This window comes from Arthrobacter sp. fls2-241-R2A-172 (genome assembly GCF_030208885.1).
Taxonomy (GTDB): domain Bacteria; phylum Actinomycetota; class Actinomycetes; order Actinomycetales; family Micrococcaceae; genus Arthrobacter.
Genome location: NZ_JARVTB010000003.1, coordinates 111,218 through 226,560, shown reverse-complemented (window position 1 = coordinate 226,560; position 115,343 = coordinate 111,218). Strand labels below are relative to the sequence as shown.

Genomic DNA, 115,343 nt, shown 5'->3' with positions numbered 1-115,343 from the left:
AGGGATTCAGGGTGATCGGCGTCGACCCGGTGCCTGAGCGCAGGGCCCTGGCGGAGCAGCATGGGGTGGAAACCATGGACTACAGCCCGGACGTTGCAGGCATGATCCGGGAGGAGACTGTGGGACGCGGGCCGGACTCGGTGGTGGACGCCGTAGGAATGGAAGCCCACGGCTCACCCGTGGCGTCCTTACTGCACAAGGCCGTGTCCTTGCTCCCGGACAAACCGGCACAGGCCGCCATGGAGACCATGAGCGTGGATCGGCTTGCCGCGTTGCACACTGCCATCGACATGGTCCGGCGCGGCGGGACGATTTCCCTGAGTGGTGTCTACGGCGGACAGGCGGACCCCATGCCGCTGATGACCATGTTCGACAAGCAGATCCAGCTGCGGATGGGCCAATGCAACGTTCGTAGCTGGACTGATCAGCTGCTCCCCCTGGTAGAGGACGACGCCGATCCGCTGGGCGTCATGCATCTGGTCACCCATACGGGTTCCTTGGATGAGGCACCTGAACTGTACGAGAAGTTCCAGAAGAAGCAGGACGGCTGCATCAAGGTGGTCCTCAAGCCATAGGCAGCCGGCACTTCACGGACCTTCAGGAAACATCCAGAATCGCTAGATAGCCTAGCGATTGTCAGAGTTGGATTACATCGAAGGAGGGCCCATGGGACTCGGAGACAAGATCAGCAACAAGGCACAGGAAGTCACCGGCAAGGCAAAGGAAGCCTTGGGCGACGCCACCAATAACGAGAAACTGCAGGCCGAAGGAGCCGCTGACCAGGCGGCAGCCAAGACCAAGCAGGCCGGAGAGAACGTCAAGGACGCCGCAAAGGACGTCTTCGACAAGTAATCCACCAGCAATAACCACACAGCGCAACGCCCGGCTTCCCCGATGGGGAGGCCGGGCGTTCGTGTTTGCCTGGAGGATCTACTTCTGGGCCGGCAGGACCAACTCGCCCGACTTGTCCGTGGACAAGGCGAGAGACGAGATGAACCGGGGTTCGCCGGCGGGCCCGTCCTTGCCGGAGCGGAGCATGTCCGGGCGTTCGAACTCGATGCCGGTGACGTGGCACAGGAGCTTGGCATCGCTCGGGTTGCCGTCGGCGTCAAACATGGGGAGGTCGATCCCGTCATCTGTGCGCCGGAGGTAATAGCGTCCCTTGGTCGCCAGTGCCAGGACCGGCGGCAACACCAGGGCCAAGCCCACCGCGAAAATCGGTGAGAATGGCTGCACGGCAGAACCGAAGGCCCCGAAGAAGACGGCGATCGAAACTCCCGCGGAGACCAGCATGGACACGAAGCCCACCGGGTTCACCGCATAAAGCATCCCGCGGCGGAACTCGGGAACCTTGGGCGAAATCTTCAGCAGGTACTTGTTGATGGCGATATCCGAGGCCACCGTGACCACCCAGGCCATGGCGCAGTTGGCGTAGAAGCCCAGGATGGTGTTCAGGAACTCGAACATGTTGGACTCCATGAGGATCAGCGCGATCACCAGGTTCACCACAACAAAGACCATCCGGCCCGGGTATGTCTTGGTGATGCGGGTGAAGGAGTTGGTCCAGGCCAGGGAGCCGGAGTACGCGTTGGTGACGTTGATCTTGATCTGCGAAATCACCACAAGCACGACGGCCAGGGTCATCGCGAGCCAGGCCGGCATCATTTCCTCGTAGACGCCCAGGAACTGGTGGACGGGTTCATTGGCGTGGACTGCTGCTGCTGGGTCGAGCTTGGCGATGAGGTAGATCGCAATGAACAGGCCGATGATCTGCTTGATGGCTCCGAAGATCACCCAACCCGGTCCGGCCAGGATCACTGCACGCCACCAAGCCCCCTTGTTCTCCGCGGTCTTGGGTGGCATGAAGCGGAGGTAGTCGATCTGCTCGGCAATCTGCGCCATCAGGGACAGGCAAACACCGGCCGCCAGCATGACGGAGGCCAGGTTGGGGCCGCCTTCGCCTGACGCGCCGGTGAAGGCGAAGAACGCATCGATGCTTTCCGGGTGTGAAAGGAGCAGATACCCCACGGGAACAACCATCAGCAGCAGCCACAAGGGTGTGGTCCACACCTGCAGGGTGGCCAGCGTCTTCATCCCGTAGATCACCAGGGGGATGATGATGATGGTGGACACTGCATAGCCGATCCACTGCGGGATGCCCAAGCCCAGCTGCAGGCCTTGGGCCATGATGGAGCCCTCGAGGGCAAAGAAAATGAAGGTGAACGTGGCGAAGATGATGTTGGTGACCACCGAGCCGTAGTAACCGAATCCCGAGCCGCGGGTGATCAGGTCCAGGTCGATGTTGTACCGGGCCGCGTAGTAGGCCAAGGGGAAGCCCGTGGCGAAGATGATGACGGCGGCCACGATGATGCCGAAAATCGCATTCACTGTTCCGTAGGCGATGCCGATGTTGGCGCCGATCGAGAAGTCGGCCAGGTAGGCAATGCCACCCAGAGCACTGGTGGCCACCACTCCAGCGCTCCACTTCCTGTAAGAGCGCGGGGCGAACCGGAGCGTGTAATCCTCCAGGCTCTCCTTCGCGGCACTCAATGCGTCGGCGTTGCCTTGCGTCGGTGTGCCGGCGGTGCCGATTCCGATGGCGGTGCTTGCCGCCGTCGTCGGCTCCAATATGGCGGTACTGGTCTTGTCGTCACTCATGCGTGGTCGCTTTCGTCCGGGGAGGGTGCCTCGCCCACGACGCTAGTAATGCAGCGCGTCAATTCCGTCACGTGCGTGTTTCGCATCTGTAACTTCTGTATCAGCGGCCCCGCGTGCCACCACCAAAATCCCCGATCAGGCTTTGTGCGCAACCCACAAAATCGACGATGACCTGCACGGATACCGTCAAGGCATGACCACCGAAGCCATCAGTTACGCCATCCTGGACACCGCCCGACAACAGGTTCTGGAACGCGGTGAGGGCCCGGACGAGGCGCAGCTCATCGAGATCCTCGAACTCCCCGACGACGCCATCCCGGCAGCCCTGCAACTGGCCCACGAGGTGCGGCTCAAACATTGCGGGGAGGATGTCGAGGTGGAAGGCATCATTTCCATCAAGACAGGCGGGTGCCCCGAGGACTGCCACTTCTGCAGCCAGTCCGGCCTGTTCGACTCCCCTGTCCGTGGCGTGTGGCTGGACATCCCCGAGCTCGTGAAGGCAGCCAAGGAAACCGCCGCCACCGGCGCCACCGAGTTCTGCATCGTCGCAGCCGTCCGTGGCCCGGACATCAAACTGATGAACCAGATCAAGTTCGCGATCGACCGCATCAATGAGGAAGTGGACATCAACATCGCCTGTTCCCTGGGCATGCTCACGCAGCGCCAAGTGGACCAGCTGGCGGAGTGGGGCGTGCACCGCTACAACCACAACCTCGAAACGGCCCGCAGTTTCTTCCCGGAGGTGGTCACCACACACAGCTACGAGGAACGGCTGGAAACCTGCGCCATGGTCAAGGCAGCCGGCATGGAACTGTGCTGCGGTGCCCTGATCGGCATGGGTGAATCGGTGGCTCAGCGCGCCGAACTGGCCGCTCAACTGGCAGCCCTGGAACCGCACGAAGTCCCCCTCAACTTCCTCAACCCCCGCCCCGGAACACCCTTGGAAAACCAAGGAATCATGGACGGCAAGGATGCCCTCCGTGCCATCGCCGCCTTCCGGCTCGCCATGCCCCGCACCGTGCTCCGCTATGCCGGCGGCCGCGAGCTGACGCTCGGAGATCTTGGCACCCGCGATGGACTGCTCGGGGGCATCAACGCGGTGATCGTCGGCAATTACCTGACAACGCTGGGCCGCCCCGCCAACGCCGACTTGAACCTCCTGGTGGAGCTGAACATGCCCATCAAGGAATTCCAGAAGTCCCTGTGACAACCGGCTACTGCGGCCGTTGCGGCGGCGTCGCAGACGCGCCGGCAGCGCCAGGCGACATTCCGACGTCGGACCCCCACCACAGCTGCCGGCAGCAGTTGGCGATGGAACCGCCACGCTACTGCGGGGAGTGTCGAAGGAGGATGAAGGTCCAGGTGACTCCGACGGGCTGGACGGCGGAGTGTTCGCGGCATGGCCTCACGCGGTTTGGTGCAGATCCTGCCCCTCAAAGCGCTTCCTAAAACGGCATCCGTTCAAAACTCCCTGGGTAGGCTGGATCCATGGGCGAAAGCCGGGACCGTCTGACGCAGGAGCAGCGCAGCCGCAACATGTCCAAAATCCGTGGGAAGAACACCAAGCCCGAACTGCTGGTCCGCAGGCTGCTGCATGCCAAGGGCTACAGGTATCGGCTGCATGGACAGGCCGGGCCAACCAAGTTGCCCGGCCGCCCGGACCTTGTGTTCGCGGGCAAGCGAAAAGTCATTTTCGTCAACGGCTGCTTCTGGCATTTTCACGACTGCAAGGTTGGCTTGCATGCCCCGGCGGCCAACGCGGAGTTCTGGGAAGCCAAACGTTCCCGGACCCGGGAGCGCGACGCAAGGCAACGGGAGCTGTTGCTGGCTGCGGGTTGGGACGTACTGACCGTATGGGAATGCGAGCTCGGAAACCGGTCGATGCTCGAAGAGCGGCTGACCGGTTACCTCGACGCGGGCAGTGGCTAGCGGGCGGAGGTGGTTGTCGGGGCTGATTCACCAACGTGCTCTACACCGGCGCCATGAGAGCTCTGCTCCCAGAGGGCAAACGCGGCGGTACCGCCGATGCCCAGGAGGATGGTCATGCAAACGACAATCACAACCATGAGTGCCGGTGATATTCGAGCCCCACTGTCCATGCTGTTTCCGCTCCTTGGTTCAAGGCTGACATCCCCGGATCAGTGACCCCCAACCTGCTCCCCATCACTTTCCGGCCCGGCGATCAAGACTGCCTCTGAGTCCGCTCAAGATTGGATCAAGCTTTGGATTTCTGGCGCGTGGGTAGTTCTGCGGGTCCTACTGTTGAATCGTGAATCGATTGTTTGGAGGCGGGAGGGGTTTGGTGTCTGAGCACGGCGAATGCACCGAAGTCCTGGTGGATCGCACGGTCCTCATCGCCCTCCAGGCCGAGCTTGGCGGCGACCCGGGCATCATCAGCGCATTCGTCAGGAACTACGTATCCCTGCTGCCGTGGCGGGTTTCGCGGCTACATGCCGCCCTGGACAACCTGGACATGGAAGATGCCATGGACGCAGTGTTGAGCCTCAAGACCTCCAGCCACATGGTAGGCGCGATCTGCCTGGAGTCGTTGGCACAGGAACTGGAGATCAACCTCCGCCTCTTGCCCAACGAGAACCACCTCAAGGAGCTGAGGCCCCTGGTGACCCGGATCGAGCAATACGTGTTTGGCACCATCGCGGAGCTGGAATCTCCGGTTCTGTAACCAAGCGCGGTTCTGTGACGAAGCGCCTTAGTTGCTCTGCACCGGTGGTGCGAGCCGGTATCCCACGCCTCGGACCGTCTCCAGCCAACGCGGTGCCTGGATGCTGTCCCCAAGCTTCTTCCGCAGGTTGCCCATATGTACCTCAACGGCACGCTCATCGGCGTCGCTGACGTAACTTCCGACGTCGTATGGTTCGTTCCTGAGGCGGCGCGCAAGATCGGCTTTGGTCCGCACAATCCGGCCTGTCTCCAGCAAGGCCAGCAAGAGGTCGAACTCGGTGCGGGTCAGTTTCAGTTCTTTGCCATTCAGCACGGCGCTGCGTGAGCCCGCGGAAACGGACAGGCCGTTATGGGCCATCTCGGGATCGGCTTCGTCCGGCGCGCTCCTGGTGTCCGACGACGCGCGGGGCCTCCGCATCATGGCCTCCACACGGGCGCGCAGCTCGCGGGGACGGAATGGCTTGGTGAGGTAGTCGTCGCCGCCGGCTTCGAGGCCCATGAGGGTATCGAGTTCTTCAGCGCGTGCGGTGAGCATGATGATGTAGGCGTCCGAGGACTTGCGGATTTGGCGCGCGACCTCAAAACCGTCGATGTCGGGAAGGCCGAGGTCCAAGGTGATGACGTCCGGATTCAACTCGCGGGCCGACATGACGCCGGCAGATCCCGTGGACGCAGTGTGGACATCAAACCCCGCCTGGGATAGAACCACACGTACCAATTCGCGGATATCCTGGTCATCTTCAATGACCAACCCCACACGTACTTCACTCATCGCTGCCCCTCAGCCCCTTCGATAACCTCAGAAGTATATCCGTTATGGTTAGGCTGATCTCATGAACCAAATTTCTTCTGCATCCGTGGTGGATGTGCCATGACCGGCCCTTCTTTTTGGGATATTGGCGAAAAGAAGAAATTGTTGATCTTTCAGCGCTCCTTCCATGAACATACCCTGCGGATGCGGGTAGTCCTCAGCCAATTGCCGTTATCGGTATGTGTCTGCTTGTCGGCTGTATTGGTTTGGCTGTTTTTTCCGGCCACACTCGAAAATCCGTTGTTCCTGATCTTCCTGCTCAGCCAGGCTTTTTTGTTGGCATTGTGCATCATTGTGCCGTGGCACAGGCTTCCCTTTGCCAGCTTCCTGGCCATCCCCATCCTGGACATGGTGTCCATCGCGTTCGGCCGGGAGGGCGGGCAGGAAGCACTCACTGGCCTCAGCGTCCTTGTGGTACTGCCGGTCATTTGGCTGTGTGCGTCCGGGCTTTACCCGAAGCTGGCCATAGCCCTGTCCTTCATTGGCCCCTTGGCCATCGTGTGGTCCCCATTGTTCGCCCGGGGTGACCTCTCAGAACAGGCCCTGACCAAGCCGCTCCTGTTCCCCATTCTGATTCTCGGCATCGGCGTGTCGGTCAGCGTGCTGACCTTGAGCATGGTTCGCCAGCAGCGTGCATTGGAGCAAAAGGACGAAGCACTCAAGGAAGCCCTGGATGTGAGCACCAAGCAGGAACGCCTGCTGAACACCGTCATGGAGGCCCTCCCGCTGGGTGTGGTGGCGGTAGACGGGGACGGGCACGACATCCTCATGAACCGACGCCAACGGCAGACCCACACCCTGGCGACTCCCCCGGACATCGAAGACCCCAACGAGTCCCAGCTGCTCGTCTTCGACACCGACCGGACGACCCCCTTGCCGGCCGACCGGCGACCGGTGCGCCGTGCTGTGCTGGGCGAACGGTTCACCGACCAGCTCGTGTGGCTCGGCGACGGCAAGGACCAGCGCGCCTTCACCGCAAGCGCCCGCCCCATGGTGGACGATGCCGGGAAGTTCGCCGGCTCAGTGGTGGTGTTCAGCGATGTAACCGAGTTGGTGAACGCGTTGGCTGCCAAGGACGACTTTGTGGCCAACGTTTCCCATGAGTTCCGCACTCCCCTGACGTCCATCCTGGGCTACGTGGAACTGATCCTTGACGATCCTGATGTGTTGGATGCGAGGTCCCGCAAGCAGCTGGATATTGTCCGGCGCAACGCCGAACGGCTGCTCACCCTCGTCTCGGACCTCCTGGCTGTCCGCTCGGGCCAAATCGCCATCCAGCCACATGCCGTGGACGTCGCGGAGCTGGTGCGGGGCAGTGTTTCCTCCGCCGAACCCCGGGCAGCTAAGGCCGGGATCAGGCTATCCATGAACCTCCCGGACGCCTTGGAAGCGCACGTCGACTCGTCACGGATTGCGCAGGTGCTGGACAACCTGGTGTCCAATGCCATCAAGTACTCCCCGGACGGTGGAGACGTCGAGGTAGCTGCGTGGGAAGACCAGGACTTCGTTTTCTGCCGTGTCACCGACACCGGCATGGGCATGAACGAAGAAGAGCAGGCCGAGGCCTTCACCAAGTTCTTCCGTGCCGGCGGCGTCCGCAACAGCGCTATCCCTGGGGTGGGGCTGGGACTGCCCATCAGCAAGGCCATCGTTGAAGCCCACGGAGGAACCATTACCTTGGAAAGCGAACCGGGCCGAGGCACGACCTTCACGGTGAAGGTGCCTGCCTAAGGCTCAACGCTTGGCCGGTGATCCTCCCACCAAGGCCGAGTCACGACGCCGGCCGAACAGGAAGTAGCTGACGGGACCGAAGAAATTGATGAAGGATGCGGCCCGCCACAAGCCCTTCCTGCCCCGGATATTGGCGTCCGGGGTTTTGGCGATGCTCCGCTGCGCGGCCACCAGCAACGCCATGTTCACCACGCCGCTGGCCACCACGGAAATCCGCTGGCCCTTGCTCATATCCCGCCACGATTTCTTGCGAGCCATGGTTTTGCCTCCACTCCGGATAGGTTCCTTCTCAGGCTAGTCCGACGGCGGTCCGCCCGCCACAGCCTGGCGCACCACTTCTCCCCATGACTGTTCGGCAAGGTCAGCCACCGATGCCAGGATTTCCGCAGGAGGCCGGGAAAGGTCCAGCGGATACTCCACAATGTCGATGTCCGTGTTCAGGATCCGGCGCAGTTTCATTTCCCCCGAACCGGCATACACCAACCAGGCAGTGGGAACCCTGAGCGCCGTGCAGTACGCCAGCAACTGGTAGTGGTCGGCACTCAAGGAGGCACCGGCGTCGGAGGCGGCTTTGTACTTGGAGTCGTACACCACCACGGGACGGCCGCCCAGGAAGTGGACGGCGTCGGGCCGGACGGTGATGCGGTCGGAGTCACGGACGGCCTCGTTGAGCAGGGCTCCGTACTGGAGCCGCATCTCTCCCGGATGCGCGCTCATGGCACTTCGCAGGGCTGCGCCAACGAACTCCTCGAAAACCTGGCCCATGTCCACCACAAAGGAGGCGCTCTGCTGTTTGCCCACACCGGCTTCGGCGGAGGCGTTGCGCAGGATCACCTCGGAGAGGCGCAGCACCGGGTGGTACCTGAGGTTCATCCGGCTGGCCCGCCACGGCGGAAGCGGAGCCCCGGACTGAAGGCGGGTGACGGCGTCGAGCTTTCCCTTAAGCTGGCGCAAGCGGCTCAGGACGTCGGGCCGGACACCGGGAACCTGTCCCATCCGCTCCAGGGCGGACCGAAGTATCCGGTTCTCGGCAATGTCCTCCGTGAACTCGTCGTAGGACACTTCCAACGGAACCATCATGCCGGGGCGGCGGGAGATCTGGTCAGAGATGCGGATACGGCCCTTGACGGTCCGGAGTGATTCGTCCACGGTCAGGTAGCCCTGGAGGACGCCCCTGCTCAGTGCCTTGTCCGCGAGCTGGGCCAACGATTCGGCCAGCGCGCTCCACAGGTCCGGGTGCTCCACGGCCTCCACTGACTGGTCGCGGAAGCCTTGTTCGCCGGCGTAGCTCAGCAGGAAGAGCAGGCGGCTGAGGCCCAGCCGGTCTTTCGGGCGGACTTCCAACTGCACCGTGGCAGTGCGCACGGAGCCCACCTTGCCCACCGGTTCTATCCGGTAGAGGCCCATGCCCATGGGCGATGCCTTCGCCAGTCCGCTGGCGTTGATAAACGCCGCCGATTCGGGGTCCAGCTTGTCCACTACTCCGCCGGAGAGCTCATCCATGACAATGTGCCGCGGACCCGATGGTCCGCGGCGGGCACTCGCAGGAGCCCGGCCGGGCTTCGGCGGGATGGCGCTAGCGGGCTGCAAGACGTCCCAGCAACTGTTCCAGGCCGAAGCGTTCTTCCAACTGTGCCCGGTTCAGCTGCCCGTGGTAGTGCTCCTCCAGCAACGGCATGAGCTCGTACTTCCAGATGCGGCGCAGGCCCGTGGGATTCTGGGCCGCGTTCTTCATGAAATACGACGGCCCGATCATGAGGTCACGGTCCCAGTCGTCTATCGCGTCATTCAGCGCATCGAGGAGGTCGGCGTTGAGCGTATCCAGGCCGCGCGCTTCCAGGAACCGGCGCAACGTGCCACGGATCGGCTCCTCTTTGGGGTGCAGTTCGATGAACGCAAAACGACGGCGGATGGCAGCATCCATCATGGCGATTGAACGGTCCGCGGTGTTCATGGTGCCGATGATGTAGAGGTTGTCGGGCAAGCTGAAGGGCTCGTTGGGGCTGTACTGCAGGTAGATGCGGTCGTCCCTGTACTCCAGCAGGAAGTAGAGCTCACCAAACACCTTGGCCAGGTTGGCACGGTTCATCTCATCGATGATCAGGAAGTACGGCTTGTGCGCGTTTTCGGGCTTGGCTGCTTCCTCAGCGAGGCGCCGCAGGGGTCCGGCAACGAGCTTGAAGGAAACCTGGCCGTCGTCGGTCTTGTCCGGCCTGTACCCCTCGAAGAAGTCCTCGTAGGCGTAGGAAGGGTGGAACTGGACCAGCTTCACGCGCTCGTCCGTGTGGTCGCCTGCGAGTTCGGCGGCGAGGTGCTTGGCCAGGTACGTCTTGCCTGTTCCCGGGGGGCCGTAGAGCACCAGTTGGCGGTTTTCCTCCAGCAGTTCAGCGATCTCCTGGAGGGGTTCCAGGTCCATGTGCAGGGACGCCGCGAACTCTTCAGTCAGGGGACGGAAACCTTGCTGGACAACCTCGACGACGGCGGTTGGCGGCGCTTCGTCCTCGCCGTCGGTCTCGGCCTCCACCGGAAGCAGTTCCTGCAGCGCCTGGATGACCCGGGTGACGTCCACCAGGATGCCGGGGGTGGAGAGCTGCCGCTGGGCGTGGCGCGGAAGTTCCGGAATGGCATAGCTGTCATCGAACCAGCGGACCTTGCGGCGGATGCGCCGGTTGTCCTCGTGGTGCTCCGGTTCACCGAGAACCACACCGACCCGCACCCGGCCGGCGTGCTGGTACAGGGTGAGGTCGCCCGGTTTCATGACGGTCAGGAACGCAAAGACGGCCGTCTTGGTGTCTTCCCGTTCAACATAGCCAAGATGCTTGTAGTCCTCATCCACGGCATGCTGGACAACCCCCGCAGTAACTCCCGCAGTGAGGGTGCGCAGGTGCTCAACATCCAGGGTGGCCTTTTCCTCGGCAACCCATGAAGCCAGGAGGTCCGCATTGTCGTGGTGCGTGCGCAGGAGCCAGGAACGACGACCCGGGTCCCCCACCTTCCGCCACTGGCTCACCAATTGGCGCGCGTACCAGTCGATGCGCTGCCCGGCCTGCTCGTCCAGGTGCAAGCGGATGCGGTGGATGTCCGCGGTAATATCCTCGTCCGTGTCGCCCTTTGCCCCGCCCACCAGCGACGCGAAAGCGTCCCTGATTTCCTGCCGTTCGACGTCCGCAACCACAGGCTCGAAGTAGCTTGGCCACACCAGGTACTCGATGCTTCGGCGCAGGGCGGGCTGGTCCCCAGGGGTGCCGGCCGCAAGTTCGTGGAAGGCCAGCGGGTCCGCGAGCGCCGTGCTGATGGTGGCCGTGCTTTGGCTGTCCACGTGGGCCACAAAACGGCACAGCCACTTCAGGTGGTCCCAGATGGTCCAGTTGAATTCCGCGGTCCGGTCACGGATGACGCCGTGGTCCGTCATGCCCTCATAGAGTTCCTCCGGGAGCTCGATAGGCGGCTCAACCCACGATGCTGCCTCGGCAACCCGGGCACGCTTCACCCTCAGGGACTTGACCTCGTGGGCGAGCGGGAGGGACTGCAGGAACAGCAGTTCAACGGCCAGGAGTTTGGCCTCCCGCGAGGCACCGTCAAGGTTGTGGCGCAGGTTGGTCATCATGGGCGCCTTGGAGTCTTCCACCCCACGCTCGAGCCGTTCAAGCAGCTCCGCGGCGGCGTCCGATGTCCACGTCAGCGTCCGTCCGTCCAGCGCCGACGGTCTCCCTTTCAGCGCCGGACCGAGCACATACCAGGCCGCGTCCTCGATCTCCTTGGAGACTCCGGGGGCGCGGTCAAGGGCAGGTTCTACGGAGGGAATCACCATGCCAACTTACCCTGTTTGGCTTAAGCAAGCATCTGGATATCCACAGGTTCGCGGCCCGGGCCGGCGCTCCCGTCAGTGCATGCCGAACTGGTACGCCGCCGGCACGGGTTCACCTGGGCACACTTCCTCCCACAGCGCCGAAATCGCGTCTTCGCCCTCCCGGAGGTCCGGAATTTCGACGCCGTTGCGCAGTATCGCGGCGGCCTCGGCTGCGTGGCCACCCCTTGCGAGCGCGAGCGCCTTGAGGAACGTCAAGCGCCCGACGACGGCCCCCTCCTTCGGTGCCGACTCCGCCAGGTCCAAGGCCATAGTGGGGTCGCCGTGCCTGATGGCCAAGGTCACGGCCTCCGACAGGAAAGCAACGCTGGAGGAATCGGTTTCCACCCCGTCCCGCAGCTCAGAGAGCCCCTCCTCATCGCGCCCCGCCGCGAGCAACGCCAGGCCGAGCCCACGGTGCGCAAGCGCCTTGGTGCGCCTCCGCACCCCCTTGGCCTGAAGGACCTTCCGGTAGCCTTCCTTTGCGCCTTCGAGGTCCTGCCGTGCGTGCCTCATCGTGGCCAGATGGAACGTGGCTTCAGGATTGTCCTGCGCGGCAAGCAACTCTTCCCAGTCCCACCCCGCAACGTAACTGGGTGCGCCGTCGAACGCTTTTCCGTGAAGAAGCCCAAGCCAGGGTTCCTGTTCCTCCGTCACGCTCTCGTCCACGAAGGGTGTCCCGCTTTCGTCGATCCAGCGCCTGCCTGCCTTGAGCCGCCGGGCGCGTTCCACCACACCCCAGCCACTGCCGTACAGGAGCATTTTCGACGGCGGGACGTCGGCATTCGTGATGGCGGCCGGAAGCATGGCCTCGAGATCATCGTGGGGCAGCAGCTCTTCCAGGCGCGCGCTTGCATCGGCCACTGCAGCACCCCAGTCCGCACCGTGCGAGGCCTCCGGGTCCAGATGCCCGTTGCCGTATGCCTCCACCCAGGCCCACTCCGCGCCGGCCGGCATCACCAGGTGTTCGAACTGGGTCTGCGCCAGGCCCGCTTGGATCTCCGCGTAGGGCCCTGCTCCGGGGCTGAGCCACTCCTGCCACCGTTTGCCACCTTGGCCCTGGCCCCAGACGAACAGCTTCTTCCCGCGCAGGAGGCCCGTGGACAGCATCGCCAGCCCGTCGCCGTCGTCGTCTGCTGCTACCACCCAGCGCCGCTCGCCGGGGTCGATGTCGAAGAAGAAGTCAGCTGCGTGCGGGCTGTTGACCGGCCAGGTTCCGTCGTAGCCTTCGTGGCTGGTGGGCCGGACGCGGGTGATGTCCGTGGTGTAGTCGCTGCCAAAGGCCTCGTCGGCCGGGGCAATGACTCGGGTTCGCTCGGTTTCCGGGATGGCTGCGTTGCTCCACCAGTACATGGGGACGTCGTGGTCGTTGGGGTTTCGCAGCCGGACGGCCGCGAACACCACGGCCGAATCCTCGGGAAGCCAGATGTCCACTTGGAACACCACTTCGCGCAGCCGTTCGTACTCCCACATCCGAAGGATGTGCTTGCCGTCAGGCGTGTGGACGATCGCCGTATGCAGCGGATCGCAGCTGGTGGGCGAGTGGCCACGGGTGCCGATGTTCCACTCCAGTCCGCCCGCGAACCACGCCTTGCGCAGCGCGATGTTGGCCAATTGCGGGGAGTCGTGGGTGTGGAGCAACTGTTTGCCGGTGGCTTTGTCGAACAGTTCCCAGATGCGGCCGCCCAGCGACGGAAGGACCGTCACCCTCAGTTTGCTGTTTTCAAGAACGACGGCGGGCACCTCCTTGGGCGCTGCCGCCCGGCTGTAGCCGTCCTGCATCAGGTACGGGTAGACGTTGGGCACCAGACCGTACCGGGCCGAGGTTTGGAGTTCCTCCGGGATGCCCTCGCCCACGGTGTAGGGCTGGTCCAGTTCGGCAGCGACCACAGGCAGGGGATTCAGGGGGCCGAGCTCGGCCATGGTCAGCGAGATGGTGGTGACGGTCAGGTTGGAAGTTGCTGTGTGTGCCACGTCAGAATCCGATCCAGAGAAGGAGGCCGCGCTGCGGCTCGATGGCTATTGATTGGCCGGGGGCGTACTCCGCGGCTGGCTGGTATCCGCGGATTGGCGGCGCTTCGATGTGGCGGCCGGTGGCGGCAGCGCCGGAGGCTCCGGCGGTGAGGGCGTCGTCGTCGAATATCAACGTCACGTCCTCAGTTTGCCCGGCCCATGATGCGAGCGCCACAACCATTCCGCGCTCCGTAAGCCAGGTGGTGGCCAGGACCTCCGGATGGCTTGTGCGGACGGGTGATTGCGGGTCCCAGAAGCCCCGCATCTGCGCGCCTTCCAGACCGGTGCCTGCCCAGAACTCCCAGAGTGGACGGTTATCCACGGCCGGGGCCCGGCCGGTCATGCCGAACACCATGCCACGCCATGGGTTTCCCCCGCCTTCCAGCATTTCGCCCATGAGGCCAAAGGGGATGCCGGACAGTTCCACCAACCAGTAGTCGGGGTCGGTGTTGTCGTAGTCGAAGTACTCCCCCAGCCATAGCCTGTCCACATAGGGCAGCTGCTCCATGTACAGGTTGGCCGAGGACGCGTACCCGTCATGCGCTGTGAACTGGTTGGCCGAGTGGAGGTCGATCTCCGGTCCAACCACACCCCGCGTCGCGCAGGCCCTCTCGAGGACCTTGCGCACGCGCAACATTGCATGCCGGTCGTAGGCGATGTCATCCAGGTAGATACCGTCGATCCCGTCATCTCCCATGGCCAGTTCCTGCAAGCTGCGCACGTAGAAGTTCTCCCACCGCGACTCGCCTGTGGTCACCACTGCGATGTCCTCGACGTTCGGCGCGAACCACGCGGACACGTAGCCGCTGCCGGCGTGTTCCTGTAGCCAGATGTGGCCTGCCCCGGGGCCGTCGCTGAAGATCTCATGGTCGAGCTGCAGCAACGGCAGCAGCTCCGGGCTGTGGAAGGTGAGCTCCCGGACGGTGTTGTAGATTTTGGCTTTGAGCCCTTTCTGATGGCAAGCAGCCACATACTTCCTCAGCCGTTCGGCGCTGAGAAGGGGGTCGTTGATGTAGGGCGCCGGTGCTGTTGCGTGATGGATGTTGACCACCGTGGCCCCGGCGGCTTTGATCTCGGACGGGTTGGCCGGTTCGTGGAAGTAGCGTTTGCCCAGGTGCTTTCCGGGCTCGATGGGTTGAACGGCGTCAGCAGGAGCCGGAAGTCAAAGTCCAGTGGCTGGCCCGCTTCCATGGTTCGGGCACCACTGGCTGCGCAGACCGCGACCTCGTCCCCGGAAGTCCGAAGGCTCACGCCGCCCCTGACCGAGTTGCCCTGCCGGTTGGCCCACGACGCCGGTTCCACCAACGGTTTTTCGCGGTAGAAATTGGTGTTAAGCGGACGCTCGTAGCTGCCGTCCCGCAAAGCCAGTTGGAGTCCGGCGTTCACCCCACCCAACCACAGCGAATCCTGGTTCCTCGTTGCGACGTCCCACGTCCAGTCAAGGGTTTCAGGCCGCCGTCCGCCCGGCACGCCCAAACCCATTGCGAACGGAACCGCGGCCCGATGGAGCGCCAACTGCAGGCCGACGTCGCCCGCTGCGAACGTCGACCCGGGCGTGAGGCGCAGGCCGTACGTCACTGTTCCGTCGGCGTCGAGAACGCCCTTCAACTCGAGCGACATGGCAGTACTTTGACCTGCCCGGCCGGTCCACCGGGAACGCCACGAGATTCGGGCCGGGCCTTCCCGCTTGAACGTGATCGGCGAATGCGTCCACTCCACACCGTCCACGTCCAACCGGATGGGCGCACTGAGAAGCTCGACGGCGGGACCTTCAGTTGACGTCACAGCGGCGGTGAACGTTGAGGTTACCTGGGCCGGAAGTCCCGATTCCGTCAGCTGCAGCGTCCTGCCCAGGATTCCGAGGGTCCTGGCGGATTCGTCGAGCGTTACTGCGGTGAACGGCGCCACGAGCTCCGAGTCCTGTGCCACTGCCGAATCCAGCCAAGCGAGGCGTCGGAGGTAGCGGGGCTCGCCGAAACCGCCCGCACTGACCACCGGGTCCGCCTCTTCCTCTGGGAGGACATCAAGCGCGACCTCGACGGTCCGCGCTGGTTGTCCCGTTGCGCTGACCGTGATCGACGCATAGTGAGTGGTCCCGGCAGCGTGCTTCGGGATGGGGAGGATAACGAACAAGGCCAGTACCGTCCCCGCTGGAACGTCCAGGGTCCTCCGCCACGGCCGGCCCAGCCGGTCCACACCGTCGGTGTTGATGCAGTGTCCGCCCGATGCTGACGCGACCTCAACGGAGAGCCCTTCCAGGTCTCGCTGCGCATACAACCCCAGCTGGACCACGTAGTCCTCGCCTGGTTGTGCTGCGGCCCGGAACGTGTCCGATGGGCCGTTGATCACCCAGTGCGCGGGCAGGTCCGCCCGCATGGAAACAGGGTTCAGGCGCTCCTCGGGGAACACCAGGAAGGCCTCTCCGGGGTGCCGGGCGTGGAGTGATTCCAGTTCGATGGCGCTGGCCGTGAAGTTCATCGGCGCGAACGAGTCCCGCTCACTGGCGGCCTCGTAGCGCAGAACCTCAGCGCGCGGAAGCCCGCGTTCCGGCGCCCACGCAGAACCCCCGACGGCGGCCGCCCACGCCGGATCCGCGGCCGGCCGCCGCGGGAGGTACTGCGCCTGCGGATAATGGGGTTTCCCGAGCATTGCGTAGGGCAGGTAGTAGACGAAGTAGATGCCGGCACCGTCGATGGCTTCGAACACCAGGGTTCCCGACTCCCTCGTAGCCTGCTCCACCGTGAGGTTCCTGACCCTGCCTCCGGAGCGCGCCGAGACAACAATGACCTCCACCGTTGCCGGCTCGGGGTCCTGCCGGCGCCACGGCAGAACCACGCGGTGTGCCCTGCCTGCTGCTTCGGCTCCTTCGGTGTGGGTGTGCGTTGTACCGACTTCGATGACGAAGCGATGGTTTCCGTACAGCAGCTTGTCCCACTCACCGATGCCGCACTTCACCTCCGGATGTCCGGGGCTGCTGCTGGTAGATGGAAGGGGATGGGCGGGGGCCGATGAAACCGGCGAGGGCAGCGGCATCGCTGGGGACTCCTGAAGGTAGCTTCCGGGGCTTTTCACCGAGTTGGTGAATCCTTCAATCATTGGCGTTGCGGCACCCTCTGTAAAGGGTCATTACGATGCGTACTCACTGGAATTTCGCCCGCACGGGGCTGGACGGCGGCGGCCTGGTTAAGCTTCGGCGCCGTTCAATGCGTTGACCATCGCTTTGGCGGCCCGAACGGTTTCGCGGTCGGTGACGGTGTAGGCCGTGGGATCGTTGCCATCCTGGGCGCCGAGGGAAATCGTTCCCTCGCCGAGGGTGGAGACAGTCCTCTTGGCTGACAAGTGAACAGCCGAAAGGCCTGCCTTGTGCATGGCAGGGATGTCCTCCAGCGCCAATCCCCCACCGGCCATGATCTGCAGGTCAGCTCCGGCCCGTTCTGCCATGGTGGCTAGAGTAGGCAGGCCCGCTCCTGCCGTGGCTTCGTGCCCGGAGGTGAGGACCCGCGTGAATCCCAGTTCGAGGAGCTGCTCCAAGGCGGCCAGCGGGTCCTTGGACTGGTCGATGGCACGGTGGAACGTCAATTCGGCGTCCTGGTTGGCGTCCCGGGCGGCGTCCGCCAGGCGTTGCAGGATGCGGACATCCAGCTCGCCGGCCCCCGTGAGCGCTCCCACCACAACCCCGTGCGCACCTTGGGCCAGCAAGTGCCGGATCTCATGCACCATGGTGTCCACGTCCGAGGCGGAATACCGGAAATCGCCGGGCCTGCATCGAATCAGCGGGTGGATTTCCAAACGGCCGTCGACGTGTTCCAGGCTGGCTTCCATGAGGCCCTGGCTGGGCGTGATGCCACCAAGTTCCAGGCTGCTGCACAGTTCGATGCGGTCCGCGCCTTCCGAGGCGGCGATCCCTGCTCCGGCAGCACTCACTACGGCTATTTCAAGTTTCATGCTGAAACTCTACGTGCCCATGGGTTCGCCTACGCGAACGGCCCCCGGGAACGTATCCCGGGGGCCGCACGCGTGCTCGACGTCAGGGAGCCTGGTAGCGTCCCAGCTGCTCCTTTTGTTCAGGAGTGAGCCGGAGGACGCGGCCGCTGGCCTCAGCGACGAAGGCCAGGTGCGTGCTGGCTTTGACGCACTCCTCCCCGGTGACCGGGTCCTTGATGACGTAGTGCAGATCGAAGCTGGCCCCTTTGATGGCGCCCACCCAAATCTCCACGACGGCCGGAACATTGCGGTATTCCAGCGTCCGGACGTAGCGGACCTTGTGTTCAACAACCAGGGTCATGGTGCCCTCGTCAACATCGTTGAAAAGAGCTGCCGGTGGCTCAACCCCGGGGAGTCCCGCACCACGGGGAGGCCCGAAGGCTGCGATACGGGCTTCCTCGAGCATGCGCACGATCTGGACGTTGTTGATGTGGCCGTAGGCGTCCATGTCGCCCCAACGCATGGGCACGAGGACCTCAATGCGCTGGGGCGTGGCGGATGCTCCGGTAGCCGGCAATTCCGTGCTCAGCTGTGCACCGCCGTCGAATCGTCCACCGCGGTCTCTTGCTCACCCGCGAACTGCGACATGTACAACCGGTAGTACGCGCCCTGCAGGGTGAGCAGATGTGCGTGGTTGCCTTGCTCCACGATCTTGCCGTTCTCCATGACCAGGATGGTATCGGCGTCGCGGATAGTGGAGAGCCGGTGGGCAATAACGAAGCTGGTCCGGTCAGTGCGCAGTGCCGCCATGGCTTTCTGCAGCAACAGCTCGGTCCGGGTATCCACAGAGCTTGTCGCCTCGTCCAGGATCAACAGGGACGGGTCGGACACGAACGCGCGCGCGATGGTGATGAGCTGCTTTTCACCTGCGCTGACGTTGCTGCCTTCTTCGTCGATGATGGTTTGGTAACCGTCCGGCAGGGCACGTACGAAACGGTCCACGTAGGTAGCCTTGGCCGCCTCCATGATCTGCTCTTCCGTGGCGTCCAACTTGCCGTACTTGATGTTGTCGTAAATCGTTCCACCGAACAGCCAGGCATCCTGCAGCACCATGCCCACCTTGGAGCGCAGCTCGGCACGGCTGAGGTCCTTGATGTCCACGCCGTCCAGTGTGATGCGGCCGGCGTTGAGCTCGTAGAAACGCATGACCAGGTTGACCAGTGTGGTTTTACCCGCCCCGGTTGGTCCGACGATGGCTACCGTGTGCCCGGGCTCAGCGCTGAAGGAGAGGTCCTCGATCAACGGCTTGTCCTCCACGTAGCTGAAGGAAACGTGCTCGAATTCAACGTGGCCGTCGGTCTTGGCCGGCAGGTGGCGCGTGCCGGTCTCTTCGATCTCTTCATCGGCATCGAGGAACTCGAAGACCCGCTCGGCAGAGGCAACGCCGGACTGCAGCATGTTGGCCATGCCGGCGATCTGGCCCAGGGGCTGGGTGAATTCACGCGAGTACTGGATGAAGGCCGTGGCGTCACCCAGGCTCATTGAGCCCGACGCGACCCGCAGGCCACCCACGACGGCAATGCCAACGTAGGACAGGTAGGACACGAAGTTCATCGCCGGGAAGATCACGCCCGAGACGAACTGGGCACCGAACGATGCTTTGTAGAGTTCGTTGTTCTTCTCATCGAAGCGCTCCAGCATGTCGGCGTCGCGGCCGAACACCTTCACAAGATCGTGGCCGGAGAACGCTTCCTCGATCTGGCCATTCAAAGCGCCGGTGTTCTTCCACTGTGCCGCGAACAGTTTCTGGCTGCGGGCACCGATGACGCCTGCCAGGATGCCGGAGAGCGGCAGGGCGATCAACGCGATCAGCGCCAATTCCCAGGAGACGATGAACATCATGACCGTAATGCCCAGCACCGTCAACACGGAGCTGACCAACTGGGAGAATGCCTGCTGCAGGCCTTGCTGGACGTTGTCGACGTCGTTGGTCACGCGGGACAGGATGTCTCCACGCTGGCGGGTGTCGAAGTAGTTCAGCGGGAGCCTGTTGAGCTTCGCCTGGACATCGTTGCGGAGCTTCTTGATGACCCGCATGACGATCCTGTTGAGCAACCACCCTTGTGCCCAGAGGAAGATGTTGGCCACAAAATACATCAGCAGCACGATCGAAATCAGGAACGTCAGCTTGGGGAAGTTGATCCCGTTGGTGAGCTCCATCTTGGAGACCATGTCCGCAAAGTTGCCTTGGCCCTGCTGGCGCATAAGCTCGACGAACTGTTCCTGGGAGACGCCCTGCGGGATTTGCTTCCCCACGACGCCGCCGAAGATGACGTCCATGGCACTACCGAGGACCTTGGGGGCAATGACGTTCAGGACCACCGAGACGACCACCAGGCCGATCACGATGTACACGCCGACGCTTTCGGGTTTCAGCAGGCCCATGAGCCGCTTCGCCGACGGCCAGAACGCTTTGGCCTTCTTGGCCGGAACGTCGCCGAACATGCCGCCATCAGCCTCTGTGGGGACGTATTCCTCTTCTACGAAGTCTTCGTCCTCAAGCACTTCGGTTGCGACCTGGGCCTCGGCTGTCGCCTTGGCATTCTTGGCGGCTTCTGCCTTGGCAGCCCAGCCGCGCTTCTTCTGCTGGTTCTGCCCGCTCATGCCACTTCCTCCACGCTCAACTGTGATTCAACGATTTCCTGGTACGTGGGCGACGTTTCCAGCAGTTCGTCGTGCGTTCCACGGTCCACGATCCGGCCGTTGTCCAGCACCAGGATTTCGTCGGCGTCGGCGATGGTGGAGACACGCTGGGCCACGATGATGACCGTGGCGTCCTTCGTCTTGGCCTTCAGGGCCTTCCGGAGCCGGGCATCGGTGGCAACGTCCAAGGCCGAGAAGGAATCGTCGAACAGGTAGACGTTGGGTTTGGTGACCAGGGCCCTGGCAATGGACAGACGCTGGCGCTGCCCCCCGGAGACGTTGGTTCCGCCCTGGGCGATGCGTCGGTTCAAGCCGGACGACTTCTCCTCCACAAAGCCCTTGGCCTGCGCGGTTTCAAGCGCATCCCACAGTTCCTCGTCAGTTGCATCCGGCTTCCCGAAACGAAGGTTGTGCTCGATCGTGCCGGAGAACAGATACGGTTTCTGCGGAACAGCCGAGACGCGGCTGGTGATCTCCGAGGCGTCCATCTTGGTGACGGGTACGCCGTCGAGCAGTACATCACCTGAAGCGACGTCGTAGAGTCGCGGCAGCAGCGAAACCAGGGTGGTCTTGCCGGCACCCGTTGAACCGATGATGGCCAGGGTCTTGCCCGGCTCTGCCGTGAAGGAGATGTTGCTCAGTACGGGTGCCTCGGCACCGGGGTACTTGAACGTGACGTCGCGGAATTCGACACGTCCCTTCTTCTCAGCGGGCACCACCGGTGAGGTTGGGTTATGGATGGAAGGCTCGACGTCGAGCACCTCACCAATACGGTCGGCGCAGACGGAGGCACGCGGAATCATCATGGCCATGAACGTACCCATCATGACGGCCATGAGGATCTGGAGCAGGTACTGCAGGAACGCCGTGAGCGCGCCAACCTGCATGTCGCCGGAGTCCACGCGCTGGCCACCGAACCACAGCACAGCGGCCGTGGAGAGGTGCAGGATCATCCCGATGGCCGGGAACATCAGGACGAACAGGTTACCGATCTTCACGGACACCGCGGTCAGCTCGTCATTGGCATCACCGAAGCGTTTGGCTTCATGGGGCTCACGCACGAACGCACGAACCACGCGGATGCCGATGATCTGTTCACGGAGGACGCCGTTGATGGCGTCGATCTTGGTCTGCATGGAGCGGAACAAGGGCATCAAGCGGACCACAAGGTAACCAACTACTGCGACGAGTACCGGGACCGAGACCCACACCAGCCAGGAGAGGCTGAGGTCCTCGCGGAGTGCCATGATGATGCCGCCAACACACATGATGGGTGTCGAAACCATGAAGTTCAGGCCCATCAGCACAAGCATCTGGACCTGCTGGACGTCGTTGGTGCCGCGGGTGATCAACGTGGGGGCACCGAAACGGTTGACGTCCTGCGCCGAGAAACCGCTGACCTGGCGGTAAACGCTGCGCCGAAGATCGCGGCCGATGGCCATGGCCACCCGGGCCCCGAAGTAGACGGCGATGATGGCGGAGAGCACCTGTCCCAGGGCCACCGCGAGCATGAGGGCACCGGTCTGCCAGATGAAGTCGGTGTCCCCGCGGGAGACACCCTCATCGATGATCTTGGCGTTGAGGCTGGGGAGGTAGAGCGTGGCAATGGTAGAGGCCAGCTGAAAGAACAGCACGGCCGCTATCTGCGGCAAATACGGCTTGGAATAGCGCCGTATAAGGGTGACAAGCATGCCCACGGGTCCTTAGAAAGAGTGCGTGAATGAGACAGGAAGAAGTTTGGCAGCAAGGGCTGACAGTATTAGCCTCCCCACTGTACGAAATACTTTGCTGTGGCGAAACGACCCAGGGAAAAGATCATCCCAGCGGAGTATCTCCCGTGTCCCGGGTGCTCCCGCCGGTGCATCTGGCCCAGCGACAGGCAAGTTGGAACGCAGCAAAGCGCCGGCCGGGTTACCCAGCCGACGCTTACTGTCCCGCCCTTGTTCGTCACGGCCCACGTATTACGCCGGGTGTTTCACACAAGGACGAGATCCGTGGACGAATTAGCCGGCGTGCTTACCGTGGTCGGCACGGGCTTCGGCTCCCTGGAGAAGCAGCAGTGCCATACGCTCCTGTTGCCTGCGTTCGCGCTTGAGCTCCTTGCGGATGGCTGCCAACTCTTCGGCAGTGGCGGCCTGCTGCTCTGCGATGGCCTGCTGCTCCCGCAGGCGCGCCTGCAGTTCAACATTGGCTCGGCTGAGCTGCAGTTGCTGTTCGGCCAGGACGTACTGCGTCCGGGACAGCTGCTCTTGGACTTCCTTGACGTCACCAGTGGCGTGGGGACGTTCCTGGGTGAGGATCCGGGCAAATTCCAGGTCCAGGTCGGTTTCGGAATCCTGCTTGGGAACCCGGCGGTCCGTTCCCCCTGCCGGGCGTTCGGCACCCAAGCCATTGTCGCCGTCGTCGGCCTTTACGGCGTCCAGGGACGACGTGTCCAGGGACATTCCGGCATCGCCGGAGGCCGTGGCAATCAGTTCCTTTTCGGGAGCGGCATCAACCGTGCGGCGCAGTGGACGTTCCTTGATGAACAGAACGGCCAGGAGGGCAACCACGCTGATGATGGCGGAAATAAGGAAGATCTGTGCAGTTGCGTCGCCGTATGCAGCCCGCATGATGTCGGCGATGGGCGCAGGCATGTCGGCCAGGTCCATGCTGGCCCCGGAGCCGCCACCCTGGACCGGAATGCCCGCAGCGGCCATTCCTTCCACGGCAAGGTCCTTCACGTGGTTGGACATGATGGCACCGAGGACGGAGACACCGATCGCGCCGCCCACCGACCGGAAGAATGCCACCGAAGCACTTGCCGTTCCGATGTCCTTGGCCTGGACGGTGTTCTGTACGGCCAGCACCAGGTTCTGCATCAGCATGCCCAGGCCGAGGCCGAACACACCGGTGTAGATCGCAACGATCCAGAGTTCCGTGGTGTGGTCCATGGTGCCGGCGAAAGCCAGGCCACCGATGAGCAGCACCGAACCTGCGATCAGGAACCTCTTCCACTTACCAAAGCGGCTGATCAGCACACCCGATGCCACGGAACCAATGAGGTTGCCGGCAATCATGGGCAGCGTCAGCAGGCCGGCCTCGGTAGGCGTAGCGCCACGGGCCACCTGGAAGTACTGGCCCAGGAAGGTGGAGGAACCGAACATGGCGATACCGACGGCGATCGACGCAACGATGGCCAGGGCGGTGGTGCGCTCGGAGATGATCTTCAGCGGGATGATCGGCTGGGCAACCTTGGTTTCCACGAACACCAGGAGGGCAAGCAAGGCCACGCCGCCGCCGACCATGAGCGCGGACTGCCAGGAGAACCAGTCGTAGTAGTCCGGGTTACCGGCGAAGGAAACCCAGATCAGCAGCAGGCTGACGCCCGAGGTGAGGAGGATGGAACCAAGCCAGTCGATCTTGGCGGGGCGCTTGATGTGCTCAATCTTGAGGGTGATCTGGAGAAGGATCAGCGCCACAACGGCCAAGGGAACACAGACGAAGAATGTCCAGCGCCAGCCGAGCGGGCTGTCAACAATGAAGCCACCCAGCAGCGGGCCGCCGGCGGTTCCGACCGCCATGACAGCGCCCATGTAACCCGAGTACTTTCCGCGGTCGCGCGGCGGGATCATGGATCCGATGATCGCCTGCGCCAGAGCGGTCAGGCCACCCATCGCGATGCCCTGGATAACGCGTGCGGTCAGCAGAAGCGGAATGGTCTCGGACAGGCCGGCCATGACCGAGCCCGCCACGAAGATGATGATGCTCAGCTGGACCAGGAGCTTCTTGTCGAAGAGGTCAGCGAGTTTGCCCCAGATGGGCGTGGTGGCGGCGTTCGCCAGGAGCGCTGCCGTAATGACCCACGCGAAATCCGTTTGGGTGCCCTTGAGCTCGGACATGATGGTGGGCAGTGCGTTGGCGACGATGGTGCTGCTGAGGATCGCCGTGAAGAATGCTGCGAGGAGGCCGGTCAAGGCTTCCATGATCTGCCGGTGCGTCATGGGCGCGGCAGCAGTTGCTGGTGCGCCCACCGCCGTCGGGGTTTGTGTTGGTTTAGCCATTCCGGGCTCCTAAGCTGTCTGGTTTGTTGTGATGGAGCCGGCCGCCGTTGCCCGGATTGAGTCCTTGAGGGACTCTGTGAGTTTGTTGAGCACCTGGGAGGCCTCGAGGGCGTCAGCCTCGCTCCAATCCGCCAGGTAATCCCGCAGTCTCACGCTGCGTTGTTCTTCGAATTCGTGCAGTTTCGCCGCACCCTTTTCCGTGAGGGCGAGCAATTGCGCCCGGCCGTCTGCCGGATCGGGCCGCCGGACCACAAAGCCGAGCTCTTCGAGCTCCGCGATATGCCGGCTCAGGACCGGGGCGCTGACACCCAGGCGCGAAGCGAGGTGCGTCGCGCGGGCCTCCCCCTCGCCGATGAACCGCATGACACCTTGGAGCGCCATTCCGACGTCGGGAACGCGGGCCATGTGGGCAGTCACCACGCAACGCAGAGTTCGTTGGAGATCGAAGATTTGATGAACAAGATCGGTTGCTGTGGCAGAACCGACGGACATGTAGACACACCCCTTTTTTGTTTGCCTAAAGCAACTATAACTCATATTGATTGCTTTGGGAAACTAAAGATGAAGTTCGTGGAGGCGTTGCGGGGCCCGCTTGCGCCCCAATGAACGAATTTGGGGAGCAGAGCGGGCCCCACAACGCAGAAAACCCCCGCACGGTGTTCCGTGCGGGGGCTGACTGTTGGCGTTTTAGTCGTCCAGGTGCGTGGGGCCGAACATCTTCAGCAGCGTTTCAACCACGACGACGTTGGGTCCGTCCGCTTCGAAGGACGCCTTGAGCGCGTCCCCCACTTCCTCCGGGGCAACCCGGCGGGCCGGGACACCGAAGGACTCGGCAAGCTTGACGAAGTCCGGGCGGGCGAGTTCCGTGGCGGTGGCCTGGCCGAAGGCCCCCACCATGTACTCGCGCAGGATCCCATAGCCGCCGTCGTCCACGATCAACCAGGTGACCGGTACGTTGTGCTGCTTGGCCGTGGCGAGTTCGGAGATTGAGTACATCGAGGAACCGTCACCGGACACAGCGAGCACACGGCTCGGTTTGCCGGTGGTTTCCAAGCCCACAGCCCCGCCGATCGCCGCGGGGAAACCGTAGCCGAGGCCGCCTGCGCCCTGGGCGGAGTGGAACTGGCCCTGCCGGGCGTCCCAGCAGCTCCAGCCCCAGTACGCGGAGATGGTCATGTCCCAAAACGTCTGCATGTCCGCCGGAACAGCCTCACGGATGTCCGACATGAACTTCAGTTCCTTGGCCAGGTCCTGGGATTCCAGCCGTGCCTTGACCTTGGCCAGGGACTCCTTGACCACGTCTTCCGGGCTGCTTCCGTGCCAGTCCCGCTTGTTCGCTGTTCCGGCGCCTGCCTCTGAGAGCGCTTCGTCCAGGGCCGCGAGTGCCTGTCCGGCGTCGGCGCGGATGCCCAGGCCGGGACGGTTGGACTCGAGGACGCGTGGTTCGGCGTCGATCTGGATGATCCGGCCTCGCGGTTCGAACGTGAAGTAGTTGGAAGTGACCTCGCCCAAGGATGAGCCGATCACGATCAGCACATCAGCGTCTTCGAGGACATCGGTCATGTACCGGTCCTCAATCCAGGACTGCAAGGACAGTTCGTGGTTCCACGGGAATGCACCATTGCCGCCGGGTGTGCAGATCACCGGCGCACGGAGCTGCTCGGCGATGGAGAGCAGAGACTTCTCGGCCCGGCCACGGCGGGTACCGCCGCCGGCGATGATCGCCGGACGTTCCGCCGTCGAAAGCCACTTCACGGCCTCCCGCACGAGCTCAACGCGGGGCGGATTGTCGAAGGCCTCGGCCAATGCGTCTTCCACCGGCGGGACCATGATCGGGTCCAGCAGGACGTTCTGCGGGATCTCGATCCACACCGGACCCTGCGGCGAGGAAATCGCCTCGGTCCACGCGTCCTGGATGGCCGACGGAATGCCTGAAGCGTGCTGGATCAGGCGCTGGCTCTTGGTGACATTGGCCGCGGAGGCCTTCTGGTCATCAAGCTGGTGCAGCATGCCTTTACGGCGGGCGCCCAGGCCGTCGAGCGGGATCTGGCTGGCAACAACAACCATGGGAACACCCGTGGCATATGCCTCCTGGAGGCCGGCAAGGGACGTCAGCGCACCGGGACCGGTGGACAGGAACAGAACCCCCACCTCGCCGGTGGCGCGCGAGTAGCCGTCGGCGGCGAAGGCCGAGTTGTTCTCCACCCGGGAGGAAACGAAGTGCAGGTTGCCGCGACCCATGGCATCGAAGAGACCCAGGGCGTGCTGGCCCGGGATACCGAAGACGGTCTTCGCGCCCAGCGCTTCAAGGGTCTCGACGACGAGGTCCCCGCCGTTGCGCTGGTTGGTGCCCTTGGTGGGGGCTGCTGTACCCGGATCGAAATCGATCATCGCTGCTCTCCCGAGGCCTTCGCGAGCTCCTCGATGCGGGCACCCAGGGCCTGCTGGGCGTAGCCGTTGGGGGCACCCAGTCGATCACCCTCGACGGCGTTGTCTGCCATCAGGGTGACGAGCTCGTAGGCAACATGGCTTCCGGCAACACCGGTGATCTCCGCATGGTCGTAGGCGGGAGCAACCTCGACGATGTCCGCGCCAACGAGGTTCATTCCACGGAAACCGCGAATGATTTCAAGGAGTTCACGGCTGCTGATGCCGCCGGCCTCGGGGGTACCGGTGCCGGGTGCGTGCGCCGGATCCAGGACGTCGATGTCCACGGAGATGTACAGCGGGCGGTTGCCGATTCGGTCCCGGATCTTCGCGACCGTCTCCAGGACGCCCTGGTAGTAGACGTCCGCGGAGGTGACGATTCCGAACCCGAAGCGGTGGTCGTCGTCGAGGTCCTTCTTGCCGTACAGCGGACCGCGGGTGCCAACGTGGCTAATGGCTTCGGTGTCCAGGATGCCTTCTTCCACGGCACGGCGGAACGGGGTGCCGTGGGTGTACTCGGCACCGAAGTAGGTGTCCCAGGTGTCCAGGTGCGCGTCGAAGTGGAGCATGGCGATGGGTTCGCCGGCGCGCTCGGCGGCGGCACGGAGCAGGGGCAGGGCGATGGTGTGATCGCCACCGAGGGTAACCAGCTTGCTGCCGTTGGCGGTGAGGTCCAGGGCGTTCTGCTGGATGGTCTCGATGGCCTCGTTGATGTTAAAGGGGTTCACAGCCATGTCGCCTGCATCGGCGACCTGGATGTTTTCAAAGGGGCTGACATCCCAGGCGGGGTTGTAGGGGCGCAGCAGGCGGCTGGCTTCACGCACATGGTTGGCGCCGAAGCGCGCGCCCGGGCGGTACGAGACGCCTGAGTCGAACGGAACGCCAACAACTGTGACGTCAGCCTTTGCTACCTGGTCGAGGCGGGGCAGGCGGGCGTAGGTGGCGGCACCGGCATAGCGGGGGATGCGGGACGAATCGATGGGACCAAGGTTGCCGTTGGCCTCAATACGGAGCTCTTCCAAAATGCGCCACTCCTTAGTGGATCGGGGGTGAATCTGTGACTGTGACACCCATCATACACTCGAAGTTGTCTAATAAGCATCATCTGTTTACAACTTTGCCTCAGCTTGAGACGCCCATCACAGCAGGCGTAAAGATTCCATAAAAACCGGGGTTTCGGCGTCGAAGGCGGTCCTACGCTCGACCGGGAGCAGCACCGTGCTGCGCGAAAGGACACCGTGACCACCCTGTCGAGGCCTCCGGCCGATCCGGCCAACCGGCAAAAAGACTCCTTCAAGCTCAAGCCCTGGCTGCTGGAAGGAATGCCGGACACCTCAGGCAAACGGCAAGGCCCCCACGGCCAACCCTCGGAGTCGCACAAGCCGCAGGCGTGGTGGAAGGTCATGTGCCTCACCGGGCTGGACTACTTCTCCACGCTCGGCTACCAGCCCGCCATCGCGGCGTTGGCGGCTGGCCTGCTCTCTCCCTTGGCAACGTTGCTCCTGGTGGTGGCAACCCTGGCCGGCGCGTTGCCCGTATATCGCAGGGTGGCCAAGGAAAGCCCCCGAGGCGAAGGCTCCATCGCCATGCTGGAGCGCCTCCTCCCCCGCTGGAGCGGCAAGCTCTTCGTCCTGGCGCTCCTGGGCTTCGCTGCCACCGACTTCATGATCACCATCACCTTGTCGGCCGCAGACGCCACGGCCCACCTCATAGAAAACCCCTTCGCCCCGGACTTCCTCGAGGGGCAGCATGTCGTCATCACCCTGGCGCTGATTGCTGGTTTGGGAGTGGTCTTCCTTCGCGGCTTCAAAGAGGCTATCAACGTTGCCGTCGTCCTGGTGGCTGCGTTCCTGGCCCTGAACCTGGTGGTGATTTCGGTTTCCATCGGACATCTCTTCACCGAAGCGCACGTCATCACCAACTGGTGGACAGCCCTGACGACCTCGCATGGCGACCCCATCATGATGGTTGCCCTGGCGCTCCTGGTATTCCCCCGGCTTGCCCTGGGCCTGTCCGGATTCGAGACAGGCGTGGCCGTCATGCCGCAGATCAAGGGCTACCCGTCCGACACTGAAGCCAACCCGGTGGGACGCATCAAGGGCGCCCATCGGCTCCTGACAACTGCAGCCATCATCATGAGCTCGTTCCTCATCACCTCCAGTTTCACCACGGTGATGCTTATTCCGGCGGCCGAATTCGAATCCGGAGGCAAAGCCGAAGGCCGCGCGCTTGCCTACCTCGCCCACAAGTTCCTTGGTGACGGCTTCGGAACGGTCTACGACGTCAGCACCATCGCGATTCTCTGGTTCGCCGGCGCATCAGCCATGGCAGGTTTGCTCAACCTCGTGCCGCGCTATCTTCCCCGCTACGGAATGGCTCCCGCCTGGGCCCGCGCCCTGCGCCCGCTGGTCCTGGTCTTCACGGTCATCGCCTTCATTGTGACCATCATTTTCCAGGCCGACGTCAACGCCCAGGGCGGCGCCTATGCCACCGGCGTCCTTGTCCTGATCACCTCCGCTTCCATCGCGGTGACCCTTTCCGCACGGCGCAAGAAGCAGCGGGCCCAGTTCATCGGCTTCGGCATCATCTCCCTGGTTTTCGTCTACACCACGGTGGTCAACTCGATCGAACGCCCGGATGGCCTGAAGATCGCGGCCCTCTTCATCCTTGGCATCATGGTGGTCAGTTTCATCTCCCGCATGCGCCGGGCGTTCGAACTGCGGGCCACGCACATCAAGCTGGACGAGAAGGCGTTGGAGTTCACGGCCAACCATGCCGAGGGGCCGGTCCGGATCATCGCCCACGAACCCAAGCACGTAAGCGCGGGCCGTTACAGGGAAAAGCTCCAGCACGCCCAACAGGCAAACCACCTTCCCGTCGACTGCGACGCAGTATTCATCGAGATCATCGTGGACGACAGCTCCGACTTTGAGCAGGAACTGCAGGTGGTGGGCAAGGAGAGGCACGGCTTCAAGATCCTGGAAGTGCACAGCAACAACGTGCCCAATACCCTTGCCGCCGTCCTGCTGCACATCCGCGACGTCACCGGCCTGATGCCGCACATCTACTTCCGCTGGACCGAGGGCAACCCGATCTCCAACCTGAGCAAGTTCCTGTTCTTCGGCGAGGGCGAAATCGCGCCCGTAACGCGCGAAGTGTTGCGGGAAGCGGAGCCGGACATCACCCGCCGGCCCTGGGTCCACGTGGGCTAGCTCCTCCCCCGCCGCGCTCCTCCCCAGTTGGCGGCCGCCTCCGCCGCGCTCCTCCCCAGTTGCCGGCGGGAAGGGCACGCATGGATCCCGGGTTTCCGCGCTCGCCCTGGGGCCTTGGGCCTCCTGGGTCAAAGCAAACGGGGAGGAACGCAGCTGCGGACTGGTCCAAACGGGGAGGAACGCCGGCACAACCATCCGGACAGCCGCCCACGTTTCCCACATGCGGCGATTCCCGCATTCCCAATGCCCCTCGAGCCCACTGGACTGGCTGGATGGACGCCATCCAGTACTTACAGACAATCGGGGGGTTGCCCGCACCAGGCTACTCACGCACGGAAATTTCCCGGCTGCCAGAACAGGGAGCCAAGCAACCTCGGCGCGGCGTCTTCATGCTCAAGGGTTGCAAACCGGAATTTGCCACGGCAATCCGGAACAACGCCAAAGTTACGTGCGCCAGCGCAGCCAGCTATTACGGCCTGTGGCTCAGGAACCCGCCCGAACAACACCATTTGGCTTGCGATCACGGCCACGGCTCAGGTTTCGTGCGGCACCGGACCATAAGGTTCGACGCCGATCCAGCACTTCCGCTCGCGAGCGTCGAGGATGCGGTGATTCACTCACTGGGGTGCCTCCAACCCAATGCGGCAGCAGCGATGGCAGTTTCAGCTGTCCGGCTCCGCGGAGTCCCTTTGGCCTTGCTGCGGGGCGAACTCAGCGCCCACAAATCCCGCCCATCACTGCTGATACTTCAAGAACTCGACCTACGGGCCGAGTCCATCGTGGAAGTCGATACCCAACACCTCCTAAAAAGCCATGGCATTGCCTACGATGCTCAAGTGCAACTCCCGGGCATCGGCCGCGTGGATTTCCTGATCGAAGGAGTGCTCATTGTCGAGGTGGATGGCTTCGCTTTCCATGCGGACCGGTCAGCTCTGCGTCGGGATCTGTTCCGCAACAACGCGTCCACGCTTAAGGGATTCTCCGTCCTCCGCTACCCGCCGGAGGCCATCTGGTACGAACCGGGCCGGGTCATAGCGGAAATCCGGGCAGTGCTGGAACGGCGGCGCAACGCTCCTCCCCGGTTGGTCAGCAAGTAAGTCCAAGCAAACCCCGGAATTACAGGGCAAAGGATCACCGAGAGCCCCCGGAAGCGAGGCAACCGGGAAGGAGCACAGAGGCTCCGCGCGAAGGGGAAAGAACTACCGGCTCGCAGCGGGCACAAGGACCCAGAGCACTTCGACGGTTTCGTCCGTGGGGTTGATCCAGGTGTGAGGCTCCCGGCCCGGGAAGGAGAGGGTATCGCCTTCTGCGAGGTCGTATTCCTCGTTGGTCAGGATGAGCTTGATCCGGCCCTTGACTACATGCAGGACATCCACGTCGCAATCCACTGCGTACAGCTCGTTCTCACCGCGGCCGCGGGGTTCGATGGTGGCCTGCAGGATCTGCAGGCGACGCTCGGAGCGCGCAGTCAGCAGGCGTTCCACGATCCCTTGGCCACCCAGGGAGATGCGGGGACCGTCGTCGCGCTTGGTCAGGTGGGTTTCCGGTGCGGCGAACAAGTCCCCCACGGAGACGGACAGAACCTGGCACAGGGTGACAAGTGACGCGACCGACGGCGATGTCAGGTCCCGTTCCACGCGGCTGAGGAACCCTTTGGTCAGACCAGTAGCGTCTGCCACCTGCTCGATGGTGAGTCGTTGCGCCTGCCGGGCTGCGCGGATTCTGGAACCGATGGCAACTGGAACGTTGCTTGGTTCAACGGGGAGAGCCTTCATTCACGAACCTTTCAGGCCTGTCATGTGGCCCTGTCATTGGAGCAATAGTAGCCGGATCGCGCAGAAGGGAAGCCAGAAACTACGGAAGCATGTCTTAAGCATCTTGACTGTTACTCCCATCACAACATATCCTCTGAGGCAACAAGTGTTGTCTGTGAGGCATACGACACCCTCCCCAATCTCCAATCGTCAGCACGGAGACTTCGACCCTTCGCAGGAGTATCGTCGAAATCCCCAAACCTCCGTGCATCAGCTCCAAGGACCGTTCATGGAATCTTCGGCTATAAACATCGCAATCGTGGTGGTGTACCTGCTCGCCATGCTGGCGTTCGGCTGGTGGGGCAAGTCCCGCACCAAGAACAACAGCGACTTCCTGGTGGCAGGCCGCCGCCTTGGCCCCTTCCTTTACACAGGCACCATGGCCGCGGTGGTCCTCGGTGGCGCATCCACCGTCGGCGGCGTCGGCCTGGGCTACAAGTTCGGCATTTCCGGAATGTGGCTCGTGGTGGCCATCGGCGCCGGTGTGCTGCTGCTGAGCCTGCTCTTCGCCGGCACCATCCAGCGCCTGAAGATCTACACCGTCTCCCAGATGCTCAGCCTCCGCTACGGCAGCAAGGCCACGCAGACATCCGGAATCGTGATGCTCGCGTACACCCTGATGCTGTGCGCCACGTCCACTGGCGCCTACGCCACCATCTTCGTGGTGCTCTTCGATTGGGAACGCTGGCTGGCAATCGCCGTTGGCGGGGCAATCGTGCTGGTCTACTCAACCATTGGCGGCATGTGGTCCATCACCCTGGCTGACCAGGTGCAGTTCATTATCAAGACCGTGGGCATCTTCTTCCTGATGCTGCCGTTCGTCATGAACGCTGCCGGCGGCATGGACGGCATCCGTGGGCGCCTCAAGGACAGCTTCTTCCAGATCGACGGCATCGGTACCCAGACGATCATCACGTACTTCGTTGTTTACACGCTGGGCCTCCTGATCGGCCAGGACATCTGGCAGCGCGTCTTCACCGCCAAGACCCCCACCGTTGCCCGCTGGGGCGGCGCCACGGCCGGTGTCTACTGCATCCTTTACGGCATCGCCGGCGCCTTCATTGGTCTCGCAGCCCGCGTGGCACTGCCGGATATCGACGTCGCGAACCTCGGCAAGGACGTTGTTTACGCCGAGGTGGCAACCCACATCCTCCCCGTCGGCATCGGTGGCCTGGTGATGGCCGCGGCTGTCGCCGCCATGATGTCCACCGCCTCCGGTGCACTGATCGCTGCCGCTACGGTTGCCCGCGCCGACGTCGTCCCGTTCGTGGCCAGTTGGTTCGGCAAGACCATCAACACTGACGACACCGAAAACCCCGAGCACGACGTCAAGGCCAACCGTTACTGGGTCCTTGGCCTGGGCATCGTTGCGGTCCTGATCTCCATGGCCGCGCAAGACGTGGTGGTAGCCCTCACCATCGCCTACGACATCCTGGTGGGCGGCCTCCTGGTCGCGATCCTCGGCGGCCTGGTGTGGAAGCGCGGCACAGGCATCGCGGCTGCATGGTCCATGGCGGTTGGGTCCGTGCTGACACTGGCCTTGCTGATCATGTTCGCAACCGGAGTCATTCCCAGCGAAGACGGCGTCTACGCGAACGAACCCATCTACTACGGCCTCGCGGCCTCGTTCGTCGCTTACGTGGTCATCTCGCTCCTCACCCCGCGCACCGATCCCGCAGTCCGGGCCGCCTGGGACAAGCGAGTGGCTGGCGCGATCTCCGACGAACTGCCGATCGAAGCACACCCGGTCAGCTCCAGCAGGGCTAACTAACCCAAACACGCAGGACAAGCGAAACAAAGCAACGCCCGACGGCGGCGCTCCCCTTATCGGGGAGCGTCGCCGTTTTGCTGTACCCCCGGAAAGTACTCGTTGTGGGGCCTGCTCTGCGCGCCAAAACCCCACCCACATACGCTCACCAGGCCCCACAACGAGCGCGCGCGTGCGGTAGTGTGGTGCCAGCTTCAAGAGATGTGGTGCCAAGCTCCGACTGGCCACACACCAACCCCATGTTCACGGGTGGTTCGGATGAGGAAGCGGCCCGCCCCGGACCCAAGACAACCGAGCGGGCAAGAGCACTCCCCCTAGGAGAAGTACCTTGCCGTACCACGCCGACAGCAGCCAAGCCCCCACGTCGCCGGCACCCGGCGCCCAAACACCCGGCGCCCAAACACCTGGCGCCCAAACACCCGGCACCCCCGCCGAACCCGCAGCCAGCAAGGTTACGGTGATCCCCGCCGTCGACCTCTTCCTGGGGACCGTCACCATAGCGACCGGAGCGAAGAGCGTGACGCTGCGGCACCCCGATCCGCGGTTGATCGCCCGGGCGCTTGCGCAGGCCGTGCGCCCCACCCAATGGTGCGCTGCGTCAGCGACGCTGACGGTGACCGTTGCCGCCGTCGGAAAGTCCATGGGGCTGCCGAGGCACTTTTATTTTCCGGAGCCAGCTGCCTAATCCTCTTCGTCTTCCTCCCGGAAGTCGTCCGTTTCATCGATCGGGACCACCCGTTCGTCATCCTCCGGTGCGTCCACTTCCTCCACCCAGGGCTCGTCCACTTCCTGGTCCTCTGCGTAGTCGTAGGCCGGGTCGGACTCCACAGTTGCCCGCTCCGGGTAATTGGCGTGTGATTCGGTGGTGTTCATGATGCAACCTCCGTCCCATGGGCCGCGAACGGCCCGATGACCTTGCGCGGGAGACCCCGCCCTGTCATTCCATCTGAGCACCGGCCCACGGACCGGTCAAGGGGCCGAAATTACGGCGCACCGAACATTCCGGGTAAGGAATACCAGCCAAAAATCCCCGAAAATAACCGGTAGTGTTGGGCATGCAATGGGGCCGTAACTACCCCACCCAGCACAGGAGAAAAAGTGCAACAGCACCAGGAATCCCACGGTCCGTCGAGCCCCGTTCCGGACCCCATCAACGAAACCGAAGCCCCGCAAGAGGCCGAAGCACCACTAACCGCGCCGACGTCCTCGGACATCAGGCGCTGGCGTCAGTACCTGGCGGACGAGCGGGCCGAAGCCGCCGTATACCGGGAACTCGCCCAACGCCGGGACGGCGAAGAACGCCAGATCCTGCTGGCCTTGGCCGAGGCCGAAGGCAGGCACGAAGCCCACTGGCTCAAGCTCCTCGGGGAGCACGCAGGAATGCCCAAGGCGGCGTCCGGTCGCAGCCAGTTCCTGGGCTTCCTTGCCCGCAACTTCGGATCGGTGTTTGTGCTCGCTTTGGCGCAGCGGGCCGAAGGCCGCTCCCCCTACGGCACCGAGCCGGCCGCAACGCCAGCCATGGTGGCGGATGAGCAAATCCATGAAGAAGTGGTCCGCGGACTCGCAACCCGTGGCCGGAACAGGTTGTCCGGCACCTTCCGCGCCGCAGTCTTTGGCGCGAACGACGGCCTGGTCAGCAACCTTTCCCTGGTCATGGGCATGGCCGCCACCGGGGTGCCCAGCCCGGTGGTGTTGATGAGCGGCGTGGCGGGTTTGCTGGCAGGAGCCCTTTCCATGGGCGCGGGAGAATACGTCTCCGTGCGCTCGCAACGGGAACTGCTCAACGCCACCCTCCCCACGCAGGCCACGCTCACCGCTGCGCCGTCCCTGGACATTGAGCACAACGAACTGGTCCTGGTCTACCTGGCCCGCGGCATGACCCAGGAAGCGGCCGAGCACCGGGCCGCCGAACGCATGGGATTGTTCAGCTGCGATTGCGATCCCAGCCTCTCCCTGCAACCCGAAAAGCCCGCCGAGGACGAGCACGAATCCGTGGGCTCAGCCTGGGGCGCAGCGTTGTCCAGCTTCTGCTTCTTCGCCTCGGGCGCCATCATCCCCATCCTGCCGTTCCTGTTCGGCATGACCGGTGTCGCAGCCCTCATGGTGGCTGGCGTCCTGGTGGGCATCGCGCTGTTGGCGACCGGCGCCGTCGTCGGCCTCCTTTCCGGTACGTCGCCGCTCAGCCGCGGCCTGCGGCAGCTTGCGATCGGCCTCGGAGCGGCAGCCGCCACCTACGGACTGGGATTGCTCTTCGGCGCAGCGATCGTCTGAGTTGGACGGCTCCGGCCGCAGCCCGTACTGTTGGTTCGTCCTCCGCGCTGCCCCGCGTGACCAGGGCGTGAGGAATGGAGAGCCGTGGACCCGGAGCGGGAAGAAGTGCGTGTGCCCAGGCACCGGCGCACGGGAACTGCTTTGCGTGTTCTCCGCGGTGTCCTCCTGGCCGTCGTCGCGGCCGTCATTGCCGTCGTGGTCAGCGGTTACCTGCACGGCGACCCCCGCATCACAGCGCTCTTTCCCGGGGCGGGCGTGCCAGGCACGCCGCAGCCAGGAAGCCAGGGGCAAGGGAAGGCCGCCCGACCGGTCGACGCGCCGCCGCCGGGACTTGAGGAAGCAGACGCCCCGCTGGCCTCACCGCCGGCGCCCGGAACCACCAACGATTCGTACAAGTTCCTGGCAACCAACGACGACGGCACTCCCGTTGGGTACTCGCCCTGCCGACCGCTGCATTACGTCGTCAACAACGCCACCGCACCGGAAGGATCCGACGCGCTGCTGGCCACCGCGATTGCGAACATCTCCGCAGCGTCGGGCATCCAGTTCGTCAACGACGGCACCACCGACGAGCTGCCGGTTGAGCGCCGCGAACCCTACCAACCTGCCAAATACGGAGACCGGTGGGCTCCGCTCCTGATTTCCTGGACGACGCCGGAGGTCGCACCTGCGCTGGCGGGCAAAGTGATCGGCACCGGCGGCAGCACCATGTACTCCCTCAACAACGGCCCCAAAAGCTACATCACCGGCAGCTTGGAGCTGGACACCCCACAGGTGACAGAGCTGATGTCCAGCGGAGGCGCGGACTACGTCCTGGCGGTCATGCAACACGAGCTGGGACATGTCATGGGCTTGGACCATGTGGACGATCCCATCCAGCTCATGTACCCGGAAATCGGAGCACCGGACGGGCTTGCCGCCGGCGACCTGACCGGCTTGCACCTGCTGGCATCGGCACCGTGCCGCAAGGACATCTGACAAGCTTCGCTTTCCAGCAGTCGCGCCATGGACTCGCGGCGTCGCCGGACTTATGCTGACGGTTACGGCCGACGGCGGCGCCCCCACCACCCGTCGCGGCCGCTACGTCAGGGGGTTCCATGGAACCTTTTGGGTCGTCCAAGTGGCCAGACCACGATCCTCCCCGGCCGAATTTCCTCCCAGTGGTTGCGCGTCCGCCCGAAGATCCGCCTGTCAGGCCGCCCATCAAGCACAGCAGCATCGCCGCCATCCTGTTCTTCTTCGGCATCCTCGGACTCGTCTGCGCGGGCGCCTACTTCAGCGGCGAACTCCAACAACTCGTCACCGGCTCGCCCCTTGTCCAAGGCCAACCACCACGGCCCGGGGTGGTGCCCTTTGGGCAGCGCCAGGATCCTCCACCCGGACTCGAGGAAGCCGACGCACCCCTTGGCAAACCTGCGCCGTTGAAGAAGACCAGCTCCGCGTACAAGTTCCTGGCCGTCAAGGAGGACGGGACCCCGCTGGCCTATTCGCCCTGCCGGCCCATCCACTACGTGGTCAACTCCGATCTGGCGCCGGCTTCCTGGCAGGCCATGGTGGAGGAAGCCATCCGGCAGGTGAGCCTCGCTACTGGACTGAAATTTATCTACGACGGCCCCAGCTCCGAGGTTCCTTCCACCAACAGATCCGGGTACCAGCCCGCGAGGTACGGAGACCGTTGGGCGCCGGTGCTGATCGCGTGGAGCACACCGGAGCAGGTCCCCCGCCTGGCCGGACAGACCGTGGGCCTTGGCGGAAGCTCCTCCATTGGCCTGAGCAACGGCTACAAGGCTTACGTCACCGGCACGCTCTCCCTGGACGCTCCCCAGTTCGCCGGCATCATCGACACTCCCCACGGCCAGGAAATAGGCGTGGCCGTCATCATGCACGAACTGGGGCATCTTGTGGGACTGGACCACGTCAGCGACCCGCGCCAACTCATGTTCGACGAAGCATCCTGGGTTCGGGAGTACGCTGCGGGCGACCTCACTGGGCTGGCCCAACTTGGCTCTGGCCCCTGCAGCAAGGACTTCTGAGCAACTTCCTCAGTGCCCGGTCACAACCGCGAGCGCTTCCTCCACGCTGTCTACCAGGAAGATCCGGCCTTCCATGGGCTTTCCAGCGGCCAGGCTTTGGAGCATTGGCCAGGCCGGGAAGGTCCGCTCCCAGTGGTCTCGTCCCACCAGCACCATGGGCGTGATGGTTTCGGGCGCACCGTAGTAGTTTTCGCAGGCATCCTGGAAGATCTCCTGCACAGTTCCGGCCGCCCCCGGCAGGAAGACGATCCCGCCATTGCACAGTTCCAGCAGGATGGCTTCGCGGACGGCGTTGGCGAAGTATTTGGCGATGTGGGTGGCGAACAGGTTGGGAGGTTCGTGTCCGTAGAACCACGTGGGGATGCCAAGCGTCGGAGTGCCTTGCGGATGCTGTTGGACCACGGCTGCTGCCTGGCGCGCCCACGCTGTCACGGATGGCCTGAACCCGGGTACCAGGGCGAGCGTGCCAAGCGCGGCTGCGGTATCGGCGTCGGGCAGTCCGCTCAAATAGGCGCCCATGTTGGCCGCTTCCATGGCACCGGGCCCGCCGCCGGTGGCGACGGCGAAGCCGGCTTGGGCCAGGAGCCGCCCCAGCCGGGCGGCGTCGGCGAATTCGCGGGTCCCGCGCTGGGCGGCATGCCCACCCATGACTCCCACCAGTTTGCGGCCTGACAGTGCGCCTTGATCCAACAGTTCGTCCAGGGCATCACCGATCGCATGGTCGTGCAGGGCCGCAGCAAGGGTGGCATCGAGGCTCTTCCGCTGCCCGGGCAGGATGCTCCATTGGTAAATCCTGGCATCCAGGGTGGCTTCGTACTCTGTGGCGGAAATGTCCTGGTAGAGCTCGTCGGCCGAGTAGAGGCTCCCCCGGTACGGGTCGAACGGGATCCCTTGCATTTTGGGAAAGATGAGCGCCCCGCGGCGTCGGAGGCTCTCTTCCACGCCGTCGTCGAAAGTGCAGCCAAGGAAGATCGCGCCTTGGGGGTCCAGGGCCTTAAGCTCACGCGAGTGTCCACGGAGGTCCAAAGACTGCGCGTGCCAACCGTGCATGGACCCGGCCCCAGCGGCCACCAGCCGGTCGAAGTGGACCACGCTTTCGACGTCGAGCGTCCGCGGACTCGGGTTCAAAGCTCCGGTGCGATTCATGGTTTCAGCGTAGTGGCCCGAACCCTACCCATGCCCGGAGCGAAGGAGTACAGTAACTCGCATCACGACGCCCACGGCTCTCCCGCCAGCGGGCCTATTACATAACTTCATTCACATGACGCTCTGGGGGCGTCGTAAAGTTCGCCGGCTGGGGGGCCCAACATCTGCTCGAGGAGCATGGTTGTGGACCGTCCAAAACACTTTCGCCGTCCAGGATTCAGCGTTGTAGCCCCACCCACTTCCAGAAGCCGCCGATTAATGGCGTGGCTTCTGGCTCTTTCCATGACCATCACGGGCCTGACGCTTGGCTTCACGGCGCCGGCGTCCGCGGCCGTGCCGCCCTGCGCAGGTACTGGTGGCGCCATGCAGATCGTGGCCCATACTGACGACGACCTGATCTTTATCAGCCCGGACTTCATGCGCGACATCCAAGCCAAGCGGTGTGTCCAGACCGTCTACACCACGGCCGGGGAAGCCGGCGAGGGGCCTGCTTACTGGAAAAGCCTTGAGGCTGGCATAAGGGCCAGCTACGCGAAAATGGCAGGAGTCCCAGACTCCTGGACGACGTCGGACGCCGGTGTACCGAACCGTCCGCTGACCATGCAGACACTCAACGGTGCCCCTAATGTCTCCGTTGTCTTTATGCGCCTGCCCGACGGTTTCCCCAACGGACTGGGCAGCGCCGCCTACAATTCCCAAAGCATCCTCAAACTTTGGGATGGACGGTTGTCTTCCATCCGTCCGGTGGATAACGCGGCTGCCTTCACCAAGACACAGTTCCAAACAGCACTGAACCGTCTGGTGGCCAACTTCCAACCCACCACCTTCCGCACCCAGGATTGGACCGGGACCTACAAGAACCCGTACGACCACAGCGACCATTGGGCTACCGCCAAGTTCGCCCAGCTCGCCAGCCGCAGTTACACAGGACCCCATACAGCCCTGGCCTATGACGCTTACGTCATTGACGAGTACGCCCAAAATGTGACGGGTGCCGAGCTTACAGCGAAGGTAGATACGTTCGTTCGGTTCGCGGACTTCGACATGTACATCTGCAGCAGCCCAGGCGAAGGATGTCCCGACTCCCCCTACGACGAATGGCTGAAACGGCAGTACATCACGGCCATCGAGTGGACCGGCAACGCAGCCAAGTCCCCCGGCACCACGGTCACTGCATCCTCGCAGAAAGCCTCGGCGCAGGGCCCCGAGAAGGCACGGGACGGTTACGCGTGGGGAGCCCCCATGGACGCAAGCCGCGAATGGGTCACCGCCGGCGAAAAGGCCGGGAGCTGGATCGAATACGATTTCTCGCCCACGCGCACCATCAACGCGGTCACCTTGGCCGATCGCCCCCTGCTCACAGATCAGGTGACGGGAGGGAATCTCCAGTTCTCCGATGGCAGCACCGTGCCTGTTCCGGCCCTTCCCAACAATGGGTCCGGCCTCACCATCAATTTCCCTTCCAAGACAGTGAGCTCTGTCAGGCTCAACATCACCTCAGTCAGCCCCACTACCACTAACGCCGGACTGGCCGAGTTCGAGGCCTACCTCGGAACAGACAACGTGGCGCCTTCAGTAACACCGACGCCTCCCGGCGGAACCTATTCCGTTGGGCAGACCGTCACCCTCACGGCCAACGAGACCGCCACAATTTATTACACGACCGATGGCAGCACGCCCACGACCACCAGCAACAAGTACACCGCTCCGCTGACCCTGAGCGGTCCGCTGACCTTGAAGTACTTCGCAGTGGACAGCGCCAACAACGCTTCCGCGGTGGCCACGCAGACCTACTCCACGGGGCCGGACACGACCAAACCCATAGTGACCGCCAACCCGGCTGGAGGAGCGTACGCTGCCGGCACGTCGATCACTTTGACAGCCAATGAACTGAATTCGGTGATCAAATACACCACGGACGGCACGGATCCTGTGACCGCCGGGCTGGTGTATACCGCTCCGATCACGTTCCCGGGTACCGGCCCCATGACGCTGAAGTACTTCGCTACCGACCCTGCCGGCAATGCCTCCGATGTGGCCTCGCAGACCTACACAGTCCCGGCAGACACCACGGCTCCCACAGTGACGGCCAATCCCACCAGCCGTCCGTTGGCCAGTGGAGCCACCATTTCCCTGTCTGCCAATGAGGCTGGGACAACCATCTACTACACCACCGATGGCAGCACACCGACGGCAACGGAGAGCGCCACCAACTTCAAGTACGCGACTCCAATCGTGATGGGCAATTCCGCACTGGTGCTCAAATACATCGGAGTGGACCCCGCCGGCAACACCTCCGCCGTGGCCACCCAGACCTACAGCGTTCCCGCAGCCGGTCCGCCGTCGGCCCATGATTTCGACGGTGACGGCAAAGCCGACGTCCTGGCCTCCGATGCGACGGGAAACCTGTACCTGTACCCGGGTGACGGCGCTGGCGGCCTCCAGGCCAGGAAGCTTGCCATACCGGCCTCGGACTGGTCGACGGTGACTGACGCCATCACCCCCGGTGACTTCAACCGGGACGGCAAGGCCGACGTCGTTGCCCGCGCGGGAGATGTCCTGTGGCTGTACCCAGGGGACGGGGCCGGTGGCTTTGGTGCCCGCTCGCAGATCAGTACCGGCTGGAGTGCCATGACCCAACTGTTCTCCCCCGGGGACTTCAGCGGTGACGGCATTCCCGACATCATGGCCCGGCGCAGCACCGGGGACCTGCGCCTCTACGCAGGAAACGGCAGCGGTGGCCTCCGGACGCCCACCACGGTGGGAACGGGCTGGAATGTCATGAATGCAATCTTCAGCACCGGGGACTTTAATGGAGATGGTAAAGCAGACGTGCTGGCCCGGCGTGCGGATACCGGCGCACTCTGGCTCTATCCCGGTGACGGAGCCAGCGATTGGTTGCCGTGGAAGCAGATCTCCGCGGGTTGGGACAACAGAACATCGATGGCAGGGCCCCGGGACTTGGACGGTGACGCCAAGAATGACGTCCTCGGCCGCATCGGAGACACCCTGTGGCTGTATCCGGGCTCGGGCAGCGGAACGTTCAGAAACGTTCCCCCCACCAGCCTGGGCACCGGTTGGCAGGCGATGAAGATCATCGCCTGACCGGCCCCTTAGACCTGGCGCGGGTCGGAGTTTTCCCCCAGACTCTTCGGCCCGCGTCAGCCATGTCCACCCCTCACTCACATCCCACCCCCTTCAGCCAGACGCTCACTCACTTCCCACCCCCTTCAGCCAGACGCTCACTCACATCCCCACATATGTTTGACAGGACAATCTGACAACCTCTAGTCTCACTTCAGGAATCTCTCTCTGGAGATGACCTTCTGCTGCACCGACGGAGACAGAAATGACCAAGAACGTGACCCTCGGCCTCGTAGGCGTAGGCCGGATCGGCGTGATGCATGCCAAGAACATCAGCGCCCTCAACGAGTCCCTCAACCCTGACGGCATCCATGTGAGCCTCAAACTGACGGATGTGGCCGAGGACCATGCCCGTGCAGTGGCCGAGAGTGTGGGCGCCGAATTCCTGGGATCAGCGGAGGAGCTCATCGGGTCCGGAGTGGACGGCCTGGTCATCGCAACAGGCACAGCCACACATCCTGGTCTCATCCGTGCGGGTGTGAACGCAGGCATCCCGGTGTTCTGCGAAAAACCCGTGGCCGTCAATGTGGCGGAGTCCCAACCCGTCCTCGACTACATCAGCGAGAAATCGGGCACCGTCCAAATCGGTCACCAGCGTCGATTCGATGCCGGGTACTTGGAGGCCAAACGGGCCTACGAGGCCGGGGAGCTTGGTTGGATCCACTCACTTCGGGCTGTCACCTGCGACATGACCCCGCCGCCGGTGGAGTTCCTTGCAACATCGGGCGGTTTATTCCGCGACTGTTCAGTCCACGACTTCGACATCCTCCGATGGCTCACAGGCAGGGAAATCGTGGAAGTCTACGCCAAGGGCTCCAACAACGGTGATCCGGCCATCGGTGAGGTGGGCGACGTCGACACCGCCCTGGCTCTGGTGACGTTCGACGACGGCACGGTGGGTACGGTATCGGCCAGCCGCTACAACGGAGCCGGGCATGACGTCCGCTTGGAACTTCAAGGTTCAGAGCAATCCGTGCTGGTGGGAATGGACCAGCAGATGGCGATGAGGTCGGCCGAGCCCGCAGTGACCTTCCCGAATGGCACTGCGCACACCACGTTCGCCGAGCGGTTTGACCAGGCCTACCGGGCCGAGATGGCGGCCTTCGTAGAGGTTGTGCTCGGCAAACGTAAGAATCCTTGCACTCCCGAAGACGCCGTGGCGGCGTCAAAGGTAGCCGACGCAGCACAACTGTCCCTGGAGACCGGCGTCCCCGTCAAGGTCCAGGCCTAGCATCAGCGTGCAGCGCACGGAACGGTGAACGGCGCGTCCGGGGCGGGGGCCGTAGCCGCCGCCCCGGACGCAGCACGGGACCCTTAGGCAGGGACGTTGAACGATGCCTCAAGGGCTGCGTCGGCATCGCGAAGCACCTGTGCCGCGACCTCGAGCCCCTCGATCCGACCCAGCGAGACGTCCTCGTGCTCGATATTGACCAGCATGTTCGGATCGACCTCGTGCAGGGCCCGGAGGAACTCGGTCCAGAACGCGGTGTCGTGACCACGGCCCAGGGCCACGAAGTCCCAGGCAGAGTTCTTGGGCCATTCGTTGGCCCATTCGTCGCCACCAAGGTTGGTCCGGTTTTCCGCTTCCGAGAGCCGCCGGAAGCTGTTGTCCAACACACCGTAGAGCGCAGCGTTGTCCTTGTTCACACGGACGTCCTTGGCTGCCGCCTGGAAGACCAGTGGCCCAAGTTCCCGGACCACCGCCACCGGATCCATCTGCTGCCAGAACAAGTGGGATGCGTCCAGTTCGACGCCAACGTGGGTGGCACCGGTGAGCTCGACCAGCTTGTAGACGTCCGCGGTATTAAAAACAATGTTCTGCGGGTGCAGCTCCAACGCCACCTTGACACCATGGTCTGCGGCGAGCCGGTCCGTTTCCTTCCAGAAGGCTGCCGCTACTCCCCATTGGTAGTCCAGGACATCCAGCGCCGCGGAGTTCCAGGCGTTGACCACCCAGTTCACCGTGGTGGCGCCGGGCTCTCCCCCGGGCAGCCCGGACATGGTGACCACGCGGTCCTGGCCCAGCCGGTTGGCCAAGCGGATGGAACGACGGATGTCCTCGGCGTGCTTTTCGCCAATTTCCCGCTTGGGATGCAGGGGGTTTCCATTGCAATTCAGGCCAGCGATTGAAACCCCGGTGCCCTCAAAGATCCCAAGGTAGTCGTCGCGGGCGGCGTCGCTTTCCAGGATCTGGTCGAACGTGGGGACATGCACGGCGGGAAGGAACCCGCCGGTGTTGATCTCGATGCCAGTCAGGCCAAGGTCGGCGATGACTTTGAGCGCTTCAGGAAGCGGACGGTCGTGGAGAATCGCGTTGTAGACCCCGAGCTTCATAGCGTGATCTTCTTTCCGTTGTCCAGGGCGGACTCAGTGACCGCGCCGAGGAGTTCCATGTTGCGGACACCTTCGTCGAACGTCGCGCAACGGGGCAGGGAGTCCGCTTCGGCCAAGCCCGCGACCTCTTCGAGGAAGGCCCGTGCCTGGTATCCGAAGGCATCGTTCTGGCCGAAGCCGACTTCCGGGGCGTCCATGGCCAGGCCGCCGGCAATGTAGGGGTGTCCTGGGCCCAGGATCACTTGGCGGTACCCGCCTTGGAGGCCCGAGCCATCGTTGAGGAAGAGCTGGATTTCGTTGGGGCGGCGCTGGTCGAACTTGGCCCCGCCGTTTTCGCAGAAGACCTCGAATTGGAGGCTGTTGGCGTGTCCTGCCGCAACGCGGGACACTTCGAAGCTGTCGGCACCGTTGGTGAACTCGGCGTTGAAGGCTGCGTAGTCGTCGTTTTCCACGGCCTCGAAGGTGTCGCTGACGGCAACATGGTCGTGACCCATCACGGCGGTCAGTGGCAACGGGCGCTTATCGATCGCAGTGGACAGCCTGCCACCGCTGATGGACTTGATCTCGCCGCACAGGAACTCGGACACATACGTCAGGTGGCTTCCGACGTCGGCCAGCGCACCGGAGCCGGGTCCGCCCTTGTAACGCCAGCTCATCGGAGCCGAAGGGCTGAAACCATAGTCGGTCCAGTATCGGCCACTGAAGTGCAGGACGTTCCCCAGCACGCCGTTCCGGATCAGGTCGCGGATGTAGGCGATGCCTGGGGTGCGGCGGAAGGTGAAGCCGATGCGTGCCAGGTTTCCGCGGGCCTCGGCGGTGCGTGCCGCTTCCGCCATGGCACGGGCGTCGTCCAGGGTGTCACTGAGCGGCTTTTCGCAGAGGACGTGCTTCCCGGCGGCGAGCAGGCCTTCAACCACCTCGCGGTGCAGGGAGTTGGCGATCACCACGCTGACGACGTCGATGTCATCGGCTTCGGCAATGGCCTGCCATGACGTGTCGTTGCGTTCGTAGCCGAATCGGCGTGCAGCCAGCGAACCGAACTCAGCATTGACGTCGCCAATGGAGACGAGGCGGATCTGGGGAAGCACGGGGCTATAAAGGGCAGATGCCGTGCGGTACGCGGCGGCGTGGGCCTTGCCTGCCATGCCTGCTCCGATGACGGCTACGCCGAGGCTTTCGGCCATTGATTTCTCCTTCGAAATTCTGCCGTCGCATGAGGATCGTCCGGCATTTTGTAGCGCTACAATTTTTACGCTGGACTTGAGCGTAACCATGTCTATATGTCCTGTCAATCCTTAACGGACTATCCTCGGGGGAGGATACGAAAGGCAGCCAAATACGTTGAACAACAACCGACGCCCCACGCTCTACGACGTCGCCACCCAAGCCGGCGTTTCGCCGTCGTTGGTTTCGCTGTTCCTCAAAGACCCCGAAAGAATCAGCGAAAAGCGCCGTAACGCCGTCCGGGACGCCATCACTGAACTGGGCTACCGGCCGAGCCGTGCCGCCACCACCCTGGCAAGCAGCAGCACGAAAAGCATCGGCCTGGTCATCGATGACTACCGGAACCCCTGGTTCGTTGACCTGCTCCGGGGAATGGAATCAGTCCTTTCAAACCTTGGGTACCAGGTGATGCTTGCGGACTCCAGGCCGGGCGAAAACCGGATCAAGGAAGCAACAGACGGTCTGCTTGCCATGCACGTCGATGCGCTGGTGATAGCCGCCGAACCGAGCGAGGCCATGCTCGCCAAGACCTGGGTACCCACCGTGGTGGCCGGCTGGCGCAAAGGCGTGCCGAAGGGCGCCGACCTCATCTCCAACGACGACGACGGCGGCGGAAGCATGGCAGCCAACCACCTGTTGGGTTTGGGCCACGTCCGCGTCGGCCACGTCTCAGGGTCCGACGGCGCCTCCGCACACCGGCGCGCCGGTTACCGTCGCGCCGTGGAAGCTGCCGGCGTCGAGCCTGTCATCAGCGAGTCCACCGGAACGTCGGAGGAAGACGGCTACGAGACAGCAAGCCGGCTCCTGGAGCGCCATCCGGACACCACTGCGATCTTCGCAGCGAACGACTCCATGGCCCTGGGCGCCTTCGCAGCCATCAAAGCACGCGGCCTGTCAGTACCTGCCGACGTTTCGGTGATCGGCTACGACAACTCCCCCTTGGCCAAGTCGCGTTTCCTGGACCTGACGTCCATCGACAACCGCAGCGACGTTGTTGGGGCGGACTCCGCCCGCAGGCTACTGGCCCGCATAGCGGATCCGACACTGGCACCGGAGCGCAAGCTCATTGAGCCAACCCTGGCCCTGCGGGGCACCACGGCACCGCTTCGCCAGGGTTGGCTCCTTGCCTAAAACAGTCCTGCCCGGAGCCAACATGCGCTCCGGGCAGGACTTTCAGCAGCTATCGCGTCAGTGCCGCTTAGTGGCGTTTTCCGGAACGGATTCCTCCACACCGGCCACCTCGGCCTTGACTTCCTCAAGGGCGTCGGAGTGGCCACCGAGCTGCTCCAACTCGTGGGCCAGCTCTGCGAGTTCTGCACCGCCGGCCATCTGGGCCGTCAGCTCATCCAGGGTGATGTCCTTCTTGTCGTAATACCCAATCGACTTGCCCCGCTTGAGCAACAGGAACCGGTCGCCCACGGGGAAAGCGTGGTGCGGGTTGTGGGTGATGAAGATGACGCCCAGGCCACGGTCGCGGGCCTGCAGGATGTAGCGGAGCACCACGCCGGACTGCTTCACGCCAAGTGCCGCAGTGGGCTCGTCAAGGATCAGGACCTTGGCCCCGAAGTACACGGCGCGCGCGATCGCCACGCACTGGCGCTCACCGCCGGACAGCTGACCGATGGGCTGCTCCACATCGCGGAGGTCGATGCCCATCTGGGCCAGTTCGCTGAGCGTGATCTCCTTCATTTTCTGGACATCCATGCTCTTGAACGGTCCAAATCCCTTGGTCAGTTCAGAGCCGAGGAAGAAGTTGCGCCAGATGGGCATCAGCGGAACAACTGCCAGGTCCTGGTACACCGTGGCAATACCGGCGTCGAGCGCGTCCCTTGGTGAGTTGAACTTTCTGGCATCGCCCATCACGTGCAGGGTGCCTTCGTCGTGCTGGTGCAGGCCGGCGATGATCTTGATCAGGGTTGACTTGCCTGCACCGTTATCACCCAGGACACAGGTGACACGGCCGTTGTCCACGGCCATGGTGACATCCCGCAACGCGATGATGTTGCCGTAGTGCTTGCCCACTCCATCGAGGGACAGCAGGTGGACCGGTGTGTTTGTCAAGGGATCCTTCTCGCCTTTCAGCAGGGTTTGCTGATCGATCTGTTGTGCGTTCATTGTTCCGGCCCCTTACTTGAGCTCTGCCCGGCGCTTGACGATGAGATTGACGATGGTGGCCAGCAGCAGCATCAAGCCCAGGAAGAACTTGAACCAGTCCGGATTCCATTGTGCGTACACGATGCCCTTGTTGGCCATGCCAAAGATAAAGGCGCCGATAGCACCACCCACTGCGGAGCCGTAGCCGCCGGTCAGGAGGCAGCCACCGATGACGGCCGCGATGATGTAAAGGAATTCGTTGCCCACTCCCTCGCCGGACTGCACGGCGTCGAAGGCGAACAGGTTGTGCATACCCAGAATCCAGCCGCAGAAGCCCACGGCCATGAAGAGTCCGATCTTGGTCTTTGTTACCGGAACACCCACGGCGCGGGCGGCGTTTGCGTCGCCGCCTACTGCGAAGATCCAGTTCCCGATCCGGGTGCGCAGCAGGATCCACGAGGCCACGGCCACCAGGACGATCCAGAAGAAGACCGTGATCTTGACCTCCACCCCGCCGATGCTGACGGAGGACGCGAAGACCGCACGTGCTGATTCGAAGCCGTCCAGCTTGGAGATCGACGGCGAGGATACGCTGCCGCCGATGAGGCGGGTGAGTGCCAGGTTGAGGCCGGTAAGCATCAGGAATGTGGCCAGGGTGACGATAAAGCTGGGCAGTTTGGTTTTGACGAGGATCCAGCCGTTGATGAAACCGATGCCCAGGGAGACCACCAGGGCCAGCCCCACGCCGACCCAGGCGTTCAGGGAGAAGTTCCAGCTGAACAGCGACGCGGTGAGTGCGGAGGAGATCACGGCAACACCGGTGGAGAGGTCGAACTCCCCACCGATCATCAGCAGGGACACACCTACCGCCATGATTCCGATGGTCGATGAGCCGTAGAGCACGGTAGCAAGTGCGTTGGGTTGGGTGAACGTCTGCGAAACGGACGCGAAGAAAATGAAAAGGACCACCGCGCCCACCAATGCTCCAACTTCGGGCCTTGCGAGGAACTTCTGGAGGGGGCTGCGCCGCCCGATCCGTTCATCGCCGGGGGCCGTAGCCGGCGCCGGCGGCAGGGTTGCTGTGTTTGCCATAGGGGAGGACTCCTTGTTGGTCAGGCTGCGCGGCAGGGAGCCGCCGCGCAGCCTGGTTCCTGGATCTAGCGGACGCCCTGCTGGGCGAACTTGAGGACATCGGATGCGTTGGTCTTGTCCACGATGGTTGGGCCGGTAAGGACGGGCTGGCCGCCACCGATCTTGAAGCCACCGCGCTTGGCCTGCCACAGGGAGTCAACGGACATGTAGCCCTGGAGCCACGGCTGCTGATCGACCGTGAAGATCACGGCGCCGTCCACGATCTTCTGGGCAAGGTCTGCGTTGAGGTCAAAGCTGGCAACCTTCGACGAGCTGCCGGCGTCAGTGACGGACTTCAGCAGGGTCAGGGTGATCGGAGCGCCGAGGCCGATGATGACGTCGGCGTCCTTGGCGGCCTGGAGCTTTGCCGTGGCGGTGGACTGGACCGCAGTCATGTCCTTGCCGTCCACGTACAGGATTTCGGTTGCGGGCACCTTGGCTTTCACACCGGCGCAACGGGCTTCAAGGCCAACGTGGCCCTGCTGCTGGATCACGCAGACGGGGTGCTTGTACCCCTCGGAGGCGAGCCTGGTGCCGACTGCTTCGCCGGCAAGTTGCTCGTTGGAACCGAAGTGGGTGAAGGCACCCAACTGCTTGGAGACTGATTCGCCGGCGTTGAGGCTGACCACCGGGATGCCCGCGTCGGAGGCCTTCTTGAGGACATCCTTCAGCGCGTCCGGGGTTGCCAGGGTGACGGCGATGCCATCCACCTTCTGGTCAATGGCCTGCTGGACCAGCTGCGCCTGGCGACCGGCCTCAGGGTCGCTGGTGTAGAGGAGTTCAACGTTGTCTTTCGCCGATGCTTCCTCGGCACCCTTGCGGACGATGTCCCAGAACGTGTCGCCGGCAGCGGCGTGCGTAATCAGCGCTACCTTGATCCGGTCAGTTGATGCCACCTGGCCAGCGGCTGCGGCGCCGCCGTTATCGGCCGGCTTGCCGCCCTGGCTTGAACAGGCGCTCAGTGCCACCAGGGGAACCACTGCTGCGACGACCGCCGCTTTGCGCCATGAGAATTTTGCCACCGTTATCTCCTTTGATGTCAGCTTCAGGTTTCCGGGACTCGTATCCGGAACACCTGCTACTCAGATCATGGTGACTGACCTCACACTTTGTCAATAGTTTGTCCTGACATTAGGATGTTTTAACGTAATATCGCTATCGTGAAGGCCGAACCCACCCCTTCCTTGACGGCCCAACCGCGGCTGCTATCATCAGAAAAAGGCAGTATGTCCTATCAAGAGAACATGAGCGGACATACGCTACCATCCGGCAGAGGAGCCGCAGACCCGCTCCCCCGGCCGGCCTCAGCAGGCGTCTAGGAGAATCCAGTGGCGAACCAACTCAGTCTCAGCATCGATCGTTCGTCCCCCGTACCGCTTTACCATCAGGTGGTTCAAGGAATCGAGGCCGCCATCCACAGCGGCATCCTGGAACCCGGTAGCCGCTTGGACAACGAAATCGACCTCGCGGCACAGCTGAACCTATCCCGCCCCACCATGCGCAAAGCCATGGATGAACTGGTCCGGGCCGGGCTCCTGGTCCGGAAGCGTGGCGTAGGAACGCAGGTGGTTTCAAGCCAGGTCCGCCGGCCCCTGGAACTCTCCAGCCTCTATGACGACCTCAGCAACAACGGCAAGAAGCCCACCACGGACGTCCTCAGCTTCTCGCACATCGAAGCCGACGCGGCAACGCTGACCGCCCTGCAACTGCCGGCCGGTTCCAAGGTCTACCACTTCACCCGCCTGCGCAAAGTAGGTGGCAAGCCCCTGGCGCTCATGGAGAACTGGGTCCGCGACGACATCACCAGCATGGACGAGGCACAGCTTGCCAAGGAAGGCCTTTACGCGATCCTGCGCCGCGGCGGGGTCAACTTCCGGCTGGCCTCGCAACGGATCGGCGCGATGATCGCCAACGACTACCAGGCTCCGCTCCTCGAAGCCGAGGTGGGATCGGCGCTGGTCACCATGGAACGCACCGCGGTGGATGACACCGGACGCATGGTGGAAACCGGCCACCACGTCTACCGCGCAGACTCCTACAGCTTTGAAATGACACTCGTACAGCGCTAAACAAGGACACACACATGACCAACTGGGTATACCCGCTGGGAACAGCCACTGACGGTAAATGGGACATCTCCCTGGGAACCTCCGATTCCACGCTCGCCCTAGACGGCTGGGCCCACACGGGACTGAAGGTCGCGACGCTCGCCGCAGGTGCCGCCGTCGAGCTTCCCGCGGCTCCGGAGGAGCGCATCGTGGTGCCGCTGAGCGGATCCTTCACCGTAACGGTCGACGACGGCGTGTACAGCCTCGCGGGACGGCAGTCGGTTTTCCACGGGCCAAGTGACGTCCTGTACACGGGGATCGACAAGGCCGTCAGCATCAGCTCGAACGACGGCGGCAGGGTGGCCATTGCGACGGCGCCCGCCAAAGCCGGCTATCCCACCCGCCTGATCACGGCCAAGGAAACCCCAGTGGAGCTCCGCGGAGCAGGGAACTGCTCACGCCAGGTCCACAACTTTGGCACGCCGGCTGCGCTGGAAGCCGACCGGTTCATCGTGTGCGAGGTCATCACCCCTGCCGGTAACTGGTCCTCCTACCCTCCCCACAAACACGATGAGGAGAAGGACGGCGAGACCAGCCTCGAGGAGATCTACTACTTCGAGACCCGCGTTGCCCCGGGGTCCCAGGCACCGGAGGACACGGATCCGGTCGGCTATGCCCGCGTCTACGCCTCCGACGAGCGTCCCATCGACGTCTCCGCCGAGGTGCGTACCGGCGACGTCGTGCTGGTCCCCTACGGTTGGCACGGACCGGCTATGGCCGCCCCGGGCTACGACCTGTATTACCTGAACGTCATGGCCGGCCCCGGCCGCGTGCGTGACTGGCTCATCAGCGACGACCCCCACCACGGCTGGATCCGCCAAACGTGGGAAGGTCAGGACACCGATCCGCGGCTCCCGTTCGGCGCGTAACCCACACAGCGAAGGCCGCCTGGATGTTCCAGGCGGCCTTCGCTGTATGCTTCTGAAGCCTTGCGCTAGGGTCGTGAACCGGCCTTGAAGAACTCTTCCAGCTCTTCGAGGCTCTTCCCCTTGGTTTCGGGCATGGCGCGTTTCACCCAGCCGATGGCCACCAGTTGGAGCGCAACGAACACCAGGAACGTCGCCGAGACGCCCATCCAGGCAACCATTTGCGGGAAAAAGAAGCCCACCAGGAAGTTGAACATCCAGAGCACGAAGACGCAGATTCCCATTCCCACCCCGCGCACGTGCAGCGGGAAGATCTCTGCCAGGGTCAACCAGGTGACCGTACCAATGCACGACTGCATGGAGGCCAGGAAAGTCACCATGAACAGCAGGACAAGGTACCCGCGCAGGGTTCCCTCCGGAACCGCGACAGAGATGATCGAAATGGCTGTGAGCGACACCGCGGTACCGGATAGCCCGGCAATGAGCATCGCCTTCCGGGGAAGCCTGGTCATCAACGACATACCCACGATCACGGCAACCACGGAAGTCACACCGTTGACCACATTTGCCAGGAGCGCGCCCTGGTCGCCGAAACCGGAGGACGACAGGATGGACGTGCCGTAGTACATGATGGCGTTGACGCCGCTGATCTGGTTGATGATGGCAAGGCCCAGTCCCACCACGAAGATCCTGCGTATCCACGGCACGGTGAGGTCCTTGAAGGTGCCCATCCGGGACTGGTAATCCTCGCGCGCGGCGCGCCGGACGTCGTCGAACTCCGCAGAGACGTCATCGGCGGCGCGGGTCCGCCGCAGGACATCCATCACCTCGCCGAACCGGCCCGAGGACGCCAACCAGCGGGGACTCTCGGGCAGTATGAGCATGCCGAACCACAGAATGACGGCGGGCAGGGTGGCAATAACCAGCATCCAGCGCCACACGTGCATCTCTTCAGGGAACAGGTTGCCGAGCACCGCGTTGAACGTGAAAGCCAGGAACTGGCCCGTCACAATCATGAGTTCGTTTTGGGTGACGATCCTGCCGCGCTGCGCGGCAGGCGACATTTCAGCCAGGTACACCGGGACGATCACCGAGGCACCGCCGACGGCGAGGCCCAGGACAGTGCGGGCCAGCACCAGCAGCTCCGTGGTTGGTGCAAGGGAGCAGGCGACGGTGGCCACGGCGAAGATGACGGCCAGGCCCATGATGGTCCTGCGGCGGCCGAAGCGGTCGGACAAACGTCCGGCGCTGATGGCACCGAACGCCGCACCGAAGAGCAACATCGAAGTGACGAGGCCCTCGGTCAACGGCGTCAGGCCCAGGTCTTTCTGCATGAACGGCAAGGCACCGTTGATCACGCCGGTGTCATAGCCGAACAGCAGGCCGCCGAACGTGGAGAACAGCGCCACCTTGCGAAGGAATTTCCTGGGGTTGGCCGGCTGGCCGGTTTTCCCTGCGGTTACGGGGAGCGAACCAACCGTCATTTTGTCCGGGCGACGTAGTCGACCATTGTCTTGAGCTGGTACCGGGAGACGTCCTCGGCATTCTCGTCCTCCGCGAACACGGAAGAGACCATGACGGTGTTCTCCTTGTCCAGGAAGCCGATTTCCTTCAGCCCGCCAAAGAACTCGTCCCAGTTCACGTCGCCGTCGCCGATCTTCAGGTGCTGGTGGACGCGGACGGCGTTGCCCGGCGGATTGGTGATGTACCGCAAGCCGTGGGACGCATGGTGGTCCATGGTGTCGGATACGTGCACCAGCCGCAGCTTGTCGCCGGCAGCCCGCATGATCTCCAGGGGCTTGTTGCCCATGTGGAAGGTGTGCGATGCCACGTACACCATGCCGATATTCGGCGAGTTGATGCCGCGGATGACGCGCAAAGCTGCCAATCCGTCTTCCACGAAGTCGTCCGGGTGCGGATCGATCAGGACGTCCATGCCCTCGCGCTCGATGATCGGCAGCAGTTCCTCCATGGAACGGTAGAACGCACGCTCGGACTCTTCTGCCTTCTCAGGGCGGCCGCTGAACTCTGTGTTCATGGTCTGGACGCCGAGGTCCACTGCGATCTGGATAGCCCGCTTCCAGTAGCGGACGGCTGCCTCGCGTGCGTCTTCGTCCGGGCCGGACCAGCGCAGGACCGGCAGGACAGAGGCGATCTCGACGCCGGCATCCTTGCACGCAGCTTTCAGCTTGCCTACCAGCTCGTCGTCGGCCTTGGGATGGTTGTAGAACGGGATGAGGTCCGCATGCGGGGTCATCTGCAGGTACTTGTAACCAAGGTCTGCCGCAACCCGGGGGAATTCGAGCAGGCCGTGGCTGTGGTGGAACGGTGTGGGGTCAAGGGCGATTTTCATGCTCAGTCCCCTACTTGTACAGGTCCGGTTTGGTGTTCAACTGGACCTTGACCTTTTCGCCCGACTTCTGCGCTTCGACACCAGCCTCGCAGCATGCTGCAGTGGCGTACCCGTCCCAAGCCGTGGGTCCACCGATTTCCCCGCGAAGGGCGGCATCCACCCAAGCCTGCACCTCGACGTCGTACGCTGCTCCGAAACGTTCCTCAAAGCCCGGGGTGACATTGCCGCCCCACTTACCGGCTGCCTGAACGTAGGGGCCGTTGTCCCCGCCGATGCTCACGATGCCATCCTCGAAGGACGCCTGCGTGGCCACCTGGTAGCCGAACTTGGCGTTGACGTAGATTTCGACGTCGGCCAGCACACCGGACTCGGTTTCGAGCAGCACGTGCTGCGGGTCGTGCTGGCCGTTGGGTGCGCTGCGGGTCGGCTTGCCCAGGCGGACCTGGACGGAGGTGATTTCCTCACCCGTGAAGTAGCGGATGGCGTCGAACTCATGCACGACGGAGTCGTTGATCAGCATCTCGTTGGTGAAGCCCTCAGGCGTGCTCGGGTTGCGGTGCTGGTGGTGCAGCATCAACAACTCCCCCAATTCGCTGTTGCGGATGATGGCACCCAGTGCCGAGTACTCGGCGTCAAAGCGGCGCATGAAGCCCACCTGGATGCGCCTGTGGCCCAGAGCCTGCTCAGCCTGGACAACTTTCCAGGCGCTTTCGGCGTCGGGGGTCAATGGCTTCTCGCACAGGATCGGGAAATCCTTCTCCAATGCCTTGTACAGGATTTCCTCGTGGAGGAAGCCCGGAGTGGCGATCAGCACGGCATTCACGTCGCCATTGTTGAGCGCTTCGTCTGCGCTGGCGAGTGCCACGGCGCCGTCGATACCCTCGATGGCGGCCTGGGCCCTGGCGAGGTCAACGTCGACGACGGCGGCCACTTCAGCGCCGTGGATGCGGGTGCTGAGGCGCTTGATGTGGTCCGCACCCATGCGGCCTGCGCCGATGACGGCAACGCGGAGAGTCTTAGTCACTGTATCTGTCCTTCGTGAAGTTCTTCTGGGGTGCTACTGGACGCGGGTACGGGAACCGCAGGAAAGCAGGTAGTTGCGGGTGCGCTTGGCGATGGGCATCGGCACATCGAACGCTACCGGGTACATGTCCTGCTCCACGATGCCGAAGATGGGCCGGTTGAGCGCTTCGACTGCTTCGATGACTGCGCGCAGGTCCGGGAGACCGTTCGGCGGCTCGGTCATGACGCCGGCCAGGTTGGCAGCCGCCCAGGTCATGTTCTTCTCGTTGACTTCGGCCAGGACCTGAGGGTTGATCTGCTTGAGGTGCAGGTAGCCGATGCGGTCCGGGTAGTTCTTGATCAGTTCCAGGCTGGAAGCTCCGCAGTACTCCGCGTGTCCAGTGTCCAGGCAGAGGTTCAAGTACTGCGGATCCGTGGCGGCCAGCAGGGTTTCGATGTCCTTTTGCGCGCCCACATGTGAATCCGCGTGGGAGTGGAACTGCTGGTGCAGGCCGAAGTCCTCCAGGAGGACCTTGCCCATCCGGTTGTGGCCGGCGAAGAGGTCCGCCCACTGCTCGTCCGTGAGTTCGCCGTTCTCCACAGCTTCGCCGGTGACGTCGTCGCGCCACATGGCGGGGATGACCACGATGTGTTCGCCGCCCATGGCCGCGGTCAGTTCCGCGACCTTGCGGGCCGGCTCCCACGCTTCGTCGTACTGGCCGGCACCGCGGTGGAAGGCGGTGAAGACCGTTCCCGCCGTGACCTGGAGGTCCCGCTGTTTCAGTTCCTCCGCCAGGCGGGTGGGGTCGTTGGGCAGGTACCCGTAAGGGCCAAGTTCGATCCACTTGTAGCCGGACTCCGCAACCTCATCCAGGAATCGCTCCCACGGAGTCTGCTGGGGATCATCCGGGAACCAGACACCCCAGGAGTCCGGGGCGGTGCCGATGATCAGTTTGTTCTCGACGTCAGTCATGACAGCGTTGTCTTCCTTTGCGGCGGGGGGACTTAGTTGGAGGGGAAGTTGTAGGAAGCGCCGGAGGCGTGGGTGGGCTCGGGCCAGCGGGACGTGATGACCTTGCCGCGGGTGTAGAAGGAAACGCCTTCGGGGCCGTAGATGTGCTTGTCGCCGAAGAGGGAATTCTTCCAGCCGCCGAAGGAGTGGTAGGCCACCGGCACGGGCAACGGGACGTTGATGCCGACCATGCCCACGGTGACGGAGCGCTGGAACTTCCGCGCTGCTGCGCCGTTGGAGGTGAAGATGGCGGTGCCGTTGCCGTACGGGTTGGAGTTGATCAGGTTGATGCCGTCCTCGAGGGTATCAACGCGTACTACCACCAGGACGGGTCCGAAGATTTCTTCGGTATAGGCGGTCATCTCGGTTTTGACGTGGTCGATCACGGTGGGACCTACCCAGAAGCCGTCTTCGTGACCGGGGACCACCAGGTCACGGCCGTCCACCACCATCGCTGCACCGGCCTTTTCGGCTTCGGTGACGATCTTGACGATGCGTTCCTTGGAGGCCGGGGTGATGACCGGGCCCATTTCGGCGTCGGGCTCGGTGCCGTTGTTGACCTTCACGGCCAGGGCCCGTTCTTCGACCTTTTTCACGATCAGGTCCGCGGCGTCCCCGACGGCGACGGCCACCGAGATGGCCATGCAGCGTTCCCCGGCGGAGCCGAACGCGGCGGCGGCGAGGTGGTCGGCGGCGTTGTCCAGGTCAGCGTCCGGGAGCACGATTGCGTGGTTCTTCGCCCCGCCCAGGGCCTGGACGCGCTTGCCGTGCTTGGTGGCGGTCTCGTGGACGTACTGGGCGATCGGGGTGGAACCAACGAAGCTGATGCCATCCACGTCCGGGTGCGTCAACAGGCCGTCGACGGTCTCCTTGCCACCGTGCAGGACCTGGAACACGCCATCGGGCAGGCCGGCCTGCTTCCAGAGCTTGGCCAGGAGCATCGAAGCAGACGGGTCGCGCTCGGACGGCTTGAGGATAAACGCGTTGCCGGTGGCGATGGCCATCGGCGCCATCCACAACGGAACCATGACCGGGAAGTTGAACGGCGTGATGCCGGCAACGACGCCCAGGGGTTCGCGGAAAGAGAAGACGTCGATCCCGGTGGAGACCTGGTCCGAGTAGTCGCCCTTGAGCAGCTGCGGGATGCCGCAGGCGAACTCGATGACTTCCAGGCCACGGCCGATCTCACCCTTCGCGTCGGAAAGGACCTTGCCATGCTCAGCGGTGATTAGCTCGGCCAGCTCGTCCACGTGGGCTGCGACGAGTTCACGGAACTTGAACAAGACGGCGGTGCGCTTGGCCAGGGAAATGTCACTCCAGGTATCGGCTGCCTTGCGGGCCGCTGCGACCGTGGTGTTCAGGTCCGCCTCGTTGGCCAGGCGCAATTCAGCGGTGACCTGGCCGGTGGCCGGGTTGTACACCGGTTGGGTACGGTCGCCCTCGCCCGTGGTTTCAGCGCCGTTGATGAAGTGGTGGATGGTGGTCAGTGTGGTCGTCGTCGACATGTGCGGACTTCCTTGTGGTCTGTGGGATCTGTGTGTCTGGGATTCAGCCGAGCAGCTTGCGCTGGCGGCTCTTGTGGTCTGTGTACGTCTTGTAGGCCTGCTGGGTGGATTCCAGCTCGGAGACTGCCGAGACGGGGACGTCCCACCAGGACTCGGAGCTCGGGGCGTCCAACAAGGGATCGGACTCGACGTGGATAACGATCGGACCGGTCTCCGGAGCTGCCTTGGCTTCCTTGATCGCCGCACCGAGGGCTTCGATGACGTTGTCGCCCGGTTCGATCCGGATGACCTTGGCGCCCAGGGACTCGGCATTGGTGGCCAAATCGATGGGAAGGTTCTCGCCGGCGTCGAAGCTGTGCTGCTCCTTGTCCAGGACCCGGTACTGGGTACCAAAGCGCTGGGAACCGAGGGACTCGGACAGCGAACCGATGGACGCGTAGCCGTGGTTCTGGATGAGGACCACGATCAGTTTGATGCGTTCGGCGACGGCGGTAACCAGCTCGGTGTGCATCATCAGGTAGGAGCCGTCCCCCACCATGACCACCACATCCCTGTCAGGGCCGCCGGCTGCGGCTTCGGCCAGTGCTGCTCGTTTGACGCCGAGGCCGCCGGGGATTTCGTAGCCCATGCAGGAGTACGCGTATTCCACGTGGTAGCCGAACGGGTCCCGGACGCGCCACATCTTATGCAGGTCACCGGGCAGCGACCCCGCGGCACAGATGACAACGTCGTGGTCGTCCATGGCCTTGTTGGTGGCGCCGATGATTTCGTTCTGGGCCGGCAACGGCGTGTAACGGGTTTCGAAGGCTTCGTCCACGATCGCGTTCCAGCGTTTCTTCTCCGCCGCAACCTTCTCTTCGAGGTCGGCACCAACGCGATAACCACCCAAGGCCTGGTTCAACTTCACCAATGCCTTGCGGGCATCGGCGACGATCGGCAGCGTCGTGCCGTGCTTGTAGGCATCGATCGGCGCGACGTTGATGTTCACGAACTTCACGTCCGGGTTCTGGAACGCCGTACGGGACGCTGTGGTGAAGTCCTCGTAGCGCGTGCCGATCCCGATGATCAGGTCCGCTTCGGCAGCGATGGCGTTGGCCGCCGTCGTACCGGTTGAGCCGATGGCACCGAGCGACAACTTGTGGTCCCAAGGCAGGACGCCGACGCCGGCCTGGGTGTTGCCCACCGGGATTCCCGTCAGCTCAGCGAACTTGGAAAGTTCGTCATTTGCGTAGGCGTACAGGACACCGCCGCCGGCAATGATCAGTGGGCGTTTCGCGGCGCGGATGGCCTCCACGGCACGGCGGATGTCATCGTCCTCCGCCTCAGGGCGGCGGATCCGCCACTCACGCTCAGCCAGGAACTCCTCGGGCACATCGAAGGCCTCGGCCTGGACGTCCTGTGGCAGGGAAATCGTCACTGCGCCCGTTTCGGCCGGATCAGTCAGGACCCGGAGGCCGTGGTGGAACGCGGAGAACAACTGCTCCGGCCGGGAGACCCGGTCAAAGAACTTCGACAACGGCCGGAACGCGTCGTTCACCGTGATGTCGTAGGCGTACGGCAACTCCAACTGCTGCAACACCGGGTCAGCAGCGCGGGTAGCGAACGTGTCCGAGGGCAGCAGCAGAACGGGCAGGCGGTTGGTGGTGGCCAGCGCCGCGCCGGTCAGCAGGTTCGATGAGCCAGGACCAATGGAGGTGCTGATCGCGAACGTCTGGCGACGACGGGTGTGACGGGCGTAGCCCACGGCCTGGTGGACCTGGGCTTGCTCGTTGCGGCCCTGGTAGTAGGGCATGATCGCGGGATCCGCGGCCTGGTACTGCTTCAGGGCCTGGCCCACGCCGGCCACATTGCCGTGGCCGAAGATACCGAACGTCCCCGGAATCAAGCGCTCACGGAACTGAACGCCATCAACAGAGTCAACGGTGTACTGCTTGGACAGGAACTCCACCACGGCTTGCGCCACGGTCATCCGACGGGTTGCTGTTCCCACTGGTCTTACTCCGATACTTTCACTGGAATGCGGTCTGAGGAGGCATGGCCGTTTGCGTTGGCAGCGGCAGCGGGCGCCGGGGCGTTCAGCAGCGAGGCGGCCGTGGCTACGGCACCTGCAACATCGCCGTCGTGCGGGTACAACAGCGTGCGCCCCACAGTGAGGCCCTGGACTCCGGGCAGTGCAAGGGCCGCCTGCCAGGAAGCGAAAACTTCATCCTGGCTGCCGTCCGGGTCCCCGCCCAAAAGAACGGTGGGCAAGGTGGTGGAGGCCATGACGCGCTCCATGTCCTTCACCACCGGAAGCTTCATCCAGGTGTAGGCGCTGGTGGAACCGAGACCTTCGGCGATGCCCACCGACTTGATCACGGCGTCCGCGCGGAGGTCGTTGCGGACCTTGCCGTTGGCGTCGCGGATGGACAGGAACGGCTCCACCATGGCGATGAGTTTGCGCTCGGCCAGCGAATCAATGGCTTTGGCGGTGGCCTCAAGGGTGGCAACCGTATCCGGGTCGCCCAGGCAGATGCGGGTGAGCATCTTGCCGCCATCAGCGCCCAGCGCTTCCAAGGCAGCTGCCGTGTGGCCGGTGAAGCGGTCGTCGAACTCGTTGACCAGGCCAGCCAGGCCGCCGCGGTTCATGGAACCGAACACCAGCTTCCCTTCCAGTGCACCCAGGAGCAGGAGGTCATCCATGATGTCCGGCGAAGCCAGGATGCCATCCACGGCCGGGTTCGCCAAAGCGATCTGCAAACGGTCCAGCAGTTCCCGGCGGTCAGCCATGGCCATGGGGTCCGTGCCCACTGACAGGGCGCCGCGGGCCGGGTGGTCTGCTGCGACGATGAAGTTCTGCACGCCGTGCTTCAGGCCAGGATGACGACGGCGGGTGGCAGCTGCGCGGGCGACGGCCTCCGGATCTTCGAGCCGGATCCGGCTCAGGTGCTCATAGCGACGGGGGTCATCGTTGGGGCTCAACGCACTGCTCCTTCGGTAAGGGTGGCACCGGGAATGGGGCGGCCGCGTTCGGCGAGCAGCGAGGTGACCTCGTCCGGCGTCGGCATGGCATCCGCGCACGAAACGCGGGAGGCGACGATTGCGCCCGAGGCGTTTGCGTAGTCCAGGACTTCGGACAAGGGCCAGCCGGACAGCAGGCCGTGGCAGAACGCGCCCCCAAAGGAGTCGCCGGCACCCAGGCCGTTGACGGTTTCCACCGGGACCGGCGCTGAGACCACACGCTCGGTGCGGGTCTTGGCCATCACGCCTTCAGCGCCAAGCTTCACGACGGCGATCTCGACACCGGCCGCCAACAGACGGTCCGCCTGCTCGTCGGGCGTCCCCCCGCCAACGGCTACGGCACATTCCTTGTCGTTGCCGATTGCCACCGTGGCGTACGGGAGGATCTTGGCGACCTCGGCACGCGCCTCTTCCTCGGAGTTCCAGAACATCGGCCGGTAGTCCAGGTCCAGGATGGTGAACTGGCCTTCCTTCAGGCTGGTCCGGGGGCGGGCCTGGTGTGCTGCGAGGTGTGCACCGCGGCTGGGCTCCTGGCACAGGCCGGTCACCGTGGACCAGAAGATCCTGGCTTCGCGGATCGCGTCCAGGTCGAGCTCTTCGGCCTGGATCTGCAGGTCCGGGGCCGTGGGAAAGCGGCCGTAGAAGTAGAGCGGAAATTCGTCTGTTGCGGGCTTGATGGCGCAGAACGTCACCGCCGTGGGGTATTGGGTCACGGGTGAAACGAACGAGTCATCCACGTTGAATTTGCGCAGTTCCCGGTGGAGGTATGTGCCGAATGCGTCGTCGCCGGTCCGCGTGATCACGCCAGTGCGACGTCCGTGCCGGGCGGCCGCCACAGCCACGTTGGAGGGCGAACCTCCGAGGTACTTGCCGAAGGACGTCACGTCCTCCAGGTCCACTCCGATGTCGTTCGGGTAGATATCAACGCTGATGCGCCCGATTGTGAGCAGTTCGTGGGTCACGATGATCGTTGACCTTTCTCTTGTGAACTCTGAACCTCTGAGCGCTGGGCCCCGATGCCTTGCCACCCCTCAGTGAGCGGGGCCACATGACTACTTTGCACCAGATTTCATGTCCTGTCAAAGGTTTGTACTGACATATTTACAACATGACACAGACTGCTTTTACTTGCGCGGAACAGCCAGTTCTCCGGTGACATACTGGCTGCGCCCGAAGCCGAAGGACCAGTCCCCCGCAGTGTTTTCGACGTAGCCCACAAAGACATCCTCGCCACGGACTCCCACTGCCGCCAAGCGGCTCGCGATGGCTTCAAAGAGGGAGCTCTTGGCCATCTGGCTCCGACCTTCCTGGGTAAAGATCTGGATCATCACCACACCAGCAGTCCGCTCAAAGCCAAGCCCTGCATCCTGCGCCACGATCTGCCCCTGCGGATGCTCAGTGAGGATGTGGAAGTAGTCGCGCTCCGGAATTCCGTACTCACCCAGAATGGCGTCGTGGATGGCTCGGCTGAGAGCTGTCAACTCCTCCGCGGAGCGGCCCTGGTTCACGTCGATTCGCACAAGTGGCATTGCATTCCCTTCGAATAGTTTGTCCTAACATACTAACAAACTACGTCCATTCTGGATACAGCAAAGGCCCGCCCGGATCTTCCGGACAGGCCTTTGTTCCTGCGTTGCGGGGCCCGCTCTGCGCCCCTCGACCCGCGCATGCCGCGCAGAGCGGGCCCCACAACGAGGGTTGGAGTACGACGACGGCCCGGTACCTTCCGTGGGGAAGGTGCCGGGCCGTCGTCGTGAGTTAGCTGTAAAAGCTAGAGCGTAGCGAAAACTTCGCGCAGCAGCTTGGCGGTCTCGGACGGCGTCTTGCCGACCTTCACGCCAGCAGCTTCGAGGGCTTCCTTCTTTGCCTGGGCGGTGCCTGCAGAGCCGGAAACGATGGCGCCTGCGTGGCCCATGGTCTTGCCCTCAGGAGCCGTGAAGCCAGCCACGTAGCCGACAACCGGCTTGGTGACGTTGGCCTTGATGAAGTCGGCTGCGCGCTCTTCAGCGTCGCCACCGATTTCACCGATCATGACGATTGCCTTGGTCTCGGGGTCAGCCTCGAACGCAGCCAGGGCGTCGATGTGCGTGGTGCCTATGATGGGGTCGCCACCGATCCCGATAGCGGTGGAGAAGCCGAGGTCGCGGAGTTCGTACATCATCTGGTAGGTCAAGGTACCGGACTTGGAGACCAGGCCGATGGGGCCCTTGCCCGTGATGTTCGCCGGGGTGATGCCAACCAGTGCTTCACCGGGGGTGATGATACCGGGGCAGTTCGGTCCGATGATGCGGGTAACCTGCTTGCCGTCAGCGTCCACCTTGGACTGGGCCAGGGCCCAGAATTCGGCGGAGTCCTGGACCGGAACACCTTCGGTGATGACAACAACGAGGCCGATGCCGGCTTCGATGGCTTCAACCACTGCGTCCTTGGTGAATGCCGGCGGTACGAAGACGATGGAAACGTCCGCGCCGGTTTCAGCCATGGCTTCCTTGACGGTGCCGAAGACGGTGATTTCCTTGTCGCCGTGCAGGACCGTGGTGCCGGCCTTGCGGGCGTTGACGCCACCGACAATGTTGGTGCCGGCTTTGAGCATCAGTGCGGTGTGCTTGGTGCCTTCGCCGCCGGTGATGCCCTGAACGATGACCTTGGAGTCTTTGTTGAGGTAGATAGACATTCTCGGGTCCCTTACTTAGCTGCGTTGGCGAGCTCGGCGGCCTTGTCGGCGCCCTCGTCCATGGTGGCGGCCAGGGTAACCAGCGGGTGGTTGGCCTCGGTCAGGATGCGGCGGCCTTCCTCGACGTTGTTGCCGTCGAGGCGAACTACCAGCGGCTTGTTCGCGGAGGTACCGAGCTCGGCCAGTGCACCAACGATGCCCTTGGCAACAGCGTCACAAGCGGTGATGCCGCCGAAGACGTTCACGAACACGCTCTTGACCTGGGAGTCGCCCAGGATGACGTCCAGGCCATTGGCCATGACCTCGGCAGAAGCTCCACCGCCGATGTCCAGGAAGTTTGCCGGCTTCACGTTGCCGTGGTTTTCGCCTGCGTAAGCAACGACGTCCAGGGTGGACATCACAAGACCGGCGCCGTTGCCGATGATGCCTACTTCGCCGTCGAGCTTGACGTAGTTGAGGTCCTGCGCCTTGGCCTTGGCCTCGAGCGGATCAGCTGCGTCCTTGTCCTCCAGCGTGGAGTGGTGCACGTGGCGGAAGTCAGCGTTCTCGTCCAGGGAAACCTTGCCGTCGAGGGCAACGATGTCGCCTGCGCCGGTGCGGACGAGGGGGTTGACCTCAACCAGGGTTGCGTCTTCCTTCTTGAAGACGTCCCAGAGCTTCAGAATGACATCGGCCACTTTGCCGCGCAGTTCTTCAGCGAAACCTGCTTCGGCGACGATTTCGTCGGCCTTTGCCTGGTCGATGCCTACAGCGGGGTCGATCGCGATCTTGGCAAGTGCCTCGGGACGCTCGACAGCAAGCTGCTCGATTTCCATGCCGCCCTCAACCGAGCACATGGCCAGGTAGTTGCGGTTGGCCCGGTCCAGGAGGACCGAGAAGTAGAATTCCTCGGCGATGTCAGCACCCTGCGCGATCATCACCTTGTTGACGGTGTGGCCCTTGATGTCCATGCCCAGGATGTTGGTGGCGTGCTCAAGCGCCTCTTCGGCAGTCTTGGCAACCTTGACGCCGCCAGCCTTGCCGCGGCCACCAACCTTAACCTGTGCCTTGACGACAGTTACGCCGCCGATCTTCTCGGCAGCTGCCTTTGCTTCTTCAGGAGTGTGCGCCACGATGCCGGCGAGCACGGGTACACCGTGCGCTTCGAACATATCGCGCGCCTGATATTCAAACAGGTCCACGGTTTAGTGTCCTTCTACGTCGAAGTAGTTTTCTGTTCAGCCGGGAACCGCGATGACCGCGATAGCCAGCTGCGGAGAGTACGCGGTCAACAACCGGATTGAAGCCGGTCACATTGCGTAAGGTCCTCTCGGAACTTTAGCCCTTTAGGGAGTCCCGCCAGCTACACACTACCCGTTAAGTGAGTAACCTTACACTTCTATCGGATGTAGAAAAACCGCATAAAGTCGGGGTTTTTGGGCTGGCCGAGGCCAGCTACGGCGTGTGTTTCAGGGTCCCGCGGACCGTTTTGCCGCCGTCGGAAATCAGCTGGTACCCGTCCCTGGTTACGAAGAACGCCACGCCCCCGGAGACGTTTCCGCAGGCGACTCCGCTGTTGTAGGCCGAGCACCGAAGACCGTTGCGCTCGATATTTTGCCCGTCAGCCAGTTCGCGCAGCTTGGAAATGGGTCCGTTGCGGCTTCCTTTGGGACCGAACTCGGACTCCATTTGTGTTACGCCGGAACGGCACGCGCCATAGACCGCCTTGTCCGGGGACAGCAGCACTGTCCCGCCAAGGTAGCCCAGGCCGGTGCCGGCGCAGTCGTCGGCGATGTCCGCAACATCAGGCTTGCCGTATTTGGCCAACTCACAGTGCACCACCGGGACTACGGCGAACTTGTTGTTCGCCGCGTCCGAGTAGGTATTGGGCTCATAGGGCAGGTTGAGGTGCCCGCCGCGGGAGGATGTCATGGCACAGACGATGTTCCGGTCAGCGGTGACGAAGGCGGTCACGTCCTCGCCCGCGGACAAGGTGGTCTGCTCCGTAACCGGGACCTGCTGGAGCTGCTCCAGCGGCGGCAACGGAGCCGGCGGAACGTAGTCCGGATCCTTGGTGGCAAAGGAACAGCCCGAGGCCAGAACCACCATCAAAGCGGCAACAATCCCCCATACAGTCCGTCGCATGCCACCTATTATGCCCGTCAGGCGCCGCTCTGCCGGCCGCGAAACCGGAGCCGGCCCGCTGCAGACAACGCCGCACCAAGGATCAGGAGGCCTGCGACGGCCCACATCGTGGTGGGAAGGCTTCCCGACGCCAGGCCGGTCGCGGCGAGTTCAGCACCGGACGTCGACGCCACGGACCCTGCCGGAACCACGGACGACGGCGGCGGTGAAGGGTCGACCGCTGCGGGCGGCACCACCACCGCAGGTGGCTGTTCGACCACGGGCGGGCGGGTGGCAAGAACCGTAACGACGGTGGAGAAGATTCCCTGGTTGTAGAGTCCGGAGTCACTGAAGTTCACCCAGATCTGGAAAGTTCCCGCACGGGTTGGAGTACCTTGCAACACCCCGTTGGCATCGATAGTGAGTCCGTCCGGTCCCGGATCGTGCCACGACAGGCTGCCGGCCATATGGCGGGGGGTCGACCACCAGAAGTAATACGGAGCCACGCCTCCTGTAACGGAGGCGATCTTCGCCGAATACGGTTCACCCAGGACCGCGTCCGGCACGGTGAAACCGGTGGACTGTGGCGCCGACGCCCGAACAGTCAACGTGAACTCCCCGTCGGCCGATTCAAAAAGATCCGTGGCCCGCACCGTGAATTTGTAAGTGCCCGCTGCAGTTGGAGTACCGGATGCGCCGTTCTTTTCCCATGTCATCCCCGGCGGAAGTGCACCGGAAACCACGGCCGTGGTGAAGGGCATGGCCCCCGCCGTACCGACCCAAATGTCCTCTTTGTACCAGGCGCCCACCACCCCGTCAGTGAACTTTTCCGTGCGCGTCACGGTTTGGAATCGGGGTAATTCATAGTCAAAGAAATCGATCGCGACCTCCCGTGCGAGAGATTGCGCGGGCTGCGACGAGTCAATCACCGTGACCGGCATCCGGAAGTACCCCTCCTCCGTAGGCGTGCCGGTAAACCTGAGAGTTGCAGGGTCAAACGTCAGCCCCGGCGGGACGTCACTGACAGTCACTGTGTACGGAGCAGTTCCGCCGGAAATCACCAACGGCGCATCGTACGCCTTGGTGAGGTACCCCCTGTCCATGTAGGACCGCACTGCCAATGGATCAACAGCTTCGACGCTTGCGAGCGGTTCAGTTACAGGTGGTTCGACGGCGGGCGGCTGCGTTGCCGCTGCGCTGGCACTCGGCGTCGGAGTGGCAGTGGGCATCGGGGAAGCACTCGGAGTGGCAATGGCCGGCGCCGCGCTGGCGGTCGGAGTGGCAATGGCCGGCGCCGCGCTGGCGGTCGGAGTGGCAATGGCCGTTGCTGCCTGGCCGCCCGGCGGCACGTATGGCTCCGCTTCCGCTAGGCCAGGCGGCGCGAACTGGAGCGTCAAGGCACTCGCCAACGCCGCAGCCAACACCATCCTCGCAGCCTTGACCACAATTCCACGTTCCCCAGCCATGGTGCCCATGCGCGTCCTTCCCCGACAGGATTGCAACTATTCAGCGTCGCACGGAGAGGGACAGAGACAGCATTGGCCCCCAGACAACGCCCGGTCAGTCTAGGGTTGTGTTGCGCCCGTGGCAATGGCTAGCGGCGAGGGGCGGAGCTGCGAAAGTCTAGGCGTCGATTTTGGTCAGGGGCGCGTAACGCAACAGCAGGCGCTTCTCGCCGACGTCGAACTTCACCTTGGCAACGGTCTTGTCCCCCGCGCCCTCAACACCGAGAACCACGCCGTTGCCGAAGCTTGTGTGGTTGACCTTGTCCCCCACCACCACGGAAATGACTTCCTTCTGTGGCTGCACCCTGTTGCGTGCGACGGCGGCAGGGACGTCGGCGTCGAAACCTGCGGTGGGGCTGGCGGCGGCTCCCCGGGAGGTACCCGCACCCCAGAACGAACCACCGTAACGGTTGGAGCCGATAGGGGCGCTTCCCCAGCCACCGGCCTGGCGGCTCATGCCTTCACGCTTCCACTCCACCAGCTCGGAGGGAATTTCCTCGAGGAACTGGCTGGCAGGGTTGTACTGGCTCTGGCCCCACATGCTCCGGACCTCGGAGCGCGTAACGTAGAGCCGCTTGCGGGCACGCGTCAATCCGACGTATGCCAGGCGCCGTTCTTCAGCCAGTTCCTTGGGATCGGTGGCCGAGCGCTGGTGCGGGAAGATCCCGTGTTCCATACCTGTAAGGAACACCACCGGGAACTCCAGGCCTTTGGCCGTGTGCAACGTCATCAGGGTCACCACGCCCATGCGCTTGGCCTCTGCCACTGCGGCGTCGATGTCTGCGCCCGGTGCGTCCGGAATCTGGTCGGCATCGGCCACCAGGGAGACCTGTTCGAGGAACTCGCCGAGTGTGCCTTCGGGGTTGTCGCGTTCGTATTCACGGACCACGGCCACCAGCTCAGCAAGGTTTTCCACCCGGGACTCATCCTGGGGGTCGTTGCTTGCTCGCAGGCCGGCGAGGTAACCGGTCTGTTCCAGCACCGCTTCCAGGGCTGCCGCAGCACCCGAGCCCGAGGCAACTTCGGCGAGGTCATCCAGCAGTTTCACGAATCCGAGCACCGCGTTCACCGAGCGCGTGGCCATTCCCGGAGCTTGGTCCGCCCGGCGTGCGGCCGCCATGAAGGACGTCCGTTCCCGCTCCGCCAAAGCCGCAACAGCGCCCTCCGCACGGTCACCGATCCCCCGCTTGGGTTCGTTCAGTACGCGGCGGAGGTTGACGTCGTCGTCCGGGTTCACCAGGACGCGCAGGTAAGCCAGGGCGTCCTTGATTTCCTTGCGCTCATAGAAGCGCGTGCCGCCCACAACCTTGTACGGCAGGCCCACTCTGACCAGGACGTCTTCGATGGACCGTGACTGTGCGTTGGTCCGGTAGAAGATGGCGACGTCGCCCGGGCGCAGCCCGTCCTCGTCCTGCAGGCGGTCGATTTCCTTGGCTATGAACTGGGCTTCGTCGTGCTCGTTCTCGCCCACGTAGCCAACGATCTTTTCGCCGTCGCCCTCCGCAGTCCACAAGCGCTTCTCCTGGCGGTTGGGGTTGCGTGAGATCACCGAGTTGGCGGCGCTGAGGATGTTCTGGGTGGAGCGGTAGTTCTGTTCAAGCTTGATGGTCCGGGCGTTGGGGTAGTCCGCTTCGAATTCCACGATGTTGCGGATGTCGGCGCCACGGAAGGCGTAGATGGACTGATCGGAATCGCCCACGACCGTGAGTTCGCTCGGTTCGACCCCGGCCTCGGAGCCCAGGCCCACGATCTCCCGGACCAGCGCGTACTGGGCATGGTTGGTGTCCTGGTACTCGTCCACCAGTACGTGCCGGAAACGCCGCCGGTAGGACTCTGCGAGCGCCGGGAACGCGCGGAACATGTAGACGGTCTCGGCAATGAGGTCGTCGAAGTCCATGGCGTTGGCCTGGCGTAGCCTTTGGGCGTAGCCCTTGAAGACCTCTGCCACGGCCTGCTCGAAAGGGTCGTTGTGGTTGGCCGAGGAAATGTAGGAGTCGGCGTCGATCAGCTCATTTTTCAGGGCGGAGATCTTGTGCTGGATGGCCTTGGGCGGGAACTTCTTGGGATCCAGGTCCAGGTTCTTGGACACCAGTGTGATAAGGCGCAGCGAATCCGCGGAGTCGTAGATTGAGAAGTTCGAGTTGAGGCCGACGTTCGCGGCTTCCCTGCGCAGGATGCGCACGCAGGAGGAGTGGAACGTGGAGATCCACATGGCCTTGGCACGGGCACCTACCAATGCCTCGATGCGTTCCCGCATTTCTGCTGCGGCTTTGTTGGTGAACGTGATGGCCAGGATCTCGCCGTGGTGGGCGCGCTTAGTGGCGATGAGGTAGGCGATGCGGTTACTCAGGACGCGGGTCTTGCCCGAACCGGCGCCGGCGACGATCAGCAAGGGGCTCCCGGCGTGCTTGACCGCTTCTTCCTGCTGCGGGTTCAACCCTTGAAGGAGCGCATCCGCGGACGGCAGGCCGGACGCACCGTTGTTGCTCCACCCTCCCGAGGCAGGCCCGTCGGAAGGGCCCGATGAGCCGCCGTTGCCCTCCTGCAGTCGGGCGCCACCCAGGCCTCCACCGGAGCCGGAAAGCTCCGGGGCAGCCTTGGCTGGGGCTTTGGTGCCTGCTTTGAAGGGGCCGTCTGCGTAGGGGTCGAACAACATATCCATGGTGCCTACCAGTCTAGGCGGTGCCCCTGACAGTCAGCGGCGCGTTGTCCACAGACCCTGGTTCCAGGCCTTCGAACACTAGTGGTCCGGGTCCTCCACCAGCCAGCCTCCTGCAACCAGCCTGTCCCTGAGTGCGGGCCTGGTCAGTGGGTCGGGACCGTCCTGGAACTTTCGCCGCACCGACGCCAGGTGCTTCTTCACCCCATCGACGGAAATCCCCAGGACGTTGGCCGTCTCGGCGAGGGTTCCGGCGGTCCCGCCGAGGTAAAGGGACACCACCTGGTGTTCCCGGGCCGACAACACCGGCCCGGACCGCTCGGCAGCCAGTGCGGCCGCGACTTCCGCCGTAACATATGGCTTTCCCAGCGCTGCGTTGCGGATCGCATTTTCCACCACGCCGGCCGACACGGTCTTGGGGATGTACGCCAGGGCGCCCGCCGCAATAGCCTGCCTCATGACGGCCGGATCGAGGACTGAGCTGCAGACCACCACTTGTGGCCCGGCGGAGAGGATTGCCTGGATTTTTGCGCGCAGCGGCACATGGTCGCCCAGCAGGACGTCCAGGACCACGACATCCGAGAGGGCTCCGATGTGGGCGGCAGCTTCGGCCCAGGAAGCGAACTTTCCCACAACCCGGATCCCTGGGGCATTGGCTTGGATCCACTGGGCGAGGCCCTCCCGCAGGACCGCGTGGTCTTCGACGATGTCCACTTCGATGGTGGGTCGGGATAGTGGGTAGCGCAGCATTTCAGACCTCCCCACATATGATTCTGCCTAAGTCGTCACCATATTAGGTGACACGTTTCGGGGGAGACATTCATGGGGGCATGGATCGACCGACCGGTGGCCAGCCGGGAGGCTCTGGGTAGTTCGGATTTATTGGCCCGTGGCGGGGCCGTGGTCAGCTTCGTTTTCGTCGCGGCCACATGGATCTACGCCGGGCCGGTCAGCGACGGGACCGCTTGGCGAAGCCCCGCCACCACCGCTGTTGTGGTTGTCCTCGTCACCTGCCTTGCTGCGATGCTCCGCACCGATGCGTGGCCCGTCCGGCTTGTCACCGTCCTGGCCCTGATCACCTTGTCCGAGCTTCTGACCGGGGTCACGTTCCGGCAGGACTCCGACTCCCTGCTCCTGGCACATTCGGTTCTGCTGGCTACAAGCTCTGTCCTGGTCCTGGCGTTACGGAACACGTGGCGCTCCGTTCTGTTTACCGCGTTCCTCGGTCTGTTGGTATTCGGGCACACCTACGCTGTGTCCGTGATCCACCGCTTGGGCCCCACCACCGCGTTGACGGTCCTGGGCGCCTGGTTCGTCATGCTCGTCATCCGCCATTCAGCACCAAAGGCAGTGGCCATCCACTGCGATGACCAGGCGATCCGGCAGGAATCCGCCACGGCCCAGGCCTTGGCGCGCGATGCGGCCGACGCCGCCATGGCCCAGGCCAGGCTCCTCCACGACACGACCCTCAGGACGCTGACAGTGCTCGCCCGCGGCGGGGCCGGGGCCGACCCTGAAGAGTTACGTGCCCTGCTGGCCTCCGCCACGCACGACGCCGGCGGACCGGTTACCGGGCCAACCGCACCTAACGCCGCAGTCGCCCCAGCAGTGCGGGGCGACGGCGGGCCGCGCACCCAGGCGGGGGTGGCCGTCGTCGAACCTTCCAGTGTTCCTGAACTTGCCGAGGTGCTGAGGGACCGGGCCGCCCGCCAAAGCGGCAAGCTTTTCACGGTCGAGGTCTATGGTGAGGCCGGCGCGTTGCCGGAGAACCTGCAGAGCGCTCTCGTTGACGCGGCAGAAGAGTGCATGGTCAACGCTGCCCGGCATGCCGGCACCGACCACGTCGATGTCCTCGTCTCCCGGTCCGGTTCATCGGTGTCGGTACTGATCAGCGACGCGGGCTCCGGATTCAACGCAGAAGCTGTGCCGGCGGAGCGTTTCGGCCTACGGCAGTCGGTGCTCCAGCGCATGAACGACGTCGGCGGACATGCCAGGGTGTTGTCCGCCCCCGGCCGCGGCACCACCGTGGTCCTGGACGTGGACGCACCATGAAACGCGGACCCGGCATGAAGGCGGAACATCCGTACATTTCGGGCAAAGCCGGTCCCTTGTTCCTGTCCCGCAGCATTCTCTTGGCCGGGACCCTGACCGTTTGGTCGATCTCCTTTATCACCTCCGCCAACTCCCTGGACGGAAGCGACCGGGACATCATGAGACTGGGCGCACAAGCCTTCGACCTGCTGGGATTCACTCTTGCGATGTTCGCTTCGGATCCAAAGACCAGGGCATCGCGTTTGCCCTGGCTGCGCTTGGGCTGGCTCGGCACGTCCATCGCCTCCGGTCTTGCCACGGCGAGTACGGTCACCGCGGACTCAGGCTACGCCGCGTTGGCGTTCAACGTCCTCATGGGGGCGGCCCTGGTTTTTCTGTTGAGCATGCGATGGGACCTGATGGGTTTCCTGTTCCTGGTGGGAGTCAACGCGGTCCTCAGCGCCGTCTATTACGCTACGACGCCCCGTTTTGGGTCCGGTGAAGGGCTCCTCATCTTCTTTATCACCCTCATTCCAGGCCTTCTGGGAGCCTTGGCGGTCATCGGTATCCAAAGCCGGATGGAACTGGCCGTCTCCCGGCAACGCGACGCATTACCCGCTCCGCAGGAACCACCCGCTGATCCAATCGTCGACTCGCCGTCCGATGTGTTCTCGCCGTCCGATCTACTGGCACAGACGCACCACCAAATTCAGGAGCTGTTCGCCAAGGTGGCCAGGAACCAGCAGCTTGCCCAGGATCCAACAGTGGCCGAAGAAGCACAGGCATTGGCCTCACAACTCAGGGGGCAGTTGATGCTGCTGCAATCGGGCACGTGGCTCGTCGCCGCGTTGCGCCTGGCCCGGATGGAATCCACGGTGGCTGTGGCGGCCCAGCCGGACCTTGCGGAGCGCATCCCCCACGCGCAGCGTTCGGCGGTCCTGGCAGTGACCATGCTCCTGGCTACCCCGGTCGGGGGCGCGGACGGCGGTGGCACCCCGGCAGCGGGCGCGGACGGCGGTGGCACCCCGGCAGCGGGCGCGGGCGGCGGTGGCAAGCTCCACGTCTTTCTTGAACCCGACATGGAAGACCGCATCCTCATCACGTGGAGGGTGCGCAACCTCAATCCCAGCCGCTGCACCCCGGCTCTGTGGAGCGAATTGGAAACCCTGGGAGACCCCCGGGTCCAGAGGGATCCTGGCGGTGCCAGCATCCTTGTCCACATGAAAGCGCCCCGGCTGTGGTGACGCGGGTGCTGGTGGTGGACCGCCACCAATTGATGATCGACACACTGGATGCCTGGCTCCGTTGCAACGCGCCGGACCTGATGATCAAGGCAAGTTCCACCGCCCTTCCGCCCAGCGACCAGGGCGCCGCCTGGGCCGCGGAAGAGATCGAGGTTGCTGTGCTGGGCACCTTGGACAGCCACGAGGACCTGGTAGCGGCCGTGCGCCACTTGGTACGGGCGGGCCTTCGCGTCGTCGTCCTTGCCACCGCGCTGGACGGATGGGACGCGGGGGCGGCCTGTACCGCTGGGGCCCTTGGGTATGTCCCAAAGGCCGCGGGGCCCCAGCATATAGAGCACGCCATCCGTGCCGTGGCCGCCGGGAAGCTTTATGTGCCCCCGGAAGTCGCGGCGGTCATGGTGGACACGGCACCGGAACGGATCAAGCTGTCGCTTCGTGAACAACGCCTCGCCGAACTCTACCTGGGCAGCGACGCCTTGCCTGTGCGTGGGGTGGCTGATGCCATGGGCATCAGCGAACAAACCGTCAAGGCCCACCTGCATCGGATCAGGCAGCGGTATGCGGCCGCCGGGATCAGGCTCAGCAACGTGATCAGCCTGCGGAATCAGCTAAGCGCTGACGGCTGGATCACGTAATCCGGGCGTGGCCTGGGAAGCCGTTTGCTGCTGTCCCCGCTCCGGCCCGGATGCGAGGATGCTGATCAGTGCAACCAGCAACGGGACACACAAAGCCGCGTGGAAACCTGAGAGCAGTAGCTGCCGATAGATCTCGGGCTGCCCGGACCACAGCACCACCACCCAGAACTGCAGCCACCCTGCCACGACCACCACCACCGCCAGGCGTCCTACGGCGGCCTTCTTGCGGAAGGCCACGGCGAGTCCAAGGAGCAGCGTCAGCAGCTGCATTGCCACCAAAGCAACGGGCGCCGCCTTCAGTGCCGTCAACAGGCCCAAGACAACCGGGAAGCGGTGGTCCTTCGCGAACGGCTCGTGGCCCTGTCCCTCCATGAACGAACCGATGTAGCCCAGTTCAGGCGTCAGCATGGCGGTAATCCCGCGTTCGCCCATCCCAATCAGCCGTTCAGGGTGGGTGAGGTAGAAACCTGCAAGTTTGCCGGCGCCCATCTCTTCCTGGAACTCGTGGAATTTCGGGTTCAAGGCAGCCGACCTCGGTGACGCGACGGTAGTGCCACTCGCAGCAACAAATCCCTGATCGAGCCCCAACCAGGTCAGGTCCTCCTCCGGGGTGGGGCTGTGCGGTAGCAGTTCAGCAAAAACCGCGTTGTAGAGGTTCAGCTCGGCGGTGCGCTTCGGTTGCACGGCCATGAAAGCCACCGCGAAAGCCGCAATGACCGCTATCGCCACCACCGGCAGGGCAAAGCGATGCCAAGTGCCGCCTTCCGGTGCCCGGCGGCTTGCGCGTCGAGCGGTCCGCTGCGGCAACCACAGCAAGGCCAGGACCAGCACTGGCAGCCACGACACCATCTCGGGCTTGGCCGCGATGGTGAAGATGCCAGCACCTGCCACCGGCAGGATGGTCACCCAGCGGCTCCGGGTCCCGTTCCAGTAGTTCAAGAGGGCCACCAACAAACCCAGCGTTCCCAGGAAGGCTGCGGGCTCCGGGTAGGGAGAGATGAAAAAATCAGCGAAGACGCCATCCGCCATTACCGCAGTCACCAAAGCGGCGATGAGGATCCGGAAGCTCGCACGGCCCGGGAGCACAACAACGAGCCCGGCGATCAAAAAGCCGAAAACCAGGCAGCAGATGATGCCCACTGCGCGCATATCCAGCCCATCACCCCAGCCAAAGAGCGGGGTAGCCAGCTTCCCCAACCACAGGAAGGCAAGCTGGGACGAGTACACCGGCTCACCGGATCCGGCAGCACCGCACGCCTCACCCACCAGCGGGTGGGGTGTCCAGCTGGGGTAGATGAACCGCGTGAAATCTGCGTAGTCCCAGGGCCGGACGTTGCTTACGCCCAGGGAACAGACCAGCCCATTGCCATCTCCTTGGTCGGCCACCCCCACCGGACCCGGCACAAACAGCCGCACCAGCATCGCAATGGCGGACACCAGCCCAGCAACGATGGCCGGGGTTCGGACTCCCCCCAGGGTCAATTCTCCAGGACCGAACGTCCGCGCGAGGAACCTCCCCGCCATGCGCAGCGGGCCCGGCCGTGGGCCCACGCCGGACCGCACGGGAACAGGAGCGAACTCCGCAGCGTCCTCGATCGTGGCTGATTTCCCAACCGTGGTCTCAACCATTCGCGGCCTCCGCACTCACAGAGCCGGCAACAGGGGCAAGGGTCCCGGTCCAGGGCTCCGGCCCCGATCCCTGCAACGGTGCCACGCCACAGCGGACAGCCCGGGCCCCGCCGTCGATACGGACTATCGGCCGGACTTCCACATCCGCCGGGAGAACACGCACCTTCAGGAAGTCGAGCACAAAGGGAAGGCAGCGTTCCTGCTGCGCCGCCAAAGGCACCAGCGAAGCGTCCTGCCCGAACCAAGCACTGACATCCTCGGTAGTGTGCGGCTCGGAACAGGGGGTGTCAGTGCCTTCGGAACCCAGCACGCCGTCTGTGATCTCCTGGGTGTAGCAAAGCCGGATCGGGGCGGATTCCGGCCTTGCCAGGGCCTCCTTGAGATCGGCCCTGGTCTCCCTGGGCGCCAGGTCAGCCGTGGTGGTCAGGACGTCGCAGCGGACAGTCCGGCTCCCGGCCGACCATGCGGCGCGGGTGGGATAGTACCCGGTGATGGCCATGCCGGTGGTGGCGTCGCGCTCGGCGCCACCCAGGTACTTGCGCAGTTCCGTAGCCGGGCATAAACGGGCAGTGAGGTTTTGGAGTTGCTCGTGGAGCGGACGCTCCGCTTGCCCGGACAGCGGCTGAGGCACCGTAGACACCAGGAATGTCTGGGTGGTGTGCGGCTCGGAACAGGCAACCGCCGGACCCGTATGGCTGCTGGCACCATACTCTTCCGGTGTTGAAATGAGGTAGCACTGGCCCACGCGGACTGCGTTGTCCCCGGAGACCGCACCAACCTCCGCATCGGTAGCGGGACCGGCACCGCAGCCGGTCAGGATCAAAGCCGCAGCGATGGCGAGCGCCGGGAGCACGGCCGGCAGTTCAGGACGCACGCCGGCCCCTCCGCTTGGCAACGGATCGGTCCTTGCGGACGACGGCGGCGCGCACCAGGACGATGATGGCGGCCACGAAGCCGAAGATCACCACGAACGAACCCAGGAAGTGGTGCATGAGGTCAAAGCCCTGCTGTCCCCAGCTCTGTTGGGCTGCGGCGATCATGAAATACCGGGTTGCGTTGCTCAGGCAGACGATAGCCAGGGCGATCAGGGTGGCAGGCATGAGCCGCGACACAGGAATCCGCCCCATCAGGAACAGGACCCCCGCCAACGCGGCGATAGGTGTGAGGAGGACCGCGCTGGAGCACAGTCCGGTGACCATGAGGGCGTAGGGCTGGCCTGCCCCCACGTTGTGGAAGATGATGTCGTCCACGCTGTAGGACGCCCCGCCCAGGATCCCATCGAAAACCGCAGCCATCAGCCATGCCTCCGCTGCCCTGATGTGTTCCTGCTGCAGCATGGCCACCGTGGCGGCGGCCAGGAACAGCAACCCGAGCACACCTCCACCACGGGCCTTCTGCACGGGGACGGACCGCGGCCCCCGGGGAACGTTGATGTCGCTGAGGTTGGCGCTCGCAGCCACTAGGCTTCCTTCGCTAGTAGTTTGACGTCGGCTTCATGGTTGCGGCGTGTTTTCGCCCACCCTTGGCGGCCGGTGATGAGGCGGTACGTGGCCCTCAGCACGGTGACGTAGTTCTGGTACATGTAAAGCCAATAGCCAAGGCCCCACGCGATACCGGTCATGAAGTTCTTCTCCGGAGCGACGTGCCGCCTGTACACGAGCCCCCAGAGGGCGAAAGGCAGGACGCCCGTCGCGATGATCAAGGGAATGATGAACCACGCTGCCGAGATCCACGCAACAAAGCTGCCCATGGTCAGTGCGCCCTGCGCCACCATGGTGACGAACAGCGTGGGCCAGAGCACCAGCCCGATGATCTGGATGAAGGGCTGAATGAGGAAGTAGCTGGATTCGATGGCGCCAACGTTGCTGAAGTACGGCGACTCGAAAATCCGTTTCAGGTAGGTGCTGCACTGCATGCCGCCGTGGCACCAGCGCGTCCGTTGCGTCAGGAGCCGGCGCAGGTCCGGCAGCGCTTCCTGGGCAACGTGGGTGTCATGCATGTAGACCGTTTTATAGCCGCCCAGCATGATGTGGATGGCCAGTTCGTAGTCCTCCAGCAATGCCCCGTGCCACGGTTGGCCCGAGGTCCTGGCAATGGCATCGAGAGCAGACAGCCGGGTGAATTGGCCGTTGCCACCCAAGCCAACCGTCAGCGTGTGCCGCCTCAGGGACTGCATCGCCGCGATGGTGGTCCTGAATTCCATGTCCTGCATCAGGACCAGGTAGCGGCCAAACGTGCGCCTGATCCGTTCCCGGCCTGCGCCGCCCTGAAGATCGGGATCGTCCAGGTTGGACATCCAGACCGCTGTCTGTGCGGCACCTACTTCGGGGTCGCCGAAGGCGAGCGGACCGGCCGCCTGCCGGAAGGCGTTGTCAGCAAGGTGGCCATCGGCGTCGACCACCAGGACGATCACCGAAGAACGGTCGACGCCGGCGGGCAGCCAGGAATCCAGGGTGCGGTATGCGGCGTTGAGGGCGTCGCCCTTGCCGGTGCGGGCGAGCGGACGCCGGCGGCGGACCAGGTGGATCATGTCGTCGTGGCGGGAGGCCGCGCTGACGAGTTCCGCGGTCGCGTCGTCGCTGTCGTCGTCGACAACCCAGACGTGGGCTTGCGGGAATTGCGCCCTGAGCAGTTCAAGGGTCTTGCCGATCACCACTTCCTCGTCACGGCAAGGAATGAAGACGTGCCAGGAGAAGGTGCCGGGATCGCCTTCGGGATCAGGCTTTCGCCGCAGGAACGGGACCAGGATCACCAGGATGTACGACAGAAAAACCACCAGCAGCACAAAAGCCAATGCTTGGGCGGATTCGAGTACCGACATGAATTTCCGATGCTTAGGGCTTGGCCGATCGGCCAGGATGGGAGGAAAGGGTGGCGGGACGGCCCTTGCAGGAGCCGTCCCGCCGGTAGTGCTACGGGTTGGGGCCCGTATCCCGCTTCGCAGCCTTGAGCCTGCTGTTACGCAGGACCACGAAGCCGGTAATCAGCAGTGCGACACCCACCAGGATGACCCAGCCGAGGGTTGGGGCACCGGTAGCAGCGAGGGCGGTGCCCCCGGCTGCCGTGCCGCCTGCAGTCCAGTTATGGCCGTACATAAGGCGTTCTCCTTTCGCTGGTGCTTGATGCGCTCACAGCGATCAGGCAGCAGCTACCGCAGTCTGGCGGCGCGAGCGAACGAACAGCCAGGTGAGCAGTGCCAGGAGTGCCACGCCACCGCTGATGGCCATGGTGTCGGTGTTGACCAGCGGGATGGCCGCTGCGTCCAGGTTCGGACCAACTGTGGCGCTGGCGAGGTTGACAGTGGCGATGGAGCCACCGGCAATTCCAACCTGCAAGGCGCGCTGGGTGAAGGCACCCGAGGGTGCTGTTTCCTGGATGTTGACCTTGGCCGAAACCAAAGCCGTCAACGCGTTGCCCAACGGAGTAACCAGGCTGGTGCTCAGGCCACCTACCAACCCGTTGACTGCCGTTTCCAGGGTGGTGACTGCCAGCAAGGCAGTGGTCTTGGCGACGTTCGGCAATCCGAGGGGCGGAAGAGTGTCGGGCAGTGCCTGAACAGCCGCGCGGGTGCTGGACAAGGTGGTTGCCAGGATGCTCTGGATCTTGGTGGACACTGCCGCGGGCAGGAAGGAGACCAGATCGGTACCCGCCGGCAGCGAGTTCAGGTCTGCGACACCCGCCGCGGCCAACAGGTCAGCCTCGGTGATCTGGATGACGCCGCTGGCGAGCGGATTGGTGATGGGCAGGCCAACAGCGGACAAGGCCACGTTGGCGGTGTTCAGCAACGGAGTGAGTGCTGTGGAGACGCCTCCCACCAGCGTGCCGCCAACGTTGGCCGAAACGCCCGCGACGGCGTAGGCGCCTTGAGGTGAAGCGCCCTGGTCCTTCTTGGCTGCTGCGGCAAGGGTGGAGATGTCCATGGTGAGGTCCACCAGGTTGGTGCCACCGAGGATGGCGGCAGTTCCGGCTGTGATGCGGGCTGCCGGGATGGCCGGGTCACCGGAGGTCGGGAGGCCCGCAGGAAGCGTGACCAGTCCCGGAGCACCACTGACGGTGCCGGAAAAAGCTTCCGAGGAGCCATCGTTGACGGCCTTGCCGTACTGGCTGACCGCACCAACCTGGATGATGCCGTTGTTCTGCAGCAGCGGAATGTTGCCCGCACCGACGTTGACGACGCCGAAGACGGCGCTGAGGTCCAGCGGGTCGGTGGCTTCGATGACCGCAGGACCGGTAGGCGGTGTGCCTACCTGCTGGGCGGTTGCGGCGCCGTTGGCGGCCAGGTTGGCGAAGTTCGGGATGGCCAGGACGGAACCATCGATGATCTGTCCACTGCCGAGCGAAATCACGTCAGTGGGTGCTGCATTTGCCGCGGGTGCGGCGACGAGGCCGATGGCCAAAGCCGAGACGGCAGTAACGCCGACGGCTGTGGGCCACAGCTTGCTCTTGCTGTTCAAGTACTTCCCCCTTGCGAACGCTGCAGGACAGGGCTGTTCTGCAGCTGAGACCGTGGGGGCAGTCGCCCCCGGTGCAAAGTAACAAGGGCAAACGGTGGCGGTTCGCAGGGGTACCCGAAGGGGTTAACGCCCTATAGGGCTCCTAGGCAAACTGGGGAACTGAGGTGAGGGCCGCGCTTAAGTCGCGGACCGCCGTCGGGCCTCCCGCGACGAACCAGTTCATTCCGTTGACTGTCACGACGGCGGTGTCCCCGCCGGCCGCACGGACGATCGCCTTGCCGGGGAGCCAGTCCCATTCCGGGCAGCTGTGCTGGAACCAGCATCCGAGTTCGCCATCCGCGACCCGGCCGAGGTCGCAGGAACCGGAACCGAACATGCGCAGGGACGCGGCGGTGATGGCGGCGGCGTGCCAAGGCATGGCCGTGCGGGGGTCTGCCAGCCAGGTGGGGTGGATGTAGGTTGCCGCGCAAATCTCGCCGACAAGTCGGTCCCCGGAACCGGAAATCGGCTCCCCGTTCAGGGTTGCCGGGTGTTCCTGGCCACCCACCCAGAGCTTGTCCAGTTCCGGCTGGAAGATGGCACCCAAGAGAACCTCGGGATCCACGGTGGTGTCCCCCGAGTCGCGCTTCAACGCAATCGCCGAGCACCAGTATGTGGAGCCGTGCAGGAAGTTGTACGTTCCGTCCACGGGGTCGATCACCCAGGTGCGGCCGCTGGTGCCGGCCACTGATGCGCCTTCCTCGCCGAGGATGCCGTCATCCGGGCGGCTGCGCCGCAGCTGTTCCAGGACGTAGGCCTCGGCCGCGTGGTCTGCTGCGGTGACGACGTCGGACACCGACGTCTTCCGTTCACCCTGCAGGCCGCCCATCCGCATGAGCAGTGCCAGTTGGCCTGCTTCGCGGACCAGGGCGCTCGCCAGTTGGTAATCGTCGAGTGCGGGATCGAGTTCAGTTGCGGTGTGCCTGCCGGTGGTCATGGGTCCAGCTTATGTGGCGGGATAATGAATGACATGGCCAAGACACCAGCGCAGCGCATCAGGAAGCACGGAGCAAAGGCGGCGGTCCCGGACCACTCATTGCCGCCAGTGATCAACACCACCACGCAGCGCACCCCGCAGAAGGCCCAGAGCAACTCCAAGCTCATTGTGATCGCAGGCGTCGTGGCCAGCCTGTTCCTGTTCTGGTACCTGCACCTGCTGACCCTGAACCAGATGACGCAGCTCTCCGGTGGCCTTGCCATGCCGGATTCGCTGATCGGCGGGTTCTCGCAGGACTACGTGTCGCAGCTTCGCGCCGCGATGGACGACTCCGCGCGGGGCCAGTTGAACTATGTCCACAAGACCGCCGGCACGCTGTTCCCGCTGATTTTCGGCTTCAGTTGGCTGTTGCTGATCGGCACCAACGTGGCCCGCGAGTCCTGGCGCTGGGCCATGTGGGCCGCTCCGCTGCTGTTCGCGGTGGCCCACCTGTGGTCGAACGTGGCCATCGATTCCATGCTTGCCGCCGAAACGCCCGACGCCGGTGCGGTGGCTTTGGCTTCCGCAGTGACGGTCGCGTCGTGGGTGCTTTTCCTGGTGAGCCTCGTCTGCGGCGTGGCTGCGGTGTTCCTCGGGCGAAAGAACGCCAAGCCCGCCTGATTTTTCCGCGCTCCTGCCCGCCCAGCGCACCACCTGTTCGCCGGCGGCGCACCACTACCCGCCACGCGCACCAGGGATGACGGGTGCGATCAGCGCGAAAGGGTGCGAGGCCCGGAGCCCAGCACACCTCGCGCCTTGAGCTCCCTTCGGTGCCGCCGCACGCGCTGGGCGATCACCAGGCCCGCCGCCGCCAACCCAATGGTGACGGGATAGCCCATCAGCCGCTCCAGGGTTCCGGGCTGGGGCACATGCATACGGGTGATCCCCCCAGCAATGAGCGCCCCCAGGCAGACCAGCCCGCAGGCGCCGAGGAACCAACTCACCGGAGTCTGCCGGAACCACAGGACGGCAAGCAGGATCAGGGTGAACCCGCCGCCGATGAAGAACATCAGTGCGCCCGCAAAATGCCACGGAGAACCCAGGTCCTCGGGTACCAGGCCGACAACCACCGTTCCCACTCCGGCCACCCCTGTCAGGACCCTGACCGCGACCGACAACAGCCACGGTACAGTCAGCACGCGGACGGGAGCCGGGGTGTTCGGTGCGTCCCGGAATCGCCGGGCAGGCATTCCCGGACGCGCAGCGACGTACAGGAGCCCGGCAGTCAGGAACAGTGCACCTAGGACCAGCCCCAGGCCTTGCACCACAAAGGATGCGTTCATCAGCAGATGCAACGGCGAGCACACCGCCCTGTCCTCGTAGACACCGCAGGACACCGCCCCGAGGTCGCTGATGTACCCGGTTGCCCTGCTGTAGGGCTCCGGACCAGCCCAGGCCTGGATCACCGCGGCCTCCGCCACGAAGTACTGGACGACGCTCAGCTGCGCCCAGCCTCCAATGGTCGCGCGGACGCTTCGCACATCGGGTAGGAACGATCCGGCGGGAGCCGCCGTGGTCAGGTGCCCTTTCATGGTCGCCAGCCTAGCCGTGTTCAGGCACTGCCCCGGCAGCTTGTATGCTTGTAGTCGTGTCCGGGCCCTGAGCTCCAGCAATGGGTTTCATGCCATGGACGCAGGCCCTCGTAGCTCAGTGGATAGAGCACGGCTCTCCTAAAGCCGGTGTCGTTGGTTCGATTCCAATCGAGGGCACTTGAACCACCAGCAGCCCACCCCGGACCTGCGGGCCTACCTGGCCGGCAGCTGGCACGTGGAGCGGACCCTCCTGGACCGGGCTTCCGGCACCCGCGGTACCTTTACCGGCGTCGTGCGTTACACGGAGAACCCCGACGGCGGCCTGGACTACCGTGAAGACGGAACCATGCATTGGCCCACCCATTCGGGCGCGGCATTCCGCGAATACCTCCTGAAGCCTGGCACTTCGCCCGAGCGGATGGATGTCTTTTTCCCGGACGGCAGGCCCTTCCACACCATGAGCTTCTCCGAGCAGGGCCATGAGGACGAGCACTGGTGCGATCCCGACGACTACCGCGTCAGTTACAGCTACGAGGGGCCGGATTCGTTCAGTTTCGCCTGGGATGTCCGTGGTCCTGCGAAGGATCTGCTGCTCGAATCGCATGTGAAGAGGCAAAAATGAACCTGATCATTGTCAGCGCCGTCTGCGTCTACAACGAAGCCGGGCACCTCCTTACCGTCCGGAAGCGCGGAACGGACAAGTTCATGCACCCCGGCGGCAAGCCCGAGCACGGCGAAACCGCGGCCCAGGCCGCTTCCCGCGAGCTGTTGGAGGAAGTCGGGATCGGTGTGCCGGCCGAAGAGCTCCAACCCATGGGTGCCTGGCTCGCTGCGGCCGCCAACGAGGCTGAAACCACCATTGAAGCCACCGTGTTCACGGCCCCCGGAACCTGGTTGGCACACCCTTCGGCGGAGATCGCCGAGATCCGCTGGCTGGACCTCCATGCGCCGCTGCCCGGGGACCTTGCGCCGCTTCTGACCGACCACGTGCTCCCCGCCCTTGCCGCAGCCCAAGCAGGTCGCAGCTAAGCAGGTCGCAGCTAAGCAGGTCGCAGCTAAGCAAGGCGCGGGAGGCGTTACAACTCCGGGACGGCTTCCTGGGCAACCGCCGTGGCTTCGGCGAACTGGGTTTGGTACAGCTCGGCGTAGCGGCCATCGGCGGCCAGCAACTCGGCATGCGTGCCACGCTCCACGATCCTGCCGTCCTCCACCACCAAGATGGCGTCGGCTGCCCGGATGGTGGACAGACGGTGCGCAATAACGACGGCGGTACGCCCCTCGAGCGCCTCGCCCAAGGCCGCCTGCACGGCGGCTTCGTTGGTGGAGTCCAGCGCAGCCGTTGCCTCATCGAGGATGACGACGCGCGGCTGCTTGATGAGCAGCCGGGCAATCGTGAGCCGCTGCCGTTCGCCGCCGGAGAGCCGGTAGCCCCGCTCCCCTACCACTGTTTCCAAGCCGTCGGGCAGTGATCGGATCATCGGTTCCAGGCGGGCCCGCCTGAGCACATCCCACATGTCCTCTTCGGTGGCGTCGGGACGGGCAAGGCGAAGGTTGGATGCAATGGTTTCGTGGAACAGGTGACCGTCCTGGGTGACCATGCCCAGGGTGTCACGCAGTGAATCGAAGCGGATGTCACGGACGTCCACGCCTGTCCCGGGAGCCTGGCCGCCAAGCCGGACAGCACCGGAATCGACGTCGTACAACCGGGACAACAACTGTGCCACCGTGGACTTGCCTGCGCCTGAGGAACCCACCAACGCCACCGTCTGGCCGGGCTCGACACGGAAACTGACACCGTGCAGGACTTCCTCGCCACCGCGGGTGTCCAACGTGGAAACCTCTTCGAGCGAGGCCAGGGAGACTTTGTCTGCGGACGGGTAGGAGAAGCGGACGTTGTCGAACTCCACCGCAACCGGACCAGCCGGCACGGAAACCGCGTCCGGCTTCTCGGTGATAAGGGGCTTCAGGTCCAGGATTTCGAAGACGCGTTCAAAGCTGACCAAAGCGCTCATGATTTCCACGCGGGCATTGGACAAGGCCGTCAGCGGAGCGTACAGCCGGGTCAGCAGCAGCGCCAGGACCACAACATCGCCTGGAGCCAACTGGCCTCCCAACGCCAGCCAGCCGCCCAGGCCATAGACCAAGGCCAGGGCCAACGCCGAGACCAACGTCAGAGCTGTGACGAACGTGAACTGCAGCATCGCGGTGCGGATACCGATGTCCCGGACGCGTCCGGCACGTGCGGCGAACTCACGGGACTCTTCATCCGGGCGGCCAAAGAGCTTCACCAAAGTGGCTCCGGGCGCGGAGAACCTCTCCGTCATCTGGGTTCCCATGGCGGCGTTGTGGGCGGCAGCTTCACGGCGGAGATCCGCCAGCCTGGAGCCCATCCGGCGTGCGGGAATCAGGAAGATCGGCAGCAGCACCATGGCCAGCACAGTGACCAGCCAGGAGGTGTTGAGCATGACCGCCAATGTCAGGGCCAACGCCACCACGTTGCTGACCACGCCGGACAAGGTGCCCGCAAAGGCAGACTGGGCCCCGATGACGTCGTTGTTCAGGCGGCTCACCAGCGCACCCGTCCGGGTCCGGGTGAAGAAGGCGATGGGCATCCGCTGCACGTGGTCAAAGACCCGGGTGCGCAGGTCCACGATGACGCCCTCGCCAATGATCGACGACAACCAGCGCGTCAGCAGACCTACGCCTGCTTCGCCAACGGCCACGATCGCAATCAGGACAGCCAACCAGATGACGGTTCCCACCCCGGCGTTGGCGATGATCGCGTCAACCACCTGGCCGGCAAGGACCGGGGTGGCGACAGCCAGGAACGCTCCGGCGATCGAAGCGATGACGAAGGCAATGAGCTTGCCCTTATGCGGGGCGGCAAAAGCCATCACCCGCTTCAGTGTTTCCTTCGAGAACGGCTTGGAGCCGGACTTGGCAGTGGTGATGTTGTACAGCGAGCTCCAGGCCACGCGGTCCATGCTCATGGTTACTTCTCCTGGCTTGGGGTGTGATGGAGCTCCTGGACGTGGCCATTGTCCACGTGCCAACGCGAATCGAGCCGTACGTTTTCGAGCAAGCGGCGGTCGTGGGTGACCAGCAGGAGCGCCCCTTCGTAGTTTTCCAGTGCCTCTTCAAGCTGCTCGATCGCAGGAAGGTCCAAATGGTTGGTGGGCTCGTCCAGCACCAGCAGGTTTACTCCGCGGGCCTGCAGCAATGCGAGCGCGGCACGGGTCCGCTCCCCCGGTGACAAGGAATCCACAGTCCGGGACGTGTGATCCGCCTTCAGGCCGAACTTGGCCAACAGCGTCCGGACGTCCGCGGCAGTCCAATCCACCAGCACGGCTTCAACCGCGTCGCCAAGGTTGCTGCCGCCGTCGAGCAGTCCGCGGGCCTGGTCAATCTCGCCAACGGCCACCGAGGCACCCATGGAAGCGTCGCCGTCGTCCGGTTCCTGTGTCCCCAGCAGCAGCCGGAGCAGAGTGGACTTACCGGCACCGTTGGGGCCGGTGATGCCGATCCGCTCACCGCCGTTGAGCTGGAGGCTCACCGGCCCGAGCGTGAAGTCGCCTTGGCGCGCGACGACGTTGCGCAGGGTGGCGACGAGGGCACTTGAGCGGGGCGCCTGGCCGATGCTGAACTGCAGCTGCCATTCCTTGCGGGGCTCTTCCACCTCGGTGAGGCGGGCGATCCGGGACTCCATCTGGCGGACTTTCTGGGCCTGCTTCTCGGAGGATTCGGTGCTGGCGGCACGACGGATCTTGTCGTTGTCCGGGTTCTTCTTCATGGCGTTCCGGACGCCCTGGGAGCTCCATTCACGCTGGGTGCGGGCACGGGAAACGAGGTCCGCCTTGGTGTTTGCGTAGTCCTCGTAGCGTTCGCGGGCATGGCGTTTGGCGATGGCGCGTTCTTCAAGGAAAGACTCGTACCCGCCGTCGTAGACGGCAACGGAGTTCTGTGCCAGGTCCAGTTCCACGACGGCGGTGACGCACCGGGCCAGGAACTCGCGGTCGTGCGAGACCAGCACCACGCCGCCGCGCAGGCCTTGGACAAACGACTCAAGCCGGGCCAGGCCGTCCAGGTCGAGGTCGTTGGTGGGTTCGTCCAGCAAGACCACATCGAAACGGCTGAGCAGCAGCGCGGCCAATGCCACGCGGGCCGCCTGCCCGCCGGAGAGCCCCGTCATGAGCGCGTCGGTGCCCAGTTCCAGGCCGAGGTCGGCCAGGACTGCCGGGATGCGGTCTTCAAGGTCAGCGGCACCGGATGCCATCCACCGGTCGAACGCAAGGGAGTAGGCGTCGTCGGCCCCGGGAGCACCGGATCCGAGCGCTTCGGCTGTGGATTCCATCTCGGTTGTGGCCTTGGCGCAGCCTGTCCTGCGGGCAATGTACGCGGCGATGGTTTCGCCGTCCGTACGTTCATGTTCCTGCGGCAGCCAGCCCACGAAAGCGTCCGACGGCGCGAGGCTGACGGTCCCCTCCTGCGGCTGGTCGACCCCGGCCAGGATACGCAGCAGCGTCGATTTACCTGCGCCGTTCGCGCCCACCACACCAACGACGTCGCCTGGCGCCACGGTGAGGGAAAGCTTCGAAAAAAGGGTGCGGTGGCCGTGACCACCGGCAAGATCCTTGGCTACCAAGGTTGCAGTCATTGTGTCTATCCTCCAGCAAGGAAACGCAGGGAATCAGGCTGCGATTCCCGCAGGCATGGAAAAACCCGTTGGTCCGGACTTGGGGGGTGTACGGACCAACGGGTTCAATCATCAAGCATAATTCAATGTGGCGTCAGCGTAAAATCGATTCGTACTCCCACTTCCGGTTTCCCGCCGAGCGAAACCGGGCCGCCCCTGCGACACATTCCTGAAAGTTCCACATGCCATTACAGTCCAAGGCGTTCCAGCGCTGGCTTCACGGCGTTGCGCCCGATGCCAGCACGGCTGACGTCTGCAGGATCGCCGGCATCAAGAGGACCACCCTTGCCCAGCAGCTGGTTCGCGGCAAGGTGGCCGAATCCACCTTGGTCAGCATCAGTCGCGGTTTCCATATCAACCCGGTACAGGCGCTCTCGACTTTCGACCTCTACTCCGATCTTCGTGGCGACCCCGTCCCACCGACGCCCTGCGAACTGGTGAGCCAGGTGGCCACCATCGACTTGTTGCGGGCCGTGGTGGAGCGAAGCGAGCCAGGTTCCGCCCCCGCCCCGCACCTTTCGGAGCCACCGCACCCCACGTCCGTGCGGAACTGGGTGGACGCGATCGACGACGGCGAGTTGCGGCACCGCGTCAGTGTCGCCACCGGGATCGCTCCCCAGAATTTTTCGGCGCACCTGACAGCCAACAGGCTTCCGCCCGAACTCGCTGTCGCAACCTCCCGCGCTGCCGGGGTGGGGCCCGCGGGAGGACTGGTGGCCGGCGGACTCATCACCGAAGCGGAGGCCGGGTGGCCACCGGATGCCCGGCGGAAAGCCTTGGACGCCATGACCCAGAGTTCACTGGTGACCCTGGCCGGCGACCGGCTGCTGGCACTCGGTAAGACACTGCGCCGACAAGAACAAGACCACGAACGTACTGAAAGAATTTGGGAGAACCTCGGATGACGGCTGTCCTGCCCTGGGTCACGCTGGTTGTTTGCCTCGCGATTACCCTCGCACGAATCCCCAGCGCCCTGCGCGGCGAGAACCGGGATGTCTTCTACATCTTCTCGCTGATCACCCTGAGCATTTTCATCAGCATCGAAGCGCCGTATCTGGTCATTGATGGCTGGCTTGGCGGGATGAACATCGGCAACCTGGTGCTGCGGTTCCTCCTGTATGCCACGTTCTACTTCATGGGCGTCAAGATCGCCATGGCGTTCGGATCAGAATCGGCCGTACGTGCAATCCGCGGACCCATCGGCATCACTGCGGCCATACTGGTGGGTGCCTTGACCATCTACTTCTTCGCCATCACGGACACGAGGGGTTCCTCGGCCGGAATGAGCGGCCTCACCTGGGGGCCCTCCCTGGACGGCTATGCGGCCATGGGCCGGCTGTATCCCGGGTTTGTTGCCGCCTGCCTGGTTCCTGCGATCTGGCGGACCGTGGCCAGCACGGCTCCCGTGCTGCTGCGCGTGGCTTCGGGGTTCCTGCTCCTGGGCCTTTGCTTGCTGCTGCTCTCCCAGTTCTTCCCGTTGATCCCTTTTTCAGAGGCCTGGCTGCGGGTGCTCATCAACTACTCAGCTGCCATGTCCACGTGCATCGGATTGGCCGGAATCTGGTTTTCCAAGGCCTACGCCCGTCGAAAGCGACGACTCTTGGCGTAAGACTTTCACAAAAGCATTAGATCATGGCACAATCATGAATGTGTGAAAGCGGCTGCAGCCTGACACCGGAATCAGAGAACGGGTTTCCGGTGGATGTGGCGCCAACCGGATCACAATTGGGGGGATGAGTGGTGGCGGGCTGTTGGGGACCGCCCCCACTCAGCCTTTTTAACGGCAAAATTGTTTCCTCGCCGGGCAGGAGCAAATGCGGCGCGCACACCGTGACTAAGATGGCTCCATGAACAGCCTTCGCACCCGACGCTCAGTCCTCGCTGCCACCCTGGCCTCGGCCGCCCTTGCGCTTGCTGCCTGCGGCGGCGGCTCCGCTCCTGCCCAGTCCGGCGCGGATACGTCCCTTTCCGATGTGAAGTCCAAAGGCGAACTGGTCATTGCCACCGAAGGAACCTACCGCCCCTTCACCTTCCATGCTGAGGGCGCCGGCGACCTGACAGGGTACGACGTCGAGATTGCACGGGCAGTGGCAGACAAGCTAGGCGTGAAGGCAACTTTCCAGGAGACCCAGTTCGATGGCATCTTCGCGGGCCTGGAAGCCAAGCGTTTCGACACCATCGCGAACCAGATCTCCATCAATGACGAACGCAAAGCCAAGTACGAGTTCTCCACGCCCTACACCGTCTCCACGGGCGTTGTGGTCACCAAGTCCGATAACAACAGCATCAACAGCTTCGCCGACCTCAAGGGCAAAACCACTGCCCAGTCGCTGACCAGCAACTTCTACAAGATGGCTGTCGAAGCCGGCGCGAACGTCCAGGCTGTGGAGGGGTGGGCCCAGTCCGCCACCCTGGTCCAGCAAGGACGCGTCGATGCCACCGTCAACGACAAGCTCACCTACCTCGACTACGCGAAGACCACCCCCGACTCGGGTTTGAAGGTTGCAGCTGAGGCACCGGACAAGACCGAGAGTGCGTTCGTTTTCCGCAAGGGATCCACGGAACTCAGCAAGGCCGTCAGTAAAGCCCTCGCCGATCTCCAGTCCGACGGAACGCTGGCGAAGATCTCCACCAAGTACTTCGGCGCGGACGTCACCAAATAGATGAACTGGGACCTCATCTGGAGCTCCTTCGGCCCCCTGATTACTGGGGCCGTGACGGGGACCATTCCCCTCACGCTTGCGTCCTTCGCATTTGGCCTGGTGCTGGCGCTGCTGGTTGCCCTGCTGCGGCTGAGCCCCAACGTGGTCCTTTCGGGGATCGGCCGTTTCTACGTTTCAGTCATTCGCGGCACTCCGTTGCTGGTGCAGCTCTTCGTGATCTTCTACGGGCTGCCCAGCATCGGTGTGAAGCTGGACCCCTGGCCGAGCGCGATCATCGCCTTCTCCCTTAACGTTGGCGGCTACGCGGCTGAGATCATCCGTGCCGCCATCCTGTCCGTGCCCAAAGGCCAGTGGGAAGCCGGCCACACCATCGGCATGTCCCGGCCGCAGACCCTGCTGCGCATCATCCTGCCGCAAGCGGCCCGGGTATCCGTCCCACCGTTGTCCAACACCTTCATCTCCCTGGTCAAGGACACGTCCCTCGCATCCTTGATCCTGGTCACCGAACTGTTCCGCAATGCCCAGCAGATTGCTGCCTTCAGCCAAGAGTTCATGGCCCTGTACCTGCAGGCCGCCCTGGTCTACTGGGTCATTTGCCTGGTCCTTTCCACCGCGCAGTCCGCCGTGGAGAGGAGATTGGACCGCTATGTCGCCCACTGATACCCCGGAACCGCGGGTCGCCCCGGTACTGGAGGCCAGGAACCTCGCCAAGGCCTTTGGCAGCAACCAGGTGCTGCGCGACATCGACATCGATATCCGCCGTGGCCAGGTAGTGGCCCTGATCGGGCCCTCGGGCTCGGGTAAGACCACGGTCCTGCGCTCGCTCAACGGACTGGAAATACCCGACGGCGGCACCGTTACCTTCGGCCGCGGTGATGCCTCAGGTGAGCTGGCCATCGATTTTGGGGCCAAGGTGGGCAAGAAGGAAGTAGCCGCCCTCCGCGACCGCAGCGCCATGGTCTTCCAGCACTACAACCTGTTCCCGCACATGACCGTGTTGAAGAACATCATTGAGGGGCCGGTGCAGGTCCAGAAGCGTCCCAAGGCCGAGGCCATTGCCGAAGCCGAACGGCTCCTGGAACGCGTGGGCCTGGCCGACAAGCGCGACGCCTATCCCTTTGAGCTTTCCGGCGGCCAGCAACAGCGCGTCGGCATCGTGCGCGCCCTGGCCCTGAAACCCCAGCTCCTCCTGTTCGACGAACCCACCTCCGCCCTCGATCCCGAGCTCGTAGGCGACGTTCTGGGCGTCATCAAGGAACTCGCCGAAGAGGGCTGGACCATGGTGATCGTCACCCATGAGCTGGCCTTCGCGCAGCACGTCGCGGACGAAGTCATCTTCATGGATGGCGGCGTCGTGGTGGAACGGGGCCCTGCTGCCGAGGTGCTGCGCGCACCCCGGCAGGAACGGACCAAGCTCTTTGTGAAACGGCTACAGCACGATCTCTAGCCCCGGCTGAAGCGCAACGTCACCAACTGGAACGGACGGAGCACCAGGTCCACCACGGAGTCTTCCCCCACAGCAACCCCGGGGGCATCGACGGGCCGTTCCAACAGGTCCGTGGCCGCGACACCCTGGGGCTGGAATCCGGGCGCTACCTTGCCGGTTGAGCGCTCCCCCAAGGATTCGTAAAGCCGGACCACAACATCGCCCGATCCGTCCTCGGCCAGCTTGACGGCTTCCACTACGATCGCAGGATTGGTCACTGAAACCAGCGGCTCCACGGCGTGCCCGCCGGTAACGTACCGCGGTGCCAGGTTAGTGCGGTAGCCCTCTTCCACGGCGTCGGCTATCGCCGCGCCAGGCCTGATGGACAGTTCCAGGGTGTGTTCGCCCCGGTCCGCCTCCGGGTCCGGGAAACGGGCGGAGCGCAGCAGCGAGGTGCGCACCGTCGTCGTGGTTCCGCCGTCCCCGCGGACCGCCCTGGTGACGTCATGGCCGTAGCTGGAGGAGTTGCTGACCGCCACCCCGTATCCGGGTTCCGCCACGTGGATCCAGCGGTGCGCGCAGATTTCGAACTTTGCGGTTTCCCAGGAAGTGTTGGTGTGGGTGGCCCGGAAGACGTGGCCAAACTGTGTTTCGGAGGCCGAGCGGTCAGCGCGGACGTCCAGCGGGAACGCAATCTTCAGCATCTTTTCGCGTTCCTGCCAGTCCACGGTGGTGGCGATGCCCAGGGACTTCGCGCCGGCGTCGAGCGTGATGCGTTGCGTAATGGTGGAGGCGTTCACCTTGCGTTTGACCACCACGACGGCGCCCGCTGCGGTGCGCTCGAGGTCGCAGCTGTCCGCACGGGTCAGCGGAGTGACATTCCGACGATAGAACTCCTCGATGTCCCAGGCATCCCACTCGTTCGGGGTATCCCTGAAGAGCTCCAGCAGGTTGCCTGCCTGGCCCGGAGCGATCGCCTCACGGCCGCTGGCGTGGTCCACAAGCGAGCTCAGGAGACCATCAGCGTTCAGGACCGCACGGATGACCCCGTTGTCCAGGACGTAGCCGCCGGCATCCTCCTGGACGTCAACGGCGGAACCGGGGGTGGTCGCTGCGCCGGCGCCTAGAGCGGGCACTCCGGCACGCATGTGCGGGGCGGCGTTGAGCAGGTACTCGTTGCCACCTGGTCCCACCAGGGCCGTCGCGGCGGCACTGATGATTGCTTCGAGGTCGCGTGCGATGGCCTCGTAATTGCGTTCGGCATCCTGGTGGACCCACGCGATGGAGCTGCCGGGCAGGATGTCGTGGAACTGCTGCAGCAGGACCAGCTGCCAGAGGCGCTTGAGTTCCTCGTAGGGGTACTCGTAATCCGCGCCGAGCCGCACCGCAGCCGTGGAGCACCAGAGCTCTGCTTCGCGGAGGAGGTGCTCGCTGCGGCGGTTTCCGCGCTTGGTCTTGGCCTGGCTCGTGTACGTTCCACGGTGCATCTCCAGGTACATCTCCCCCACCCACACCGGAAGGTTCCCGTACTCGGCCTCAGCCTTGGTGAAGAAGTCCCGGGCGGTTCCCATTCGGACCTTGGGCGATCCCTCGAGGTCTGCGGTGCGGTGCGCGGCAGCAACCATTTCGCGCGTTGGTCCGCCACCGCCGTCGCCATAGCCGAACGGCACCAGCGACATGGTGCCACGGCCGTGGTCGCGGTAGTTACGCTCGGCGTGGGCCAACTCCCGGCCGTGCAGCTCGGCGTTGTAGGTGTCAACGGGAGGGAAGTGCGTAAACAACCGGGTCCCGTCAATCCCTTCCCAGGAAAACGTGTGGTGCGGCATCCTGTTGACCTTGTTCCAGGAAATCTTCTGGGTGAGGAACCAACGCGATCCCGCGGCCTTGACGATTTGGGGGATCGCTCCGGAATAGCCAAAGGAATCAGGCAGCCATGCTTCCTGGCATTCGACGTCAAACTCTTTCAGGAAGAAGCTCTTGCCCTCCACGAACTGGCGGGCCATGGCCTCCCCGCCGGGCATGTTCGTGTCGGACTCCACCCACATGCCGCCCACGGGAACGAACTGTCCGGCTTTGACCTTTTCCCTGATCCGGACAAAGAGCTCAGGGAAATACTCCTTCATCCATGCCATCTGCTGGGCGGAGGAACAGGAGAAGACGAAGTCCGGGTCCTCGTCCATCAGGGCCACCACGTTGGAGAAAGTCCGGGCACATTTGCGGATGGTCTCCCGGACCGGCCACAGCCACGCCGAGTCGATATGCGCGTGGCCCGTGGCCAGGAGTTCGTGCGCGGACGCATACGCCGGCCTGCTCAGGACCTCCCTGAGCGCTTCACGGCCAGCGGCTGCCGTGCCGGCGACGTCGTCGGGGTCCATGATGTCCAGCATGCGTTCCAGCGCCCGCAGGATCTCGTTGCGCCGGGGCAATTCGATGGGCAGCTCGTGCATCAGGCCACTGAGGGTCCAGATGTCCTGGTTGAGTTCCCACACAGTTTCATTCAGCTCTGCCATGACAATCCGGCCAAAGCGGTACCGGGGTTCATCACCGGAGGTCGCCTTGTCTCCCAGCGGTGTGGGGGCGAAGGACCAGCCTTGTGCAACGTCAGGGTTGGCCGCGGCCTCCACGTAGAAGTCCACGGAGTGTCCGCCGCCAAGAAGTTTCAGGGGTACGTGGTAGTTCCTGGGCGAGATCGCCTTGATGATGCTGCCGTCCGCACGCCAAGCGGTGCCTTCGCACTGGAAACCGGGGACGTCGCTGTTAAACCCAAGGTCCACGATGATCTCCACCCCAGTGGAATCCGCCATGCCCCAGTCCTGGGGCACCTCGCCCTGCAGGCGCAACCATTTGGTGCTCCAGGCCTTGCCCCATGCAGCGCCCGGCTCCTGTGGGGTGAAGAGCTGGCGCATGGCCTCGGCGGCGGGCACCGGCTCACCGGGAACATCCCAACTGCTGAGCTCCAGCGGTAAGGCCCTGCCATAAATGGCCGGAAGAATGCGTTCCCGAACAAATCGATCGAGACGCTGTTCGGTGATCCGGCGGTCGTCGTGCAATTAATTCCCCTTTGGGCGTCGGGTTAAGGACAAGGCGTGATGGCAGGTTCCCCACAGGCTGTTTTTCAACGCCTGTTCCTGATACCCGCGGTTCCATTCGATGGATAAAATCTACGTTGTTCCAGCCCAATAGCCAAGTGACGGGGCCCCCACCGGGGTGTCCCTAGGAGCCCTGTTCTCCCGTGATCCTGTCCCGACCAGCGTACACATTGAGGCTGGAACCCCGGCTGAAGCCCGCCAGTGTGATGCCCGATTCCACGGCCAGCTCCACGGCAAGGCTGGACGGAGCACTGACTGCGGCCAGGACTGGTATGCCGGCCATCGCGGCCTTCTGGACGAGCTCGAAAGACGCCCTGCCGGAAACCTGTAGCACCGTCCCCCGCAACGGGAGCATTCCGGCGCGCAAAGCCCAGCCCACCACCTTGTCCACCGCGTTGTGGCGCCCCACATCCTCCCGGAGGCAGAGCAGCTCGGAAGTGCCGTCGTCGTGAATCCTGAACAGCCCGGCGGCATGGACGCCGCCTGTCTTATCGAAAACCGCCTGTGCCTCGCGGAGACGGTCCGGCAGGGCCGCAAGGACGCTCACGGGGACGGTGACGTCGTCCTCGTACGGCGTGTGGTGCGAGGATTTGCGGACCGCCTCGATGGAGTCCGTGCCACAGATGCCGCACGAGCTTGAGGTGTACACATTGCGTCCGGTGTCCGGGCGTTCCACGTCGGGGCGCAACTGGGCGTCCACAACGTTGAAGGTCTGCACGCCGTTCTCGTCCTCCCCCGAGCAGAACCGCTCGGAGATCAACTGCGAAGGCTCCCAGATGATGCCCTCGGACACCAGGAATCCCGCGACGAGGTCGAAGTCGTCTCCCGGGGTCCGCATGGTCACCGAGAACGACATGTCGCCAAGCCTGATCTCCAGGGGCTCCTCCACGGCAAGGACATCCTCCTTGAACCGGACTGGGTGCTCCAGTGCCTGGGGAGAGCCGTCCAGGACGAACTTATGCACCTTGCGGCGCTGGGTTACGCGTCCCACGCTAAGCCACCTCGCTTTCATGCCGGACGAAGCGCACTGTCATGGCCTTGTAACCGGGCGTGTTGGACTCCCTGGCCACCAACTCGCGATGTACCAGTGCATTGGCTTCCGGGAAGTAGGCGGCAGCGCAGCCCTTCGCTGTGGGGTAATCCACCAGCCGGAACTTGTTGGCCCGCCTCTCCGAGCCGGCGAACGTCGAGATGACGTCCACCAAATCACGGTCCTGGAAGCCAAGTTCCTCGAGGTCATCGGAGTGGACGAGAATCACGCGGCGGCCCTCCGAGACTCCACGGTAACGGTCATCCAGCCCATAGAAGGTGGTGTTGTACTGATCGTGGCTTCGCACCGTCTGCAGGATCAGGTGGCCTGCAGGGGCTTCGAGGTACTCCAATGGGCGCACGCTGAAGCGACCCTTCCCGATGTCCGTGGCAAAGGTACGGGTATCACGGGGCGGGTTGGGCAACACGAAACCATTCTTGGTACGGACCCGGGCGTTGAAGTCTTCGAATCCGGGGATGACACGGGAGATATGGTCGCGGATCACGTCATAGTCCTCAGCCATGGACCGCCAGTCCACGCCGTGGTCATCGCCAAGGGTCGCCTGCGCCATACGGGCTACGATCACCGGTTCGCTGAGCAGGTGTTCGGAGACCGGTTCCAGCCGTCCCTGCGTTTTGTGGATGACCGACATCGAGTCCTCCACGGAAAGGAACTGCTTGCCCTTGGGGTGTTTGTCATCGGTGTCTGTCCGGCCCAGCGTGGGCAGGATCAGGGATGTCTTGCCATGGACCACATGGGCCCGGTTGGGCTTGGTGGAAATGTGGACCGTCAGCCCGGCACGTTTCAGGCCTTCTTCCAGTGCTGCCGTGTCCGAACCCGCCGCGGCGAAGTTGCCGCCCATGGACACGAAGACATCCACCTCACCCTTCTCGAGGGCGTGCTGGGTTTCCACGGAGTCGTAGCCATGGTCGCGCGGCATCCGGAAGCCGAACTCCTTGTCCAAGGCCGCCAGGAACGACTCCTTGGGCTTCTCCCAAATACCCATGGTGCGGTCACCTTGCACGTTGGAGTGGCCGCGGACCGGGCAGGCTCCCGCTCCCCGCTTGCCGAAGTTCCCTTGGAGCAGCAGGAGGTTGATGATTTCGCGCAAGGTATCCACCGAGTGGGGCTGCTGGGTCAATCCCAGCGCCCAGCAAATGATGGTGGCCTTGGAGGCAGCCATCATTTTCGCCACCTTGGTGATCTCCGCACGGCCCAGGCCGGTGGCGCGCTCTGTTTCATACCAGTCCACCGTAGACCGGGCCTCCGCGTAGGCGGCGAAGCCAGCGGTCTGCTGCGAAATAAAGGATTGGTCGACGACGGTCCCCGGGTTGAGCTTCTCCTCCTCCAGGAGCAGGTGGCCGAGGGCCTGGAACAAGGCAAGGTCTCCGCCGACCTTGATCTGCAGGAACTCATCGGCGATGGTGGTGCCGCCACCGATCACTCCGTTAAGGGACTGCGGGTCCTTGAAGTTCAACAGGCCCGCCTCGGGAAGCGGGTTCACGGCAACGACTTTTCCACCGTTGTTCTTGCAGTCCCGCAGTGCTGAGAGCATACGGGGATGGTTGGTTCCGGGGTTCTGGCCGACCACCAGCACCAGCTCCGCATGGTGGATGTCCTCCAGGGACACCGTGCCCTTTCCGATTCCGATGGTGGGGTTCAGTGCGCTGCCGGAGGATTCATGGCACATGTTCGAACAGTCCGGGAGGTTGTTGGTGCCGAGGCTGCGAGCGAACAACTGGTACATGAAGGCGGTCTCGTTGGCCGTGCGGCCGGAGGTGTAGAACACGCATTTGTCCGGCGTGGTGGCGTTGATGTGCTCCCCGATGAGAGCGAAAGCGTCCGTCCAGCTGATGGGCGAATAGTGGGTGTCACCGGGCCTGATGACCACAGGCTCGGAAATCCGGCCCTGGCTCCCCAGCCAGTACTCGGTCTTGCCTTCGAGGTCCTTGATGGAGTGCTCGGCCCAGAAAGGCGCGCCCACCGTCCTGGTGGTGCTTTCCTCGGCGATTGCCTTGGCGCCGTTCTCGCAAAACTCTGCCGGGCTTCGCCGGCCGGTGATCGATTCGGGCCACGCACATCCCGGGCAGTCGAACCCGCCGTGTTGGTTGACCCGCAGCATGGAGCGGACCGTACGGGTGACCCCCGCTTGCGAATAGCCGCGTTCAAGCGCCACCGTGACGGCTTTGACGCCTGCTGCGGCTCGTTTGGGCGGGTGGATCTGCAGGTCATCTTCGTTGATGTCCTGTTCGGGAGCATGCCTGTTCATGAGTCCATCATTGCATCTTGGCCGGACTGTCCGTCCAAGGCGAGCGCACCGCTCAAGCGTCCAAGGCACTCCAGTCCACCGGGCCAGCCGGAGCCTTCTTCGCCGGCCTGCCCGGCGCCTTGCGTGGCTTGTCATCCGCCGGCTTGGGTGCGGGCAGCGGCTTGCCCCAAGGCAGGGCGAACGCAGGGACCAATTCCCCCATCTGCACTCCGTGCGGCGGGACCACCATGACCCCATCCGCAGCTGCGAGGCCGCGCATCATCCCGGGAGCCACATGCTGGGCCGGCGACGCCAGGCCATACATCAGCCTGAAGGGCATCAGGCGGGTACGGCCGGGGTCCGCGTCAATCATCGCGCCGCAGGGCACCTCGGCGACGTCTTCAAGTTTGCCGTGTCCCAAGGCCGCCAACAGGGGCCCACCCACCGTGAACAAGGCCATCATCGCCGCGAGCGGATTCCCGGGCAGGCCCAGCACGAACCGGCCGTCGGGAAGCTCGGCCAGCACCGCGGGATGGCCCGGACGCATGGCGATGCCATCAATCAGCAGCTCGCCTCCGAGCTCGGCCACCGCCTTCCGGAAGTGGTCCGTCCCCGAGAGCCCGGTGCCCCCGGTGGTAATAACGACGTCGGCCGGCGGTTCGGCGTCCGCGTCAGGTCCGCCAAGCAGCGGCTCAGTATCCTGGAGGGCGGCCAGCCACTCTTCATAGCTGTCACCAACCCTGAGCTGCTCACCGGCGATGCCGCCCAAAAGTTCCACGACAGAACCCAACTGCGGACCGAACGTGTCCCGGACCTGCCCCGGACCTGGAACCCCCTGCACTACTACCTCCGAGCCTGTCAGGAGGAAGCGGACCAAAGGCTTGCCCTGAACGTTCAGATGGTCCAGTCCGGCCAGCGCCGCCAATGCTATGTGCGCCGGGTTCAGTACCGTCCCCGCTTTGAGCAGGACCTCCCCCTCCACGGCTTCTTCGGCGGCTTTACGGATATGTTGGCCGTTGCGTGGCTCGCCCGGTTTCGCTGTGCCGCCAAGCGCAAGGATCGGCAGACCGTCGTCGTCCGTCGTAATCTCGCCGCTCTCGCTGCGCAACACAGCTTTGGCGCCGGGCGGAATCAGGCCACCAGTGACAATGGGGCTCGCCTGGTGTGGTGCGAGCCGCTGCCCGGGCTCGCTAAGGATCCACGGACCACTGCCGTTGACGGCCCATCCGTCCATGGCCGACGACGCGTAGTGGGGCATGTCCTGCACGGCCAGGACATCCGAGGCCAATGTGCGGCCAATGGCGGAACTGATCGGGACCGGACCGGGCGGGATGGGCGCAGCAACCTCGAATGCCCGGCTGCGGGCCTCCTGCCACGTGTGTGCCGCGTGATGGCCCTCCCTGGGGGCCTCGGTCATTCGGCGTCTGTCCCGGTCTCCACGTACTCCTTGGCCACCTTGCGTGCCAGGTCCAAGGCCGCCTTCATGGAGGCATCGTCGCTGGCCTGGCCGATCCCGCGGGCCATGCCGGCGGCGTACCCGGCGATGAACGTGGTCAAGGGAGCAGCGGGACGCACCACCGCATGCGCAGCTACTCCGGCGACGGCGAGGACCTCATTGACGTCCACTTCGACGCCTTCCAGCTCGAATGCCTGCAGCAAAGTGCGGCACCATTCCTCGAGCGTCTCTTCCTGGCTCTTCACGTCGGCCTCCAAGTCGTAGTCAATGCCCAACGCCGTGGCGTCATCCCAGGTATCCACATCATCCGTGGCACCGGCGGGGACGGCGACATCCAGCAGGTTCAGCCTAGCAAGCAGCCGGAACACCGAAGAGTCCGTTAAGCCGGAACCGCCCTTGGCTTCCGCCACTTTCCGTTCCAGGGCCGCCGTGCTGTAAACACCCAGCAGCGGCTGCTTACGACCGTCTGCAGACACCGCCATGGCACCGTCCACGTCCGGATGGTTCCTGAGCGCGTTCCGGAGGGCATCGACTCCTCGGGCAGCGTGGGGCATGTCGCACGCCAAAACCAGCGTCCACGGACACGGCAGGGCCCGGGCCCTCAGCGCCGCCAGCCCGGCAGCGATCGCCGCAGCAGGGCCCGCAAACGGCGGCTCTTCCCGCGCCCTCAGTATGCCTTCGTACAGGGCCGCGTCGCTGCCCGGAACCTCAGGGCCTACAACCACGACGGCGGCTGCACCGCCCGATGCCTGCAGGGCATGCGAAAGGAGGGTGGCGCCGTCGTACGTTAAGGACGGCTTGGGCACGCCACCGAGGCGGGTGGCCCTGCCACCCGCCAGGACGACGGCGTTGAACTCCATCCGCCCAGATTACCCGGGGCGGGCGGAGTCGTCAGAAATCGATCAGGCAGCGGATTCCGGCAACAGGAACGGGTCCCAGTCCGGCGCAGGTTTCTCGAGTTCCTTGATCTGCCACATGGTTCCCTGGGGCACGCCGGGTTTGAAACGAAGTTTCCAACCCATCTCAGCCAGCGTGTGGTCGCTCTTGGCGTTGTTGCATTTCAAGCACGCCGCAACCAGGTTTTCCCAGGAATCCGCGCCGCCCCTGGATTTGGGGTGGACGTGGTCTATGGTGTGCGCTGTCTTCCCGCAGTAGGCGCAGCGGTGACCGTCGCGGCGAAGGACGCCCCGGCGGCTCACAGCGGTGATCCTGTTGTACTTGGGACGGATGTAGCGGTTGAGGAGGATCACGGATGGTCGTCCGAGAATCTCCTGTGGCCCGACGACAGGCTCGTCGCCTTCGGCCACTACGCTCGCTTTCCCAGTCAGCACAAGGACCAGCGCCCGGCGGAATGTTATTACCGCCAGCGGTTCATATCCAGCATTCAGAACGAGTGTGCGCATGCACGTACCTCTTCACGGCCGCACCCGTCAGGGGCACGAGGGCCGGCTGCCCTCTGCATGTACGGGCTGTGGATCGACAAGATAAGGGTAAGCACTTATATGCCGTATCAACGAATTTTTCTGTCGTTTCCCGTGCGGTGTCGGCAAATGTTCATGCGTGGTTAAAGCGGAACACCCCGTCGGCCGAAGCCTGCGGGGTGTTCCAAAAGGTACGTTATTAGCCGTTGACGCGGATGAAAACCGGGCCGGAGCCGACGTTGACGCTGAACAATGCCGTGGTGGATCCGTTCCATCCACCGTGCACTGCCATGCCGTTTCCGACGTAGACAGCGATGTGGGCCTGCCCGGCCAAACCGCCGTTGGCGTAGTAGGCGAGGTCGCCCGGCTGGGCTTCTGCAGCACTGACGGTACGGCCCAAGGAGAGGTACCCGGCCGGCCAGTCATGGAAGTGGATGCCCACGGCTGCCAGGGAGTTGGTCACCAGCATGGTGCAGTCCTGGGTCACGCCGAGCTGGGCGTAAGCTGCGGCGGCGATAGCTGCACCGAGGCCGCTGGAAGCTGCCGGAGCCTTGGCAGACGTAGCCGAGCTGTTGACGGCAAGCGTCGCGTTGCCGGTGGAAGCAGCCGTGTTGGCGCCCTCCGTGGCCTTGGCTTCTGCCTTGGCGGGGGCCTTCTTCTCCACGGGAGCCGGAGCTTCAACCGTGGTGACGACGGGCCGTTCGTAGGAAATGGCTACCGTGGAGTCCGCAGCGATGGTCGACTGGACCACTGCCTGGACATCGAGGGTGGACGTCGCGGTGGATTCACGGTCAACGTTGGTTTCGGCGGCGTTGGCCGCGACACCGCTGGTCAGGACCAGACCGGAAGCCGCTGCGATGACGGCGGCCTGGCGGCCCACAGTACCGGCGTTGCCGCCGACAGCCTTGGCGATGATGGCAAGCGAGCTGGTCTTGGGGGCCTCAGCGCGATGCCGTGCAACCTTGTTTGCACTGGTCATGATTTTCTCTTTTCGTATCCGCGTGCAGTGGGGTTACACGCGGGTAATGGGCGGCCAGCACTTGGGGGCATGCTGGCCGGCCACGAACCGGATGTTTTCTAGCGAAGGGTGAAGAAGGAAGAGGTGCCCGTGGAGGCTGCCGAGTGCAGGAGAGTGCCCTGGCTCGGGTTCAGTGCGCTGATCATCATGCCGTTGCCGACGTAGATGCCGACGTGGGCTCCGCCGTTCTGCATGACGAGGTCACCGGGCTGGGGGTTGCTGGTGGGCTTCATGGCCGTCCAGGCGTTGACGCGGGGAATGCTGATGCCGGCCTGCGCGTAGACCCACTGGGTGAAGCCGGAGCAGTCCCAGCCGTTGGGGGTGGTGCCGCCCCATACGTAGGGGTGGCCGATACCGGTGTAGGCAATGGCGGCGAGGCCCGAAGCAGCAGCGCTTGCAGCACCGTCCGTAACCTCGGAGGACTTTGCGGTGACTGCTGCTGCGGCGTCCTGGCTACCAGCGGCGCGCTGGGTGACCTGCGATGCACGCTGGACAACCTTGGGGGCTTCCTTGGTGGCCACGACCGGGCTCTCGAAGGCCACGGTGGCGGTTGGCTCTGCGGTGACGACGGCGGTTGCCACCATCTGCTGGGTGCTGGAGGCTTCCGACTTGGAGACGTCCGTATCAGCTGCCGTAGCCGGAAGACCGGCGGTCAGGACAAGGCCCGAAGCTGCTGCCAGGACGACGGCCTGACGGCCAACCGAACCGGCGTTGGACGAAACAGCCTTGGAAAGAGTGTTCAAGGGGTTCGTACGAACCGTTTCAGCGCGGTGGCGCGCAGGGGTAGTGCGTGATGACACGTAGGTAGCCTCTCCCAATGCCTGCGAGGTGAGCTGTCGGATTCGGATGGGAGTCATCCGGCCGCGTTGCTTCAAGGAAGCTTTTGCGACTTAACCCCAAGGCCTTCTATCGAAGACCAAAAGTGGTTCCCCCGCCCCTGCCAGACGATTTATGCGAACGGACCTTGAGTGGTGGCAGAGCTAGGCAATCCACTCAAGTGCATCGGCCCCCTAAAAAGCCGATGCGCTTTGTACGGTACAACAGTTGAACGCGAATGTCACATTCAGGTCACGGGGTGTCGCAAAATGCGAGAGGCGACCATCAACTGGCTTAGAGCCAGCCCATGGGGTCTACAACTTCTCCGTTGACCTGGACCTCGAAGTGGAGGTGGCAGCCGGTGGAAGCGCCCGTGGTGCCGCTCAACGCGACGGTATCGCCACGGGTGACGGTCTGCCCGACCTTGACGTTGAAGGACGACAGGTGGTTATAGGTGGTCTCGAGGCCGTTGCCGTGGTCCACTACCACGCGGTTGCCTCCGCCATACTCGTGCCATCCGGCGAAAGTGACCTTGCCCGTGGCAGCCGCATGCACCGCGGTGCCGCACTGGGCAACGAAGTCCTGGCCGCGGTGGAAGTCTCCCGTGCCGCCCGTGAGGGGGCTGACCCGGTAGCCGAACGGCGAGGCCGTGACCAGGCTGTCCAAGGGGCTGGCAAGCGTGCCTACGGACGAGGCGCGCTGGATGCTGCCGACCGACTGGGCGCTGAGCAATTGCTTCAGCTTGCCGTCGGGGTCAGCTGCGGTTGCGACGGCGGCGCGGCTAAAGTCGATTTTTGCCGATGCGGCCGCGGAAACCTCTGGCTGGCTGCCGCCGGAAACGGCGAGGGCGGACTCGGACTGGCCCGACTCCGACGTTGCCATCACGGGGCTTGTGGCCGGCAGTCCGACAGTCAGCGCCAAGCCGGTGGCAGCGAGGGCTACTCCGGCTTTCTGGCCGACACCACTGGCTGCGGCGAAATCGGCAACCTGGCGCAATGGGCTCTTACGGCGGCGGACTTGGCGCTCAGTGTCACGGGGCCGGACCTCCATTGTTGCGCGGGCTGGCCGCAGCTCAACAGCGGGGCCGGTGGCGCGGCGACGACCCCTGACGTTCTGCGATGTCAAACTCTGTTCCTCTCTGGAAAGCCTGCGAAGTTAGCTGTCGGATTCGGGTCAGAGAGTTCAAAGACCCGGTCCGCACGAAGCGCTCATGGCACACAGGTATCCCAGGAGGGACTTGCGTAAATGGGCACTTCTGCTGCGGACTTCACCCCAAGGCTGCTTCTTTAGACAGCCGCTTGTGGTTCCCCCGCCTCTGCCAGTGGTGGATGGCACACCTGATCCGCTGGCAGAGCTCGGCTCCGGATCAGGTAACGCTTTGGTATCGGCGCTAGTAGATAACTATAGGCGATTAAAGCCTGCAGTAATAAATTCGTTATCAACAGGACGACGCACGCCCTTATCATCAATCCCGGAAAACCGCAGGTCACATTGTCCCGCGGGGCACAAAAGTGAGGTTTGACACGGCATACCCGAGGATGCGGCGCCCCGAAGGGAGGTCAGCCCAGGGAGACGAACACGTGGGCCGCAACTTCCGGTGGAAGCTCAAGCGCTCCCTCGATGCCGGGAACCCGGACAGAAATGTACTCGCCGACGCGTTCCAATGACACCGCTGCCCCGGGACGGATTCCGCCTTCGTCCAGTTGGGTGAGGAGTTCGGGCTCCACCTGGATGGGCTCGGCAAGCCGGCTGACCACCACGCGGGAATCGGCGGCGTAGCCATCCATGGCCTGCAGCAGGTTGATGTCGAGCCGCGGAATGGTCTGCGTCGGCAGGCCGCCCAGGGCTTCGAGTCCTGGAATCGGATTGCCGTAAGGCGACTCGGTGGGGTGTTCAAGGAGTTCGTAGAGCCGGCGTTCAACCCGCTCACTCATCACGTGTTCCCAACGGCACGCTTCGTCATGGACGTACGCCCAGTCGAGGCCAATGACATCGGCAAGGAGCCGCTCCGCGAGACGGTGCTTTCGCATGACCTCGGTGGCGCGCTTGCGGCCCATCTGGGTCAGTTCAAGGTGACGGTCGTTGGATACGATCACCAGGCCATCGCGCTCCATGCGGCCGATGGTTTGTGAAACCGTGGGGCCGGAGTGCCGCAGGCGCTCGGCGATGCGGGCCCTGAGCGCCACAATGTTCTCTTCTTCAAGCTCCAAAATGGTCCGAAGATACATCTCAGTGGTATCGATCAGATCCGTCATCCAGCTCAGCTCTCCTCGAACGCAGTTTCCTTGCGTAATCTCCACCGTACCGCGTCCTTGGCCAGGGCAGCCGGTGTGTACCGCTGGCCCTTGAACGCCGACACCCAGCCTAGCTTATTTGGAATTACTCTGGATAATTCCGGTCGCATCCTGTTGCTTCGCATTCCACGTGGCGGACTATGACGGATGCAGGTTACAGCCCCCGGGCCGAGTCAGGCAGAATTGGGAAGTCGAAGGGGCAGCGGATGCCACCTGCCACGACCCATCTCTAGCCGATACCCATTGGAGCCACACGTGAGCGACAACAGCATCACCATTCCCGCCGATCTGCTGCCCAAGGACGGACGCTTCGGCGCAGGACCGTCCAAGGTCCGCCCGGAACAGATCGAGGCGTTGTCTGCCGCATCGGCCACCATCCTGGGCACCTCCCACCGGCAGGCCCCGGTCAAGAACCTCGTGGGATCGGTACGGGAAGGACTCAGCCAGTTCTTCCGCGCACCCGAGGGATACGAGGTTGTCCTCGGCGTCGGCGGATCAACCGCCTTCTGGGACGTCGCCGCATTCGGCCTGGTGGAGAAGAAAGCACAGCACCTGTCCTTTGGCGAGTTCGGTTCGAAGTTCGCCGCCGCCACCAACAAAGCCCCGTTCCTTGATGCTTCCTCCATCATCAAGTCCGATCCCGGCACCCGCCCCGTGGCGCAACCCGAAGCCGGCGTCGATGTCTACGCGTGGCCCCAGAACGAGACGTCCACGGGTGTGGCAGCTCCCGTCAAGCGGGTCCAGGGCGCCGACGAAGGATCACTGGTCCTGGTGGACGCCACCTCCGCTGCCGGCGGCCTGGACGTCGACGTCTCGGAGTCCGACGTCTACTACTTCGCCCCGCAGAAGAACTTCGCATCAGATGGCGGGCTGTGGCTCGGCCTCTTCTCCCCCGCAGCCCTGGAACGCGCTGCCCGCATCAAGGCATCCGGGCGCTGGATCCCGGATTTCCTGGACCTGCAGACCGCCATCGACAACTCCAAGCTCAACCAGACGTACAACACGCCGTCGTTGTCCACCCTGGTGACCCTGGACGCCCAGGTTCAGTGGTTGAACAGCAACGGCGGCCTGGACTTTGCCAGCAAGCGCACGGCGGACTCCGCCAACCGGATCTACTCCTGGGCCGAAGCCTCCGAGTACGCCACCCCGTTTGTGGCCAAGGCAGAGGACCGCTCCAACGTCATTGCCACCATCGACTTCGACGACTCCATTGACGCGGCCGCGATCGCCAAGGTCCTCCGCGCCAACGGCGTGGTGGACACGGAGCCGTACCGCAAGCTGGGCCGCAACCAGTTGCGTATTGCCACGTTCGTCGCCATTGAGCCGGACGATGTCTCAGCGCTCCTTGCCAGCATCGACTACGTCGTGGGTGAACTGAAGAAGTAACCCTCGGCGGGTAGTCAGCCGGACCCGAGGGTCGGCGTCGTTCGGTCAGCCCGGACGGCGCCGTCGCCGCTTAACGGGCGGTGCCGCCGTCGCCCTCTTCCGTACCCGGAGGGGCAAGCAGCGACTCCACCCGGAAATGTTTCAGGCCACGCGCCCGCCGGTCAAAGCGGAGCCTCAGCTGTTTGGCCCGGATGATCCAGACCAAACCCACGACGGCGGTGCTGATGCCGGCTATTGCGGCTACGCCCACCGCCCAGCGCGGACCGCCGACGTTGGCCACCCAACCCACCAGCGGGGCACCAATGGGTGTCCCGCCCATGAAGATCGCCATGTACAAGGACATCACCCTGCCCCGCATAACGGCCTCCGTGGTCGATTGCACGTATCCGTTGGCACTGGTGATGAGGGTCAGCGCGAACAGGCCACAGGGAACCAGCGCGAGACCGAAAAGGGTTGCGTTGGGCGCCAGGGCAGCGAGCGTGCTGGAGACCCCGAAGCCTCCCGCCGCCAGGAAGATCAGCCTGAGGCGGGGCCGGCCGCGTCGGGCCGCGAGCAATGCCCCGGTTACCGAGCCGATGGCCATGATGGAACTCAAGGCCCCAAAGGCGCCGGCGTCCATGCCGAACTGGGTGCCTACCATCGCGGCGATGAACAGCGGAAAGTTGAGTCCGAAGGTGCCCACGATGAAGATGGCCACCAGGACCACTTGGATATCAGGCCTTCCCCGGACGTACCGCAGGCCTTCGCGGATGCGCCCTTTACCTGGTGCCGCACGTGGTTGTGCCCGCAGTGACGACGCCGGAATCAGTTTGAGCGCCCAGAGCATCGCGGCGAAGGACACCGTGTTGATGAGGAAGACCCATCCCGGCCCCACCACCACAGTCAGGACACCGGACACTGCCGGACCGATCATCCGGGCTACGTTGAAGGATGCGCTGTTCAGTGCCACCGCGTTGGGCAGGTAATCATCGGTGACGAGTTCCGAGACGAAGGTTTGGCGGACCGGAGCGTCCAACGCCGTCACGATGCCCAGCAGCAGGGCAAAGATGTACACGTGCCACAGCTCCGCGACTCCCAACAACACCAGGATGCCCAGTCCCGTGCTGAGCAGGGCCATTGCCACCAGGGTGAGGAGGAGCAGCTTCCGCCTGCTGTAGCGGTCGGCAAGCAGGCCGGCCCACGGGGCAAGGAAAAGTTGCGGACCCAGCTGGAGGGCCAGGGTGATGCCCATCGCGCCGGCATCGTGCGCGGTCAGGTGGTCGAACACCAGCCAGTCCTGCGCAGTGCGCTGCATCCAGGTGCCGATATTGGAGATCAGGGCACCGAAGAACCAGATGCGGTAGTTGGGAATCCCCAGCGACTTAAAGGTGGACATCAGTGTCCACCATCGCTTGGTTCACCCCGGGTTTCCGCAATGCCTATTCAGCCCCGGCTTCGTCGGCGTCGTCCTCTTCGCCGTCGTCTTCTTCGCCGTCGGCTTCTTCGCCGTCCTCAGCCTCGTCGTCCGCTTCGGCGGGTCCCGTAGCGTCGTCCTCGTCGGCCTGGACGGATTCCTCCGTGACATCGCCGACAGTCTCCTCCACCAGCGGAGTCTCGTCCTCGGGGCGGACCCGCTTGGCCCACGGAACCCATTCCGGGGCGAGGATGGAATCCTCGGAGGGCAGCAGGCCGAGCTCGCTGACGGTCACGATCTTGGAACGGGAGTTACGCGTCACCACCGCGTACCACTGCCAGCCGCCGTAACCCGCGAGCTTGGATTCGAACAAGTGGGTGACCACGCGGTCGCCCTCCGACTTTGCACCGAGGTGCGCACCCACTTCGCCCGGGTTGGCTATGCCCTGAACTGCCTCACGCGCAATATCGACGGCGGCAGCCAGGAAGGCGTCAGGCTTGCCGGTTCGCCACACAGGTAAACCGGCCTGCGGCTTCTCCGCCGCAGGCTTCCGCGCGGGGGCTTCCCCGTGTCCAGGAGCCTGGGCATCGTCGGGGGCTGAATCAGGGCTTCCCTGCGCGCCCTTTCCGCCCTTCGTGTCCTGTGCGGATTCCGATGCCATGGGCCTAGGCTTCCAGCTCGTCGGCAACCTTGCGGAGCGCCATGCTGATGGCCTTGGCCTTGTTGCCGTCCGGGTACTTGCCGGACGAGAGAGAGCCGGAGAGGTTGTCCAGCACCGTCACGAGGTCCTGCACCATCGGTGCAAGATCCTTGGCGTTCATGCGCTTGGCCTTGGCAATGGAAGGCGTCTTCTCCAGGACACGAAGTCCCAGTGCCTGTGCGCCGCGGCGGCCGTCAGCTACACCGAACTCCACGCGCGTGCCGGCTTTGAGTTCCGTTACGCCCGCGGGCAGGGACGTCTTAGGCAGGAATACTTCCTGGCCGTCTTCTGCCGCGAGGAATCCGAAGCCTTTTTCCTTGTCATACCATTTGACCTTGCCGGTAGGCACGTAATCAACCTTCTTCGTTTTCTTGCTCTGGGAGACACGTCGGGCCGTTACCGCATCCGCAGGGTCCTGCGGGATCGAGGGTGACAGCCCGGTCCGTGTTGGTCTGTTCCTTCAAGGTTATCCTGCCCGACCCCCTAATCCCGCTTTGGGACGCCCGCGTGCATGCCCGCGGGCGCCATGACGTGCAGCAACGGTCACGGCGGACTGCTCCTGCTAGCGTTGATGGCATGAATTCCCCGGGTTACCGCCGCCCCCTCGTGATTGCTGCCGCCGTCATTGCCGTGTTGTCATTGGCGGCCGTCGCCGCCGTCATCGCCATCGCTTCCACGGGCAGCGCAGCCCCCGTGTGGATCACTTCCACGGCCCTTTACGGGCTGCCTGCGGCGTTCATGCTGGCGGCTGTCCTGGTGGTGGACGCCATCCGTCTTCGTCGCCGCCAGTAACCGGTCCGTCCCTCCGGCGGGCATGAGCGGCCCAAGGGCGGTACCGTTGGATTGATGTCCCTTATTCGCGCGCTCAGCAAGGAACTGGAAGCGCGCAGCGACGATTCGCTGCGGGCTTTGTTTGCCGCGCGGCCGGACCTTATCTCCCCCATGGCGCCGGACTTCGCCGCCTTGGCAGCCAGGGCGAGTGCCCGCGTGAGTGTCCAGCGGGCCTTGGAACGCTTGAACAAGCCGGAGATGCAGGTGCTCGAAACGCTCCATCTCTGCACCAATACCGATACCGGGCACAGTGTTTCGGCGGCCGGATTGAAGAAAGTCATTGCCGGTTCCACCCTCTCTGCCTTGGATCCCATCCTCGCCAAACTGCAGGAACTGGCCTTGATCCATCGGGCGGATCCACCCGCCGGTTCCCCTGCGACCACCTCACGGCAGCGCTTCTACCTCCCGGTGGGCAGCCTCAAGGACGTCATCGGCATCTACCCGGCAGGACTGGGACGGAGCTACACCGAGCTGGTCCGGCTCCAACCCGCCTTTGCCCAACGGGCAGTCCAGTTGGTGGCCGAACTGCACCAAAGCGGGCTCGGCATCCATCCAGCGAGCACGCCCATGGACGCGGCCCTTGCGCTGCAGCGTTGGACCTCCAGTCCCGCGGAGCTGCGGGCCATCCTGGCCACAGCTCCGGAACGCACTGTGGCCCTCCTGGAGAAATTCGGGAGCTGGGCCATGGGTGCTGTACCGCAGGCCCAGCGGCGGGCGTCGGTCACCCATGAAAGCCGCGACGTCGGGCCCATCGACTGGCTGTTGGCGCGCGGGTTGCTGGTCCCCTTGGACGCCGGCCATGTGGAACTCCCCCATAGCGTGGGGCTTGCACTGCGGGGTGGCGCGATCGTGGACGACTTCACGCTGGCCCCGCCCGTTCCAGAGCTTGGCCACACCAGTGCCGCCCTCCGCCGTAATGCCGCCATGGGCGCCATCGCCGAGACCCTGCGGCTGACCGGTGAGCTGTTGTTTGCCGTCCGCGAGCAACCGCTGGCCACACTGCGGAGCGGCGGCGTGGGCGTACGCGAACTCCGCCGCCTGGCCGAGTCCGTCCGGAACGGGGTGCACGAGACTGCGATCCTCCTGGAACTGGCTGCGTTGGCGGGACTCCTGCGCCTGGACGTGGACAGCTCCACCTGGGTGCAGCCGCCGTCGTTGGAGTGGCTGAACCTGCCCCGCCAGGAGCAATGGCTCTGGTTGGTCAATGCCTGGTTGGCCAGCGAGCGCGCGCCATCACTGGTGGGACAGCCGCTCACGGGTTCGGCATCCTCTCCCACGCATCAGGGCGCTGCAGGCACCACCATCAACGCCTTGTCCGCGGAAGCCCAACGGCCCGATGCTCCGGTGGTCCGGCGGCGTGTCCTGGAAATCCTGAATGAGCTGACAGTGGAAGCAGCCGCGCCGGACGGCAAAGCGCCCGTCCTCGATGCCCGGGCCGTCCTGCAGCGGGCCGAGTGGGCACAGCCGCGGATGTCGAGGCGTTTCAGTTCACTGGTCCGCGGCATCCTGGAGGAGGCAACGCTCCTGGGCCTGATGGGTTCAGGCGCCCTGACCCAGCTGGGATCCGCGATTGCGGAAGCACAGCCGGAACAAGCCATGACCATCCTTGGCGAGCATTTGCCCGCCGCGGTGAACCACATCCTGTTGCAGGCCGACCTGACGGCTGTCGCGCCCGGTTACCTCGCGCCGGAACTCAGCGAAACCCTGCTGTTGATGGCCGACGCCGAGGGCCAGGGTCCGGCGTCGATCTACCGGTTTTCTGCCGCCACCATCCGCAGGGCGCTCGACGCCGGACAGGATGCGGAATCGCTGTTGGCGTTCCTTCGTGAGCATTCAGCAACCGACGTGCCCCAGCCCTTGGCCTATTTGGTCCAGGACACCGCGTCCCGGCATGGCCGATTGCGGATTGGTTCCAGCGCCAGCTTTATCCAGAGCGACGACGAAACCGCCATCACCGATCTCCTCCACGAGGCAAGAACGTCCGTGTTGAGCCTGGTACGCATCGCACCGACCGTTCTGACGTCGTCCGCGAGTCCGCGGGAAACGGCACGTGTGCTGCGCGAACTGGGACTGTCGCCTGCAGTGCAGGAGGCCGAACCCGCCGTCGTGCGTTTCAAACGGACAACGGCGGTGCCCGGGAGCGCGCGTCCCGTCTACACGGCGCCCCGAACGGCTCCGCCTGACGAGGATGTCGAGGCCCAGCTTTCGGTGCTGCGCCAGCACCGCGGAGTTCCGGCCGAAACTGCCGGGGAAGCCTCAACGCAGATTGGGCTGGAGACCCTGCAAACGGCTATCCGGCTGAAGCAGGCAGTCATCATGAACGTGGTGGACAGCTTGGGGAATGCCAACACCGAAACCGTTGTTCCTGTATCCGTCTCCGGCGGACGCGTCAGGGTGTTCGATCCCGCCAAGGAAACCGAGCGGGTGTTGTCCATCCACCGGATCATCGACGTGGAACCCGCCAAGGAATTGCGTTCGTGAAACGCATAGTTCGTGAAAACCGCACCGTAAAGCTGCGCAAGTGAGGATTCAACAGTGACCGACGGTCCGCTGATCGTTCAAAGCGACAAAACCATCCTGCTGGAAGTCGACCACGAACTCGCCACCGAAGCCCGGCATGCCATCGCCGCGTTCGCTGAACTGGAACGCGCCCCGGAACATATGCATAGTTACCGGCTGACGCCCTTGGGTCTTTGGAATGCCCGTGCTGCGGGGTTGGACGCGGAGCAGGTGCTGGATACCTTGCTGAAGTACTCGCGCTTTCCCGTGCCGCACGCTTTGCTGATCGACATCGAAGAGACCATGTCGCGCTATGGCAGGCTCCGGTTGGAAAAGGACGCCCAGCACGGCCTGGTGATGCGGACCGATGACTACCCCGTGCTGGAGGAAGTCATCCGGGCAAAGAAAATCGCACCCCTGCTGGGGCCACGGATCGACGGCGAAACGGTGGTAGTTCATTCATCCCAGCGCGGCCAGTTGAAGCAGCTGCTCCTCAAGTTGGGTTGGCCCGCAGAGGATCTTGCCGGCTACGTGGACGGGCAGCCGCACCTGATCATGCTGGACGAGAGCGGCTGGCAGCTTCGCCCGTACCAGAAGCTGGCCACGGAGAACTTCTGGGCCGGCGGCAGCGGCGTCGTCGTGCTTCCCTGTGGTGCCGGTAAGACGCTGGTGGGCGCGGCAGCCATGGCGACGTCTTCCACCACCACCCTCATCCTTGTCACCAACACGGTTTCCGCCCGGCAGTGGAAGGACGAGCTCCTGAAACGGACGTCCCTGACCGAAGATGAGATCGGCGAGTACTCGGGCGCGGTGAAGGAAGTCCGGCCGGTCACCATTGCCACGTACCAGGTCCTGACCACCAAACGTGGTGGGCTGTATCCCCACCTGGAATTGGTGGACGGACACGACTGGGGACTCATCATCTACGACGAAGTCCACCTGCTTCCCGCTCCGATCTTCCGGATGACCGCGGACCTGCAGGCCCGGCGCCGGCTGGGCCTGACGGCAACCCTGGTACGGGAGGACGGACGGGAAGGTGAGGTTTTCAGCCTGATCGGTCCCAAGCGCTACGACGCTCCCTGGAAGGACATTGAAGCCCAGGGCTACATCGCTCCTGCGGACTGTGTGGAAGTCCGGGTGGACCTCCCCCGCGATGAGCGCGTCGCTTACGCCATGGCTGACGACGCCGATAAGTACCGGCTATGCGCGACGTCGGAAACCAAGACCCAGCTGGTGGAGCAACTGGTGGAGGTCCACAAAGGTGAGCAGTTGCTGGTGATCGGCCAGTACATCGATCAGCTGGATGAGATTTCCGAACGGTTGGATGCCCCTTTGATCAAGGGCGAAACCAGCGTCAAGGCGAGGCAAAAACTCTTCGACGCCTTCCGCAAGGGCGAAATCCACACCCTGGTGGTGTCCAAAGTGGCGAACTTCTCCATCGACCTTCCCGAGGCTTCGGTAGCCATCCAGGTGTCAGGCTCGTTCGGGTCGCGCCAGGAAGAAGCTCAACGGCTGGGACGCCTCCTGCGCCCCAAGCAGGACGGCCGCGCCGCCAGGTTCTACTCCCTGGTGGCCCGCGACACCCTGGACCAGGACTTCGCTGCCAAGCGCCAACGGTTCCTGGCCGAGCAGGGCTACGCCTACCGCATCATGGACGCCAAGGACATCGGCAAGGACGTCGGACAGGAACAGTAGGGCGGCCGCAAGTAGTTTTTAAGGTCAGGGCCCTTGCGGTTAATGTCCAGCAACTTTACGATTCCTAGTGAAGCTCTCCGCCCTTAAGGTTTGCCCCTGGTCCAGGCAATCCGGCGGCCAGCCGTCGGCAGTGGGGGTAATCCCGCAGCCAGGGAGCCGGCGGTTCGAAGGCCTAGAAAAATCTGAGCATTTTCATCCAGAGGATTCCCCATGCGTAAAGCCCTCTTGGTCCTTTCCGCGATCGTCCTGCTGTCAGCACTCGCACAGTTACTGTTCGCCGGTTACTTCCATTTTCAAAACACCATCGAAGCCCAGCATGAAGCGGGCGTCTACCACGTGATGAACGGCCAATACGTGCTGCGTTACGGCGCGCTCCTGGCCGCCATCGTCGCCGCCATCGCCCGGGCCGGATCCCGGACCATCTGGCTGGCCGCAGGGATCTTCCTGCTCAGCTGGGTACAGTTGTTCATCTTCATCATCGGCGGCATGCTGACTGGTTCGTCCGAAGATTTCATCACCCCGGCCGGCTCGTGGGTGGCCGCCATCCACCCATTGACCGGCGTCCTGATAATTTTCATGTCGTACTGGCTCTTCAGGCGTGCCCGCGCGGTGGCCTTGAACCCCCAGCCGCTTCCGCCCAAGGCTGCAGCCCCGGATGCTTCAGCCTCTCCCAGCACTGCCTGACCAGCGGCAGCTGTGAACACTTCGCAGCTGCTGGCCGTGGACCTGGTGTTGTCAATCCTCGCGGCCGGCGCCTGGGTCGCCGCCGCGTGGATGACAGGTGCCGCGACCACTGATCGGAAGCAAGCACCACCCCACGCGACCGATCTGGCCCTCTTGCTCCTGGGCGTGGCCGCCGCTGCGACGGTGGCCCGCTATGCCTTGCTACCCGCTTTGGTGGCCGGCAGTTGGTGGTTTGCCAGTGAGCGCATAACCATCAACTTGCCCCTGACCGCCATCCCCGCGGCTTGGGCCGCGATGGCCGGTGTTCCGTATTTGCTGAGGAATCGGAACACCGGCTCCACCACTTCCCGGAGGCCCGGCTGGTCGCGGTCCCGTGAAGGAGTTGTCCTGGCCCTGGTGGCTGCGGCCGCGGCGTCCGTCGCATCGCTGGCCTTGTCGCTCGTAGTGGGTCCGTTCCCGGCCCCATGGACTGTGATTATCCTCCTGTTCATGGTGGGCGGCACGGTGGTTCTCGCCAGGCTTGCACTCCGGGAAGCTGGCCGTCCCGGGCGCAGTTTCCCAGGAACGGTCCGGCGCGCCCACAAGCGTCCGACGGCGGCTGCAGCAGTTGCCGCCCTCATGGCCTGTACCGCCTTGGGCTCGGGAGCTTTTGCCTGGCTGGGGAGCCGGTCCGCCGACGGCGCGGCGATCGTTACCGCCGTCGGACATCACGGCACACCGGACAGGTACGTCGAGGCAAAACCCACCCAAGTGACGGATCTGCTGGGCATCGTGCCGGCGGACGCCGTGGTCCGGCATTATGAGCTGACAGCACGCGTGGAGCAAGTGGCGCTGCCCTCGGGCCAGAGGGTGGAGGCCTGGACCTTCGGGAGCGTCCCGGGGCCGGCGCTGGAAGCCCAGCTGGGCGAGGTCATGGAGGTGGAACTCAAGAACCGTGACGTTGCCGCGGGCGTTACCCTGCATTGGCACGGCTACGACGTTCCCAATGCCATGGACGGAGTAGCCGGGGCCACCCAGGACGCCGTCATGCCGGGACATTCCATGACATACCGCTTCCAGGCCAAGCAGGCCGGCACGTACTGGTACCACACGCACCAGGATTCAGCCGAGGGAGTCCGTAAGGGCCTCTACGGCACATTCGTCGTGCACAACCCCGCAACGCCCCGTGCCGGGACGGACCTTGTGGTGGCTGCGCACGACCTCGGCGGTCTGGGGTTGCTGGGCTCCTCAGACCGCATCAGTGCCCACCCGGCTACACCCGGCTCCGCGGTGCGGGTGAGGCTGGTGAACACTGATTCGCTGCCGCAGCGTTACTGGGTGGACGGCGCCCCGTTCCGGGTAGTCGCCGTGGACGGAACGGAGGTGAACCAGCCGGGGGAAGTGACCGGCAAACTCCTCAGGCTTGGTGCCGGAGGCAGGATGGACGTCGCTTTCACCATGCCGGCGTCACCGGTAACCGTGCGTTCGGACTCCGCAGCAGGAGCCGCCGTCATCATTGCCCCACCCGGTTCCGCAGCCTTGTCTGAAGCTTCGGCCGCTGCTTTGAGTGCGGCCCCGGACAAAGCGCCGACGGGTATCTTCGCCACCGTTCCTGCGCTGGATCTCCTGGCCTATGGCAAACCCGTAGCCGGTTCCGGTTCGGCGCAGCCCACGATTACCCGGGA

Annotated in this window: 98 protein-coding genes, 1 tRNA gene and 3 riboswitches (2 of these 102 running past the window's edge); of the genes, 37 read left to right on the top strand and 62 right to left on the bottom strand. The window is 64.0% G+C overall.

Annotated features, from left to right (window positions below; translation table 11 throughout):
- Together QRM57_RS06565 and QRM57_RS06560 are read left to right on the top strand one after the other, a co-directional pair.
- On the top strand, positions 1–575 hold the final stretch of the coding sequence (locus QRM57_RS06565) for a zinc-dependent alcohol dehydrogenase (protein WP_284985994.1). The gene continues 601 nt to the left of window position 1, outside the view; 575 of the gene's 1,176 nt are visible here — the last part of the coding sequence; the start codon falls outside the window, past its left edge; the stop codon is at positions 573–575.
- Between the two features lie 91 nt (positions 576–666).
- Positions 667–852, top strand: coding sequence for a CsbD family protein (locus QRM57_RS06560; RefSeq protein ID WP_211712941.1), 186 nt, complete (start codon positions 667–669; stop codon positions 850–852).
- 78 nt (positions 853–930) lie between these two features.
- Here the strand turns inward: QRM57_RS06560 and QRM57_RS06555 are convergent, their stop codons facing one another.
- Positions 931–2,658, bottom strand: a complete 1,728-nt coding sequence (locus QRM57_RS06555) for a purine-cytosine permease family protein (protein WP_284985993.1) — start codon at positions 2,656–2,658, stop codon at positions 931–933.
- 193 nt (positions 2,659–2,851) lie between these two features.
- On the opposite strand from QRM57_RS06555, the gene bioB reads away from it, so the two are divergent.
- The 4 genes from bioB (at position 2,852) to QRM57_RS06540 (ending at position 5,341) form a co-directional block, all read left to right on the top strand.
- Positions 2,852–3,865, top strand: coding sequence for a biotin synthase BioB (gene bioB / locus QRM57_RS06550; RefSeq protein WP_284985992.1), 1,014 nt, complete (start codon positions 2,852–2,854; stop codon positions 3,863–3,865).
- Entirely contained in the window at positions 3,862–4,107 is a 246-nt protein-coding gene (bsaP, locus tag QRM57_RS21040; protein ID WP_502868623.1) for a biotin synthase auxiliary protein BsaP, read from the top strand. The genes bioB and bsaP overlap by 4 nt, the downstream gene beginning before the upstream one ends.
- A gap of 39 nt (positions 4,108–4,146) precedes the next feature.
- Complete coding sequence (locus QRM57_RS06545) at positions 4,147–4,587, top strand: very short patch repair endonuclease (protein ID WP_284985991.1); 441 nt, start codon at positions 4,147–4,149, stop codon at positions 4,585–4,587.
- A gap of 373 nt (positions 4,588–4,960) precedes the next feature.
- The gene (locus QRM57_RS06540) at positions 4,961–5,341 is read left to right on the top strand and encodes an Hpt domain-containing protein (RefSeq protein ID WP_284985990.1); all 381 of its coding nucleotides are present in this window, start codon (positions 4,961–4,963) and stop codon (positions 5,339–5,341) included.
- 27 nt (positions 5,342–5,368) lie between these two features.
- Here QRM57_RS06540 and QRM57_RS06535 read toward each other — a convergent pair whose 3' ends face one another.
- Positions 5,369–6,112, bottom strand: coding sequence for a response regulator transcription factor (locus QRM57_RS06535; RefSeq protein ID WP_284985989.1), 744 nt, complete (start codon positions 6,110–6,112; stop codon positions 5,369–5,371).
- 99 nt (positions 6,113–6,211) lie between these two features.
- On the opposite strand from QRM57_RS06535, the gene QRM57_RS06530 reads away from it, so the two are divergent.
- Positions 6,212–7,882, top strand: a complete 1,671-nt coding sequence (locus QRM57_RS06530; protein ID WP_284985988.1) for a sensor histidine kinase — start codon at positions 6,212–6,214, stop codon at positions 7,880–7,882.
- Positions 7,883–7,885: 3 nt separating this feature from the next.
- Here the strand turns inward: QRM57_RS06530 and QRM57_RS06525 are convergent, their stop codons facing one another.
- The 14 genes from QRM57_RS06525 to speB all read right to left on the bottom strand — a co-directional run bounded on the left by QRM57_RS06525 (position 7,886) and on the right by speB (position 27,861).
- Positions 7,886–8,140: a PLDc N-terminal domain-containing protein gene (locus QRM57_RS06525; protein ID WP_257368854.1), complete on the bottom strand. Its 255-nt coding sequence runs from the start codon at positions 8,138–8,140 to the stop codon at positions 7,886–7,888.
- A gap of 36 nt (positions 8,141–8,176) precedes the next feature.
- Positions 8,177–9,385, bottom strand: a complete 1,209-nt coding sequence (locus QRM57_RS06520) for a 5-methylcytosine restriction system specificity protein McrC (RefSeq protein ID WP_284985987.1) — start codon at positions 9,383–9,385, stop codon at positions 8,177–8,179.
- Between the two features lie 73 nt (positions 9,386–9,458).
- Entirely contained in the window at positions 9,459–11,693 is a 2,235-nt protein-coding gene (locus tag QRM57_RS06515) for an McrB family protein (protein ID WP_284985986.1), read from the bottom strand.
- Positions 11,694–11,765: 72 nt separating this feature from the next.
- Complete coding sequence (locus tag QRM57_RS06510; RefSeq protein WP_284985985.1) at positions 11,766–13,703, bottom strand: DUF5107 domain-containing protein; 1,938 nt, start codon at positions 13,701–13,703, stop codon at positions 11,766–11,768.
- Between the two features lies 1 nt (position 13,704).
- Positions 13,705–14,814, bottom strand: a complete 1,110-nt coding sequence (locus QRM57_RS21035; protein WP_502868632.1) for a hypothetical protein — start codon at positions 14,812–14,814, stop codon at positions 13,705–13,707.
- Positions 14,721–16,838, bottom strand: coding sequence for a glycoside hydrolase domain-containing protein (locus QRM57_RS21030; RefSeq protein WP_502868622.1), 2,118 nt, complete (start codon positions 16,836–16,838; stop codon positions 14,721–14,723). The genes QRM57_RS21035 and QRM57_RS21030 overlap by 94 nt, the downstream gene beginning before the upstream one ends.
- A gap of 87 nt (positions 16,839–16,925) precedes the next feature.
- Entirely contained in the window at positions 16,926–17,687 is a 762-nt protein-coding gene (locus QRM57_RS06500; RefSeq protein WP_284985984.1) for a copper homeostasis protein CutC, read from the bottom strand.
- Positions 17,688–17,769: 82 nt separating this feature from the next.
- On the bottom strand, positions 17,770–18,189 hold the full coding sequence (locus QRM57_RS06495) for an acyl-CoA thioesterase (RefSeq protein WP_235519731.1): 420 nt from the start codon (positions 18,187–18,189) through the stop codon (positions 17,770–17,772).
- Positions 18,190–18,251: 62 nt separating this feature from the next.
- On the bottom strand, positions 18,252–20,330 hold the full coding sequence (locus QRM57_RS06490) for an ABC transporter ATP-binding protein (protein WP_284985983.1): 2,079 nt from the start codon (positions 20,328–20,330) through the stop codon (positions 18,252–18,254).
- Positions 20,327–22,060 carry an ABC transporter ATP-binding protein gene (locus QRM57_RS06485; RefSeq protein WP_235519059.1) on the bottom strand — a complete coding sequence of 578 codons (1,734 nt, stop codon included), beginning with the start codon at positions 22,058–22,060 and terminating at the stop codon, positions 20,327–20,329. The genes QRM57_RS06490 and QRM57_RS06485 overlap by 4 nt, the downstream gene beginning before the upstream one ends.
- 312 nt (positions 22,061–22,372) lie before the next feature.
- Positions 22,373–24,412: an MFS transporter gene (locus QRM57_RS06480; protein ID WP_284985982.1), complete on the bottom strand. Its 2,040-nt coding sequence runs from the start codon at positions 24,410–24,412 to the stop codon at positions 22,373–22,375.
- A 9-nt stretch (positions 24,413–24,421) separates the two neighbouring features.
- A complete protein-coding gene (locus QRM57_RS06475; protein WP_284985981.1) occupies positions 24,422–24,904 on the bottom strand; it encodes a MarR family winged helix-turn-helix transcriptional regulator in 483 nt (160 codons plus the stop codon).
- 195 nt (positions 24,905–25,099) lie between these two features.
- Complete coding sequence (locus QRM57_RS06470) at positions 25,100–26,803, bottom strand: thiamine pyrophosphate-binding protein (protein ID WP_257368862.1); 1,704 nt, start codon at positions 26,801–26,803, stop codon at positions 25,100–25,102.
- Positions 26,800–27,861 carry an agmatinase gene (speB, locus tag QRM57_RS06465; RefSeq protein ID WP_257368863.1) on the bottom strand — a complete coding sequence of 354 codons (1,062 nt, stop codon included), beginning with the start codon at positions 27,859–27,861 and terminating at the stop codon, positions 26,800–26,802. The genes QRM57_RS06470 and speB overlap by 4 nt, the downstream gene beginning before the upstream one ends.
- Before the next feature lie 216 nt (positions 27,862–28,077).
- Between speB and QRM57_RS06460 the strand changes: the two genes are divergently transcribed.
- Together QRM57_RS06460 and QRM57_RS06455 are read left to right on the top strand one after the other, a co-directional pair.
- Positions 28,078–30,051: an APC family permease gene (locus tag QRM57_RS06460; RefSeq protein WP_284985979.1), complete on the top strand. Its 1,974-nt coding sequence runs from the start codon at positions 28,078–28,080 to the stop codon at positions 30,049–30,051.
- Between the two features lie 308 nt (positions 30,052–30,359).
- On the top strand, positions 30,360–31,148 hold the full coding sequence (locus QRM57_RS06455; RefSeq protein WP_284985978.1) for a DUF559 domain-containing protein: 789 nt from the start codon (positions 30,360–30,362) through the stop codon (positions 31,146–31,148).
- A gap of 102 nt (positions 31,149–31,250) precedes the next feature.
- Here the strand turns inward: QRM57_RS06455 and QRM57_RS06450 are convergent, their stop codons facing one another.
- Entirely contained in the window at positions 31,251–31,826 is a 576-nt protein-coding gene (locus QRM57_RS06450; protein ID WP_235519052.1) for a helix-turn-helix domain-containing protein, read from the bottom strand.
- A 268-nt stretch (positions 31,827–32,094) separates the two neighbouring features.
- On the opposite strand from QRM57_RS06450, the gene QRM57_RS06445 reads away from it, so the two are divergent.
- Positions 32,095–33,636, top strand: coding sequence for a sodium:solute symporter family protein (locus QRM57_RS06445; RefSeq protein WP_284985977.1), 1,542 nt, complete (start codon positions 32,095–32,097; stop codon positions 33,634–33,636).
- A 189-nt stretch (positions 33,637–33,825) separates the two neighbouring features.
- A riboswitch (SAM riboswitch) is annotated at positions 33,826–33,945 on the top strand.
- Positions 33,946–33,961: 16 nt separating this feature from the next.
- Positions 33,962–34,318 (top strand): hypothetical protein, encoded by a 357-nt coding sequence (locus tag QRM57_RS06440; RefSeq protein ID WP_284985976.1) that lies wholly within the window; start codon positions 33,962–33,964, stop codon positions 34,316–34,318.
- Here the strand turns inward: QRM57_RS06440 and QRM57_RS06435 are convergent.
- Complete coding sequence (locus QRM57_RS06435) at positions 34,315–34,506, bottom strand: hypothetical protein (RefSeq protein WP_235519049.1); 192 nt, start codon at positions 34,504–34,506, stop codon at positions 34,315–34,317. The two genes, QRM57_RS06440 and QRM57_RS06435, sit on opposite strands and share 4 nt — an antisense overlap.
- Positions 34,507–34,731: 225 nt before the next feature.
- Here QRM57_RS06435 and QRM57_RS06430 point away from each other — a divergent pair, with 225 nt between their 5' ends.
- The 3 genes from QRM57_RS06430 (at position 34,732) to QRM57_RS06420 (ending at position 37,937) form a co-directional block, all read left to right on the top strand.
- A complete protein-coding gene (locus QRM57_RS06430; RefSeq protein WP_502868621.1) occupies positions 34,732–35,904 on the top strand; it encodes a VIT1/CCC1 transporter family protein in 1,173 nt (390 codons plus the stop codon).
- Positions 35,905–35,988: 84 nt separating this feature from the next.
- Positions 35,989–36,882, top strand: coding sequence for a matrixin family metalloprotease (locus QRM57_RS06425; RefSeq protein ID WP_284985975.1), 894 nt, complete (start codon positions 35,989–35,991; stop codon positions 36,880–36,882).
- A 119-nt stretch (positions 36,883–37,001) separates the two neighbouring features.
- A complete protein-coding gene (locus QRM57_RS06420; RefSeq protein WP_284985974.1) occupies positions 37,002–37,937 on the top strand; it encodes a matrixin family metalloprotease in 936 nt (311 codons plus the stop codon).
- A gap of 9 nt (positions 37,938–37,946) precedes the next feature.
- On the opposite strand, the gene QRM57_RS06415 is transcribed toward QRM57_RS06420, so the two are convergent.
- Positions 37,947–39,083, bottom strand: coding sequence for an LOG family protein (locus QRM57_RS06415; protein WP_284985973.1), 1,137 nt, complete (start codon positions 39,081–39,083; stop codon positions 37,947–37,949).
- Positions 39,084–39,341: 258 nt separating this feature from the next.
- Between QRM57_RS06415 and QRM57_RS06410 the strand changes: the two genes are divergently transcribed.
- Both QRM57_RS06410 and QRM57_RS06405 read left to right on the top strand, forming a co-directional pair.
- On the top strand, positions 39,342–42,188 hold the full coding sequence (locus QRM57_RS06410) for a chitobiase/beta-hexosaminidase C-terminal domain-containing protein (protein WP_284985972.1): 2,847 nt from the start codon (positions 39,342–39,344) through the stop codon (positions 42,186–42,188).
- A gap of 244 nt (positions 42,189–42,432) precedes the next feature.
- A complete protein-coding gene (locus QRM57_RS06405; RefSeq protein ID WP_284985971.1) occupies positions 42,433–43,458 on the top strand; it encodes a Gfo/Idh/MocA family protein in 1,026 nt (341 codons plus the stop codon).
- An 83-nt stretch (positions 43,459–43,541) separates the two neighbouring features.
- Here QRM57_RS06405 and QRM57_RS06400 read toward each other — a convergent pair whose 3' ends face one another.
- Together QRM57_RS06400 and QRM57_RS06395 are read right to left on the bottom strand one after the other, a co-directional pair.
- Entirely contained in the window at positions 43,542–44,561 is a 1,020-nt protein-coding gene (locus QRM57_RS06400) for a sugar phosphate isomerase/epimerase family protein (RefSeq protein WP_284985970.1), read from the bottom strand.
- The gene (locus tag QRM57_RS06395) at positions 44,558–45,745 is read right to left on the bottom strand and encodes a Gfo/Idh/MocA family protein (RefSeq protein WP_284985969.1); all 1,188 of its coding nucleotides are present in this window, start codon (positions 45,743–45,745) and stop codon (positions 44,558–44,560) included. The genes QRM57_RS06400 and QRM57_RS06395 overlap by 4 nt, the downstream gene beginning before the upstream one ends.
- 157 nt (positions 45,746–45,902) lie before the next feature.
- On the opposite strand from QRM57_RS06395, the gene QRM57_RS06390 reads away from it, so the two are divergent.
- Complete coding sequence (locus tag QRM57_RS06390) at positions 45,903–46,916, top strand: LacI family DNA-binding transcriptional regulator (RefSeq protein ID WP_284985968.1); 1,014 nt, start codon at positions 45,903–45,905, stop codon at positions 46,914–46,916.
- A 57-nt stretch (positions 46,917–46,973) separates the two neighbouring features.
- Here QRM57_RS06390 and QRM57_RS06385 read toward each other — a convergent pair whose 3' ends face one another.
- The 3 genes from QRM57_RS06385 to QRM57_RS06375 form a co-directional block, all read right to left on the bottom strand.
- Positions 46,974–47,900 carry an ATP-binding cassette domain-containing protein gene (locus QRM57_RS06385; protein ID WP_284985967.1) on the bottom strand — a complete coding sequence of 309 codons (927 nt, stop codon included), beginning with the start codon at positions 47,898–47,900 and terminating at the stop codon, positions 46,974–46,976.
- Positions 47,901–47,912: 12 nt separating this feature from the next.
- Entirely contained in the window at positions 47,913–48,971 is a 1,059-nt protein-coding gene (locus QRM57_RS06380; protein ID WP_211712910.1) for an ABC transporter permease, read from the bottom strand.
- A gap of 65 nt (positions 48,972–49,036) precedes the next feature.
- The gene (locus tag QRM57_RS06375) at positions 49,037–50,032 is read right to left on the bottom strand and encodes a substrate-binding domain-containing protein (RefSeq protein WP_284985966.1); all 996 of its coding nucleotides are present in this window, start codon (positions 50,030–50,032) and stop codon (positions 49,037–49,039) included.
- 306 nt (positions 50,033–50,338) lie between these two features.
- On the opposite strand from QRM57_RS06375, the gene QRM57_RS06370 reads away from it, so the two are divergent.
- Both QRM57_RS06370 and iolB read left to right on the top strand, forming a co-directional pair.
- Entirely contained in the window at positions 50,339–51,079 is a 741-nt protein-coding gene (locus tag QRM57_RS06370; RefSeq protein ID WP_235519041.1) for a GntR family transcriptional regulator, read from the top strand.
- Between the two features lie 14 nt (positions 51,080–51,093).
- The gene (gene iolB, locus QRM57_RS06365; protein ID WP_284985965.1) at positions 51,094–51,987 is read left to right on the top strand and encodes a 5-deoxy-glucuronate isomerase; all 894 of its coding nucleotides are present in this window, start codon (positions 51,094–51,096) and stop codon (positions 51,985–51,987) included.
- A gap of 65 nt (positions 51,988–52,052) precedes the next feature.
- Here iolB and QRM57_RS06360 read toward each other — a convergent pair whose 3' ends face one another.
- From QRM57_RS06360 to QRM57_RS06290, 15 genes are all read right to left on the bottom strand, one after another.
- Entirely contained in the window at positions 52,053–53,468 is a 1,416-nt protein-coding gene (locus QRM57_RS06360; protein WP_284985964.1) for a sugar porter family MFS transporter, read from the bottom strand.
- Positions 53,465–54,337: a sugar phosphate isomerase/epimerase family protein gene (locus tag QRM57_RS06355; protein WP_284985963.1), complete on the bottom strand. Its 873-nt coding sequence runs from the start codon at positions 54,335–54,337 to the stop codon at positions 53,465–53,467. Before QRM57_RS06355 ends, QRM57_RS06360 begins: the two co-directional genes overlap by 4 nt.
- A 10-nt stretch (positions 54,338–54,347) precedes the next feature.
- Complete coding sequence (locus QRM57_RS06350; protein ID WP_284985962.1) at positions 54,348–55,361, bottom strand: Gfo/Idh/MocA family protein; 1,014 nt, start codon at positions 55,359–55,361, stop codon at positions 54,348–54,350.
- 33 nt (positions 55,362–55,394) lie between these two features.
- A complete protein-coding gene (locus QRM57_RS06345; protein ID WP_284985961.1) occupies positions 55,395–56,312 on the bottom strand; it encodes a sugar phosphate isomerase/epimerase family protein in 918 nt (305 codons plus the stop codon).
- A 32-nt stretch (positions 56,313–56,344) separates the two neighbouring features.
- Positions 56,345–57,856: a CoA-acylating methylmalonate-semialdehyde dehydrogenase gene (locus QRM57_RS06340; protein ID WP_284985960.1), complete on the bottom strand. Its 1,512-nt coding sequence runs from the start codon at positions 57,854–57,856 to the stop codon at positions 56,345–56,347.
- A gap of 43 nt (positions 57,857–57,899) precedes the next feature.
- Positions 57,900–59,825 carry a 3D-(3,5/4)-trihydroxycyclohexane-1,2-dione acylhydrolase (decyclizing) gene (iolD, locus tag QRM57_RS06335; RefSeq protein ID WP_284986234.1) on the bottom strand — a complete coding sequence of 642 codons (1,926 nt, stop codon included), beginning with the start codon at positions 59,823–59,825 and terminating at the stop codon, positions 57,900–57,902.
- A gap of 26 nt (positions 59,826–59,851) precedes the next feature.
- Entirely contained in the window at positions 59,852–60,817 is a 966-nt protein-coding gene (locus QRM57_RS06330; RefSeq protein ID WP_284985959.1) for a Cgl0159 family (beta/alpha)8-fold protein, read from the bottom strand.
- On the bottom strand, positions 60,814–61,818 hold the full coding sequence (iolC, locus tag QRM57_RS06325) for a 5-dehydro-2-deoxygluconokinase (RefSeq protein WP_284985958.1): 1,005 nt from the start codon (positions 61,816–61,818) through the stop codon (positions 60,814–60,816). Before iolC ends, QRM57_RS06330 begins: the two co-directional genes overlap by 4 nt.
- 162 nt (positions 61,819–61,980) lie before the next feature.
- Positions 61,981–62,385 carry a tautomerase family protein gene (locus QRM57_RS06320; RefSeq protein WP_257368881.1) on the bottom strand — a complete coding sequence of 135 codons (405 nt, stop codon included), beginning with the start codon at positions 62,383–62,385 and terminating at the stop codon, positions 61,981–61,983.
- Positions 62,386–62,627: 242 nt separating this feature from the next.
- A complete protein-coding gene (sucD, locus tag QRM57_RS06315) occupies positions 62,628–63,530 on the bottom strand; it encodes a succinate--CoA ligase subunit alpha (RefSeq protein WP_284985957.1) in 903 nt (300 codons plus the stop codon).
- 11 nt (positions 63,531–63,541) lie between these two features.
- On the bottom strand, positions 63,542–64,711 hold the full coding sequence (gene sucC / locus QRM57_RS06310) for an ADP-forming succinate--CoA ligase subunit beta (protein WP_284985956.1): 1,170 nt from the start codon (positions 64,709–64,711) through the stop codon (positions 63,542–63,544).
- Positions 64,712–64,964: 253 nt separating this feature from the next.
- Positions 64,965–65,654, bottom strand: a complete 690-nt coding sequence (locus QRM57_RS06305; RefSeq protein WP_284985955.1) for a hypothetical protein — start codon at positions 65,652–65,654, stop codon at positions 64,965–64,967.
- Between the two features lie 17 nt (positions 65,655–65,671).
- Entirely contained in the window at positions 65,672–67,108 is a 1,437-nt protein-coding gene (locus QRM57_RS06300; RefSeq protein WP_284985954.1) for a putative Ig domain-containing protein, read from the bottom strand.
- 148 nt (positions 67,109–67,256) lie between these two features.
- On the bottom strand, positions 67,257–69,800 hold the full coding sequence (gene pcrA / locus QRM57_RS06295; RefSeq protein WP_284985953.1) for a DNA helicase PcrA: 2,544 nt from the start codon (positions 69,798–69,800) through the stop codon (positions 67,257–67,259).
- A 78-nt stretch (positions 69,801–69,878) separates the two neighbouring features.
- Entirely contained in the window at positions 69,879–70,547 is a 669-nt protein-coding gene (locus QRM57_RS06290) for a response regulator transcription factor (protein ID WP_284985952.1), read from the bottom strand.
- Between the two features lie 72 nt (positions 70,548–70,619).
- Here QRM57_RS06290 and QRM57_RS06285 point away from each other — a divergent pair, with 72 nt between their 5' ends.
- Genes QRM57_RS06285 through QRM57_RS06275 form a run of 3 tightly spaced genes read left to right on the top strand, consistent with a single transcriptional unit; the run spans position 70,620 to position 73,707 of the window.
- Positions 70,620–71,849: a sensor histidine kinase gene (locus QRM57_RS06285; protein WP_284985951.1), complete on the top strand. Its 1,230-nt coding sequence runs from the start codon at positions 70,620–70,622 to the stop codon at positions 71,847–71,849.
- Entirely contained in the window at positions 71,846–73,072 is a 1,227-nt protein-coding gene (locus QRM57_RS06280; protein WP_284985950.1) for a hypothetical protein, read from the top strand. The genes QRM57_RS06285 and QRM57_RS06280 overlap by 4 nt, the downstream gene beginning before the upstream one ends.
- 32 nt (positions 73,073–73,104) lie before the next feature.
- Positions 73,105–73,707, top strand: coding sequence for a helix-turn-helix domain-containing protein (locus QRM57_RS06275; protein WP_284985949.1), 603 nt, complete (start codon positions 73,105–73,107; stop codon positions 73,705–73,707).
- Here QRM57_RS06275 and wsfD read toward each other — a convergent pair.
- From wsfD to QRM57_RS06240, 7 genes are all read right to left on the bottom strand, one after another.
- Positions 73,681–75,336: a glycan biosynthesis hexose transferase WsfD gene (wsfD, locus tag QRM57_RS06270; protein ID WP_284985948.1), complete on the bottom strand. Its 1,656-nt coding sequence runs from the start codon at positions 75,334–75,336 to the stop codon at positions 73,681–73,683. The two genes, QRM57_RS06275 and wsfD, sit on opposite strands and share 27 nt — an antisense overlap.
- A complete protein-coding gene (locus QRM57_RS06265; protein ID WP_284985947.1) occupies positions 75,329–76,210 on the bottom strand; it encodes a septum formation family protein in 882 nt (293 codons plus the stop codon). The genes wsfD and QRM57_RS06265 overlap by 8 nt, the downstream gene beginning before the upstream one ends.
- Positions 76,200–76,796, bottom strand: a complete 597-nt coding sequence (gene xrtS / locus QRM57_RS06260) for an exosortase S (protein ID WP_284985946.1) — start codon at positions 76,794–76,796, stop codon at positions 76,200–76,202. Before xrtS ends, QRM57_RS06265 begins: the two co-directional genes overlap by 11 nt.
- Complete coding sequence (locus tag QRM57_RS06255) at positions 76,796–78,157, bottom strand: XrtP-associated glycosyltransferase (RefSeq protein ID WP_284985945.1); 1,362 nt, start codon at positions 78,155–78,157, stop codon at positions 76,796–76,798. Before QRM57_RS06255 ends, xrtS begins: the two co-directional genes overlap by 1 nt.
- Before the next feature lie 91 nt (positions 78,158–78,248).
- Positions 78,249–78,431: a hypothetical protein gene (locus tag QRM57_RS06250; protein ID WP_235518994.1), complete on the bottom strand. Its 183-nt coding sequence runs from the start codon at positions 78,429–78,431 to the stop codon at positions 78,249–78,251.
- A 42-nt stretch (positions 78,432–78,473) separates the two neighbouring features.
- Positions 78,474–79,790, bottom strand: coding sequence for a PVV-CTERM domain-containing choice-of-anchor G protein (locus QRM57_RS06245; protein WP_257368893.1), 1,317 nt, complete (start codon positions 79,788–79,790; stop codon positions 78,474–78,476).
- A gap of 142 nt (positions 79,791–79,932) precedes the next feature.
- A complete protein-coding gene (locus QRM57_RS06240; protein ID WP_284985944.1) occupies positions 79,933–80,766 on the bottom strand; it encodes an inositol monophosphatase family protein in 834 nt (277 codons plus the stop codon).
- Positions 80,767–80,799: 33 nt separating this feature from the next.
- Between QRM57_RS06240 and QRM57_RS06235 the strand changes: the two genes are divergently transcribed.
- Positions 80,800–81,426, top strand: a complete 627-nt coding sequence (locus QRM57_RS06235) for a hypothetical protein (RefSeq protein WP_284985943.1) — start codon at positions 80,800–80,802, stop codon at positions 81,424–81,426.
- An 89-nt stretch (positions 81,427–81,515) separates the two neighbouring features.
- Here QRM57_RS06235 and QRM57_RS06230 read toward each other — a convergent pair whose 3' ends face one another.
- The gene (locus tag QRM57_RS06230) at positions 81,516–82,337 is read right to left on the bottom strand and encodes a hypothetical protein (RefSeq protein WP_284985942.1); all 822 of its coding nucleotides are present in this window, start codon (positions 82,335–82,337) and stop codon (positions 81,516–81,518) included.
- Between the two features lie 104 nt (positions 82,338–82,441).
- Between QRM57_RS06230 and QRM57_RS06225 the strand changes: the two genes are divergently transcribed.
- From QRM57_RS06225 to QRM57_RS06215, 3 genes are all read left to right on the top strand, one after another.
- Positions 82,442–82,514, top strand: a tRNA-Arg gene (locus tag QRM57_RS06225).
- Between the two features lies 1 nt (position 82,515).
- On the top strand, positions 82,516–82,959 hold the full coding sequence (locus QRM57_RS06220) for a DUF6314 family protein (RefSeq protein WP_284985941.1): 444 nt from the start codon (positions 82,516–82,518) through the stop codon (positions 82,957–82,959).
- Positions 82,956–83,366: an NUDIX hydrolase gene (locus QRM57_RS06215; RefSeq protein WP_284985940.1), complete on the top strand. Its 411-nt coding sequence runs from the start codon at positions 82,956–82,958 to the stop codon at positions 83,364–83,366. The genes QRM57_RS06220 and QRM57_RS06215 overlap by 4 nt, the downstream gene beginning before the upstream one ends.
- Before the next feature lie 47 nt (positions 83,367–83,413).
- Here QRM57_RS06215 and QRM57_RS06210 read toward each other — a convergent pair whose 3' ends face one another.
- Positions 83,414–85,327: an ABC transporter ATP-binding protein gene (locus QRM57_RS06210; RefSeq protein ID WP_284985939.1), complete on the bottom strand. Its 1,914-nt coding sequence runs from the start codon at positions 85,325–85,327 to the stop codon at positions 83,414–83,416.
- A gap of 2 nt (positions 85,328–85,329) precedes the next feature.
- Complete coding sequence (locus QRM57_RS06205; protein ID WP_284985938.1) at positions 85,330–86,991, bottom strand: ABC-F family ATP-binding cassette domain-containing protein; 1,662 nt, start codon at positions 86,989–86,991, stop codon at positions 85,330–85,332.
- 221 nt (positions 86,992–87,212) lie between these two features.
- On the opposite strand from QRM57_RS06205, the gene QRM57_RS06200 reads away from it, so the two are divergent.
- The 5 genes from QRM57_RS06200 (at position 87,213) to QRM57_RS06180 (ending at position 91,140) form a co-directional block, all read left to right on the top strand.
- The gene (locus tag QRM57_RS06200; RefSeq protein WP_235518969.1) at positions 87,213–87,935 is read left to right on the top strand and encodes a hypothetical protein; all 723 of its coding nucleotides are present in this window, start codon (positions 87,213–87,215) and stop codon (positions 87,933–87,935) included.
- A complete protein-coding gene (locus QRM57_RS06195) occupies positions 87,932–88,639 on the top strand; it encodes a hypothetical protein (protein WP_257368901.1) in 708 nt (235 codons plus the stop codon). Before QRM57_RS06200 ends, QRM57_RS06195 begins: the two co-directional genes overlap by 4 nt.
- Positions 88,640–88,877: 238 nt before the next feature.
- Positions 88,878–89,693, top strand: coding sequence for an amino acid ABC transporter substrate-binding protein (locus QRM57_RS06190; RefSeq protein WP_284985937.1), 816 nt, complete (start codon positions 88,878–88,880; stop codon positions 89,691–89,693).
- The gene (locus QRM57_RS06185) at positions 89,694–90,353 is read left to right on the top strand and encodes an amino acid ABC transporter permease (RefSeq protein WP_257368903.1); all 660 of its coding nucleotides are present in this window, start codon (positions 89,694–89,696) and stop codon (positions 90,351–90,353) included.
- A complete protein-coding gene (locus tag QRM57_RS06180) occupies positions 90,340–91,140 on the top strand; it encodes an amino acid ABC transporter ATP-binding protein (RefSeq protein WP_257368904.1) in 801 nt (266 codons plus the stop codon). Before QRM57_RS06185 ends, QRM57_RS06180 begins: the two co-directional genes overlap by 14 nt.
- Here the strand turns inward: QRM57_RS06180 and QRM57_RS06175 are convergent.
- The 10 genes from QRM57_RS06175 to QRM57_RS06130 form a co-directional block, all read right to left on the bottom strand.
- Positions 91,137–94,169, bottom strand: a complete 3,033-nt coding sequence (locus tag QRM57_RS06175; protein ID WP_284985936.1) for an alpha-mannosidase — start codon at positions 94,167–94,169, stop codon at positions 91,137–91,139. The two genes, QRM57_RS06180 and QRM57_RS06175, sit on opposite strands and share 4 nt — an antisense overlap.
- Before the next feature lie 163 nt (positions 94,170–94,332).
- Positions 94,333–95,199 carry a formate dehydrogenase accessory sulfurtransferase FdhD gene (gene fdhD / locus QRM57_RS06170; protein ID WP_257368906.1) on the bottom strand — a complete coding sequence of 289 codons (867 nt, stop codon included), beginning with the start codon at positions 95,197–95,199 and terminating at the stop codon, positions 94,333–94,335.
- Between the two features lies 1 nt (position 95,200).
- Positions 95,201–97,507 carry an FdhF/YdeP family oxidoreductase gene (locus QRM57_RS06165; protein ID WP_284985935.1) on the bottom strand — a complete coding sequence of 769 codons (2,307 nt, stop codon included), beginning with the start codon at positions 97,505–97,507 and terminating at the stop codon, positions 95,201–95,203.
- A 52-nt stretch (positions 97,508–97,559) separates the two neighbouring features.
- Positions 97,560–98,903 (bottom strand): molybdopterin molybdotransferase MoeA, encoded by a 1,344-nt coding sequence (locus tag QRM57_RS06160; protein WP_284985934.1) that lies wholly within the window; start codon positions 98,901–98,903, stop codon positions 97,560–97,562.
- Positions 98,900–99,802, bottom strand: a complete 903-nt coding sequence (locus QRM57_RS06155) for an NTP transferase domain-containing protein (protein WP_284985933.1) — start codon at positions 99,800–99,802, stop codon at positions 98,900–98,902. The genes QRM57_RS06160 and QRM57_RS06155 overlap by 4 nt, the downstream gene beginning before the upstream one ends.
- A gap of 42 nt (positions 99,803–99,844) precedes the next feature.
- A complete protein-coding gene (locus QRM57_RS06150) occupies positions 99,845–100,345 on the bottom strand; it encodes an HNH endonuclease (protein WP_144662688.1) in 501 nt (166 codons plus the stop codon).
- Positions 100,346–100,562: 217 nt separating this feature from the next.
- Complete coding sequence (locus tag QRM57_RS06145; RefSeq protein ID WP_284985932.1) at positions 100,563–101,342, bottom strand: NlpC/P60 family protein; 780 nt, start codon at positions 101,340–101,342, stop codon at positions 100,563–100,565.
- A gap of 98 nt (positions 101,343–101,440) precedes the next feature.
- Positions 101,441–102,181 carry a C40 family peptidase gene (locus QRM57_RS06140; RefSeq protein WP_257368910.1) on the bottom strand — a complete coding sequence of 247 codons (741 nt, stop codon included), beginning with the start codon at positions 102,179–102,181 and terminating at the stop codon, positions 101,441–101,443.
- 4 nt (positions 102,182–102,185) lie between these two features.
- Positions 102,186–102,347, bottom strand: a riboswitch (cyclic di-AMP (ydaO/yuaA leader).
- Positions 102,348–102,491: 144 nt separating this feature from the next.
- Positions 102,492–103,322, bottom strand: a complete 831-nt coding sequence (locus QRM57_RS06135; protein ID WP_284985931.1) for a M23 family metallopeptidase — start codon at positions 103,320–103,322, stop codon at positions 102,492–102,494.
- A 4-nt stretch (positions 103,323–103,326) separates the two neighbouring features.
- Positions 103,327–103,541, bottom strand: a riboswitch (cyclic di-AMP (ydaO/yuaA leader).
- 215 nt (positions 103,542–103,756) lie between these two features.
- On the bottom strand, positions 103,757–104,452 hold the full coding sequence (locus QRM57_RS06130; protein WP_235518947.1) for an iron-dependent transcriptional repressor DtxR: 696 nt from the start codon (positions 104,450–104,452) through the stop codon (positions 103,757–103,759).
- 294 nt (positions 104,453–104,746) lie between these two features.
- Here QRM57_RS06130 and serC point away from each other — a divergent pair, with 294 nt between their 5' ends.
- Positions 104,747–105,877: a phosphoserine transaminase gene (serC, locus tag QRM57_RS06125; protein WP_284985930.1), complete on the top strand. Its 1,131-nt coding sequence runs from the start codon at positions 104,747–104,749 to the stop codon at positions 105,875–105,877.
- Between the two features lie 70 nt (positions 105,878–105,947).
- On the opposite strand, the gene QRM57_RS06120 is transcribed toward serC, so the two are convergent.
- The 3 genes from QRM57_RS06120 to QRM57_RS06110 are packed head-to-tail and all read right to left on the bottom strand — an operon-like array spanning position 105,948 to position 108,319.
- A complete protein-coding gene (locus QRM57_RS06120) occupies positions 105,948–107,252 on the bottom strand; it encodes an MFS transporter (RefSeq protein ID WP_257368911.1) in 1,305 nt (434 codons plus the stop codon).
- Positions 107,253–107,295: 43 nt separating this feature from the next.
- Positions 107,296–107,931 carry a DUF3027 domain-containing protein gene (locus QRM57_RS06115; RefSeq protein ID WP_284985929.1) on the bottom strand — a complete coding sequence of 212 codons (636 nt, stop codon included), beginning with the start codon at positions 107,929–107,931 and terminating at the stop codon, positions 107,296–107,298.
- A gap of 4 nt (positions 107,932–107,935) precedes the next feature.
- Positions 107,936–108,319: a cold-shock protein gene (locus tag QRM57_RS06110; RefSeq protein WP_090820714.1), complete on the bottom strand. Its 384-nt coding sequence runs from the start codon at positions 108,317–108,319 to the stop codon at positions 107,936–107,938.
- A 227-nt stretch (positions 108,320–108,546) separates the two neighbouring features.
- Between QRM57_RS06110 and QRM57_RS06105 the strand changes: the two genes are divergently transcribed.
- From QRM57_RS06105 to QRM57_RS06085, 5 genes are all read left to right on the top strand, one after another.
- Entirely contained in the window at positions 108,547–108,762 is a 216-nt protein-coding gene (locus QRM57_RS06105; RefSeq protein WP_284985928.1) for a hypothetical protein, read from the top strand.
- A gap of 54 nt (positions 108,763–108,816) precedes the next feature.
- A complete protein-coding gene (locus tag QRM57_RS06100) occupies positions 108,817–111,282 on the top strand; it encodes a helicase-associated domain-containing protein (RefSeq protein ID WP_284985927.1) in 2,466 nt (821 codons plus the stop codon).
- 54 nt (positions 111,283–111,336) lie between these two features.
- Positions 111,337–112,995 carry a DNA repair helicase XPB gene (locus QRM57_RS06095; RefSeq protein ID WP_235518939.1) on the top strand — a complete coding sequence of 553 codons (1,659 nt, stop codon included), beginning with the start codon at positions 111,337–111,339 and terminating at the stop codon, positions 112,993–112,995.
- Positions 112,996–113,205: 210 nt separating this feature from the next.
- Positions 113,206–113,679: a hypothetical protein gene (locus QRM57_RS06090; RefSeq protein ID WP_235518938.1), complete on the top strand. Its 474-nt coding sequence runs from the start codon at positions 113,206–113,208 to the stop codon at positions 113,677–113,679.
- A gap of 12 nt (positions 113,680–113,691) precedes the next feature.
- Positions 113,692–115,343, top strand: partial view of a multicopper oxidase family protein gene (locus QRM57_RS06085; protein ID WP_284985926.1) — the 5' portion only. The gene runs 424 nt beyond the window's last position; only the first 1,652 of its 2,076 coding nucleotides appear in the window; its start codon is at positions 113,692–113,694; its stop codon lies beyond the right edge, outside the window.

Excerpts from the sequence above, each read along its gene's own strand:
- QRM57_RS06480 (WP_284985982.1), bottom strand. The coding sequence starts at position 24,412 with ATGGCTAAACCAACACAAACCCCGACGGCGGTGGGCGCACCAGCAACT.
- QRM57_RS06250 (WP_235518994.1), bottom strand. The coding sequence starts at position 78,431 with ATGTACGGCCATAACTGGACTGCAGGCGGCACGGCAGCCGGGGGCACC.
- QRM57_RS06235 (WP_284985943.1), top strand. The coding sequence starts at position 80,800 with ATGGCCAAGACACCAGCGCAGCGCATCAGGAAGCACGGAGCAAAGGCG.
- QRM57_RS06195 (WP_257368901.1), top strand. The coding sequence starts at position 87,932 with ATGACGGCTGTCCTGCCCTGGGTCACGCTGGTTGTTTGCCTCGCGATT.
- bioB (WP_284985992.1), top strand. The coding sequence starts at position 2,852 with ATGACCACCGAAGCCATCAGTTACGCCATCCTGGACACCGCCCGACAA.
- QRM57_RS06320 (WP_257368881.1), bottom strand. The coding sequence starts at position 62,385 with ATGCCACTTGTGCGAATCGACGTGAACCAGGGCCGCTCCGCGGAGGAG.
- QRM57_RS06300 (WP_284985954.1), bottom strand. The coding sequence starts at position 67,108 with ATGGGCACCATGGCTGGGGAACGTGGAATTGTGGTCAAGGCTGCGAGG.
- QRM57_RS06130 (WP_235518947.1), bottom strand. The coding sequence starts at position 104,452 with ATGACGGATCTGATCGATACCACTGAGATGTATCTTCGGACCATTTTG.
- QRM57_RS06205 (WP_284985938.1), bottom strand. The coding sequence starts at position 86,991 with ATGACTGCAACCTTGGTAGCCAAGGATCTTGCCGGTGGTCACGGCCAC.
- QRM57_RS06160 (WP_284985934.1), bottom strand. The coding sequence starts at position 98,903 with ATGACCGAGGCCCCCAGGGAGGGCCATCACGCGGCACACACGTGGCAG.
- QRM57_RS06405 (WP_284985971.1), top strand. The coding sequence starts at position 42,433 with ATGACCAAGAACGTGACCCTCGGCCTCGTAGGCGTAGGCCGGATCGGC.
- QRM57_RS06535 (WP_284985989.1), bottom strand. The coding sequence starts at position 6,112 with ATGAGTGAAGTACGTGTGGGGTTGGTCATTGAAGATGACCAGGATATC.
- pcrA (WP_284985953.1), bottom strand. The coding sequence starts at position 69,800 with ATGGATATGTTGTTCGACCCCTACGCAGACGGCCCCTTCAAAGCAGGC.
- QRM57_RS06435 (WP_235519049.1), bottom strand. The coding sequence starts at position 34,506 with ATGAACACCACCGAATCACACGCCAATTACCCGGAGCGGGCAACTGTG.
- QRM57_RS06215 (WP_284985940.1), top strand. The coding sequence starts at position 82,956 with ATGAACCTGATCATTGTCAGCGCCGTCTGCGTCTACAACGAAGCCGGG.
- QRM57_RS06100 (WP_284985927.1), top strand. The coding sequence starts at position 108,817 with ATGTCCCTTATTCGCGCGCTCAGCAAGGAACTGGAAGCGCGCAGCGAC.
- QRM57_RS06230 (WP_284985942.1), bottom strand. The coding sequence starts at position 82,337 with ATGAAAGGGCACCTGACCACGGCGGCTCCCGCCGGATCGTTCCTACCC.
- iolB (WP_284985965.1), top strand. The coding sequence starts at position 51,094 with ATGACCAACTGGGTATACCCGCTGGGAACAGCCACTGACGGTAAATGG.
- QRM57_RS06305 (WP_284985955.1), bottom strand. The coding sequence starts at position 65,654 with ATGCGACGGACTGTATGGGGGATTGTTGCCGCTTTGATGGTGGTTCTG.
- QRM57_RS06240 (WP_284985944.1), bottom strand. The coding sequence starts at position 80,766 with ATGACCACCGGCAGGCACACCGCAACTGAACTCGATCCCGCACTCGAC.
- wsfD (WP_284985948.1), bottom strand. The coding sequence starts at position 75,336 with ATGGTTGAGACCACGGTTGGGAAATCAGCCACGATCGAGGACGCTGCG.
- QRM57_RS06190 (WP_284985937.1), top strand. The coding sequence starts at position 88,878 with ATGAACAGCCTTCGCACCCGACGCTCAGTCCTCGCTGCCACCCTGGCC.
- QRM57_RS06360 (WP_284985964.1), bottom strand. The coding sequence starts at position 53,468 with ATGACGGTTGGTTCGCTCCCCGTAACCGCAGGGAAAACCGGCCAGCCG.
- QRM57_RS06545 (WP_284985991.1), top strand. The coding sequence starts at position 4,147 with ATGGGCGAAAGCCGGGACCGTCTGACGCAGGAGCAGCGCAGCCGCAAC.
- QRM57_RS06485 (WP_235519059.1), bottom strand. The coding sequence starts at position 22,060 with ATGCTTGTCACCCTTATACGGCGCTATTCCAAGCCGTATTTGCCGCAG.
- QRM57_RS06090 (WP_235518938.1), top strand. The coding sequence starts at position 113,206 with ATGCGTAAAGCCCTCTTGGTCCTTTCCGCGATCGTCCTGCTGTCAGCA.
- QRM57_RS06150 (WP_144662688.1), bottom strand. The coding sequence starts at position 100,345 with ATGCGCACACTCGTTCTGAATGCTGGATATGAACCGCTGGCGGTAATA.
- QRM57_RS06105 (WP_284985928.1), top strand. The coding sequence starts at position 108,547 with ATGAATTCCCCGGGTTACCGCCGCCCCCTCGTGATTGCTGCCGCCGTC.
- QRM57_RS06290 (WP_284985952.1), bottom strand. The coding sequence starts at position 70,547 with ATGCTGCGCTACCCACTATCCCGACCCACCATCGAAGTGGACATCGTC.
- QRM57_RS06450 (WP_235519052.1), bottom strand. The coding sequence starts at position 31,826 with ATGAAGGCTCTCCCCGTTGAACCAAGCAACGTTCCAGTTGCCATCGGT.
- QRM57_RS21030 (WP_502868622.1), bottom strand. The coding sequence starts at position 16,838 with ATGATTGAAGGATTCACCAACTCGGTGAAAAGCCCCGGAAGCTACCTT.
- QRM57_RS06410 (WP_284985972.1), top strand. The coding sequence starts at position 39,342 with ATGGCGTGGCTTCTGGCTCTTTCCATGACCATCACGGGCCTGACGCTT.
- QRM57_RS06120 (WP_257368911.1), bottom strand. The coding sequence starts at position 107,252 with ATGTCCACCTTTAAGTCGCTGGGGATTCCCAACTACCGCATCTGGTTC.
- QRM57_RS06525 (WP_257368854.1), bottom strand. The coding sequence starts at position 8,140 with ATGGCTCGCAAGAAATCGTGGCGGGATATGAGCAAGGGCCAGCGGATT.
- QRM57_RS06155 (WP_284985933.1), bottom strand. The coding sequence starts at position 99,802 with ATGGAGTTCAACGCCGTCGTCCTGGCGGGTGGCAGGGCCACCCGCCTC.
- QRM57_RS06145 (WP_284985932.1), bottom strand. The coding sequence starts at position 101,342 with ATGACCAGTGCAAACAAGGTTGCACGGCATCGCGCTGAGGCCCCCAAG.
- QRM57_RS06395 (WP_284985969.1), bottom strand. The coding sequence starts at position 45,745 with ATGGCCGAAAGCCTCGGCGTAGCCGTCATCGGAGCAGGCATGGCAGGC.
- QRM57_RS06340 (WP_284985960.1), bottom strand. The coding sequence starts at position 57,856 with ATGTCGACGACGACCACACTGACCACCATCCACCACTTCATCAACGGC.
- QRM57_RS06400 (WP_284985970.1), bottom strand. The coding sequence starts at position 44,561 with ATGAAGCTCGGGGTCTACAACGCGATTCTCCACGACCGTCCGCTTCCT.
- sucD (WP_284985957.1), bottom strand. The coding sequence starts at position 63,530 with ATGTCTATCTACCTCAACAAAGACTCCAAGGTCATCGTTCAGGGCATC.
- QRM57_RS06200 (WP_235518969.1), top strand. The coding sequence starts at position 87,213 with ATGCCATTACAGTCCAAGGCGTTCCAGCGCTGGCTTCACGGCGTTGCG.
- QRM57_RS06185 (WP_257368903.1), top strand. The coding sequence starts at position 89,694 with ATGAACTGGGACCTCATCTGGAGCTCCTTCGGCCCCCTGATTACTGGG.
- QRM57_RS06180 (WP_257368904.1), top strand. The coding sequence starts at position 90,340 with ATGTCGCCCACTGATACCCCGGAACCGCGGGTCGCCCCGGTACTGGAG.
- iolD (WP_284986234.1), bottom strand. The coding sequence starts at position 59,825 with ATGACCGTGGCGCAAGCCGTGGTGGAGTTCCTGTCCAAGCAGTACACC.
- QRM57_RS06490 (WP_284985983.1), bottom strand. The coding sequence starts at position 20,330 with ATGAGCGGGCAGAACCAGCAGAAGAAGCGCGGCTGGGCTGCCAAGGCA.
- QRM57_RS06560 (WP_211712941.1), top strand. The coding sequence starts at position 667 with ATGGGACTCGGAGACAAGATCAGCAACAAGGCACAGGAAGTCACCGGC.
- QRM57_RS06285 (WP_284985951.1), top strand. The coding sequence starts at position 70,620 with ATGGGGGCATGGATCGACCGACCGGTGGCCAGCCGGGAGGCTCTGGGT.
- QRM57_RS06555 (WP_284985993.1), bottom strand. The coding sequence starts at position 2,658 with ATGAGTGACGACAAGACCAGTACCGCCATATTGGAGCCGACGACGGCG.
- QRM57_RS06345 (WP_284985961.1), bottom strand. The coding sequence starts at position 56,312 with ATGACTGACGTCGAGAACAAACTGATCATCGGCACCGCCCCGGACTCC.
- QRM57_RS06385 (WP_284985967.1), bottom strand. The coding sequence starts at position 47,900 with ATGAACGCACAACAGATCGATCAGCAAACCCTGCTGAAAGGCGAGAAG.
- QRM57_RS06530 (WP_284985988.1), top strand. The coding sequence starts at position 6,212 with ATGACCGGCCCTTCTTTTTGGGATATTGGCGAAAAGAAGAAATTGTTG.
- QRM57_RS06115 (WP_284985929.1), bottom strand. The coding sequence starts at position 107,931 with ATGGCATCGGAATCCGCACAGGACACGAAGGGCGGAAAGGGCGCGCAG.
- QRM57_RS06445 (WP_284985977.1), top strand. The coding sequence starts at position 32,095 with ATGGAATCTTCGGCTATAAACATCGCAATCGTGGTGGTGTACCTGCTC.
- QRM57_RS06420 (WP_284985974.1), top strand. The coding sequence starts at position 37,002 with ATGGAACCTTTTGGGTCGTCCAAGTGGCCAGACCACGATCCTCCCCGG.
- QRM57_RS06275 (WP_284985949.1), top strand. The coding sequence starts at position 73,105 with ATGATCGACACACTGGATGCCTGGCTCCGTTGCAACGCGCCGGACCTG.
- QRM57_RS06520 (WP_284985987.1), bottom strand. The coding sequence starts at position 9,385 with ATGGATGAGCTCTCCGGCGGAGTAGTGGACAAGCTGGACCCCGAATCG.
- QRM57_RS06495 (WP_235519731.1), bottom strand. The coding sequence starts at position 18,189 with ATGCGTTGGGGCGACATGGACGCCTACGGCCACATCAACAACGTCCAG.
- QRM57_RS06255 (WP_284985945.1), bottom strand. The coding sequence starts at position 78,157 with ATGTCGGTACTCGAATCCGCCCAAGCATTGGCTTTTGTGCTGCTGGTG.
- QRM57_RS06415 (WP_284985973.1), bottom strand. The coding sequence starts at position 39,083 with ATGAATCGCACCGGAGCTTTGAACCCGAGTCCGCGGACGCTCGACGTC.
- QRM57_RS06500 (WP_284985984.1), bottom strand. The coding sequence starts at position 17,687 with ATGAAACTTGAAATAGCCGTAGTGAGTGCTGCCGGAGCAGGGATCGCC.
- QRM57_RS06355 (WP_284985963.1), bottom strand. The coding sequence starts at position 54,337 with ATGAAAATCGCCCTTGACCCCACACCGTTCCACCACAGCCACGGCCTG.
- QRM57_RS06380 (WP_211712910.1), bottom strand. The coding sequence starts at position 48,971 with ATGGCAAACACAGCAACCCTGCCGCCGGCGCCGGCTACGGCCCCCGGC.
- QRM57_RS06515 (WP_284985986.1), bottom strand. The coding sequence starts at position 11,693 with ATGGTGATTCCCTCCGTAGAACCTGCCCTTGACCGCGCCCCCGGAGTC.
- QRM57_RS06470 (WP_257368862.1), bottom strand. The coding sequence starts at position 26,803 with ATGATCGATTTCGATCCGGGTACAGCAGCCCCCACCAAGGGCACCAAC.
- QRM57_RS06210 (WP_284985939.1), bottom strand. The coding sequence starts at position 85,327 with ATGAGCATGGACCGCGTGGCCTGGAGCTCGCTGTACAACATCACCACT.
- QRM57_RS06475 (WP_284985981.1), bottom strand. The coding sequence starts at position 24,904 with ATGTCCGTCGGTTCTGCCACAGCAACCGATCTTGTTCATCAAATCTTC.
- QRM57_RS06280 (WP_284985950.1), top strand. The coding sequence starts at position 71,846 with ATGAAACGCGGACCCGGCATGAAGGCGGAACATCCGTACATTTCGGGC.
- QRM57_RS06165 (WP_284985935.1), bottom strand. The coding sequence starts at position 97,507 with ATGAACAGGCATGCTCCCGAACAGGACATCAACGAAGATGACCTGCAG.